The 115343-nt window shown below is 45.6% G+C and carries 114 protein-coding genes, 12 tRNA genes and 1 pseudogene (2 of these 127 only partly in view); 13 read left to right on the top strand and 114 right to left on the bottom strand.

Annotation, left to right across the window (positions count from 1 at the left end):
- The 5 genes in view from ACOJUR_RS08330 to ACOJUR_RS08310 are tightly spaced (at most 43 nt apart) and all read right to left on the bottom strand, a layout consistent with a single transcriptional unit that may run on beyond the window.
- On the bottom strand, nucleotides 1-254 hold the beginning of the coding sequence (locus ACOJUR_RS08330) for a hypothetical protein (RefSeq protein ID WP_420949717.1). Its footprint begins 388 nt before the window's first position; only the first 254 of its 642 coding nucleotides appear in the window; it begins with the start codon at nucleotides 252-254; the stop codon falls past the left edge of the window.
- 32 nt (nucleotides 255-286) lie between these two features.
- Nucleotides 287-496: a hypothetical protein gene (locus tag ACOJUR_RS08325; protein WP_129583687.1), complete on the bottom strand. Its 210-nt coding sequence runs from the start codon at nucleotides 494-496 to the stop codon at nucleotides 287-289.
- A 43-nt stretch (nucleotides 497-539) separates the two neighbouring features.
- Nucleotides 540-1676: a hypothetical protein gene (locus ACOJUR_RS08320; protein WP_420949716.1), complete on the bottom strand. Its 1137-nt coding sequence runs from the start codon at nucleotides 1674-1676 to the stop codon at nucleotides 540-542.
- On the bottom strand, nucleotides 1677-2309 hold the full coding sequence (locus tag ACOJUR_RS08315; RefSeq protein WP_072875357.1) for a cytochrome b N-terminal domain-containing protein: 633 nt from the start codon (nucleotides 2307-2309) through the stop codon (nucleotides 1677-1679).
- Nucleotides 2306-2428 carry a hypothetical protein gene (locus tag ACOJUR_RS08310; RefSeq protein ID WP_255567361.1) on the bottom strand — a complete coding sequence of 41 codons (123 nt, stop codon included), beginning with the start codon at nucleotides 2426-2428 and terminating at the stop codon, nucleotides 2306-2308. Before ACOJUR_RS08310 ends, ACOJUR_RS08315 begins: the two co-directional genes overlap by 4 nt.
- Before the next feature lie 294 nt (nucleotides 2429-2722).
- Here ACOJUR_RS08310 and ACOJUR_RS08305 point away from each other — a divergent pair, with 294 nt between their 5' ends.
- Nucleotides 2723-3922 carry a two-component system sensor histidine kinase NtrB gene (locus ACOJUR_RS08305; RefSeq protein ID WP_420949715.1) on the top strand — a complete coding sequence of 400 codons (1200 nt, stop codon included), beginning with the start codon at nucleotides 2723-2725 and terminating at the stop codon, nucleotides 3920-3922.
- A 19-nt stretch (nucleotides 3923-3941) separates the two neighbouring features.
- Here the strand turns inward: ACOJUR_RS08305 and ACOJUR_RS08300 are convergent, their stop codons facing one another.
- The gene (locus ACOJUR_RS08300; protein WP_420949714.1) at nucleotides 3942-4628 is read right to left on the bottom strand and encodes a response regulator; all 687 of its coding nucleotides are present in this window, start codon (nucleotides 4626-4628) and stop codon (nucleotides 3942-3944) included.
- 638 nt (nucleotides 4629-5266) lie between these two features.
- Nucleotides 5267-6370 (bottom strand): glycosyltransferase family 2 protein, encoded by a 1104-nt coding sequence (locus ACOJUR_RS08295; RefSeq protein ID WP_420949713.1) that lies wholly within the window; start codon nucleotides 6368-6370, stop codon nucleotides 5267-5269.
- A gap of 80 nt (nucleotides 6371-6450) precedes the next feature.
- On the opposite strand from ACOJUR_RS08295, the gene ACOJUR_RS08290 reads away from it, so the two are divergent.
- A protein-coding gene (locus ACOJUR_RS08290) for an IS3 family transposase (protein WP_420949712.1) occupies nucleotides 6451-7616 on the top strand; the annotation gives its coding sequence in 2 pieces (ribosomal slippage) (nucleotides 6451-6709 and nucleotides 6709-7616; 1167 coding nt in all).
- Between the two features lie 199 nt (nucleotides 7617-7815).
- Here the strand turns inward: ACOJUR_RS08290 and ACOJUR_RS08285 are convergent.
- Nucleotides 7816-8592 (bottom strand): hypothetical protein, encoded by a 777-nt coding sequence (locus ACOJUR_RS08285; RefSeq protein ID WP_420949711.1) that lies wholly within the window; start codon nucleotides 8590-8592, stop codon nucleotides 7816-7818.
- A gap of 451 nt (nucleotides 8593-9043) precedes the next feature.
- Between ACOJUR_RS08285 and ACOJUR_RS08280 the strand changes: the two genes are divergently transcribed.
- Entirely contained in the window at nucleotides 9044-9718 is a 675-nt protein-coding gene (locus ACOJUR_RS08280; RefSeq protein WP_420949710.1) for a hypothetical protein, read from the top strand.
- Between the two features lie 80 nt (nucleotides 9719-9798).
- Here ACOJUR_RS08280 and ACOJUR_RS08275 read toward each other — a convergent pair whose 3' ends face one another.
- The 4 genes from ACOJUR_RS08275 to ACOJUR_RS08260 form a co-directional block, all read right to left on the bottom strand.
- Complete coding sequence (locus ACOJUR_RS08275; RefSeq protein WP_420949709.1) at nucleotides 9799-10500, bottom strand: hypothetical protein; 702 nt, start codon at nucleotides 10498-10500, stop codon at nucleotides 9799-9801.
- A complete protein-coding gene (locus tag ACOJUR_RS08270; protein WP_420949708.1) occupies nucleotides 10475-11014 on the bottom strand; it encodes an RNA polymerase sigma factor in 540 nt (179 codons plus the stop codon). The genes ACOJUR_RS08275 and ACOJUR_RS08270 overlap by 26 nt, the downstream gene beginning before the upstream one ends.
- Before the next feature lie 304 nt (nucleotides 11015-11318).
- Nucleotides 11319-11522 carry a hypothetical protein gene (locus ACOJUR_RS08265; protein WP_420949707.1) on the bottom strand — a complete coding sequence of 68 codons (204 nt, stop codon included), beginning with the start codon at nucleotides 11520-11522 and terminating at the stop codon, nucleotides 11319-11321.
- 603 nt (nucleotides 11523-12125) lie between these two features.
- On the bottom strand, nucleotides 12126-12614 hold the full coding sequence (locus ACOJUR_RS08260; RefSeq protein WP_420949706.1) for a hypothetical protein: 489 nt from the start codon (nucleotides 12612-12614) through the stop codon (nucleotides 12126-12128).
- Nucleotides 12615-13934: 1320 nt separating this feature from the next.
- On the opposite strand from ACOJUR_RS08260, the gene ACOJUR_RS08255 reads away from it, so the two are divergent.
- Nucleotides 13935-14057 (top strand): hypothetical protein, encoded by a 123-nt coding sequence (locus ACOJUR_RS08255; RefSeq protein ID WP_420949705.1) that lies wholly within the window; start codon nucleotides 13935-13937, stop codon nucleotides 14055-14057.
- Nucleotides 14058-14140: 83 nt separating this feature from the next.
- Here the strand turns inward: ACOJUR_RS08255 and ACOJUR_RS08250 are convergent, their stop codons facing one another.
- The 5 genes from ACOJUR_RS08250 to ACOJUR_RS08230 form a co-directional block, all read right to left on the bottom strand.
- Nucleotides 14141-14287 carry a hypothetical protein gene (locus tag ACOJUR_RS08250; RefSeq protein WP_420949704.1) on the bottom strand — a complete coding sequence of 49 codons (147 nt, stop codon included), beginning with the start codon at nucleotides 14285-14287 and terminating at the stop codon, nucleotides 14141-14143.
- 689 nt (nucleotides 14288-14976) lie between these two features.
- Nucleotides 14977-16272: an NAD(P)/FAD-dependent oxidoreductase gene (locus ACOJUR_RS08245; protein ID WP_420949703.1), complete on the bottom strand. Its 1296-nt coding sequence runs from the start codon at nucleotides 16270-16272 to the stop codon at nucleotides 14977-14979.
- Nucleotides 16269-17345, bottom strand: a complete 1077-nt coding sequence (locus ACOJUR_RS08240; RefSeq protein WP_420949702.1) for a hypothetical protein — start codon at nucleotides 17343-17345, stop codon at nucleotides 16269-16271. The genes ACOJUR_RS08245 and ACOJUR_RS08240 overlap by 4 nt, the downstream gene beginning before the upstream one ends.
- Before the next feature lie 208 nt (nucleotides 17346-17553).
- Nucleotides 17554-19257: a protoglobin domain-containing protein gene (locus ACOJUR_RS08235; RefSeq protein WP_420949701.1), complete on the bottom strand. Its 1704-nt coding sequence runs from the start codon at nucleotides 19255-19257 to the stop codon at nucleotides 17554-17556.
- A gap of 209 nt (nucleotides 19258-19466) precedes the next feature.
- The gene (locus ACOJUR_RS08230) at nucleotides 19467-21191 is read right to left on the bottom strand and encodes a putative bifunctional diguanylate cyclase/phosphodiesterase (protein WP_420949700.1); all 1725 of its coding nucleotides are present in this window, start codon (nucleotides 21189-21191) and stop codon (nucleotides 19467-19469) included.
- A gap of 627 nt (nucleotides 21192-21818) precedes the next feature.
- On the opposite strand from ACOJUR_RS08230, the gene ACOJUR_RS08225 reads away from it, so the two are divergent.
- Nucleotides 21819-22019 (top strand): IS3 family transposase, encoded by a 201-nt coding sequence (locus tag ACOJUR_RS08225; protein WP_072875361.1) that lies wholly within the window; start codon nucleotides 21819-21821, stop codon nucleotides 22017-22019.
- Nucleotides 22020-22060: 41 nt separating this feature from the next.
- Here ACOJUR_RS08225 and ACOJUR_RS08220 read toward each other — a convergent pair whose 3' ends face one another.
- Both ACOJUR_RS08220 and ACOJUR_RS08215 read right to left on the bottom strand, forming a co-directional pair.
- Nucleotides 22061-22843, bottom strand: coding sequence for a M23 family metallopeptidase (locus ACOJUR_RS08220; protein ID WP_420949699.1), 783 nt, complete (start codon nucleotides 22841-22843; stop codon nucleotides 22061-22063).
- 393 nt (nucleotides 22844-23236) lie between these two features.
- Nucleotides 23237-23446: pseudogene (locus ACOJUR_RS08215) on the bottom strand (transposase); the annotation flags it as partial.
- 95 nt (nucleotides 23447-23541) lie between these two features.
- Between ACOJUR_RS08215 and ACOJUR_RS08210 the strand changes: the two are divergent.
- Nucleotides 23542-23784: an AbrB/MazE/SpoVT family DNA-binding domain-containing protein gene (locus ACOJUR_RS08210; RefSeq protein WP_420949698.1), complete on the top strand. Its 243-nt coding sequence runs from the start codon at nucleotides 23542-23544 to the stop codon at nucleotides 23782-23784.
- 50 nt (nucleotides 23785-23834) lie between these two features.
- Here ACOJUR_RS08210 and ACOJUR_RS08205 read toward each other — a convergent pair whose 3' ends face one another.
- The 7 genes from ACOJUR_RS08205 to ACOJUR_RS08175 form a co-directional block, all read right to left on the bottom strand.
- Nucleotides 23835-24257, bottom strand: coding sequence for a hypothetical protein (locus ACOJUR_RS08205; protein ID WP_420949697.1), 423 nt, complete (start codon nucleotides 24255-24257; stop codon nucleotides 23835-23837).
- Nucleotides 24254-24838, bottom strand: a complete 585-nt coding sequence (locus ACOJUR_RS08200) for a hypothetical protein (protein WP_420949696.1) — start codon at nucleotides 24836-24838, stop codon at nucleotides 24254-24256. Before ACOJUR_RS08200 ends, ACOJUR_RS08205 begins: the two co-directional genes overlap by 4 nt.
- Nucleotides 24839-26066: 1228 nt before the next feature.
- Complete coding sequence (locus ACOJUR_RS08195; protein WP_420950494.1) at nucleotides 26067-27353, bottom strand: IS110 family RNA-guided transposase; 1287 nt, start codon at nucleotides 27351-27353, stop codon at nucleotides 26067-26069.
- Nucleotides 27354-27501: 148 nt separating this feature from the next.
- Nucleotides 27502-27729 carry a hypothetical protein gene (locus ACOJUR_RS08190; RefSeq protein ID WP_420949695.1) on the bottom strand — a complete coding sequence of 76 codons (228 nt, stop codon included), beginning with the start codon at nucleotides 27727-27729 and terminating at the stop codon, nucleotides 27502-27504.
- Nucleotides 27730-28540: 811 nt separating this feature from the next.
- Entirely contained in the window at nucleotides 28541-28996 is a 456-nt protein-coding gene (locus tag ACOJUR_RS08185; protein WP_420949694.1) for a hypothetical protein, read from the bottom strand.
- 74 nt (nucleotides 28997-29070) lie between these two features.
- Nucleotides 29071-31500, bottom strand: coding sequence for an ATP-binding protein (locus ACOJUR_RS08180; RefSeq protein WP_420949693.1), 2430 nt, complete (start codon nucleotides 31498-31500; stop codon nucleotides 29071-29073).
- Between the two features lie 100 nt (nucleotides 31501-31600).
- The gene (locus tag ACOJUR_RS08175) at nucleotides 31601-32281 is read right to left on the bottom strand and encodes a tetratricopeptide repeat protein (RefSeq protein WP_420949692.1); all 681 of its coding nucleotides are present in this window, start codon (nucleotides 32279-32281) and stop codon (nucleotides 31601-31603) included.
- 66 nt (nucleotides 32282-32347) lie between these two features.
- Here ACOJUR_RS08175 and ACOJUR_RS08170 point away from each other — a divergent pair, with 66 nt between their 5' ends.
- Nucleotides 32348-33571, top strand: coding sequence for a DNA-methyltransferase (locus ACOJUR_RS08170; RefSeq protein WP_420949691.1), 1224 nt, complete (start codon nucleotides 32348-32350; stop codon nucleotides 33569-33571).
- Nucleotides 33572-33598: 27 nt separating this feature from the next.
- Here the strand turns inward: ACOJUR_RS08170 and ACOJUR_RS08165 are convergent, their stop codons facing one another.
- The 20 genes from ACOJUR_RS08165 to ACOJUR_RS08070 all read right to left on the bottom strand — a co-directional run bounded on the left by ACOJUR_RS08165 (nucleotide 33599) and on the right by ACOJUR_RS08070 (nucleotide 49454).
- Nucleotides 33599-34129, bottom strand: a complete 531-nt coding sequence (locus tag ACOJUR_RS08165) for a sigma factor-like helix-turn-helix DNA-binding protein (RefSeq protein ID WP_420949690.1) — start codon at nucleotides 34127-34129, stop codon at nucleotides 33599-33601.
- A 20-nt stretch (nucleotides 34130-34149) separates the two neighbouring features.
- Nucleotides 34150-35274, bottom strand: a complete 1125-nt coding sequence (locus tag ACOJUR_RS08160) for a hypothetical protein (RefSeq protein ID WP_420949689.1) — start codon at nucleotides 35272-35274, stop codon at nucleotides 34150-34152.
- A gap of 61 nt (nucleotides 35275-35335) precedes the next feature.
- Nucleotides 35336-35635 (bottom strand): VRR-NUC domain-containing protein, encoded by a 300-nt coding sequence (locus ACOJUR_RS08155; protein WP_420949688.1) that lies wholly within the window; start codon nucleotides 35633-35635, stop codon nucleotides 35336-35338.
- Between the two features lie 21 nt (nucleotides 35636-35656).
- Nucleotides 35657-36049, bottom strand: a complete 393-nt coding sequence (locus ACOJUR_RS08150; protein WP_420949687.1) for a hypothetical protein — start codon at nucleotides 36047-36049, stop codon at nucleotides 35657-35659.
- Nucleotides 36050-36082: 33 nt separating this feature from the next.
- A complete protein-coding gene (locus ACOJUR_RS08145; RefSeq protein ID WP_255567362.1) occupies nucleotides 36083-36205 on the bottom strand; it encodes a hypothetical protein in 123 nt (40 codons plus the stop codon).
- Complete coding sequence (locus tag ACOJUR_RS08140) at nucleotides 36192-36680, bottom strand: sigma-70 family RNA polymerase sigma factor (RefSeq protein WP_420949686.1); 489 nt, start codon at nucleotides 36678-36680, stop codon at nucleotides 36192-36194. The genes ACOJUR_RS08145 and ACOJUR_RS08140 overlap by 14 nt, the downstream gene beginning before the upstream one ends.
- A 148-nt stretch (nucleotides 36681-36828) precedes the next feature.
- Nucleotides 36829-37128 (bottom strand): hypothetical protein, encoded by a 300-nt coding sequence (locus ACOJUR_RS08135; protein WP_203114259.1) that lies wholly within the window; start codon nucleotides 37126-37128, stop codon nucleotides 36829-36831.
- Nucleotides 37112-37330 carry a hypothetical protein gene (locus ACOJUR_RS08130; RefSeq protein ID WP_420949685.1) on the bottom strand — a complete coding sequence of 73 codons (219 nt, stop codon included), beginning with the start codon at nucleotides 37328-37330 and terminating at the stop codon, nucleotides 37112-37114. Before ACOJUR_RS08130 ends, ACOJUR_RS08135 begins: the two co-directional genes overlap by 17 nt.
- Nucleotides 37327-38175: a methyl-accepting chemotaxis protein gene (locus ACOJUR_RS08125; protein WP_420949684.1), complete on the bottom strand. Its 849-nt coding sequence runs from the start codon at nucleotides 38173-38175 to the stop codon at nucleotides 37327-37329. The genes ACOJUR_RS08130 and ACOJUR_RS08125 overlap by 4 nt, the downstream gene beginning before the upstream one ends.
- Nucleotides 38166-38771, bottom strand: coding sequence for a hypothetical protein (locus tag ACOJUR_RS08120; protein ID WP_420949683.1), 606 nt, complete (start codon nucleotides 38769-38771; stop codon nucleotides 38166-38168). The genes ACOJUR_RS08125 and ACOJUR_RS08120 overlap by 10 nt, the downstream gene beginning before the upstream one ends.
- 15 nt (nucleotides 38772-38786) lie before the next feature.
- Nucleotides 38787-39194, bottom strand: a complete 408-nt coding sequence (locus ACOJUR_RS08115) for a DUF4406 domain-containing protein (RefSeq protein ID WP_420949682.1) — start codon at nucleotides 39192-39194, stop codon at nucleotides 38787-38789.
- 59 nt (nucleotides 39195-39253) lie between these two features.
- Nucleotides 39254-39883: a hypothetical protein gene (locus ACOJUR_RS08110; protein WP_420949681.1), complete on the bottom strand. Its 630-nt coding sequence runs from the start codon at nucleotides 39881-39883 to the stop codon at nucleotides 39254-39256.
- A 1156-nt stretch (nucleotides 39884-41039) separates the two neighbouring features.
- Nucleotides 41040-44480, bottom strand: a complete 3441-nt coding sequence (locus ACOJUR_RS08105; RefSeq protein WP_420949680.1) for a DUF927 domain-containing protein — start codon at nucleotides 44478-44480, stop codon at nucleotides 41040-41042.
- 21 nt (nucleotides 44481-44501) lie between these two features.
- Nucleotides 44502-44684, bottom strand: a complete 183-nt coding sequence (locus ACOJUR_RS08100) for a hypothetical protein (RefSeq protein WP_420949679.1) — start codon at nucleotides 44682-44684, stop codon at nucleotides 44502-44504.
- Nucleotides 44648-45256 carry a hypothetical protein gene (locus ACOJUR_RS08095; protein WP_420949678.1) on the bottom strand — a complete coding sequence of 203 codons (609 nt, stop codon included), beginning with the start codon at nucleotides 45254-45256 and terminating at the stop codon, nucleotides 44648-44650. Before ACOJUR_RS08095 ends, ACOJUR_RS08100 begins: the two co-directional genes overlap by 37 nt.
- The gene (locus tag ACOJUR_RS08090) at nucleotides 45253-46674 is read right to left on the bottom strand and encodes a DEAD/DEAH box helicase (protein ID WP_420949677.1); all 1422 of its coding nucleotides are present in this window, start codon (nucleotides 46672-46674) and stop codon (nucleotides 45253-45255) included. The genes ACOJUR_RS08095 and ACOJUR_RS08090 overlap by 4 nt, the downstream gene beginning before the upstream one ends.
- A gap of 391 nt (nucleotides 46675-47065) precedes the next feature.
- Complete coding sequence (locus ACOJUR_RS08085) at nucleotides 47066-47419, bottom strand: hypothetical protein (RefSeq protein ID WP_420949676.1); 354 nt, start codon at nucleotides 47417-47419, stop codon at nucleotides 47066-47068.
- Nucleotides 47420-47435: 16 nt separating this feature from the next.
- Nucleotides 47436-48200 carry a hypothetical protein gene (locus tag ACOJUR_RS08080; protein ID WP_420949675.1) on the bottom strand — a complete coding sequence of 255 codons (765 nt, stop codon included), beginning with the start codon at nucleotides 48198-48200 and terminating at the stop codon, nucleotides 47436-47438.
- A gap of 74 nt (nucleotides 48201-48274) precedes the next feature.
- Entirely contained in the window at nucleotides 48275-49144 is an 870-nt protein-coding gene (locus tag ACOJUR_RS08075) for a PD-(D/E)XK nuclease family protein (protein WP_420950525.1), read from the bottom strand.
- A gap of 97 nt (nucleotides 49145-49241) precedes the next feature.
- A complete protein-coding gene (locus ACOJUR_RS08070; RefSeq protein WP_072875195.1) occupies nucleotides 49242-49454 on the bottom strand; it encodes a helix-turn-helix transcriptional regulator in 213 nt (70 codons plus the stop codon).
- A 161-nt stretch (nucleotides 49455-49615) separates the two neighbouring features.
- On the opposite strand from ACOJUR_RS08070, the gene ACOJUR_RS08065 reads away from it, so the two are divergent.
- Genes ACOJUR_RS08065 through ACOJUR_RS08055 form a run of 3 tightly spaced genes read left to right on the top strand, consistent with a single transcriptional unit; the run spans nucleotide 49616 to nucleotide 51599 of the window.
- Nucleotides 49616-49984: a helix-turn-helix domain-containing protein gene (locus tag ACOJUR_RS08065; RefSeq protein ID WP_072875194.1), complete on the top strand. Its 369-nt coding sequence runs from the start codon at nucleotides 49616-49618 to the stop codon at nucleotides 49982-49984.
- Between the two features lie 12 nt (nucleotides 49985-49996).
- Nucleotides 49997-50464 carry an ImmA/IrrE family metallo-endopeptidase gene (locus tag ACOJUR_RS08060; RefSeq protein ID WP_072875193.1) on the top strand — a complete coding sequence of 156 codons (468 nt, stop codon included), beginning with the start codon at nucleotides 49997-49999 and terminating at the stop codon, nucleotides 50462-50464.
- Between the two features lie 19 nt (nucleotides 50465-50483).
- On the top strand, nucleotides 50484-51599 hold the full coding sequence (locus ACOJUR_RS08055; RefSeq protein WP_203114273.1) for a tyrosine-type recombinase/integrase: 1116 nt from the start codon (nucleotides 50484-50486) through the stop codon (nucleotides 51597-51599).
- A gap of 129 nt (nucleotides 51600-51728) precedes the next feature.
- Here the strand turns inward: ACOJUR_RS08055 and ACOJUR_RS08050 are convergent, their stop codons facing one another.
- Nucleotides 51729-52247 (bottom strand): hypothetical protein, encoded by a 519-nt coding sequence (locus ACOJUR_RS08050; protein WP_420949674.1) that lies wholly within the window; start codon nucleotides 52245-52247, stop codon nucleotides 51729-51731.
- A 305-nt stretch (nucleotides 52248-52552) separates the two neighbouring features.
- Here ACOJUR_RS08050 and ACOJUR_RS08045 point away from each other — a divergent pair, with 305 nt between their 5' ends.
- Nucleotides 52553-52960 carry a TIGR02328 family protein gene (locus ACOJUR_RS08045; RefSeq protein WP_420950524.1) on the top strand — a complete coding sequence of 136 codons (408 nt, stop codon included), beginning with the start codon at nucleotides 52553-52555 and terminating at the stop codon, nucleotides 52958-52960.
- Between the two features lie 271 nt (nucleotides 52961-53231).
- On the opposite strand, the gene ACOJUR_RS08040 is transcribed toward ACOJUR_RS08045, so the two are convergent.
- The 46 genes from ACOJUR_RS08040 to ACOJUR_RS07815 all read right to left on the bottom strand — a co-directional run bounded on the left by ACOJUR_RS08040 (nucleotide 53232) and on the right by ACOJUR_RS07815 (nucleotide 90978).
- Entirely contained in the window at nucleotides 53232-53738 is a 507-nt protein-coding gene (locus tag ACOJUR_RS08040; protein ID WP_420949673.1) for a GNAT family N-acetyltransferase, read from the bottom strand.
- A 252-nt stretch (nucleotides 53739-53990) separates the two neighbouring features.
- Nucleotides 53991-55022 (bottom strand): DUF2332 domain-containing protein, encoded by a 1032-nt coding sequence (locus ACOJUR_RS08035; protein ID WP_420949672.1) that lies wholly within the window; start codon nucleotides 55020-55022, stop codon nucleotides 53991-53993.
- Between the two features lie 336 nt (nucleotides 55023-55358).
- A complete protein-coding gene (gene glnA, locus ACOJUR_RS08030) occupies nucleotides 55359-56717 on the bottom strand; it encodes a type I glutamate--ammonia ligase (protein WP_420949671.1) in 1359 nt (452 codons plus the stop codon).
- A gap of 10 nt (nucleotides 56718-56727) precedes the next feature.
- The gene (locus tag ACOJUR_RS08025; RefSeq protein WP_072875220.1) at nucleotides 56728-57105 is read right to left on the bottom strand and encodes a MerR family transcriptional regulator; all 378 of its coding nucleotides are present in this window, start codon (nucleotides 57103-57105) and stop codon (nucleotides 56728-56730) included.
- A 99-nt stretch (nucleotides 57106-57204) separates the two neighbouring features.
- A complete protein-coding gene (locus ACOJUR_RS08020) occupies nucleotides 57205-58452 on the bottom strand; it encodes a methionine gamma-lyase family protein (RefSeq protein ID WP_420949670.1) in 1248 nt (415 codons plus the stop codon).
- A 122-nt stretch (nucleotides 58453-58574) separates the two neighbouring features.
- A complete protein-coding gene (locus ACOJUR_RS08015; protein WP_072875218.1) occupies nucleotides 58575-59183 on the bottom strand; it encodes a hypothetical protein in 609 nt (202 codons plus the stop codon).
- The gene (locus ACOJUR_RS08010) at nucleotides 59164-59784 is read right to left on the bottom strand and encodes a GTPase domain-containing protein (protein WP_072875217.1); all 621 of its coding nucleotides are present in this window, start codon (nucleotides 59782-59784) and stop codon (nucleotides 59164-59166) included. The genes ACOJUR_RS08015 and ACOJUR_RS08010 overlap by 20 nt, the downstream gene beginning before the upstream one ends.
- Nucleotides 59781-60755, bottom strand: a complete 975-nt coding sequence (locus ACOJUR_RS08005; RefSeq protein WP_420949669.1) for an AAA family ATPase — start codon at nucleotides 60753-60755, stop codon at nucleotides 59781-59783. The genes ACOJUR_RS08010 and ACOJUR_RS08005 overlap by 4 nt, the downstream gene beginning before the upstream one ends.
- 217 nt (nucleotides 60756-60972) lie before the next feature.
- A tRNA-Ser gene (locus ACOJUR_RS08000) sits at nucleotides 60973-61066 on the bottom strand.
- 11 nt (nucleotides 61067-61077) lie between these two features.
- Nucleotides 61078-61153, bottom strand: a tRNA-Val gene (locus tag ACOJUR_RS07995).
- A 16-nt stretch (nucleotides 61154-61169) separates the two neighbouring features.
- Nucleotides 61170-61245 (bottom strand) — tRNA-Thr (locus tag ACOJUR_RS07990).
- A gap of 7 nt (nucleotides 61246-61252) precedes the next feature.
- Nucleotides 61253-61327: transfer RNA gene (locus tag ACOJUR_RS07985), tRNA-Asn, on the bottom strand.
- A gap of 5 nt (nucleotides 61328-61332) precedes the next feature.
- Nucleotides 61333-61408: transfer RNA gene (locus ACOJUR_RS07980), tRNA-Ala, on the bottom strand.
- A gap of 52 nt (nucleotides 61409-61460) precedes the next feature.
- Nucleotides 61461-61537: transfer RNA gene (locus ACOJUR_RS07975), tRNA-Pro, on the bottom strand.
- 1 nt (nucleotide 61538) lies between these two features.
- Nucleotides 61539-61615, bottom strand: a tRNA-Arg gene (locus ACOJUR_RS07970).
- Between the two features lie 7 nt (nucleotides 61616-61622).
- Nucleotides 61623-61697 (bottom strand) — tRNA-Gln (locus tag ACOJUR_RS07965).
- A gap of 5 nt (nucleotides 61698-61702) precedes the next feature.
- Nucleotides 61703-61778 (bottom strand) — tRNA-His (locus ACOJUR_RS07960).
- A 5-nt stretch (nucleotides 61779-61783) separates the two neighbouring features.
- A tRNA-Trp gene (locus tag ACOJUR_RS07955) sits at nucleotides 61784-61859 on the bottom strand.
- A 68-nt stretch (nucleotides 61860-61927) separates the two neighbouring features.
- Nucleotides 61928-62011: transfer RNA gene (locus ACOJUR_RS07950), tRNA-Tyr, on the bottom strand.
- Nucleotides 62012-62016: 5 nt separating this feature from the next.
- Nucleotides 62017-62092 (bottom strand) — tRNA-Thr (locus ACOJUR_RS07945).
- A 143-nt stretch (nucleotides 62093-62235) separates the two neighbouring features.
- The gene (gene hfq, locus ACOJUR_RS07940; protein WP_420949668.1) at nucleotides 62236-62490 is read right to left on the bottom strand and encodes an RNA chaperone Hfq; all 255 of its coding nucleotides are present in this window, start codon (nucleotides 62488-62490) and stop codon (nucleotides 62236-62238) included.
- Between the two features lie 76 nt (nucleotides 62491-62566).
- Nucleotides 62567-63529, bottom strand: coding sequence for a tRNA (adenosine(37)-N6)-dimethylallyltransferase MiaA (miaA, locus tag ACOJUR_RS07935; protein ID WP_420949667.1), 963 nt, complete (start codon nucleotides 63527-63529; stop codon nucleotides 62567-62569).
- A gap of 1 nt (nucleotide 63530) precedes the next feature.
- On the bottom strand, nucleotides 63531-64355 hold the full coding sequence (locus ACOJUR_RS07930; protein WP_420949666.1) for a class I SAM-dependent methyltransferase: 825 nt from the start codon (nucleotides 64353-64355) through the stop codon (nucleotides 63531-63533).
- Complete coding sequence (gene mutL, locus ACOJUR_RS07925; RefSeq protein WP_420949665.1) at nucleotides 64348-66246, bottom strand: DNA mismatch repair endonuclease MutL; 1899 nt, start codon at nucleotides 66244-66246, stop codon at nucleotides 64348-64350. The genes ACOJUR_RS07930 and mutL overlap by 8 nt, the downstream gene beginning before the upstream one ends.
- Nucleotides 66225-68843: a DNA mismatch repair protein MutS gene (gene mutS / locus ACOJUR_RS07920; protein WP_420949664.1), complete on the bottom strand. Its 2619-nt coding sequence runs from the start codon at nucleotides 68841-68843 to the stop codon at nucleotides 66225-66227. Before mutS ends, mutL begins: the two co-directional genes overlap by 22 nt.
- A 183-nt stretch (nucleotides 68844-69026) precedes the next feature.
- Complete coding sequence (locus tag ACOJUR_RS07915) at nucleotides 69027-69479, bottom strand: YlbF/YmcA family competence regulator (protein ID WP_072875211.1); 453 nt, start codon at nucleotides 69477-69479, stop codon at nucleotides 69027-69029.
- Nucleotides 69476-70984: a tRNA (N6-isopentenyl adenosine(37)-C2)-methylthiotransferase MiaB gene (gene miaB / locus ACOJUR_RS07910; protein WP_072875210.1), complete on the bottom strand. Its 1509-nt coding sequence runs from the start codon at nucleotides 70982-70984 to the stop codon at nucleotides 69476-69478. The genes ACOJUR_RS07915 and miaB overlap by 4 nt, the downstream gene beginning before the upstream one ends.
- 99 nt (nucleotides 70985-71083) lie before the next feature.
- Nucleotides 71084-71980: a PhzF family phenazine biosynthesis protein gene (locus tag ACOJUR_RS07905; RefSeq protein ID WP_420949663.1), complete on the bottom strand. Its 897-nt coding sequence runs from the start codon at nucleotides 71978-71980 to the stop codon at nucleotides 71084-71086.
- Between the two features lie 55 nt (nucleotides 71981-72035).
- Nucleotides 72036-73325 carry a YheC/YheD family endospore coat-associated protein gene (locus tag ACOJUR_RS07900; RefSeq protein WP_420949662.1) on the bottom strand — a complete coding sequence of 430 codons (1290 nt, stop codon included), beginning with the start codon at nucleotides 73323-73325 and terminating at the stop codon, nucleotides 72036-72038.
- 19 nt (nucleotides 73326-73344) lie between these two features.
- On the bottom strand, nucleotides 73345-74817 hold the full coding sequence (locus ACOJUR_RS07895; RefSeq protein ID WP_129583673.1) for a putative amidoligase domain-containing protein: 1473 nt from the start codon (nucleotides 74815-74817) through the stop codon (nucleotides 73345-73347).
- Nucleotides 74817-75962 (bottom strand): YheC/YheD family endospore coat-associated protein, encoded by a 1146-nt coding sequence (locus tag ACOJUR_RS07890; protein ID WP_203114286.1) that lies wholly within the window; start codon nucleotides 75960-75962, stop codon nucleotides 74817-74819. The genes ACOJUR_RS07895 and ACOJUR_RS07890 overlap by 1 nt, the downstream gene beginning before the upstream one ends.
- A 27-nt stretch (nucleotides 75963-75989) precedes the next feature.
- A complete protein-coding gene (locus tag ACOJUR_RS07885) occupies nucleotides 75990-77156 on the bottom strand; it encodes a YheC/YheD family protein (RefSeq protein ID WP_420949661.1) in 1167 nt (388 codons plus the stop codon).
- Nucleotides 77157-77222: 66 nt separating this feature from the next.
- Nucleotides 77223-77762, bottom strand: coding sequence for an outer spore coat protein CotE (gene cotE, locus ACOJUR_RS07880; protein ID WP_072875207.1), 540 nt, complete (start codon nucleotides 77760-77762; stop codon nucleotides 77223-77225).
- 244 nt (nucleotides 77763-78006) lie between these two features.
- Entirely contained in the window at nucleotides 78007-78963 is a 957-nt protein-coding gene (locus ACOJUR_RS07875) for a dipeptidase (protein WP_420949660.1), read from the bottom strand.
- Nucleotides 78964-79008: 45 nt separating this feature from the next.
- Nucleotides 79009-79269 (bottom strand): stage V sporulation protein S, encoded by a 261-nt coding sequence (locus ACOJUR_RS07870; RefSeq protein ID WP_072875205.1) that lies wholly within the window; start codon nucleotides 79267-79269, stop codon nucleotides 79009-79011.
- 117 nt (nucleotides 79270-79386) lie between these two features.
- Nucleotides 79387-80163 carry a TIGR00282 family metallophosphoesterase gene (locus tag ACOJUR_RS07865; RefSeq protein WP_420949659.1) on the bottom strand — a complete coding sequence of 259 codons (777 nt, stop codon included), beginning with the start codon at nucleotides 80161-80163 and terminating at the stop codon, nucleotides 79387-79389.
- Between the two features lie 120 nt (nucleotides 80164-80283).
- On the bottom strand, nucleotides 80284-81825 hold the full coding sequence (gene rny, locus ACOJUR_RS07860; protein ID WP_203114289.1) for a ribonuclease Y: 1542 nt from the start codon (nucleotides 81823-81825) through the stop codon (nucleotides 80284-80286).
- Between the two features lie 92 nt (nucleotides 81826-81917).
- Nucleotides 81918-82556, bottom strand: coding sequence for a regulatory protein RecX (locus ACOJUR_RS07855; RefSeq protein ID WP_420949658.1), 639 nt, complete (start codon nucleotides 82554-82556; stop codon nucleotides 81918-81920).
- Nucleotides 82546-83589 (bottom strand): recombinase RecA, encoded by a 1044-nt coding sequence (gene recA / locus ACOJUR_RS07850; RefSeq protein ID WP_072874066.1) that lies wholly within the window; start codon nucleotides 83587-83589, stop codon nucleotides 82546-82548. Before recA ends, ACOJUR_RS07855 begins: the two co-directional genes overlap by 11 nt.
- A gap of 198 nt (nucleotides 83590-83787) precedes the next feature.
- Nucleotides 83788-85371, bottom strand: coding sequence for a DEAD/DEAH box helicase (locus tag ACOJUR_RS07845; protein ID WP_072874149.1), 1584 nt, complete (start codon nucleotides 85369-85371; stop codon nucleotides 83788-83790).
- A gap of 90 nt (nucleotides 85372-85461) precedes the next feature.
- Complete coding sequence (locus ACOJUR_RS07840; protein WP_420949657.1) at nucleotides 85462-86712, bottom strand: competence/damage-inducible protein A; 1251 nt, start codon at nucleotides 86710-86712, stop codon at nucleotides 85462-85464.
- A gap of 14 nt (nucleotides 86713-86726) precedes the next feature.
- Complete coding sequence (pgsA, locus tag ACOJUR_RS07835; RefSeq protein ID WP_072874150.1) at nucleotides 86727-87317, bottom strand: CDP-diacylglycerol--glycerol-3-phosphate 3-phosphatidyltransferase; 591 nt, start codon at nucleotides 87315-87317, stop codon at nucleotides 86727-86729.
- Between the two features lie 131 nt (nucleotides 87318-87448).
- Entirely contained in the window at nucleotides 87449-87940 is a 492-nt protein-coding gene (locus ACOJUR_RS07830; RefSeq protein WP_072874068.1) for a YajQ family cyclic di-GMP-binding protein, read from the bottom strand.
- A 50-nt stretch (nucleotides 87941-87990) separates the two neighbouring features.
- Nucleotides 87991-88950 (bottom strand): helix-turn-helix domain-containing protein, encoded by a 960-nt coding sequence (locus ACOJUR_RS07825; protein ID WP_420949656.1) that lies wholly within the window; start codon nucleotides 88948-88950, stop codon nucleotides 87991-87993.
- An 86-nt stretch (nucleotides 88951-89036) separates the two neighbouring features.
- Nucleotides 89037-89834 (bottom strand): DUF3388 domain-containing protein, encoded by a 798-nt coding sequence (locus tag ACOJUR_RS07820; protein WP_242650274.1) that lies wholly within the window; start codon nucleotides 89832-89834, stop codon nucleotides 89037-89039.
- Between the two features lie 97 nt (nucleotides 89835-89931).
- Nucleotides 89932-90978, bottom strand: coding sequence for a hypothetical protein (locus ACOJUR_RS07815; protein WP_420949655.1), 1047 nt, complete (start codon nucleotides 90976-90978; stop codon nucleotides 89932-89934).
- A 175-nt stretch (nucleotides 90979-91153) separates the two neighbouring features.
- Here ACOJUR_RS07815 and ACOJUR_RS07810 point away from each other — a divergent pair, with 175 nt between their 5' ends.
- Nucleotides 91154-91495, top strand: a complete 342-nt coding sequence (locus ACOJUR_RS07810) for a hypothetical protein (RefSeq protein WP_072874152.1) — start codon at nucleotides 91154-91156, stop codon at nucleotides 91493-91495.
- 131 nt (nucleotides 91496-91626) lie between these two features.
- On the opposite strand, the gene ACOJUR_RS07805 is transcribed toward ACOJUR_RS07810, so the two are convergent.
- From ACOJUR_RS07805 to ACOJUR_RS07785, 5 genes are all read right to left on the bottom strand, one after another.
- Nucleotides 91627-92205 carry a hypothetical protein gene (locus ACOJUR_RS07805; RefSeq protein WP_420949654.1) on the bottom strand — a complete coding sequence of 193 codons (579 nt, stop codon included), beginning with the start codon at nucleotides 92203-92205 and terminating at the stop codon, nucleotides 91627-91629.
- A 111-nt stretch (nucleotides 92206-92316) separates the two neighbouring features.
- The gene (locus ACOJUR_RS07800) at nucleotides 92317-94806 is read right to left on the bottom strand and encodes an FtsK/SpoIIIE family DNA translocase (RefSeq protein WP_420949653.1); all 2490 of its coding nucleotides are present in this window, start codon (nucleotides 94804-94806) and stop codon (nucleotides 92317-92319) included.
- A 110-nt stretch (nucleotides 94807-94916) separates the two neighbouring features.
- Entirely contained in the window at nucleotides 94917-95144 is a 228-nt protein-coding gene (locus ACOJUR_RS07795; protein WP_072874073.1) for a YlzJ-like family protein, read from the bottom strand.
- Nucleotides 95141-95920, bottom strand: coding sequence for a ClpP family protease (locus ACOJUR_RS07790; RefSeq protein ID WP_083574197.1), 780 nt, complete (start codon nucleotides 95918-95920; stop codon nucleotides 95141-95143). Before ACOJUR_RS07790 ends, ACOJUR_RS07795 begins: the two co-directional genes overlap by 4 nt.
- 125 nt (nucleotides 95921-96045) lie before the next feature.
- Complete coding sequence (locus tag ACOJUR_RS07785) at nucleotides 96046-97371, bottom strand: NRAMP family divalent metal transporter (RefSeq protein ID WP_072874074.1); 1326 nt, start codon at nucleotides 97369-97371, stop codon at nucleotides 96046-96048.
- A gap of 207 nt (nucleotides 97372-97578) precedes the next feature.
- Here ACOJUR_RS07785 and ACOJUR_RS07780 point away from each other — a divergent pair, with 207 nt between their 5' ends.
- Complete coding sequence (locus ACOJUR_RS07780) at nucleotides 97579-98226, top strand: helix-turn-helix domain-containing protein (protein ID WP_238413465.1); 648 nt, start codon at nucleotides 97579-97581, stop codon at nucleotides 98224-98226.
- 116 nt (nucleotides 98227-98342) lie between these two features.
- Here ACOJUR_RS07780 and ACOJUR_RS07775 read toward each other — a convergent pair whose 3' ends face one another.
- The 16 genes from ACOJUR_RS07775 to infB all read right to left on the bottom strand — a co-directional run.
- Nucleotides 98343-100001, bottom strand: a complete 1659-nt coding sequence (locus ACOJUR_RS07775) for a ribonuclease J (protein WP_420949652.1) — start codon at nucleotides 99999-100001, stop codon at nucleotides 98343-98345.
- Nucleotides 100002-100438: 437 nt separating this feature from the next.
- Entirely contained in the window at nucleotides 100439-101329 is an 891-nt protein-coding gene (dapA, locus tag ACOJUR_RS07770) for a 4-hydroxy-tetrahydrodipicolinate synthase (protein WP_420949651.1), read from the bottom strand.
- 6 nt (nucleotides 101330-101335) lie between these two features.
- On the bottom strand, nucleotides 101336-102562 hold the full coding sequence (gene dapG / locus ACOJUR_RS07765) for an aspartate kinase (protein ID WP_420950523.1): 1227 nt from the start codon (nucleotides 102560-102562) through the stop codon (nucleotides 101336-101338).
- Between the two features lie 25 nt (nucleotides 102563-102587).
- The gene (locus tag ACOJUR_RS07760; RefSeq protein WP_420949650.1) at nucleotides 102588-103628 is read right to left on the bottom strand and encodes an aspartate-semialdehyde dehydrogenase; all 1041 of its coding nucleotides are present in this window, start codon (nucleotides 103626-103628) and stop codon (nucleotides 102588-102590) included.
- Between the two features lie 13 nt (nucleotides 103629-103641).
- Nucleotides 103642-104277: a dipicolinate synthase subunit B gene (locus tag ACOJUR_RS07755; RefSeq protein WP_238413744.1), complete on the bottom strand. Its 636-nt coding sequence runs from the start codon at nucleotides 104275-104277 to the stop codon at nucleotides 103642-103644.
- A gap of 25 nt (nucleotides 104278-104302) precedes the next feature.
- Nucleotides 104303-105208: a dipicolinate synthase subunit DpsA gene (gene dpsA / locus ACOJUR_RS07750; protein WP_072874080.1), complete on the bottom strand. Its 906-nt coding sequence runs from the start codon at nucleotides 105206-105208 to the stop codon at nucleotides 104303-104305.
- Between the two features lie 120 nt (nucleotides 105209-105328).
- Complete coding sequence (gene dut / locus ACOJUR_RS07745; protein ID WP_203114302.1) at nucleotides 105329-105790, bottom strand: dUTP diphosphatase; 462 nt, start codon at nucleotides 105788-105790, stop codon at nucleotides 105329-105331.
- Nucleotides 105787-107058 carry a M16 family metallopeptidase gene (locus tag ACOJUR_RS07740; protein ID WP_420949649.1) on the bottom strand — a complete coding sequence of 424 codons (1272 nt, stop codon included), beginning with the start codon at nucleotides 107056-107058 and terminating at the stop codon, nucleotides 105787-105789. Before ACOJUR_RS07740 ends, dut begins: the two co-directional genes overlap by 4 nt.
- Before the next feature lie 130 nt (nucleotides 107059-107188).
- A complete protein-coding gene (locus tag ACOJUR_RS07735; protein ID WP_083574198.1) occupies nucleotides 107189-108133 on the bottom strand; it encodes a polysaccharide deacetylase family protein in 945 nt (314 codons plus the stop codon).
- Between the two features lie 132 nt (nucleotides 108134-108265).
- A complete protein-coding gene (gene pnp / locus ACOJUR_RS07730) occupies nucleotides 108266-110362 on the bottom strand; it encodes a polyribonucleotide nucleotidyltransferase (protein WP_072874082.1) in 2097 nt (698 codons plus the stop codon).
- Between the two features lie 137 nt (nucleotides 110363-110499).
- The gene (gene rpsO, locus ACOJUR_RS07725; protein WP_072874083.1) at nucleotides 110500-110769 is read right to left on the bottom strand and encodes a 30S ribosomal protein S15; all 270 of its coding nucleotides are present in this window, start codon (nucleotides 110767-110769) and stop codon (nucleotides 110500-110502) included.
- 165 nt (nucleotides 110770-110934) lie between these two features.
- A complete protein-coding gene (locus ACOJUR_RS07720) occupies nucleotides 110935-111906 on the bottom strand; it encodes a bifunctional riboflavin kinase/FAD synthetase (RefSeq protein ID WP_072874084.1) in 972 nt (323 codons plus the stop codon).
- 2 nt (nucleotides 111907-111908) lie between these two features.
- A complete protein-coding gene (truB, locus tag ACOJUR_RS07715) occupies nucleotides 111909-112823 on the bottom strand; it encodes a tRNA pseudouridine(55) synthase TruB (RefSeq protein ID WP_072874085.1) in 915 nt (304 codons plus the stop codon).
- Nucleotides 112820-113827, bottom strand: coding sequence for a DHH family phosphoesterase (locus ACOJUR_RS07710; RefSeq protein ID WP_420949648.1), 1008 nt, complete (start codon nucleotides 113825-113827; stop codon nucleotides 112820-112822). The genes truB and ACOJUR_RS07710 overlap by 4 nt, the downstream gene beginning before the upstream one ends.
- A 21-nt stretch (nucleotides 113828-113848) precedes the next feature.
- Nucleotides 113849-114319: a 30S ribosome-binding factor RbfA gene (gene rbfA / locus ACOJUR_RS07705; protein ID WP_420950522.1), complete on the bottom strand. Its 471-nt coding sequence runs from the start codon at nucleotides 114317-114319 to the stop codon at nucleotides 113849-113851.
- A 44-nt stretch (nucleotides 114320-114363) separates the two neighbouring features.
- Nucleotides 114364-115343 carry the 3' end of a translation initiation factor IF-2 gene (gene infB / locus ACOJUR_RS07700; protein WP_420950521.1) on the bottom strand. It continues 1882 nt past the right edge of the window, so 980 of the gene's 2862 nt are visible here — the last part of the coding sequence; its start codon lies off the right edge, out of view; it ends in the stop codon at nucleotides 114364-114366.

The raw sequence follows: 115343 nt of genomic DNA, 5'->3' as shown, positions 1-115343 counted from the left end.
GCAGAATGTTGTTCCATCCATATTATGCATGTTATTAGTCCCAACAAAAGACCAGGAAGAAAACTTAAAAAATAAGAAAGTGCCCCAATTATAGCTAGACGCAAAGCAAACCAAGGGAAACCTGCCCATACTCCATAAATGGCAAACACAATAGCAACAAAGGCTAGAAGAAGATTCAGATAACGAGCTGCTGTATCTAATAATTGATTTTCCATTCTCTGAAAGATAAGTAACAAACGCTCGTATCTTCTCATCTTCTTCTCACCTCTGCTACTTTCTTCTTTCTCTAATTCCCATTGGATAACGACTTTTGCTTTCGATAAAACTGCCTTGCAGAAGCCCACATATTACCGGTTATCCAAATACCAAGAAATAGTATCGGTACTCCCCATACGAGTCCCAGCCAGGTTTGATGAACAATCGCCTCATACACTAGAGATGTCCCATATACGCCAGATAGCAAAGCCAATATCCATATCAGATACATTCGAATCACCGCACCCACATTGAATCCCTTCTCTCCCAAATTTTTTAACGATTTAGTGATGAATGGTTTGATCTATACCTCTACTCACGCCATACTCCTTGAAATTTGTAGAAGTTGGCTCATAACACGCTGGTTTTGATTCTCCAGGAACAAAAGCATATTTCCCTTTAAATTCTTGATGGCAGGAAGTTCTTAATGGACAAGAAGAACACGTTTTAGACTTCTCTAAACGTTTATACCAATCGCGCCAAATCCATCGATGAACTGGTATCACTCGATTTAATCGATTCAACCCTGGAATCCAAGGTAAAAAGACTAACATGAGAAATAATATAGCGATAGTATAAGCGGCCATCTCGTCACCTGAAGCAGATGTCGACCAAGGTGGAATTTGATACAAAAAAGTATAAGGTGTTAGCCACCATGGCCCCGGTACAGCTGCTTCATCGTGATTGATTCCCCATTGTTCCCCTTTCATATCCAATTTTCCAGCGATTTGATGTAAAGCATGGCCTTGTAAAAAGAGTAAATCATCCTGAATGTTGTATCGATAAATGGTGCCAGGATTACTGATTCGATCGAGTGCTCCTGAAAGCAACCCGGATTTCGCCAAAGATAACTCTGAATTCATGAGAGTCTGTACGGGGCCATAAGAACCCGGTGGTACTACCACTTGACCTTGTTTAACTTTGGCATCCTGTAAAGCTTTGGCGTAATGGTTTGCCCATTGTTGCTGTTGTATATAAGGAGCTGTTTCATATTGCCTAAGTGCACGTAAGAGATTTTGGTTATCTGAAGCAGTAGCTAGCATTTTCAACGGCTGCAGTACATCATCTGTAGCAGTATTTAATGGATAAGGCGTGCCCCACCAGGTTTGAGGGGAAAATCCTCCTAAGGACTGAACACTTTGTGGTGCTTCCCCATGAAAGCCTTGATTATAGGGTGGCCCATATTGAGCCATTTCCCCAGTACCATCCAGATCACCTAGAGCTGTTTTTTCTACAACAATCGGTTCCTGATTGGCAATTTGCTGATTCGTGATAGCCGGTCGATAGGGAGCACCCAAAAAAACAGCTACAGCTACAATAAGGATCCCCGTGATGGCTAAACTGATGACACCCTCTTTGACCATATCGAAATCTTTTTGAGGAAATTTTAGCGTATCTCGAGTAAATTTTTTACGGAACATTCAGTTCTCCCCCTTATGTGCAGAGGAAATTTCCGTTTCAGATGATCGAACTGAGTAAGGTGGAACAACTCCTTTACTTCGCACTGCAAGCAAATGAATCCCTACGAGACCAATTAAAATCATAGGTAGAACAACAATATGCAGTCCATACACTTGGCCATTGTTTAAAATGTTTAAAAAACCATCGAGACCTGCACCGTTAAATGCATCTTTACTTTGTACCTGATTCCACTGAGCAAAGAAGTCGCCTCTGCTTAAATAACCTGTAAAGGCAGTCAAAACGGATACAGCAAACGAGAGAGCTCCCCAAACCCATGTCATCGCACGCCCTTCACGCCAGGAGCCCATGAAAAACTGCCCAACCAAATGCATGGTCATGAAGAAGAAAAAGGCTTGAACACTCCAAAAATGAATAGAGCGCATAAAATCACCTAAAGAAGTATGCTGATACCAAAGCGGTCCTTTAGAGGCCATAATGACTCCGGAAGCAATACAAAACACTAAACTACTGAGGGTAAAAACACCAAAACTATAAACTAAAGAATTTACGTATATGGGTTGCTCTGAGGGGAGCAAATTATCCCAAGTTAACTTTTCAGAAACTCGTATGCGTATTTCCCTCGACCAGTTCATTTGCGATGGTCTCCTTTATTATGGCGATGTGGATAAGGGAAAATAACAAATGCGATAAAAATTGCTAACCAAAGAAAACCAACGTAATAATTCGGCCAAGCATTTGCATAGTCTACCATTTAGCCTTCCTCCTTTTTTCATCTTTCACAACTTCATCATAGGCTGACTTTCTTTTAGGCAACAGACACATACAGACTCTTTCCTAGTACTGTTTTGAACTAAGCAAAAAGGACTATATTTGACTAAAAAAGGGCCTTCCAAAATGGTCTTTTTATAAGCAAGATGTAAACACCGTACCAAACTTCTTAGCTATAGGTGGGCTTGAGGTATTAGCTTATGGAGAGCCATCAGACCTGCACGAAAGTTAAAAAAATACAAAAAGACAAGCTTCAACGAAGCAGGAAAACTATCGTGTGAACATTGGAATTCCACTGCTTGATTGGTGGATGTGGTCAAGTATAGATCGCCTAAAAACATTCAGATATAATGGTGTCGCTCATGAATGGATGATTTTAAGGTGTGTGGTATCAATGATGGATGAAATATTAGAAAAATTGGAAGAAAGTGTTGCTCGTCTAAGTGAAATCAATCGCGCTATAGACGAATCCATGATTATAGCGATAACGGATGTGACAGGTAAAATTACTTTTGTCAACAAAAAATTTTGTGAGATATCGAAATATAGTGCAGAAGAATTGCTGGGACAAAACCATCGTATTATTAATTCAGGTTACCATCCCAAATCTTTTTTTCGGGAAATGTGGCGCACTATTGCTCAGGGTCATATTTGGCAAGGAGAAATTCGAAATCGTACGAAGGATGGTCAATTCTACTGGGTAGATACCACGATTGTACCATGTGTAAACGAATCCAATAAACCTTATCAATATATTTCTTTTCGCGTTGATATTTCAGAAAGAAAAAAATTCGAAGAACATATCAAAAGGATGGAACAATTAGAAATAGCTGCACAAATTTCATCCAGTTTAGCTCATGAAGTTAGGAATCCACTTGCTGCTATTCAATGGTCTCTTTTATCTCTTCCAGATATTCAACCCTCTCAGCAAATGATTCTCAAATCCGTTGAAGATGAACTTAAACGTATGGATAACATTCTAGGTGATTTTTTATCCCTATCAAAACCAAGTACGAAAGTAAAATATCCCTTATTTTTGCAAGAAATTCTTCAAAAAGCACTAGATTTACAATCGCAATTTTTACAAAAAAGAAATATACAAGTTATCCAAAAAATTGATAAGACATTGCCTCGCGTAAATAGTGAAGAAAATCAATTAAAACAAGTCATTCACAATTTATTAAAAAACGCTATAGAGGCTATGCCTGATGGCGGTAAATTAGAAGTCATTGTGGATACCAAGGTATGTAAAAACGATAACTTCTTTGTTTGTTTAACAATGAAAGATACAGGAATTGGAATGAATCAAGAACAACTCACAAAAATCCGCCAGCCATTTTTCACAACCAAACCTAATGGAACTGGTTTAGGACTTATGGTTTGCGAAAGAATTATTCAAGAACAAGGCGGGAATATTGAAATTAGCAGTATAGAAGGAAAGGGTACGACAGTAACGGTATGCTTACCAGCTTTGTAAACTCAACCTGGACGTGAATTTATTCTTCCAATGTATATCCTTCACGAAGAGCATATGTTGCAGCCTGTACACGATTTTGCAAATGTAGTTTATCAAGAATATTACGGATATGGTTTCGAACTGTATTTTCACTTATAAAAAGTGATTGTGCAATCTCCCGATTGGATTCACCCACACTTAAATGCTTCAATACCTCTTTTTCTCGTTCAGTTAATAATTCTGTATTGGCATTGTTTTGCTTCTTTTCCGTATAAAACTCATGAATGATACGCAAGGCTAGCGACTCTGGAATGACTGGTTCTCCTTTAGAAACTTTTTTAATACTTTCAATAACCTGAGAGGGATGAGATGTTTTTAAAATATACCCAAGTGCTCCAGCTTTTACTGCATCAAAGAGAGATTCTTCTGTATCTGATGCTGTGAGCATTAAAATGTGTATATGTGGAAACAATTTCTTAATGTTTACTGTTGCTTGTAGTCCATCACAAACAGGCATGTGAATATCCATTAAAACAACATCCGGTTGTGGAGATTCTTTACACTTTATATAGGCCTCTTCACCATTTCCTGCTTCGCCAACCACTTGAATACATTCCACTCTCGAAAGAATGGACTGAACACCATTCCGAAATAGTTGATGGTCATCAACAATTAATACTTTTATTTTAGAATGGATACCCGTTGAATTTTCTTCAGAAGAAACCATAATATACACCTTCTTCTCAGAGCTTAGGTTTATAACATAATGTTTAACCGATGGGACCTCAATAGTACAAAAGAACTAATTTTCATGATTAACAATTCAAGATAACACTAATCATTTGAGCATTTTACAGAATAGTCGTTTTGGTAGAGACGAAAAAATAAAAGAACGGCTCCAGTGTAGCAAACACCACATAGCATATACGGCTAATCGATGCCATTTCTCATCAGATTAACCTGTTTTAGATTACGCAGACTTCTTGTGTTGTTCGATTTGGTATACAGCTAGTGCAGATACGAGTAACACAATCACGTTGATAAGCATGTGTATATTTACTTTTCAGATACCTCGGACATACACATTATTCATGGTCAAATTCTTCTGAAGTCTTGCGTTACAACGTTCTACAGCGGTTCGCTCATGGTATAACAACTTCCAATTCTGCGTGCCTAAGTGCGATTCTCAATACTGTGAGTTATCATAAACGGGGCTCGGCTCCACGTCACAATTCCGTAGGTTAATTGGCAAAACTGGTATTGGTGAAGCATCCATGCCAATCAGAGCTACATTGTGATGGAGCCGATACGATGATTGACTTAATATAAAATATTTTACATCCTCTCTTACCATTCATTCATGATTCAAAACCTTACCGTCTTGTCCCATACAGGCATCTCCTTAGAATGTCGTAAACGCAATTGCTTCGACCATGCCCAAAACAAAAGAATAACCCATATTTGAGCATAGGTAAAATACATAAGAACTGCCATTATTATATTCGTAAAACTCACCAAGTCATCCATCGTCTCCGCACTAAGCAACTGTACAATATAAAACAGTATTGATTCAAACCATAGCAAAAAGAGTGGAACTGAAAATTGGGTATGAACGATTCTCAGTTCCCCTAATGCAAACCATGTATCTGATACCAACAAAAAGAATACAAATACGATATATACACTTAATTGCTGAATAGAATGTCCTAATACTCTTCCACGTCGCCAACTTTTTTCCCGAAACACCTTAGCGATTAAGTATAAATTACCTTGCATCCATCTGGTTCTCTGCCGGAACCATACAGAAATTGTCTCTGGTTCTTGTTCCCAAGTGCGGGATTCTGGAACTACAGGCAACGATCCACCGATTGCTGTTAACTTCATGGTTAAATCTGCATCTTCTGCTAAAGCGTAGACATCCCAGCCTCCAACCTGTTTCAACGCCTCTTTCGTAACTAACATATTCGTCCCAGTCAACGAACCTAATCTCATCATCGCCCATCGACCTGATTGCATTAATAATTGAAAAACTGAGAACTCAATCGCGATCATTCGAGTGAGCCAGTTCTTGCGTTCATTTATGGTTTTTACATAACCAACCGCGCCAACTGCCCCTTCTGTTCCAAAACATGCGTCAACGAGAAGACGTAGAGCATTGGGTTCTGGTTGATTATCGGCATCATATACAGCAATCAATTCTCCATTAGCCAAAGATAACCCGTAGTTTAATACCCTAGCTTTTCCTTTTGGGTATCCTTCAGGTACTCGTACATGGTGAATACGTCGATACAACCGAGCGTATTCCTGTGTAATTTCCTCGGTTGTATCAGTAGATGAATCATTCAAAACCAGAATCTCCATGTCTCCTGGATATACGAGTTTCACCATAGCCTCTAGTGTTTCCCCCAAAACTTTCTCTTCGTTATGCGCTGGGATAAGAATTGAAACAGGGGGATAGTGTTCTAGCATGGGAAACGCATGGTGTTAGGATGAAATAGTGGACACAACGAATCGAGAATGTAAGAATAAGGCGATTCGAGGTGAGCCACATGACACAGAAATACGACAAGGAATTCAAACTTCACGCAGTTCAATTGGCTTTGGAGAGCGGGAAACCAGCGAGCCAGGTGGCTCGGGAGCTCGGTATTTCGCAAAAGACGTTGTATGGCTGGATGGCAAAATACAAGGAGGATCCTTCTACCCCGTTCGTCGGGAGCGGGAACCTCAAGCCGGAAGCGAAGGCCCTACGGGATCTTGAGCGGGAAATCCGTGAACTGCGAGAGGAGAATGCGATCTTAAAAAAAGCTGTGCGCATCTTCACAAACGACCGGAAATAAGGTACCAATTCATCCACAGACACCGCTCCAAATTTTCGGTTGAGAAGATGTGCAAAATATTGGGGGTATCTCGGAGCGGGTACTATGCTTGGCTCAGGCGTCCTGAGAGTGAGCGTTCCAAGCGCCGGAAGCGAATCACGAAACGAGTCCATCAGATATTCGTGAAATCCCGTCGTCTATATGGCAGTCCTAAGATCACGCAGATCCTGCGCCATGAGGGCGAACGGGTGGCTCAAAAGACAGTGGCCAACATCATGCGGGAGAATGGGCTTAGGAGCCGCACAGTCCGCAAGTACAAGGCGACGACGTATTCGAACCACGACTACCCGGTACAGGATAATGTGCTAAACCAAACGTTCGTAGCAGAGCGTCCTAACCAAGTATACATGGCAGACATCACTTACATCCCAACGGATGAGGGATGGCTCTACCTGGCCAGCTTGGAGGATTTATATAGCCGCAAGATTGTGGGCTGGCGTGCGGATGCACGGATGACAAAAGAGCTGTGCATCGGAGCGCTGGAGCAGGCCTGCAAACGCCAGAGGCCAACAGAACCAGTGCTGCATCATTCGGACCGTGGGAGCCAGTACGCCTCTCATGACTACCAGGAAAAGCTGCAAGAGTACGGGATGGTTGGTAGCATGAGCCGCAAGGGTAATTGCTTTGACAATGCGTGTATTGAGTCGTTTCACAGCATCATCAAGCGAGAGCTCGTGTATCTGGAAAAGTTCAAAACAAGGGAACAAGCCATACGACGGATCTTCGAATACATTGAGGTCTGGTACAACCGGGAGCGGGTACACTCATCTATCGGGTTTCTAGCACCGGCTGAGTACGAAAGAAGATATTTCCAAGTGTCGAGAGTCAAGGCAAGCTAAGCGAGACAAAAGTAATCGTGTCAGAATATTAAAACTTACAATTTCTCTGTTTTGAGGTGTCCACTATATTGACTTAATACCACGCAATCTTTTTGGAGCGAAAATACAATCCTAATATATCTAAGGAAACATAATAGAAAAGAAGTATCCAAAACAACACAGAAATAACTAATAAGACACCTGACAAGAATTCGCTCCCCTATTCCTTCAAGTTTAAAGAAGTCAAAGTATCACCAGGATGGATGGTTTTCACGTCAATTTTCAAGATATTATTAATACTCTCGTGTAACTCGGTAAGCAATTTTTCATTCATTCTTTGAGAGACAATTTCTAGTCCTTGTTCGGTAGTGTTTTGCAGTAAAATCCATATCCTGTTTGCATCTGCTTGTCCAACTAAGTCGTATTGTCTTCGAACCGAACTCAGAACAGCTGAGGCTATAGTATGAAACAGTGCAGAAGAAATTTTTGTAGCCGTAGTCCCAATTTCGATCGATAACAAATAACCAGATTCTTGTCTACGTGACATGGATTGAAGAACCATTTCAGTTTGATATAAAAATTCGTTTTTAGTCAGAACTCCTATACCGCCAATAGTCTTCTCTAAAATTCCAATTCGTTGCTGAAGAATTTGAATACGATTTCCTAATTGTTTTACAGTGTAAAAAACTAACCATAAAAGCATAGTTAATAATGAAAAAAGTCCGTGTATCTCAATCCAATGCCACTGGTCTAGGATGCTAACATGATGAAACCAGGTGAAAAAAATGGCAAATGCCCCTAATGCAAAAATTTCAATGACCATGATGAGAAATGTAATCATAGAGGAAAGAAAAATGTACATAAATCCCGATAATAAAAAAATAGATATACTTATAATAAATCCCACATTAGAAATTATTTTAAAGTATATCCAACCCACCAATAAAGATAAGAGAAAAAGAAGCAGGATTGAGACTAGTTTACGTTGATCAGACATGTATAACACCCAAATTCAGAAATTTATGTAGAGCCAGAACAGATTAAATCAGGAATCCCGGTATTCAGTCAAGGAATTTGGTTTTTTGTAGAACCTCCCATGCCATGTCGTCACCAATAACGATAGCGTCAACATCAGATATCTTCACGTTGTCCAAGACTGCCTTCAATGCGGCGACATTGCCATGGATGTCATATAACACTTAAACTCTTTTAGCCAAAACAATTCTACCCCTCCTCCGATCAATCCTACACAGACAATCTATCTAAAATGTAGGAATTATGTCTGGATAATTCACATGGTCAATTCGTTTAAATGTGAAATATTTAGCCTCACACGTAGGACAAGCATCCATTCGAACTATATCAGTGATCCATACGATGGGATTGCGTGCTTGGCCAGCACGTAAAACAAGTGTCTCGCGAGCACAAGAAACAGAGGGAAAATTGATATGTCTGTAACTGGGAAATTCCCAAACCAAGTAAGTGCTGATCCAGCCGGATACAGTTTGGTCAGCGGTCAATCGTGGGATGTGATTGTCACTTCGCTCGATGTCAACGGTAACCCGAGAATAGGTGACACGATTCGGGTCTATGACTTTAACATCCACACAGGAGCAAGCACATTGCTCGGAAGCGGATCGACTGGGTACAACGGTGAGGTGAATATTGACTGTTCCCCTGTCTATAACGTCCAAGGGGAAGACTCGAGCCGACTCATTCGAATTTGGGATGACTCTGCTGGAGAATACGCTGATTACAGCATTCCGATTTGGTTCCATGTGAACATGACGCTAGAGTGTGCAACTACGGGGCTTGCTTGTGGATCAGCAACCGAGTATGTTGCGTTGCCTTCAACCACTGCGATTTGTGGACAAGGAGTATACGTCTACACGACATCGAAAGGACGACTTATTGCAACGTCAGTTCAGGATCGGGGGCCAGGTGTCACCAACGACCCGTACTGGAACGAAAATGGTCAGCCAACTTGGGTGAATCCATCAGGGTATCATGTGGGAATGGATGGATCTTCGGAGCTTTGGGCTAGTCTTGGCTTTGTAAGTGGAGTTGACTATAGTTGCTCTAGCGGGTATGGAATCACCTCTGTATATTGGAGATTCAATTAACGTGATGTCTTGACCGACCTTCAGAATCGATTTGCCCAAGAAACAGAGCCGTGTAGCATAATGGCTCTGTTTCTTGGGTTTTACTTTGTAATTTTGTAAATGTTCCAAACGTACCGATGGCCGAGTTCGAATAGGTATATATTGTAGGACTTATGCACCCCGTTCCCTTCAATATCAACTGAAACTAAGGCGGTTTTAGGCACAAGAGTGATTTTCTTATTTTTCAACATGTAAACCACAGTAATTCCATTAATTTTTGCCGACAGTTGGGACTGAGATTTTTCCGTCCACGCAGCGTTTCTAAAACCGATAGGGAGCAAGTTTGTCGTATACACCTGCGCCGATTGTAGCGGGTCTGTCTTCCATGGGCTATGAATCTGTGCATTGGTAAGAGTTGCTTGGTACGGTATTGTTTCGTTTACAATTTTACCTTGTTCGTAAAATTGAATCGTCTTATCGTTCATACGAAGCTTATAATCTGCAAAGTTGTACAATATATCTCCATTGCTCTGAGTTGCTGTTGTTACGGAATTCGGGTGTGGAACATATTGAGTATTGAATGAAGAGTGTGTTATATAACCAATACCACCTACGGCTACTGCAATTGCGGCAACGACGGCTACCACATTGGAAAACATAGTTAATTTCCTCCTTGGCTTCTTGGGTTTCGTTTCTGACATTTGTGCATCAATGCGGTTCCATATTTCCATTTTCTTTGTCGGATTCATGTTGATGTGCGATGCAGCAGAAAGTTCATCAAGGATTTTTTGATCGGAATCCATCCTTTATCTTCACCTCCTCAGAATCTGAACCATAAATTTCTTTCAATTTTGTCATGGCACGATGCGCTGTTACGCGCACTTTCGATTCCGACCAGCCAAGTATTTGAGAGGTTTCCAATATGGAAAGGCCTTGAATGTATCGCAATATGATCACTTGCTGATAATTAATGTTTAGCAGGGACAATGCTTCTTCAATTTCTAATTTCAATTGCGAAAAGACTGCTTCATCGCGGGTTTGCGGCTCATTGTAGTTCAATAAATAATCTCTTTCGATCCGTTTTCTACGAAAGGAATCGAAAATATAATTCCTTGCAATTCTGATGAGCCAAGTTTTAGCGTTGGCATCGTGACGATATTGGTTCCACGAGCGAAATGCCCTCAAGAACACTTCTTGAACAACGTCATATGCTTCAGAAGAATCGTTTAGTGTTAGCTTTGCATAACGGTACACATCGTCGGAATGTCGTTCGTATAGTAACCGTATTGCATCTCGTGGTGACTGTTGTTCGATCATTTGAAATTCACCACCTCAGCTCCTTTCATGTACTTAGACGAGTCAGACATCAAAACATCTCACTGAATTTATTTTTTTTGCCCATAATACTCCGCTATAATTCGTATAGGTGATTCACCTAGACACGCATTGAGCAATACATCAAGTTGCAGATAAACGGCTGTACCAGTGCAAGAGGCTTGCAAAGGAAGTGGCATCCGCTCTCCAAACCAGAAGACAATAAAATCCAGATGGAGAGCGCTGTAGATGGCTGATGATCATAGAGTAACATCGTTTACAGGAGAAACTTTAGAATTGGAAGGTTTTATATGAAGTGTGTGAGCAGTTTTACTATTGCAAAACAACTCAATGGAATCACAATATAAGGAGAGACCAATCGAATATAGGCTTTGTATGTCTCGTGATGTTGACGAACTTGTCGAAACATCAGCCAAACAAGACTGCAAGATGTGATTGCAACAACATACACAGCCCCCCAACTGATGATAACTCCCATCCACCAAGGCAACACCATAATCCTCCTATACCATTCAATTTAAAACAAAAATGGATAGTTCAATTGAATAGACATTTTACGCAGACGACGTAAAATTCAAAAGGGTAAGTCCCCTAGGTAAGACGTTCCGTTGAGGACTGGAAACGGAACTGTCCCGTCAGCGGTTTTTAACCACTTATGGGGCAGCTCCGCTCTTCCTTATCTCAACTTTTCGGCTAACCTTTCGGATGAATTTCGTGTTTAGTAAACTCCAGTTGGACTATTTGGTTGTCTTGTGCCTATATGCTACTTTGTTAAATTGTCGATAACGGAATCCGTTATTCAGCTACCCTTACTCGGCGTTTTGTTGTCTTACAGTCGATTTCAAACACGTGCGAAACATTCATCGTTCCACCCCAAAAATCTTACATCTTGCTGTTGAAGTATTCTTTCGTGCATTTTAATTGCCTTTTGAGAATCTCGGCGAACAGAGTAGGCGAATACTCTTTCGCGTTCATCGAAATTTTCGTTTTCAACACTTCGCCATTCTCCAAAACCTTACGATAGTAGTAATGATCCGTCTGTTTGTACAGTTCCCAACCATCGTTGTCGCAGAATCGCTTGTGTTCTCTGGGATTAGGCATGGATCAAACACTTTACGTCATCAATGGTGTCTTGCATAGCGACCTTCAAAACATACGGGAAGTGCTTACGACGGTTCGGAGAGTTGAAATAAAGGCGAAAGCTGTCGGTCAAATAGTCCTCGGCATATTCGAGCAGCATCTGTGCAATGGAAGTCAACACCTCTTCTTTGGTCACACCGCTCACTACGATGTCTTCAATTTCATCAACAGTCCCAACATATTCTTGATTTTCGTCCAACTCCAATTTCGCGTGAAACACCAACGGCTCCACAAGAACTGCCAAATGTTCGAGGTTCAAAGCTGCCAAAATGTCGCGGTTGCGCGTAACGAACCCCGGACGGTCACGAACCACTGTATCGACGAACTCACTAAAGTGCTGCCTAACATCAGAAGCCTTCTCTGCGAGTTGTAGCATCAACATCCCCTCCACACCCCCATCGTATCGCAATTGTACAATTTGTACAATATGTACGATTGCCAAGAAGTATGACGGATAAACGTTGAATTTAAATTTTCTCCATCCCTTGTTCATCTTGCAGAAGGTACTGCAATACCGCCTTGATGAGTTTTAAGGACTTTCGATCCGTTGCACACTTATCATAAAGACGGCGCTTTGATTTGGACAAACCCGAAAAATTAATGCTAACCAGATTGATTACAGTGTATGTTAAATTCAGTATTTTTTAAATTATCTCGATTGACACTCTTTTACAAGAGTAAAGTGTTACTGTACATTTATGTTACCGAATTCTTTGAATAAGGAGTGTATGTAAGGGCGGTTCAATCAAAGGTCGCTGTTTCCATTGCTTCAGGTCTTATGGTTCTCGGTGCTATAGTCACTCCCGCTTTTGCAAGTACCTCTGTAATCCTATCTTCTCCGAATGGTTCGTTACTGTTATATCAATCTTAATTTTTACCAATTTCAATCACCACGGCTCAAATTCAAAGTGGCGTTGCATTGATCAATAGCAGCATTGTCAGTGGTTATATGGAAATTAAAAACAGAAAAGCTGTCTTAACAGATACACCCAACAAAATCAATCCCGCAATTTCGTTTACAAGTGACAAATAGTGAAACGCGGATCTATATTTTAATTAAGCACAAACTCAGAAGGAAATTGCGGCTTTAAACAATACCTGGGATGTTTGGTCATTTGCTGCGTTGGTAGCTGGAATCCTTGGCCCAATCCCGGCATTCGGTGAAGTGGGCACCGCGATTACCGTAATAACAGGGATCACTGCATTGGGTGCATTTATGATTGCAAATGATATGAGTGCGGAAGATTACGGATATGGCGTTACGCTGTGTATTCGAACATGGAGCGTAGTTTGGTTTGATTCAGGTTACGTTGTTTCTTGAGCCTAATTATAATGAAGGAGGCAATACCTCCCCCACACCCACACCGATGAACAAAACTGTCATATAATGGTTTTTTGGTATTACAAAATTGAAAGGGGAAATTAACCCATGGTCTTACCAACTCTTCTGCTCATGGCGTATTTTCTTGTAATCGGTTTAATCATTTCTCTATGTCTTGTATTGTTATTTAGAAAGATCACAAATCGTACTTCTGCACTTAATTTCTTTACAGCCTTTATCTTGGCATGTATTGGTTTGGCAACACATTTCTTCTCTAGCAATATGTTGCCGTTTATATTTCTTGAAGTTGCGGCTTTAACTTTCCTTGTTCATGGAATACGTCACGAAAATACTAAATAGAATGTTATTATAATGGGACTACCTCCATCCGTCACTACAATGCCGTACGGTTCTTTACCTGTCAAGTTGAACAGTGATTCAGTGAGACAATCACGAAAGCTCATCATTATTGGACTTTTTGGTGAGATTTTGGTGAGTTTTTTGGATTTTGTCTCGCGCAATCATGATACCAACGGTGATTATCCGCTGGGGCGTCCGAGATGAAAGACCAATTTGTTGCGACAATTCGCTGTTCGGACTTTCGAACCTCGCGTATTTCGAAGGCCGTTGGTGCGTTCAAGTGCACTTTACCGTCGCTCGTGAATGCCCAACCGTTCTTTGAAGGCATATTGCAAGACTTCCAAGACTTCAGGCAGGTTTAGGCAATGTTCCTTGGCTTCACTCTTCAGCCATAGAGGCAAGGTCAATGTAGTATTCACAGCTTTATAGGCCATTTCCTCGCGTACCGAGGCATATAAGCATCAAAGATTGTTACGTACAGGTGATGTTTGTGAGACGAAGATGGCGGAGTAGGTCCCAATCAGAGGGCTTCGGCGCACACCCATTGCCAATTACGTATTCTAACGCCCTGTATCATGATATGCGATTACTAGACCTGCATTCCACGCTGCCTACGATGACCTTGTTTCGCTACTCGAAGATTTTTGTGACGGACTTTTTCTTCTAACGCACTCATGGATGATTCTTCCAAGTATTTCTCTGGATGCGCACATGGATGCCATACTTTCAGGACATCGGGATTTGACGATAGCCTTTCAAGGTACGGAATATGCACGCTGCTGCAAGGCCCCCCGACGTCGTCCAACAGCACCCATTCACCCTTCTGTCAACGCTTCTTGTTGCTACTGACCATGCGCATTTCTCACTCGATGATTCCATTGCATGGTTGGAGCGTAACGCCGTTGGCAGCAGAAACTTCAACTTCTTTTTCGTGGCAGACATGAACCGGCGGCTGACGCTGCTTTTTGCTCGTGCCAGAGAACTCCCATTCCTCTCCGACCGTCTCTGACCGTATGCAGGCTGTGAACCTTGAATTACTGATGTAGCAACTCTACACAGAAGTCTACCAAAAGGAGGGTATTCCGCCCTCCCAGGCTGTTGAAACCTCATTCTTTATCCTTTTTTAGGATGATATGGTGTCCAAAACCGTTGAGATGGTATGATTTTCTGGAAATCGACTCGACCATACTGGTACGAGAAATCTACCTGTTATGAATGTGCTAAAAAACTCTAGAACAACACGCACAGCATTTCGTTTCAAAGGCATAAAGTACAAGAAGAACAGAATTCTTAATATCCATGCTAAAAAACCAGTGATTGGTATACCGTATAACTCCATAATCCCTCGACCAATTCCTAAAGAAGCAGCTTGTCCTAATCCTCGATATCGAAATGGTAACAATGATTTCCCGTATAATTTTCTGGTAATGTTTTTTCCAATATGTTGACCCTGTTTCATGGCCCATAAAGCATTGGATGGACAAGGAAGTTTGTTTTTATAATGTATAACTTGCGCCACATCTCCACCGCACCATATATCATCATCATGTTCGATTTGTAGAGTTTCCCGTGTTGGATATTTTTCTTGATAAACCTTCATGTCAATAGGTAAGACATTGGGAACCGTACCAACCGTACAAAGTATGATACTGCCTTGCACCCACTGGTTTTCTAACTTTACCCCATCCTTATAGATTTGTGTAACTTTTGTATGACAAAGATATCTTATATTTAGATTTTCTAAATAGTATTTAGCCTTTTTCACTAAGGAAGGAAAGTGGTTTTGTAGTTCAGGAAGGATATCTTCTCCTCGATGAAGGATAGAAATCTCCGTTTGACATCCCTGCAGTTGAGGATAATTTTTCATGGCTTTTCGGGCCAATTCTTGAATGGCAGCTGCCATTTCAACCCCTGCGAAGCCTCCCCCAATGATGAGGGTCTGAAGATAATGATGGCGAAGTACAAGATCATTTGTTTCACTGGCTTTTTGAATATTTTCCAATATTTTATTTTTAAGGGCCTGAATATCTTCTGGTGAACGAAGCAGAAAGCTATATTCATTCGCCCCAGGAATCATTGAACCCTTATCTGTTGCACCTGATGCAAGTACTAATTCGTCATATGAAAGTTGTTGAATCCCTGTATGGTTGAGAATTTGAATTTGCTTAGAGCCTGACAGAACTTTTATAACACGCCCAACTCTCAGTTCAGCATGAGAAAATATGCTCTGAAGTGAACTAAATGTGCTATGCGTTGAAAGCAGTCCACTGAGAACTTCTCCCGTCCATCCATGAAAGACATGTACAGGAAGGGCAGCAACGATAGTTACTTTAACTCTTTGGGCGCGAATTTCAGCAAGTAATTGACGGTAGGTTTCGATTGCTGTATAACCACCTCCCACAATAACAACACGTTTCATGCGTTTGCCTCCATATCTACCATAGAATCAAATCTATCCACACGCTTCCCAAAAGAACGGAATTTTGCTAAACGAAAACCGTAGGATGCATATTTTTGGGCTAGAAAAATCATGTATTTTGCCTGTTCTACCTCAGGGTTACCGATACTAAAATGCCCCTGATGTCCTTCTAAAGCTAACAGTTCTGTTTCAGCCAAGCAGGCATATGCATGACCTTTAGGTAAACCAATATCCATACTACAAAAAACACCAGATGTTTCTACTAATCCACCATCAAGAATCATGACATCAGGACGTTCTTTGCATAGATCGGGAGATGTGTTTCGCGGTTGTGTGTCATCTAAAACAATAGCTCCTTCTTTTAAATGTTCACTTCGAAGTAAATTTTCCGTAGAACTGGTCAACAGTATAATGACATCACTTTGTTTGACATCATTCATCGAGCGTGAAAGTTTGACGTGAAAATTAGGTTTATGTTTGAGAATTCGGTTTTCCGTTTCAGCTAAGCGGATTTCGTTTCTTGCAATGAGTGTGACTGAAGCAATACTCCCATTTTTGATTTGATGGGCCAAGAGTTCACTAAAACATTGCCCTGTACTACCTGATGCACCCACAATCGCTAAATGTGCTGGTTTTTGCGTTTGATTCAAGATTTTTTCTGTGGCCAGAAGAGTCATAGCGGCTGTGAAGGCATTTCCGTTGGTAATCCCGATATCTGTTCGCTTTTGTAAAAGTCTCCCTCCTCCAGCCAATGGAGCAGTTAACGCTCCTAGTCCTACCAGTTCACAACCACGTTGTTTAGCCAGATCAACAGCTTTTTCAATTCGAGAAAAGACTTTTTTAGGAGGGAGTTCGAGCATCTGTTTCGCAGAAAAAGGAATTAAGATTAGTTCGCCTTGAAGTCGTTGATCTTGAGTCGATAATTTTCCGCTCACAAATGGAGGCACGGGAATCCTTTTTAAGACTTGTTGATATACTATATCAGGAACTATACCTAAAAGCGGATGGACACGTCGCATGTCTTTTTGAACTTCTGATCTGGGATGAATGAAGAAGGCAAATTTTTTAGACAAGTAAATCACTCCTTGTTTCTCAGTTATGTAATCTTGACTTAACCATCAGTATTTTTTCATATCGAAATGATTCATAAGTCTCATCTATTGTCTCAATCGTCCTAAAATTGAACATTGGTAAACCATAATTACTCATTCTTTTTTTACCTTAAAATTTTACTGCCTTCAAAAGTGTAGTAAATTTATGTGAGAGTTAATCCAAATCAAGTTACACTATTTCTTCTAGTGAAGTGAGTATACTCACTAACCGTTCTGATGTCTTTTCCAAATCGATAATGGAGTTTCTGATTTCATCAAAATTTCCAGTTTGAATGGCATCATAGGTAGACAATGCTTGTTCATGTAATTGCTTATGAACGGGCTCAATTTCTTGAAAAATTGGAAGTTGATGAAATTGCAGTTGATTCTTTTGCTGATCGTACCATTTACCCAATCTACACTGATGATGATCGCCAATCTCACCTCTTTCCAAATGATGATAGCCTAAATACATATTATACAAATTCCATTTCCATAGTTTATGATCTGTTTTCACAATTCTTAACATAACTTTAAGTGGCAAGTTATCACGCTTTAACACAACATTCTGACGCATTTCTTCAATACTAAGACTAATTCGATACATATCTTCTCCAGTTGTATGGATAGCCTTTTCTAATACAGAGACTTGATTAATGACAGTTTCCATACTTTGTTCTACTAGTTGGGAAGAAGCTGCTTGCTCTTCGGTATTGGCAGCAATATTACTCGTTGTATCCATCACCATTTGCATTTCCTCTAAGAGCTGATTCGATACTTTTTCTGATGCCCCAATCGCTTTTTTCTGATCCGTAGCAACTTTTTCAAACTCACGCAATCGATGCTGTAGTTTTTCAGCATTGTCATTGAGTTCCCATAACATTTTTTCTATTTGTTCTGCATTGATTTTAGTCCTATCTGAAAGACTTCGAATTTCGTGAGCTACCACCTGAAATCCAGAACCTTTCTCTCCCGCCCTTGCAGCCTCAATAGACGCATTCAGTGAAAGGATCTTTGTTTGACTGGCAATTTCCCGAATTTCTTTGGAAAATGAAGAAACCTGTTCAAACGACTCTTTTAAAATTTGAAATTCCTTTTGTAGAGTTTGATTTGATTGCACAAATTCTTCAATGGATTGTTTGATTAATTCTAGGGATGATGCATTTTGCTGAGTTGTATCCATGACATGTTGAACATTCTCTGCTACAGATATAGCATAATTAGCCACTTCTTGAACCGATTGATTAATTTGAGAAGCTTCTATTTTCGTTTTTGTCCCTTGTTCCTTCAAGTGTGAAAGCGTCGCTTCCACTTCTAAAAGATGATCCGAACTGAGAATCAGTTCCTCTGCAGCGGATAAGGCATAGATATTTTCAACATTCGATGTTTCATCCTCATAATCCATTAAGATAATCTGCATATCCAATAATACGAGCTTGACAAGGGATACCAAATACTTGGATAGCTTTTCTGGTCGACGTATATTTTTACATAGCTCTGGAAATACCATTTCAAAAAATCGCGCATATGAACCGATAAACCAATCCGTGGTTAAACCGATTCTGGCATGTGCTTGTGCAATCTTTTTCCTTTTATTCAAATACTCATTCCAATTTATATACCCGCTTAAAAGCTCCCTAAAGTAAAGAGAAAACGTTTTTTCCAGAACCTCACGACGACTATGTTGTTCTACAAGCTGTTGTAATGTTTGAAATTTTTCTATGTGATCGTACTGATTTTTGGCAATCTTATCAAACAACGGAGTACATATAGATTCAAGTTTATTGATTTCATACAAATCTTCATAGTCCAGATTTAAAAAGCGTAAGTAGTTTTGTAGATTTTGGGTTTCTAAATTTTTATGTACGACTGGATTATTATTTAAGAAGCCCATGTTTATACTCCCTTTCAATAAATCATAAATAATATATGAACAAAATTTACTTTATCTAATCTCCGAGCGATGAAACTTAATGTTTATACAAATTGGTAAATCATTTCATTAGTTGAATTTCACATCATTCTTTAAGTTTCGTGATTCACAATCATCCCCCCTCGCTATTTTTCAAACAAATGAGATCACAAGAAAAAAAGCTTCATATCCTATGAAATAGACGTTTGTAGCCATTTTTGCTGAATTTCTTCGAATACAACGGGTGGTGAGAAGAAAAAACCTTGTACCGAATGGCAACCTTCTTGTAAAAGTTTTAATGCCTGTTCTGCTGACTCTACACCCTCCGCTACCACTTCCATCCGTAAACTGTGCGCTAAATGGATAATTGCAGAAACAATAGATAACTGTCCAGGATCCTCCATCATATGAGCTACAAAGGATTGATCGATTTTCAAGATATGTGGTTCAAATAATTTCAAATACCTTAAAGAAGAATAACCTGTTCCAAAATCATCAATTGAGATTTTAACGCCCATAGATCGTATACGACGCAATGTATTTGTAATCTCGTTAGAATTTTGCATCAAGAGACCTTCGGTAATCTCGATCTCTAACCACTCTGGGGACAAGCCCGTTTCATGAAGAACTTGACGAACAGTTTCTTCCATATCCGTTAATTGGAATTGTTTGGGGGATACATTAACTGAAACAGAAATAGGGTCATAGCCCATATCTTGCCATCGTTTATTTTGTTGACAAGCTGTCAACAAAACCCATTTACCAATCGGAACGATAAGTCCACTCTCTTCAGCAATCGAAATAAATGTGTCAGGATGGATGAGTTGACCATCTGTAGTTTGCCATCGAAGTAAAGCCTCTACAGAATAAATTTTTCCCGAGGCCAAATGAACTTTGGGCTGATAATATAGTACAAACTGTCTCTTTTCTATGGCCTGTCGAATTCCATTTTCAATACGTAATCGTTCTTCAATGACATTACTTTCTGTGGGATCATAAATATGAAACCTATTTCCTCCTTTATTCTTTGCAGAATACATAGCGAGATCCGCAAATTTCACTAAATTATCCATATCGGTTGATGATTCTGGGTACAATGCAATACCAATACTGAGAGTCATAATAAACTCTCGATCGAGAATAAAAAAAGGAAGCGAAAACGCCTGCAAAACCTTTTGTGCAAAGGAAACCACTTCATGACGTGAAGAAGTATAAGAGCAAATAATTGCGAATTCATCTCCTCCAATACGCGCTAGAAATCCTTCATCGTATAACAACGATTCCAAGCGAGAACCGATTAACATAAGAATTTGATCCCCTAATTCATGCCCGTACGTATCGTTAATATTTTTAAAACCATCTAAATCACAAAAAAGAACAGCGATACTATTAACACGTTTCGCAGGTTCATTTAATTTTTGTTTGAGCGTTTCTTTAAAAAATCGACGATTGGGAAGACCGGTTACCTCATCATGATACGCCATATACTCGAGACGACTTTTCAATTCATTCTCTGCAGAGACATCTCGAGTTAAACTCATAATCATAGGGGTTTTCTCCCCGTGAATAAGAATACTTCGTATCTCTCCTGTGAACTCGGTTCCGTCATAACGAATCATAGAATATTGTGTAGTAGGAATAAAACTACCTATATTTCTGCTATCGTACAGTTGATTAAATGCACATTGTACCGATTCCACTATACTTGGATGAAAAAAAGGCCATATCTCTAAATGGATAGCACTCTTATTCTCTGGTAGCGCCATGAGTTGAACCGCAGCGCGATTGGCATACTGTATAATCCCTGCTTGATGAACGACTATAGCATCTGGAATCGAATCGAGAATATGTTGATACAACGAAAATTGATAAATCGGATTCTGCAAGATATTTTGCATATCTAATATCTGATTCACCTATATACCTCCATTCATATTCATAGATAAAGGGGATAAATTAGACGAATAGATTAAAAAAATTTATCATTTCAAACAAAATCGGAGAAGGCCCACGAACCGCATAATGTCCATATATGTATTCATCATAAATTGACAATTTATTCTTACACAATAGTCTCAAATAACTAATTCAAAGCTCTGAGTTTATTTTTGATAAAACCGTTGAAATATTTATGGTTTGCAGTACCACCCTTTTACACAGAATAAAAATTGATGATGGAAAATAATGCTCCCAACAATTTCAGAAAAAGGAGATTCGGATGAGCCACATGGCACAGAAATTCGATAAAGAATTCAAACGTCATGCAGTTCAATTAGTTTCGAAGAGTAGGAAGTCGGCGAGCCAGGTAGCTCGTGAACTTTTCATATGGCAAAAGACGTTGTATGGATTGTGTGTGACAGGATAGAAGTGCAAGGTATGGCGGCGGAGACCACAAGCCTGAGGCGAAGGCCTCGCAAGACTTAGAGCAGATCTGGGAACGCCAGCGGCCGACAGAATTCATATTGCATCATTCGGACTGTGGGAGCCCATACGCCTCTCATGACTACCAGGAAAAGCTGTAAGAGTACGAGAAGGTTGATAGCATGAGCTGTATAGGTAATTGCATTGATCATGCGTGTATCAAGTCGTTTCATAGCATGATCAAGCGAGAACTCGTCTACCTAGAAAAGTTCAAAACCAGGGAGCAGGCCATACGGCGGATCTTCGAATACATCGAAGTTTGGTACAACCGGGAGCGGATTCACTCATCCAAAGGAATCATGTCAGAATATGAAAACTTATAATTTCTCTATTCTGGGATGTCCATTCTCTTGACTTAATACTACTACCTATGCCCACTACTCGGAGAAATAACGTCATTCCTAATTAACCATTTATCTTTCATAAAAAATGGAATACCGATAACATTTTTATCCTTAAGCCGCTTCTGTATATGAAAATGGAGATGAGGCTCTGACGAGAGTCCAGAGTTACCTATCCGGGCAATAACTTGTCCCTTCTCAACAGTATCCCCTACCGAATGTTTGACTGAATGTTCTTGAAGATGGGCAAATACATATTGAAACTCCTCTGCATCTTGAATGACTATTACATTTCCAAAAGGTAGTTTAAAATCCATTACTCCAATAGGATTATCTGAGTGTCTAGATTCAACATATACTACTTTTCCATTAACGGGGGATAGAATCTCCTTCCCAAAAGATAAATACTTGCTCAGAGATTTCGGAGCTAATCCACACGCTCTGTTTCCACATTTGCCGACTACTACAAAATCTATGGCATATTTTTGTTGGTGGCTTTTTCTATGATGATTTAAAACACCAATATTCCCCCCTTGAATGATTCCTAGCCGATGATTAACTGGATTATCTACTTGCACAGCGTCATTGACTTTTATCAATTTTTTCAAAAATAATAGAAGTTTGATAAAGAGAAGAGCGACGAGACTTAAATACCATAAGCCATTTTTAAATTCAATTAAAATAAATGTCACTAACCAAAAATCCCTGAAATAGACTGAAGTTTTAACCCAAGGCGCTACATAATAATAAATCAAATATAGGATTAAAAAAAATATATTAGTCCATAAATGTTTGGAATAATACATAAAATACATAGTGATAAATGGATACATTATTAAAGAGGCGAATATGATCACTCTATTCATATAGAGATTTTTGTTTACATAATAAAAGTAATTAGATAAACTATTTTTTGGCAACGTTCTCACTCCCACTGAAAGCAACATAGTTACACTGATCCGATGTACATTTACCATTCAGATAATATACCTGTTTTTAGCGAGTAATGAGTATAAGGGATTACCTAATATGCATTTATCGAGAAAGAACAGCTACAGTCCCAGGGGCATTAAAGCAGGAATGCGTATCAAGATTTGAACAAGGGTCTGTCAATCATTTTGTGTAAACTCCTTTGAACGATTTTAGTGAACGTAGCCTTCTATACGATCCGGAAAGTCTATCATAAACGGACTGAGAATCTAGCCCCAGTTTTGTATCCGCATGGTCCAGTGTCTCTTAACCTCCATCGTGGCCAGGTATAGCATCTTGGTGAGGGAATCGTCCGTCGGAAAGATGCTCTTTCCCCTGGTCACCTTACGAAGTGGCCTGTGGTAGCCCTCCATCCAATAAGTTGTATCCATGAATCGGCGCATCTCTGGCGGATAGAAAAGAAAAGTTGCCATCCATTCGTTGAATTTAAATTTCCCCCATCCCTTGTTCGTCTTGCAGAAGGTACTGCATACCGCCTTGTCGAAATTTGTCGGGACGCGAAGGAGGTGGTTCCATGAGCAGTACAGGCATTGTTCGTCAGATCGACGAACTCGGTCGCATCGTTATCCCCAAAGAAACCAGAACCTTACTCGGCATTCATAACCGGGATAGTCTCGCCATCTTTGTAGACAGCGAAAACATGGTTCTTAGCAAGTACCAACCAGGATGTGTATTTTGCCAAAGTATGGACGATGTTACCCCATTTCGAGGACATCCTGTTTGTTCTGCTTGCAAGGCAGAACTGCAAACCATCTAAAGATAGTTTCATTCTGTTCTGTATCCAAGCCGCCTGTTCACGCAGACGGCTCAATTCTTTAGGTTCAGGATTTCCCCGTTCTCTTCCCATATTTTCCACGCTTTTGTTTTCTGCCAATTTCGTGCTTCAACCGCCTGTGCCACCCAAAAACTGCGCTCTCCGGCTCTTCTGTTCCGAAACCCCCGCCGATACTTCTTTCTCTGCCGCATATGGGCTTGCCGAACACCTTCCCGGTTTGTGAAACCTCGCATCTCTTGCAACCGATCTTTCTTGCAAGTTACCGTGATAATCCGCACTTCGTTTTGCTCGGCACGCATCTCTACCACCACTTCCAACTTTCCAATCCGTATCATTTCCTCGCCGCGCCCAACGAGTAGAGGCAGTGCATTCTTCACAGCCGTCTCCACGGTGGATTTCGCCACAGCCCGCTCTTTGCAACGGTCCTTCGCATGTCTTGTCCAGTAGAGTTTCATCGTTTCACCGCCTTTTTCGTTGGAGCGGTGGAGTGCGACGAAACCACGCCCGGCGCATCCAGCATCAGGACATCTTTTTTCACGATAACCGGGAAGGTTTGGGCAGAAGCCTCTCCATCTTTCAACACGAGCTTAGCCGATGGAACCGTCAGCGTCTGGTTAACCTGTAACGTCTTCCCGTTCACCTCTGCCGTAACGCCAGTGGGTAGCGGTGCATCCAACGTCACCTGCACCTGACCTTTCGAAGCCACAAACGACACCCGATCCTCGGCACTGAGAAACGCGGCCAACTGGTTTCCGTCAGGAGCGCCAGTAAAACTCAACGACGGTACAAAATCCACACCGCCCGGTGTGACCAAAAGACCATTTTGCACCATCGGCGGATAGGAGATAGCCTTGCCGCCGGGTAAAATGATTTTCGGTGATGCGCCTTTCGGCAAGATAAACGCAGAAGATTTGGCGTTGGAGTGTACGGGGGCGTGTTTGCGGCCAAGCCACCCCCCGCCAAGCACCGCCATCCCGGCCAACAAGACGAGCGCCGCAGTTCCATACCCGACCTTTTTCCATGGAAAAAACAGCATCCTGGCTCCATCCTTTCCTTGTTTCTATGGTAGTGACTCGTCTTCGCGCAACTCTTCAAGAAATTCTCTCCATGTCTTTTTTAGGAGCTTTCCTTGACGAATGTCCTGCATTTCTCGTAAAGATTGCTTCAACGATTCGACAGGGGAGCATGGTCTCTCGAATGCCTTCATTTCTTTGCCTCCTTCAGGCTTTCGGTGTCGTGGAAAACCGTTCCAGCAGTTCCTTGTCCAAGGCATCGATATGCTGGATATGCAATGCAAAACTTATCTAGGCTTCGCTGTATTTTGAAGAAAACTCATTGACCTCATCGAAAATCCTAAAAAGGTATTTTTATCCGCAAACAAGAAATTAGGAACACCACAAAATTAACCATTTTTTGAGGAGTGAATTTCATGAAGTATTTTCTACAATGGTATATTTCATTGTTAGAAGCTCCCTGGATAAGTTTAGGGAAAGTAAACCGATGTAAACTTTCCAAAAGAGGAAAACAACATTCTGCTTTCCTATCGACAGCGGCAGGATGGTTTATTACTCAAACCTTATATAGTTCAATCGTAACTTGGCGTATCCCTATTAATGGTGTTCTATACTTAAATGACGCGTTTATTTTATTGGACACTTTCATCATTGGGACTGCCATGTCCATTGTTATAAGCATCTTTAGTGCAATTCTATATTTTTATGTTGTAAGACACCTTCTTTCTTATTTTGAGCGTAGATTCCATAGCCATCCATTATTTTACACATGGAGTATGAGAGGATTTCTCATATTGACCCTCTTCATAACCTACATAGACTGGACAACTTTTCTCTCAATCCTTCCTCCCACTATAAATTAATGTTTTCTTCTATTTACTCTCTCATTCTCACGATTACGCACCTTGACAATTTGAGAGGGATTGCCAGAATGCTAGATGTGCCAATTTTCAAACGGATACTCCGTGGCAGGAACAGAGATTGGCGTTAATTTACCAATACATGGAACATAATGATGTTCGCACCTTTGGATGTCCACACGTTCCCTTGCGGTTTACCCTCCCATGTCACACTGGGTCTATGCCCTCACATTCCTTCGTTCTACCTCTCAAGGGGTGGATGCCGTTTCTTGCTCCTTTGCTGGGTCGTTGCCCTTATGGAATAGTTACTACGGCTTATCCGTGCTTTCGTTTGTCTTGGTCTTTCATCGTGTCTCACAAGCGAGTAAGTTGAAGTACGAGTTTGAATCAGTTAAGCAGCCATCTGTAGTTGGGACTTCCGAAGCGGTCCCAGTAAATCTTCAGAGTTGTACGGTACTTGCTTTGTCCCCAATGTGTGCAGGACACGAATGAGCTTTCCACACAGCGCAATGAGCGACTGTTTCTTCTTCAAGGGATTGCATGTTCGTGTCGTATAGTAATGGTGCAAAGCCTTGAACTCTGGATTCGTAGCTACCATCGGTAATATCGCTCGGAATAGAAGTGCCCTCAGCCGTGAGCGTCCACGTTTAGAGATGCCAGTTTTCCCTTTTCTCTTGCCAGAGCTGTTTTCTTTCAAATTGAGTCCAGCAAGCCGAATGATCTGCTGCCCATGGTCATATCCCTGAAGGTCACCGACTTCAGCCAGGAAGCCAGCAAGTGTCGTTACACCCATCCCTGGTACACTCAGCATCTCGTCAGTGCCTGGAATCTGGTTGAGCAGTTGCTCCACCTGAGCCATGATTTCGTCACGTTGCCGAGTGAACATGTCGTATTGCTCCAGTAGAGCCGTCAGTTCCAACCGAGCAGCCTTGAGTCCCTCTTTCAGACCAATGGACTTTTCAGCGGCTGTTACGAGCCGTTTTGCTCGCTTTATACCGACAGCCCGTTTCACACCGCCACTTTTCCACTGGTTCACAATCTCACTGGCGCCTAGTAAGACGAGGTCCTGTGGAAACGGAGACTCACGCAGTGTAATGAGAGATGCCTTGCCTTCCCAATCCTTGAACACCTGGGTGTATTCCGGAAAGAACCGGTCGAGCCAGTTCTGTATCCGCCGCTGCACCTGACCTAGATTCACCATAACCTTTTCCCTCAGGTTCATGAGGATTCGTAAATCCGCATAGACACCTGTTGGGAGTTTGGGCTCGGTGTACTTGCCGTCCTTCACGAGATTCGCAATGACCTTAGCATCCTTGTAGTCGTTCTTCGTCGGCGAGTTATCCTCCAACTCTTTGCTCTTGTTGACGTGATGCGGATTCACGAGCACGAATCGAACGTTCAAGTCTTGAATGAAGGCACCTAACGGGAACCAGTAGTGTCCGGTCGGCTCAACGCCAAAGACGACATCCGTCTTGCCGTGCAGCCGTTGCAACTCCGTCATCCACGTTACGAGTTTCGTCAGACCCTCATCGTCATTGCTAAAAACGCACTCTCTACCGAGCTCAATTCCACGAAAATCAATGGCTCTCGCTACATGCGTTTGCTTCGCAATGTCCGCTCCCACAATGATGGTAGCGTCGGTAATTTGTTGGATTCGTTGATTTTGCTTCTGTTGCATCTTATACTTCACGTTGAGCGTCCTCCTCAATTAGGGAATGAATGTCCTGCATTCGGAACCCAGCATACAGGAGGCGCTCTTTTTGTTTCAAACCCGAAATTAATTCATTACAGGAATGGCTCCTTTCATCAAAATTCTGCCTATGTTCCTAGCTTTTCCTTTTTTGTGGCTTGCCATGTTTGTGTTGTTGTTCTTCCTGTGGGCAGGAGTTATAGGAGGGTACGAAATCTCTAGAAAAAAGTTCTTTGTTCGTTGCGAAAAGAGAAACAAACTGTGCGTCGACCCCAATGATAATAAAGACAACACGTGCAAGAACATAAGCTAAAGTAATATGAACGGCTTGGTGATGACTGAATGTCAGACGAAGCATCATCACGTAATCGAAAGTAAATCCACACGTGATCGTGAACCAAAACCATTCAGCTTTGGTATTTTTGGAAAAAGCAACGATCCAAAAAGGAATGCAAGTTAACAGCCCGACGCCGTATAGAATGACCCTAATCCACATTTTTTCACCCCTGTTCTGCTCAATTTAGTCATCATTGACTTCTATCGGCATTTCTCCACCTATCTTTGAAAGAGACGAAGTTTGCGAGAGCTTCGTCTCTTTTCCTTCACGCTTTCGGTGTCGTGAAAAACCGCTCTAAAAGAAGGTATCCAGGATTCCGTAATGCTTCGTAGTCATTTCAATCGACATCCTAAAAAGGAATTATCATCCCACAATAGAATCCACTGAAGATTACAAGATTTAACCACATTCTGAGGAGTGAATTTGTTGAATGAAATATCTTCTACAGTTATACCTTTCATTACTAGAAGCCCCCCTGGATAAGTTTGGGGAAATCCCATCAATGCAAAATTTCCAAACAAAAAAACAGTATTTTGCTTTCATTTCGGCAACAGCAAGTTGGTTTTTTACTCAACTCCTTTACAGCCCAATTGCAATTTGGCGCATCCCCATCACTGGTGCCCTATACTTAAATGATGCTTTTATTTTGTTGGACACTGTAATCATTTGGGTATCTTTGTCCATCGTAATCGATATCTATTGCGCAATTTTTTATATCTATATCGTGAGACATCTCATTACTTATTTGGCTAACAAAATTCACACTCATCCGTTACTATATGGATGGAGTTCAGTGGGATTTTTTATATTAGAACTCTTAGTATTTTTTACAAACCAGTCAGCCGTTCTTTCCGTCCTTCCGTTCATTCGATTTTTGCCCAAGTTTCTTATCTTTTTTGCTTTGAGCCCTATCGGAATGGTTTTGTATACTTTGGTTTCGGTGGGAGTCATGGCTTTGATCGGAGGGATCAGGCAAAAGTTTCTTTTGACGTTCGGAAAGGACAGCGAACTGCACACCGAATCCCACCGAGATTAAAATGATATAACCCAAAACATAAGTTGCCGTAACATGAATCACCGGGGGATGAAAACTTGGTGGTGACCCTACTGAATAAAGAATTCCCATCGCATAAGTTGCAGTAAAAACAAGTGTGATCATGAACCAAGGTCCAGCATTTTTTCCCTTTTCTTTGAAGAATTCCGCCCAAGAAGGAATGCAAGTGAACAACCCCAAACTATTCAAAAAAATCGAAGCCCACATTGTTTCCACCCCTGTTCTGCTCAATTTAGCCATCGTTGACTTCTGTCGGCATTTCTCCACCTATCTTTGAAAGAGACGAAACTCTCGCAAACTTCGTCTCTTTTCCTTCACGCTTTCGGTGTTGTGGAAAACCGCTCCAGCAGTTCCTTGTCCAGGACATCCACCTGCACCAGTCCAATGCGTCCGTATGGATCGCGCAGATACCCCAGTCCCTTTTCAAACCGGGAAAACGCCGTGCGATACTCCCCGATATCCACATCCTCTGGTAACCCTAACAGCTTCACCGCATGGCGCACCTGAATCTCGGACTCCAGGCGTCCCACAAACATCCAGCCCAGGTTGGCCGCGATATCGTCATTGCCTTCTGCGCTGGGCAAGAGCACATCGGGGTTTTGCAGTCCCAGAAGCAAGACCAGGTTCATGCTGCGGCTCATCAGCAGAATACTGTTCATGAGCGCCCGTCCTTCCGGGATGCTCCGTAAAATCCATGCCTCATCCACGACGAAAAACTTTTTCACATGAGAAGGTGCTGCCATCAGACGCACCATACCGAGCCTTGCAATGAGATACAAAATGGCCACGGCAAACCGTTGACCTGGACGCCAGTGGTTGGGGCTTTGCCCCGGCTCTGGAAACTCGAGCCCCATGATGGACACCACCAGTAGTTGGGCCATCTCATCCATCGTCCGCACCGCCCCATCGATGCCAAACATCGCTTGACCCTGATCGTCCTCTCCCCAACGCTCCAGCGTATCGTGGTACAGCATCGCCATTCGTCGCTCTTCTTCCGCCCGTTTCCGATCCGTCGCTACCTGACGCAACGCTTCCAGATAACGCGGCATATCCCACTGCTTGCCTTTGTACAACACATCCAGCGCATGATACATCGCGTTTTGCGCCCATTGACTGTCGCGATCCGATCCCAAGTTGAGTAGCACTGACAAAAAGCCTGCCGCAAACTGCTTGCACTCTCTTGCGTCTTTACCAAGACGAAACGGCGTAAACTGTAACGTGCTATCCAGTCCAAACCGCCACCACACGCTTTCTTTGGGCCAAAGTTCCACTAGACATCGATACTCCATCTGTTTGGGGTCCACCACAATCCCCATTGCCCCCCAGGAGAGCATGGTATCTACCGCATACTTGATGGCGTTGGTTTTTCCGCTCCCCAACGTTCCTAAAAACGCGGCGGCTCCCGTGCGGTTTTCCTCCATCATGGCCCGAAACCAGTCCACCCACACAGGCTTCCCCGACAGCGCGTTCATGGCAAACCATTGACCCGCCGGATCGCCCACCCGCGCCGTACCGAGGACACCGGATGCCGCCAAAAACAACGGATCACAGGCATTTTGCCAACGAGACTCCAAATGAGCGGTGCCCCCAGGGAAAAACGCGTCAAACAGCGCATACGCATCCCCCGGCGGATGCACCAGACGAAGCCCCCTCGTGCTGGCCGCTTCCAAAAGAATGCGTTCCCGCCGCAACAATTCCCCTTCCTTGTCGGCTCCGAGTGCAAAAAGGGGCAAGAATTCCACGACCGGCTGACCATCCTTGATTTTTTGTTCCAGCCCCCGTGCCGCATCGAGCGCGTCATAAATCTCATACGGCACCTCCCCCGACAGCGCATACTCCTCTCCTTGCCCCATCGTCACCTTGCGCTTTCGAATCACCAAATCCCTGGCCTCGGACGGGGAACGTACCCGAAACGAGATACACACATCGACTGGAAATTCTTGCATCTCCACCAAATCATACACCCACTCGTCGCCCAGCCGTTGGATATGCTCAGGGACCCGCGCCGCCGCCATGACGGATTGGAACGAAGTCTGGCTATCCGCATGTTCCACTCGAACACGAAACAAGTCTTCCCTCACCACTGCATCGGCCAAATCGAGCGATAGGGGGGCGGGTTCCACCAGCACATCTCCCGATTCGACGCGAAAGTGTGCGGGGGCACCGTTCGACAGAGTGGAAGGGACGTGCAAAAGCCCTCGGTAGTAGGGGGATCGATGTAGCCATTCCACATCGGCTGGCGTGGCACGCAGAAGACCGGGGAGCGTGGCGGTCAGGCGATTGAAGAGCGTTTGTTCCGCCTGTCTTGCAGATGTGAGTTCCGCAAGGCTCAAGAGGGCACGCCCTCCCTTGGGAGAGACGTTTTTGCGCCTGCGTACCATGCGTTGCAGGGCATGGCGTCCCACACCTTTGCCACGAGAGAGCATTTCATCGGGACGATTGAGCACCGCGTCCCAAGTCACCCGCCAACTGCTTTGCAGTGGCAGAACGAGAAAGACTTCGCGCTCAAACACACCCACTTTGTCCAACTGCAGTCCTACCAGTTCTTCGTGACTTTGCCAGTACGGGTGTTGGCTGAAGCGGTGCATGCGCTCCAGCACTTCTTCCTTGGATAACGGACGCGAGAGGCTGTAGAGTTGACCCTGGCCGTGATAGTTATGGAAAAAGATGTCCAGTTGTCGCACCACTTGTCCTCGCACCGTGTCGGACTGGTGTTCATACGGCAAGAGCGGCAGCTGATACACGGCATACGTTTTACCGTTTTTTTGAAAGAATCGATTGTCCTCGATATAAACCGTGTCGATGAAAAACGCCCCCTTCCCTAAAAGAAGGAGGCGAAGAGAGCTAGAGGTTCTGAGTATGTTTTTTTGCAGGTGCCAAAAGTTCCGCCCATTCCTTGGGATGCGTTTCCCGCAAACGAATCAGTCTGGAATCCGCATCAAAATCTTTCCACAACATCGGCCGGTGCTGTAATGCTTCTCGTATCCAGCGCATTGCAGCATGGTATTCCTGAACGCTTGCAAACAGTGCTGCCGGGTCTGCCATCGACTGAACATTGTCCGGGTGATAGGCCAAGTCTTTGCGAAAACATTCTTCCGCTTTCATGACATCTTTCAGTTCATACCAATAAACATAACCTAGTGCCACATAAGCGTTATATACCGTAGGGTCCTGCGCAATAGCCTTTTCTAACAAGTCGATTTTTTGATGAGCATCCTGAACGGAATAGGATGCCATCACTTTCTGCATAGCTTCCTGTTGTCGATAAAAGGTTTGTTGCAAATCTCGCCACATCTCTTCAGAAATTTTTTTCGCTGACTCCTCTATATAACGAGGAATCTCACGTGATGTATACCATCCATACAACGCAAAAGCTATCCCACCTAAAGCGCCTGTTGTCGCCAGAACCGTCAGCAGGAAATTTGGCTCTACCATTTCTTCGTGAGGAAAAAAGAGCGGTATCCAGAAACCTGCTATGGCTAGTAAAACAATAAAAATGGCCAAAAGTTTTGCCATCCAGCGCATCGGGATTCCCACCTTTTCAGATCAAATCACGCCATCGTTTCCATATTGGTTTCATCTTATCGTTTCATGAGCGAAAATAGCAACTTCGCGTTCAGCACGCTCACAACGAAGTGCGACCATCTCCACACCTCTTTCCTCTATGAACATCCTGCACGGAAAGAGGCGAACTCCTTGGCACAAGTACACATCATCAACGGCGACGCACTGGAACACTTGAAACGTATCCCCTCGGAAAGCATCGACAGCATCGTGACCGACCCGCCCTATGGAATTGGCTTCTACGGGGCCAAGTGGGACACGTTTTCCACGAACCAAGCCTACGCCAAATGGGTGGAAACCTGGGCCAGAGAAGCCCTTCGAGTCCTTAAGCCCGGCGGTTTTCTCCTCTCCTTTGCGGGCACGAAAACCTATCACGCGCTGGCCTTTGGCGTGGAGAGTGCCGGTTTGGATATCCGGGATCAATTGATCTGGCTCTACACCAGTGGTATGCCAAAAATGCCTGACATCGCCCGCGCCAGGCACATCGACCACCTGTCATCCGGTCTTGGTGCTGACCTGAAACCCGCGCACGAACCCGTTCTCGTCGCGCGAAAACCGCTCATCGGTACACTGGAAGAAAACCTTCGCTGCTATGGCGTCGGCGCTTATTTCGTCGACCGTTGCCGCATTGGAGAGACGCTATCCGGATGGAAAGGCGGTCGTTCCCATTTTGGCAGTCTGGACGGCACCGCTTCCCGGACAGCCTATGAAGTGAGGGGACGTTATCCGGCCAATGTCGCCACCCTGGATACCGACCACTGGACACATCCCTACTTTGGTGTGGATCAAGTGGAGAACCTGACGCCGAAAACCCTGTCGGTCAAAATCACATCCGATGACCGGGACAGGGACGTCTTTGGGCGAACCATTCCTGTGCCTCCGAAACTGTCTACCAAAATGCCTACGCGCCACAAAGGTATGGAGCATATAGGAACCGGTAAAAGTCGTACCATACGAAAAACCATGGCACGAAATCCACACCCTACCAGCAAACCCACGCCTCTTTTGCGCTGGCTGATTCGCCTGGTCACGCCCGAAGCCGGTCACGTCCTGGACCCTTTTTGCGGAAGTGGCAGTACCCTCAAAGCGGCGGTACTTGAAGGATGCCAGGCGACGGGGATTGAACGTGAACCGATGTATGCCAAAATCGCCCGGTTTCGTGCCGGGTTATGGAATCTATCGGATGTAGAGAGTTTGCAGGGCACCGAAGAGCCATCTGAAGCCATTCAACTCAGTCTGTTTGGCTACTAAAAAAGCCTTGCTGTAGAATCGCAAGGCTTAGGAGCGAAACGGCAAAGGCATCTGCAACGACTCTGCCTCCGACAGCTTGTGCTCTGCGCGACGCAGATAATCCCTTGCACTGGCCGTCGAAACACCTAATACGCGGGCGATTTCCCGCGTAGTCATGCCTTCCTGATACGCCTCATACACCACCCGCTCATTGTAGGTCAGCCGCACTCGTACTTCATGTCTCGCCATTTCAAGTTCTACATCGCTGTACGTTGCGACGGCTGTCTCTTCCCTGCCACCAAAGAGAGCCTGATACGGCTCCGTCGACAGCGTCCCGCAGGCGCGGTTCCAAAACTCGTTGTCCACCAGCGTTTGCCCACAAGGGCGCTCCCCGCCTTTTTCCAGGTAATTCAGTTCCCACTCCAAACTACGTACCGTGCCTTTGGCAATCCGCAGTGCCCGCATGTTTTCTTTCGTCTTCTCTGCTTTCATTCTCTGTTGCCAACGCCTGTGTTCCGCTCGCGCTACCGCCAGCGCTTCTCTTGTCTGTTCGATCATCTGTTTTCGAAAGGCATCCATACCCATCACCCCATCCTGGATTAACGTCGCAGTATGGGCGCTAGCACATAGGTCAAACCATCGCCTTGGATTCGTAAAATAGGCGCGTTGACCTGTCCCGCCCAACTCTCCACCCGAATCTCTCCGTTCATGTGAGAGAGGGCCATCTGAAGCCGCCTGGCATGATACGAAGCCTGCGCCAACGTCCCTTTCTCTAGTTGGATTTCTAACACTTCTTCATATTCTCCAGCATCGTCTACGCCGCTAATCCGCAACTCGTCCATCTTCGCCCCCTGCCGCCATTCCAACGTGGGGCGATGCGACGGCCCGTCCTCCAGCACCGCCAAAAGCCGCCAAGCCGCCTGTTCCAAATGTGCAGCAAAGACACAGAACATACATTCCGCTTGAGCGTGCAAAAGTTTATCCAGCTGAAGCGGCTTTCCAGCGCTATGCTCCAGCAACATCCATCGGGATTCTCCGAACACAGCCAAATGTGTCGGTAGAAACGACAGAAAAACCGTGGGTTCGGCCATATTTTTTAAGAGCGCCAATAGACTTCTCGCACCTGACGCTGTGAGATAGGCTTGTCCATCCATGCCCGCATCACTCGTCCGCACTCCACGGTAGCAAAGGCTCCCATCCCGCGTCACATTCTCAACCATCCACTGTCCCTCTCGAAGACCAAGGACAACGCCTTCTCCGGAAACATACTGATCCCCGGTGCCGCCTTCTTTCGGCCAGAACGCCGGTGCGCCCTGCAACAACGTTTGCAACAGGTTCCTCTCCACTGGGATGCGCTCACCTGGCGGCTCCTGCATCTCTGGATACGGCACATCGAAGAGGGCAAACTCCGCTTTGGCCGCACCGCAGTGTAAACGAATTTTCTCGTTACTCACTTCGAGCCTGACATCATCCTCTTCCAGACGCGATAGAAGGTTGAGCCACTTCGCCAGCGCAATCACACCGCTCCAGTTCTCCTTGACATCCCATACCTCCAGTCGTTCCACGACCGTCACACCCCCGCCCATCGCCGTGAGCTTGAGCGTCCCCTGCTCTACTTGTGCTTTCGCTACCCCCGCCTGTGGCGCATGATCGAGCGTCCTTCTCCCTGCCACCTGTTGCGCTGCCTTGAGCGCCGACAAGAGCTTCAGCCGATCCACCTTCATCCTGCGAAAACCCCTTTCTCAATGCCAAACACATGTTCGATTACACGATAACACAAGACGTTCAGCCTTCATTAGAATCTGGATAAGATTGGGACACGACTTGCAATGCTTCCGAGGCACTGGTGACCACCGCTACCCTTGCCCCCGCATTCCTCCAGGCACGCTGAACATGCTGTTGAATGGATGTGGCCTTATGACCGGGGCGCTTGACTTCCAAGAAATAGACACGCCCCTTTGACACACACAATAGATCGGGAGTCCCCGCTTCCATATACGCACTGCCGTGCAGATTGATCGCCTTGGTCTGAGGCAAAGCATTCAATGCCTTCAAAATGTTGCGTTGTATCCCGGATTCCCGCACCAGCCACCACTCCTTTCGCCATCACAGGATTTCAGTCTGATATATAGAGACGCATTGCTGGAATGCTTCTTTCGTATGCCCATGAAGCAAGTCGTAGGAAACGATGTTGTTGTAGGAAACTTTTCCATGTTGCACAGTGAAATCTACATCGAGGATGTGATTGCCAAGAATATTTTTGTAAACAAACCGTACAATCGTTGCATCCCCGTTGGGTATGACTTCGGTTTGATAAGGACGCTTCAAGTTTTGCTGAACCATGTCGAGGAAGTTCACTACCCTTTCATTGCCATTCGGAATATGGGTTCGCAAAACTGTTTCAACAGGAGCGTTTGGACGAGACGCAAACCACCCTAACAGCAAAAAACCTACTGCGCCACACGCCATCACTGTTTGAACGAATTTCAAAGACTTCAAAAGGATTCACCACCACTTTGTGAACCAAACTGTTCAAAACCCGCGTCCGTGCAAAAATACGCCTGCCATACCGCCGAGAATCGCGGATAACGTAAGTACCAGAACTTTCAGCCAATCTGGTATACGTTTGGACTCCTCATCATCAGGTTGCCTCAACCGAATCACACCCCCCTGACAAAGAAGGAGGCGAAGGCGGAGCTTGCAAAGATACGGTGCGAGGGCTTCGTCCTGTGCCGTCCACACCGAAGTAGGGGGCCAAGAATGTTCTTGCCTGCTTGAGATGCAAAGAGACCTGTTTTTGTGAGAGCCCTCGTCTCGCCGCGATTTCGTAAGTGTTGTATCCGAGTACCCGTAGCCAGACCGTCTGCTGCACGTTTCGCGGCAACAAGCCGATAGCTTCCTGCACTTCTACCCGCGTTTCATCCAAATCCACACGTTTTCCTGTAAACATCCACATATCTTCCGGCTGTTCCTTCCACTTTTTTCGCGCAACGTTTTTGAGTTTCGCGCCTGTGCGGCTCTCCCGCGCAAACATTCGATCCAGGACTCCTCGAATCCAGGCGGTGGCGAACGTGGAAAACGCAACGCCTAATTCAGGTCGGTATCTTGCGGCGGCTAAACAAAGCCCCACATACGCTTCCTAGCACACATCTTCCATGGGGATACGCATCGACTGCGCCCTGCCTCTGACTCTCCAGGCCCAAAGGATCGCCAGTCTTTGATGGTGCATCGGGTTCATCGATTTCGCCCGATTTCCCGCAACCCTGCAGCGCATATGGCTATGAGGACAAAGCACGCGAGGATAAACATAAGCCATCTCTCCAATCGTCCATGATTCGCTGTTCCCTCTGAGTGATACGAGGGACAGGCAACCCGCAATCTTTCAGCCAGGCCATCAAGGCTACCCGTTCCGCTAGTCCATCTACGCCAAGTAGCTGCATCGCCAATCCCAAAGTTGGCCTTCTCCCCAAAAAGGCCAGTACGTTTTCTACCGAATCCTCCGTCTCTTGTGCCCAGTCATAGACCGCCGCCTTCACACGGGCGAACCCTGGATGTTGTTTGTCATTTACAGCGTTCAAAGATTTTGACCCCCTTCCTCTTCCTCACAAACTCCATAACCGTAACGGTAAAACCCGCCATCAGAGCCGCAACGCCCGCCACTCTGCATTCTTGCAAGGAAATGGGTATCCAAATATCCGCCCCACTGCAAAAACTGAACCACTCCGGCAACACCAACACAGCTACCGCGACACCCAACGCAACCTGGCATCCGTGTTTCACAAAACTTGCTCCATCAAACGTTGCAACGCCTGTGCGGTATCGCTCATCCCCCGCACCGCCGCCGCCAATTCTTCGCTCGTTGCCGCCTTTTCCTCGGCTTCTGCCGCCATGACTTCCGCCATGCTTTGCAAGTCGGTGATTTCCTCTGCCATATGGCGTAAATCCTCTTCTGTTTGTCGGGACTCTTTTTTGGCAGTTTGCGCGAAATTACGCATCCGCTCAGCGATCACTCGAAACGGATTTCCTGCCGCCCCCAACCGTGCCGCTTCAATGGCACTGTTGAGTCCCAAAAGTTCCAGTTCATCGGCGGAATCTCGCAAAAAACGAATGAGGGCTGTGAGGCGGTCTTTGTGTTCGGCTAACAAGGTGACTTCCTTCGCCATTCTTTCCGCACGTTCGGCAGACGCTACGGCGTTTTGGGCGAACCCTTCCCCCGCCATCGCCATGTCAGCGAGACCGTTTTGTAGAATGCTAGAATATTTGTTCGCTTCATCCATTCGATAGGGTTGGTACAAGCCTAAGATATATTTCATCCAATCGTCTTCTTCATCGAATATAGGGATAGCCGCACCGCGATACGTCACCCCCACAACACTTTGCTCAGCGGGGTAGTACCCTGTCTGAATCGTCCAGCTTTCCAGAGCTTTCCTTGCCAAACTGCTTCCTTCGGGAAGGGGATCGCCCTCTCGGAGTTTCATGTCAAAATCGTTCTTCCAGACACGCACCACTTTTTCACTTTCCACATCAAACAATGCGGCATAAAAAGCACTTTGTGCGCCCAAAACGGCAAAAGCCGCATCTAAAGCCGCGTAGGACGGGCGCGAACCGATGTTGATTAAACCCATTTTTCTCCTCCTCCTGCCGCCCTGCACAGTCGCTCCACTGCACCAAACTCCATGAGCCAGCGGGCGTTTTCATACAGTTCCTTCGCCGACCACGTTTTCTCCACCGCATATTCCCAGCGTCTCGTCCAGGCATCCCCTTCTGGTTGATGCAAAAAGTCGAGAATATAAAATCCTTCATACTTCAAGAGTGCGGCATCCGGTAGACAGGGATACGCCTGACAATAATCCAGCACATCGTCGAAACAGGCAAAGCTGAGCCAAATGGCATCTGATTCCTCGTCTTCTTGATCTTCTTGCGGCTCTACGGGCACTTTCGCTTCCGTCGGGACGTGATACGTCAGGTGAAGCCCGCCTTCTGCGTCTGCGGCGATGTCCACAACCACACGTTCCCCGACCCTTTTCGGAAAATCTGGCCCTAAGCCGTTTTCCAAAAGAACTCGATACACCGCGTCAATTCCCGCGCTCATCCGTTGCAACTCTTCTGTACTCATCTCGGCCACAAGGCGTATTTCCGGAAACCCGTAGGCTTGGGTTTCTAAAGGATTCAAGTGCGCGGTTAAAGTGGTATCTGTGCTATTTTGTCGCTCCATCCACACAACGCTTTTCTCCTTTCATGATTCGATGGCAGTGGGAGCCGCTTCACATACAGCCTCGCGGGAATCCCGCAAGGCGTCCAGCATCGTCAACAGGATTTCCCTTTCCGCTTCCGTCATCGAAGAAAACACGCCTTCCTCTGAAACTCGTACCATTTTCATCTGAAGCGAAGCTGCTATTGCCGCTTCCAGCCTTGCGCCTCGCGAATGTTCCCACCCTGGCAACAAAGCAATCGCCTCGCATTGAAGAAGGAGTTGCAGCGCGGAGTGCATCATGGCTTCCCACGGAAGTACCGGAGCCAAACCTAACTCGGTGGGACAGGCCACCGTGATGCCGTCTTCGCGAAGCAATGCCGCCACCCGCCGAAACAACGGGTAGTTGTACTCTGGATGTCCCGTCATCGGCCCGGACAAATAGACACGCATGAAACCACCGCCATCCTCTCAAAATTGATATTTTTTCTATTTATGGAACATTTGAGGATTTAATGTCGAGCATTGTTGCTCGAAAAAAAGGGGTTGTCAAGGTCGAATTTGCACATCGCTGTCCAGCCTTTCCCTACTACCTCCACGGTGTCGAGTGAGGAGACCGTCACCACAACGGGTTTATTCCAGCGTAGCGGCACGGTGAGTCCATCCACTCGCAAAGCCGCCACATTGGACGTTGGGGCCGCCCACACCTGAAAACCGCCCGGCACAGGTTTCACGGCAACCGATGCGGCCAACGTCAAGATTTCATCGAACAAGCCGTTGTCATCCAGAGTCTTGTGTTCATGAGAAACTCGCGGGGGACGGGGCGCAGCAGGTGTGATGGTGACCAGAAAGCGGGATGCGAAGACATAAGGCGCTGCAGACAGGTTGCCGTTTTGCAAGGGTAGAGTATGGAGAATCGGCTGGCCCGTTGCTGGATTCGTATAGGTCAGCCAGGAACCTCCCGGATTCTCACCGTTCACCATGAGTTGCACGTCGTGCAATGTCGGCACAGGGACAACCCCCGCCTTCTCGTCCCACCAGACGCTATGCAAGAGCAGCGATCCAGTGACGAGAATGAACCCAAGGATGAATAAGTCTTTGCGGATCACATCGAAACGCCGCAATCGCACATAACCGGCCACACCATCACCCCTATAAAGAAGGGGACGGAGGTGAGAAACGCCACACATACCCCCTCCCTGTATATGCAGCCGTCAAACGTTCGAATCGGGGGAATTTACCAGTTTAAATAGACGGAATATCGTAATTTTTTAGTTTTATATATGGTTGATTTTGCATGTATAGGTTGTTTTCTGGTATTTGATAGACTTCATTTACTGTTTTAGTTTCGCTAATGTTAGCAATTATTTAACTTGAATGGATAGATATCACTAACCTTTTTCTGTTTTTTGTGGTGTTCCTAGGAATATTTTTGCGCTCCGGTAATCATTAAATTCGAGTTCGGTAATCACTCAATGCGATTTTCGGTAATCACCAGCACTTTTCAAAACCCTTGATTTTTCGGCATTTTTCAAGTGCGGTAATCACTCGAAAAAGTTGGTGATTACCGTTCTCAGCCCTTGTGCCACTTGGCTTCACGGGCATTTTTGTCGCTTCGGTAATCACTCGACGATCAGGGTATGTAGATCGTCGATTCAAAAATTGATTTTTGAGATCGTTTTCGACATCTCGGCTTAAATGAATTTGATTTAACTTAAATTTTGACCTTTTTTGACTTTAATTTCGATTTTTCTTTTAAAAACACCCTATGATCGTCGAGTGATTACCGCACTGCTGGAAATTAACCTCGATCCCTTGCAGGACAAGGGAAGAGAACGGTAATCACTATATATTTTTGGTGATTACTAAATATATTTAAATATATGCCGTTTTCCCTTGTGCCACTTGAGATCGAGGCGGTAATCACCAATTTTTCACTTGTGATTACCGGTGATTACCGCAATCGAAAAAAGTCGATTTTTCTCAGACAGCACAAGGGATTTAAGGCTTTCGAGAAAATTGGAAATTGCCGAAAATACCCCCTCAGATGCCGAGTCTACTTTTGGACGCCTCGCAAACCTCACAAAAAAACAGGCTCGGTCTCCTTCACCTGCCTGCTTTTTCTTCACACACCGCTGAATTCGGCTCTATTTTCGTCTCTGTCGCATTTTCGACGGCAGTCTAGTCCTCTTCCTGTCCGTACTCGAAAATGCGAATATCGGACAAATAGAGGCCGCAAATGCCGAGTCCACTTTTGACCAACTCACAAACCTCGCAAAAAAGCAGGCTCGGCTTCCTTCACCTGCCTGCTTTTTCTTCACACACCGCTGGATTCGTCTCTATTTTCGTCTCTGTCGCATTTTCGACGGCAGATTTTTTCAAACATATACAAAACACGGGGTTGCCTGCTATCTTCACTTGCTTTCTTTGACGATAGATTTCTTTGCCGCCACGGCGGCTTACCTGTCCCTCCAGCCATCCACGCTCCCACCACGCCTCTACAATTTCCTCAAACCGAAACCCGCGCTCTTCCATGAATTTTTCCAGCGCATTCGGCAAAAAAGCAATGTAATCCCAAAAATCCCCTGCTTTCCATTGACCAAGCCATCCTCCTGTCGGTGGTTCTCCGTTCTCGCGTCCTTCCATGCGGCCATAAAACCGATGGGGATTGGACGTAGCCAATTCAAGCGCCGCTTCTAATGCGTCCACTTCCCGAATCGGGTCTTCCGCCGCTTCTGTTGCCTGTGCGAACAAGTCAAAATCCACAGGTAGCATCTCCCACGGCAAGGGGCATCCCGCCTCAACAAATGCCGCGTGCGCCACTTCTCCTGCGGTCTGAATGGCCGCTACATACTGTGCGAGACGTTTGGCAACGGGGTCTTCTACGAGAGATTCGTAGCTTGCCTGAAGCTCTCTTGCCCGCATTCTCCATGTTTCCCAATCCGACCGATGAGCGCAGATATAGCGCAAAAAAAGCGGATAGGCATGTCCGTAGTGACGTTGCAACCCCTCCTGCAACTGCTGCACCAACTGGGCTGTTCGGGGGCTGGCTTCACCAAACGGCAACGTGTGCAGGTTCAACACACGTCCTCGGGTGCCGCCGTCCTTGCTGTAGGTGAGGATCGATGATTCCCCGGTAGAGAAGACGACCGTGCGCCAATGTGCGGTTACCGCCGCTCCTCTGACTTGCCCGCGACCCTTACCCTGACCACCTGCCAGTAAATACACCAGTTTGCCTAGTGCATTTTCGTTCAGTGCATCTTTCGTATCATCCAGAAACACCGGAATGTGACAAGATGCGGTACAAAGGCGCTCCAGACTCACCTGGGTCTGGTTCCACGTGCGAAGAAGTCCTCCGCCATCCCGCCTTGGCACCCCCGCTACACTGGCCGCAACTTTCAGCGCTGTTGTTTTTCCGCGACTGGTTCGTCCACTCAGGTCAATCACAAAGTTGGGACACTCCAGAATATCCAAAAGTGGCGGCACAAACGCCGCGTCAAACAGGACGCGAATGACTGGATAGCCCATAGCGGGGGCGAGTAGCCTTTGCCACTCGCGCACATCGCCTGCAGCGGTTAACGCTTGACAAAGCTGCTCATCTCCACCGCCTTCTGGGGCAAAGGAGACTTTTCGACCAGCAGAACCTGTATCAAAAAAATTTTCCCCGAGCAGAAAACCGTCCCGAAACCACCCCATGCGCGAAGCGATGCCTTTCCGTTCCAATCGATGACGGTTCGCCCGCTCGAATTCATTCAGAAAATCAATCACTTTGGAGGCATTGGTGCTGGTAACTCCCAGGTGATAGGCACTCAGTTTCAGGATTTTTCGAGTATCGCTCAAATCTCCTCTGGGGAGAGTTAATGTGAACCACGAAAACCCGTCATAAGCGGTTAGCTCGAACGCCGCTTCCGAGGTGGGCTCCATTGGCTCGAGCCGCGCGGAAACATAGATCGGCGTAGATATGATCAGTCTCTCCTCGTCCTCCGTCACCTTGTACACGCCATCACTTGAAACGATGTAACTGTCTGGACACACGAGCCATGGATCGGGCGCACCCGGGCAAAACTCCCCAACCAGATGAACGCGAGACTCACGACCTCTCCGACTCACAGTCTGCGCCGCAACCCCCGCTACCGAAATCCCCTCCCCGCCTGCCGCCAGTACCGTTGCCGCCTGCTCCATCTTGGCCCCGTAGGTTCGAACGAATCTCTGTAAATCTTTCAGGCTCAGTGTTGGGTCGGATTTCGTCAGCCGCTTCATCCAATATGCCGCTGCGATTTCACTTTTTTGCATTAATTGCGCCAAATGCGCAATAGCCCGATCCAGTACACCCGTACCCACATGACCGCTGGACAACTGCTGTTCCACGTCCTGAAGCACACGGACGATGGTGTCTTCTTCCACGGTTTCTTCGCCCGGAGAATCTGACGACTCTTCTGCCGTGTGCTCATGTTGGGGAACGCTCTCTCCTTCTTCGTACCGTTCGATCCACTGCCCCACTTGCGCGGCCTTCTCGGTCTCTCCCGCTTCGATCCACTCGGCAAGGAGCGTGTTCAGCGCTTCCCGTTCATACTGGAGAGCGCGACGAACCACCGTTTCATCGATATTCTCGCCCTGACGAATCTGGTCAACCGCAGAAGGCGCACCGAGCAACCGACCTTGTCCCACATGACGGCGCAACAAAAAGGCAGGAGTCCGATTTTCCGCAAAAAATGGGCAAGCTCGGCATTCGGGACGGGGTGCCGCCGCCTCGATGTCCTGGCAATGGACAGGAGCGCGAAAGTGTCGATCCGTGTAGTATTCCAGCGCCTTTTTCTCATCATATGTACTGCCTTCTTTTTGTCCATCCACCTGACACCAGGAGAGCCAAAGTGACGGATCGTCCGGAAGCACTGCACGCAGATTCGCTGCGAGCCTTCCCCATTCCGGCTCTGTGACGCGATCCGGTTGTGATACGTCCGCCATGCGTCGGAACCGGGCGCATACTTCCGTCATACGCTCCGCTTCCTCGCGAGAAAGCGGCAACCACCCTTCCGTCGTGGTGTTCCAAGCCCGTATCGGCTCTGGCTCTGTGTCCAGCCCAAACCGTGCCTCCAGTGTCTCGATGGCTTCTATGAAATCTGCAGGATGAATGACGCAGTGACTACTTTCCACGATTTCACAGAGCACCGGATCACCTTTCGTATGCCAGGTGCCAGGAATGCGCAGCACTCTCGCTGCGTCGGTGGCTGCCGTGTCGGCGCACAAAAGTCTCGCGAGACGCCGATTGAGCGCCACCCCTTCATCTCGATCTAGCGGTTCGGGATAACGAAAATAGATGTGTTTTCCTCCACCTCCGCCGCTTTGAACGATCAGTGTCGGTGTACATCCCATCGATGTGAAAAGTTTCAGTCGCTCCAGTCCGTCAGACAACCGTTCCGGTGAACCGTGATCGTCCAAATCCAGCCAAGCGCCGGGGATATGTGTCACATCCGCCGCTGTACCGGAAGCCTTGACGAGGGGGCACACCCCCGCATACCAACCGACATGAGGATGCAAGTGGGCATGCTGGCTCAAGTGTTCGATCACGCGATCTGCCGCCGATTCCGATGCAAGCACAAAAAGTCTTGCGGCAAACGCCGCCCTCTCATAGTCTCTGTGATGGGCAATGGGTCGAATCTCCACATATCCCTCAAAGTCCGCCCACCACAAGTCGGCAAAGCGTTTCAGTGCCTCTCGATCGATGGTCAACGGTCTCATGCCACGCACCCCTTGCTTTGTCTATCTTTGCTCGAGTTCACCAATGCGCCGTATGGCCGCATCAATCTGCTCTTTCGTCTGTGCCCACTGAAAGTGATTCCAAGCCACTTCCAGCGCGTGCTGTTTTTCCAGGATTTCCGCTAGATTGCGCACCGCCGCGCCAACGCCTACCGAAACTGCCTTTGCAGTGTTTGAACGATCCACGCCGCATCCTCCTGCCCTCGGGGATTGAGTTGCCAACCTTCTGAACCTTTCTCGAGTTTCACATGAGCTTGGTAGAGCTCTTCCAGTTGCCGAGTCTTTTCCGGGTCACTTTGGCATCGCGCCCGTAAAAAGCGCCAGAGCAATTCTTCCTGTTCGCTTCGCGCCGCCACATCCGTTTTGAGGACTTCTACCGCATCGGGAGACAGGATACGTAGCACCCCGTTCTCTACCCGCTCTCTCGCCCACGATCCATCGGGGAACGGGACAAAGGAGAGCATCTTTTGCCAGCGTTCCCAAAGCGGAAAGAGCCACCTCTCTACAAACGCTTTACCCTCTTCCCATGGCCGGGCCAAATGTTCTTTCCCGCTCCCTACTTCCATGCCTGTTTGTATCAAGGTGTCTTTCCACACACGAATCTCTGCGCACCGAAGCGCATGCAGCCAGTGTTCCATGCAAACTTGCTCTGTCTGGAGCCACGTTGAATCCGCAAAAAATTTGGGGCCAAGGCGAAAGATGACGCGCCACGGCGCGGCATCTTCGGGATGAAAAGTTTCGTAGGGGTCTGGCATCATCGCGCCGCCACCGCCTGGCTGTTTCGACGCTCCAGAATGGCTTGAGCCAAGTCACGCTTGCGGCGAAGGGATTGCATAATGTCCTCATCGACCGTGCCTGCTGCAACCAGATATTCATAATGGCAGGCACTCGATGTTTGTCCCAGGCGATGAATCCGATCCTGACTTTGCGCATGCCGCGCTTCGCTGTAATCGAGGCTGTAATACATCACCGTGTCGGCCCGATGCAGTGTCACGCCCTCGGCCACGGCTTGTATCTGACCGATGATGACGCGAAGGTCGGTGTCTCCCTGAAAATCCGCGACCATGCGTGTGCGATCCGAGGACGATGTGCGTCCATCAAGCACCGCAAAGGAAAATCCGAGACGATCCACGGCATCGGCAATCCCATCGATTTCATCGCGAAACCGCGCAAAAATCAACACTTTCCGCTTTGGGTCGGCGAGTAAATCAGAGAGTCGGTCGGAAAGCGACGCCAGTTTGGCATCATGCAGACGTTTTCCTTCCAAATATCCACCCGAAATCTGCGTGAGCCGAAGAAGCTGTGTCAAAACATTCGGCGCTGTGATGCTCTCTCCCGTTTCCAGTTCTGCGACCATCTCCGTCTCCAACTGCTCGTAGACGCGACGTACACTTCGCGGCAACTCCACGGGGACGACCCTTGCCATCTTTTCCGGTAGACTCGGTAGTTTTCCGGCAAACTGCCATCCTGACGTGGTGCGCTCATAAACCGACCAAGTCCCATCTGGGTCCTGGCGTTTTTGCATCACGATGCTTCGGCTATGGAAACGCTCCTCGAACTCCGCCATGTTCTTGTAGCCCGTAATCTGCTGGGGTATGTAGGGATTCACCACGCAAAAACGTTCTCGAAACCGCACAATGGATTCCCCAAATACGCCAGGATCGAGGAAACGGAAAAGGCCCGGCGCATCAATGGGACCGTTGGGGAGCGGCGTCCCTGATAAACCTAAACGCTTCGCGCCTATGCGTTTGGCCATCCGCGCGGCAGCTTTTCCATTCACCGTTTGCCAACCTTTCAATCGGTGGCACTCATCCGCGACGATGAGGTCGGGCCGAAAGGCGGTCAACGCCGCTTCGAGTTTCGCAATCGATTCGTAATTCGTGACGAGCACTCCACACTGCGTATCGCGAATCAGCCTCTCCCGTTTGGCCAGGCTCCCGTCCAACACATGCACAGGGAGCGCCAAGTCCCACTGCTTTGCCCCCAGTGGCCATACACCCAGCACGCTTTTCGGTGCGAACACAACGACTCTTTGTGCGCCTTTTTCACGGAGATACGAAAGCGTCACAGCCGTTTTCCCAAGCCCCGGATCGACGGCTAAGAGAACACCTGAGCAACACGACAAACGCGTTTTGACCCCTTCTAGCAAGCGTTGTTGATGTTCCATCAACTCCATGATGTGTCCACCCCCACAGTGACAGGCTCCGTCTCCGATTGCTTGCAAAACAGACAAACGGGCGACTTAGCGGTACTGGCGATTAAACTTTCACACCTGGCGCACACGGAAACCTGATACCGATGTTTTTCGTGATCCCGCCACTGTGTGCCATCCCAAAACAGCGTGTGATGCAGGCTCACCCGCTCTCGAAGGGGGTGGTGGCAATGCGGACACACCTGTCTGGATAAAGGCAACGGGTCTTCGGAGAGTTCAAAACCGTAGTACTCCTTGCAAAAAGCGCAAGAGAAAAGGTAGAAAAACTGCCTGGAAGCAATGTGATGAAAAAATGGAATGTTGTTTTTTTCGTGGCTTTTCGTTATAGTGAGGTTTGTCAATGCCCATACACCTTTCATTCATCCCGCGCCCCCACAGCGCGGGATGAGTTTTTTGTGTTCAAAAGTAGATGTGTTCCTGTCGATAGCAGGGCTTGGGCTTCATGGATTCCCACTGGGCGCGTCGCTTCTTGGCTTCCTCGATCTCCCGGTCTTCCTGCAAGGCCAAAAGCGTTCTGAGCACCAGCATGGCCAGTTCCGGGCGAGTGATGGATGTTTTCTCCCCCCGCGCCTTTTTGGCAGCACGTTCCCTTTCCCGGCGAGCCCGATCCAGTTCTTTGCAACACTCCCGACAGGTGTTGGACACCTTGCCCAGATGGAGTCGAAAGTACTTTTCTGTTGCGGGGAAGACGCCCCCACAACGACTGCAACACTTTTTCTCCACTTCTATTCACCTACAGCGACCGTTTCTGGTTTTTCTTGCTGAATCATCGCGTTCAAGGTCTCGGCCATCTCTTTGCTTCGTTTCAATCCTTGGATCAAGGCGAGTCCCGTGTAAACTTCCAGAGTTTCTGGCGTTTTAAGCACACCCCAAGAGCGCGATCCTTCGGTTTTGAGTTCCAGTGTCAGGCGGATTCGACGTCCGGAAAGCGGCTGACCCTTGCCCAGCACACTCGTCGCAAAATGATCCCAAACTTTATGCGAGGTAGGCGGCAAGTAGATGAGCGTGGGCACGCTTGCGCCATCCTCCAGAAAGTACAGGCGCCTTGTTTCCTTGCAAGCACGGCGGCGTTTCCCGGACTCATCGGCCACAAACTGGTTGAAGGGGCACGTTGCGCAGATGCGTTGTTCCACGATGCCGCCCTCCTCGGAAAACGCTGTTCCCTGTTTGCCGTCCAGACTGCGGCAAAGCAGTCGCGGATTTTCCTCATCTTCCCGATCAAAAAGTGCGCGATTCGTCTTCGCTTCAATGACGATCCCGGTGAGCTCTGATTTCAAGTCTCCGGCGTTGTCCTGCCAGTGTTTGCCGTTGATTTTGTAGCGCGGTAAAATCACCTTCGCGTCTTGAATTTCTTCCTTGACCGACTGACCGATACTTTCCGCATACTCTTCCAGTGTGATGCCGTGTTCCAGGAGTTCCTTCGCTGCCTCTTCCGTCAATCCCAGTCGTTCCAGTACTTTCGAGTCCCAAAGTTGTACATCGTTTGCCATGATCCATCGTCTCCCTTGTCACGCGTTATGAGTTGGTTGCGTTGCTTACGTTCTATCTTGGAAAGAGTGTGTGACTAACGAGCATTTTGCAGTTCATCATGAGACGTTTCACTTCGCGTGTATAAGCTTTGCCAGTTATCTTCCTGAAAACAAGCGGCATGGAATTCACAATCCGCGCAGGCGTGATAATTTTTCCGAAGCACCCCTCGCCTGCGTTCAAATCCCATGACTTGTGTGGCATGCCACAGTTGTGCCTGAAACTCAGCCCGTTGCTCAGGTGTTGGAAAAAGGAACGTCTCCACCACTTTGTCATTTGTGGCGAGAAACTCTTCCAACAGCCGTGCCTTGTACCCCTCAAGCGTCTCTCCCTTTTGGGGCTGCTTGCGTGTCTTTCCGATATAGCGCACCGCCGCGCCCTCGACTTGCAGGGCTTCACTGTACAGTGTGATCTGACGATTGCCCCCGTACTGTTCGATGAAGTGATCGTAAGTGACACCGCTGGTCTTGTACTCGAGCAGATAACGCTTCCCGTCTAAAAGGACGATACCGTCCGCTTTGCCTCCCAGAACATACGTGCGGCTTTTACTGCCGTTTTGCGGATTGACAATCGGCACCGTAAACTCCTGTTCAGCCGCCAGTAAGGGATAACGAGGAAAGACCCGCAGTGCTGCCCGCACATAAACTTCGATCCTTGCTTGCTCCAAAGCATACTTGTCGGTTTCTTCCGCAGAGAGATACGGCTCAAGGAAAGCAAAGTCGGAAAGAGCTGCATCCACTGCTGTCTCTTCTTCCGCTCCCAGATTCGCCGCCTCCATCCCGGCATGCACGGCTCTGCCGATCACGAGTGGCCAACGAATCCCTCGTGGACGTAGACGCTGTACATAATGGAAGTTAGCTTTGGTCGGGCACGTCTCCCACATAGACAAACGGCTTTGCGTTAAGATTTCCAGCTTTCTTCACCTCACATAGAATAAATTTGAAATTATGGAATGTATTTCTTCTGGTTGTCGACGTCGACGATAACTCGACAAAAAAGAGGTGTCAATCACTTTTTTGAAAGTTTTGCAACCACTGCATCAGTGCCCCCCGTTCGACACGATAGCAACGGGTAGAAAGTTTGATCAGCGGAAAATCTTTGCGGCGCATGAGGGTGTACGCCTGACTTTTGCTGATACCCAAGGTCTGAGCCACCCCCTTGCAATCCAAAAACGTTGCCGTCGAGTCGAAAGCATGCGTAGGTTCCAGACCGTTCATGCGTGATTCCCCCTTGGAAGTTTATCTCAGGTAAACGCGATTATATATCCGAAAATAGATATATCAAGTGTTATTTTGTGATATAAAAAGAAAAATTTATTTTGTTGCGTAATATATTTGTTTTGATTTAAGATAGAGAACAAGGAAGGAGGTGGATCTGTGTGGCGGGATTGGGCGAACGTTTGCGAAAAGCACGAAAAGCCAAGGGATTCAAGCAAACGGATGTTGCGGCCATTTTAGGGATGGGACAATCATCGCTTTCGGCGTATGAAAAAGAACAGCGAAATCCAGACCTGCCAACGCTCCAGAAGTTGGCAGAACTCTATGGTATCCAAGTGACGGATTTGCTGGCACCGGATCCCGTAGAACAAGAGAACCTTGGAGCGCCTTTGGAGCTGGACGATGTACTGCGCGAGGAGCGCTTGATGTTCCACGGCAAACCTTTGACCGAAGTCGAAAGAGAGAGAATTCGAGGCATCTTGATCGGTCTCTACTGGGATGCCATGAAAAGGGATGGAGAAAGGGGCTAAGGGATTGAGGGTATGGGGATTGCACAGAGAATTGGCCAAGCTGTAGAAAATGTCATTCAAACCTATCAGGAAACCGAACCGAAAGCATTGACCGAAAAAATGGGCATCGTATTGAAACGCGAACCTTTGCCCGAAGGGGTTCAAGGGTTGACGGCAACGTTGTTGGGTTATCCCTACATTGTGGTTCAAGCTGCCCTTCCAAAACAGAAAGAACGGTACGTGTTGGCTCATGAACTGGGACATCACGTCCTGCATCCATGCGCCAACTACTATTTTTTACGTCAAACCTATGCCTGGACCGACAAGTTGGAGTTTGAATCCGATCTCTTTGCAACGTTTCTCTTGGCACGTCACAGCTTTGCATCCTGGACGTTTCAAAGTCTCCATCAGGAAGCTGGACTTCCAAAGTATTTGGCGCTACGGGTTTTAGAATGTCCTGAAGCCTGTACGGTCTATGAGAAACTGCGTCAGGCGGTATAAAAAAGAAAGGTGAAAACGAGTGGCATTGACAGGTCGTGTGGTCAAACGAAACGAGAAATGGGCATATGTCATCAATCTTCCCCTCGATCCAAGGACGGGAAGATACCCACAAAAATGGAAGATGGGCTTCTCCACCAAAAAAGAAGCCCAGGAAGCTTTGCAAAAAGCACTTCTTGAAACCGACGAAATCGCTTTATGGACGAAAGACTTCACGCTCGCAGAGTACTTGGAACATTGGCTGGAAAAGTCTGTACGATTAAAAAATCGCCCATCTACCATGGCGACGTATGAACAAAGTGTACGCATCATCTCTCAGCATTTAGGTAAAATCAAGCTTCGAAAACTCCGGCCCCATCAAATCGAGGCGCTATATGAAAGATTGACTGAAGTTTACGAACCGAGCACGCTATACAAAATTCATCGCAATTTTCGCACGGCGCTAGGAAAGGCGGTGAAATGGGGTTATTTGAAAGAAAATCCGATGACCCGCGTGGACTCTCCAGCGAATCGAAAAAAAGAAAAAGCCGTACTTACCCCCGAACAGCTTCAACAATGTTTGAACTATCTCCAAGTCCATTCACCGGTTATCTATATGGCGGTGTTTCTAGCTGCCCATACCGGAATGAGACGGGGGGAAGTTGCCGGGCTTCAGTGGCGAGATGTGGACTTGGAAAGTCAAACGATCCGAGTGGAGCGAAGCCTTTCGGAAGTCAAGGGGAAAGTTTATATCAGTGAGCCTAAAACTACCAAAAGCTTGCGAACGATTGCTGTCAGCGAACAGGTACTAGAAGCGTTGAACGCATGGAAATCTCATCTGGAAGCCCAACTCCAAAGGCCCCTTCGTGAAGAAGACTGGGTGCTGGTCACGAAAAAAGGCACCCCCATCCAACCGAAACGATTTTCTGTTGATTTTAGAAACGCCGTCAAAAAATTAGATCTGCCACCTGTAACTTTCCACGGCCTTCGTCACACCCATGCAACGCTTTTGCTGATGGAAAAAGTTCCACTGAAAATTATTTCCGAACGCCTGGGCCACGCCTCCATCACGATTACAGCAGACACATATGCCCATGTGACGGAAAACATGCAACGAGAGGCGGTGGAAGCGTTGGATCGAATCTTCTCTACCAAGTAGTCTCTTTTGATAAAGAAGAGATTCGTTACTCATTCGTTACTGAAATGGTGAAATCGACAATGAGCTAACGGCTGAAAACCTGCGCCACAAAAGGGATTTTTGGCTTAATTCGGTTTCGCGGCAATCGGTTCATACTACACCATTCCATGTACATTGAATCCCAAAACTCTCAAGAACTTTACCAACGTACCAAATTGGAACATAAGTGGTATCTTTACTGCTATATGGATCGACACTAACAATCCCTGGAGTATTTTCAACAAGTGTATCATCTACATAGACATGAACAGGCTCATTCCCTGAATTGTTTACAGAATGATTAAGCTTATAGTATTTTTGAAAACTTGTTGGCAACTCCATATTCCAGTCCGATCCATTCCATTGACTAGTTACATCCCATTTTTGAATGGCATACATAACATACCAAATTGGCATATAAGTCGTGTAGTCACCACTGTTAGGATCCTTAGCTTGAATTCCCAACGGATCGACTACATATTTCCCGTTCATTTCAATTTCCATTTTATGCAACGGATATGGAGATGCTTTTACCACCGGTATTGAGGAACCTCCCAATACCAGAGCACCTGACGTAGCTAATGTGGAAATCGCTAACCATTTTTTTCGATTTTTCCATACTTTAAACACACTTTTTCCTCCTCTCAGTCCATGGGCACTTAACGAAAGAATTCCACCAACCAGTCGGATGGCCCATCAAATAGTCTGCCGAACGGTAGGTAGATTCTTATCTCTTTAAGACGAAATTTTACGGTAATATATATGTCAGAGTCTGTCGAAAAATGAATATTCTTATTTTTCATATAAATAGGTTTTTCATTACTTTTTTCGCATGATAAAGTATTGACTGTAATCCTCCAAATTTATTTGGTAATTTTGTATTACCATAAAACCATTTTATTTTTAGAAAACTATTTAATGATGAGGTGAGCATTTTGCGCTTATGGCACCAAACATTAATTACTCGCTTACCCCGTCAACAATTGCTGGGCCAGCATCGAGAATGCTGTGCGTTGCGTGGTAAAGGATGGATGAAACCGCATTCAACTGTTAACTATGTTTTTCAACATCCCATGGAATACTTGTTTCAGTATCATCAACTGGTTATCGAAGAGATGGAAAAAAGAGGTTACAATGTAGGACCTGAGTGGAAAAGACTACATTACCGCGGTAAACATCTTCCAGAGACAGTCGAATTAAGTTCAGAACATTTCACAACTTCCAATCCGATATATCCAGAGCATACCGATACCTATTTAAGAGAATGCCTTGACAATTTGTCGCAAAAAGGTATTTTTATAGATTTTCCAGAATCTCATCACTCTATAGACCGAGATTCATAATGAAAAATTTACAGAAAGGAACGATGAGTTATTTATCGCATCTCGTGATGCCGAATAAATGTTATTCAACATATATGATCCTATAAGATTCGTATTCATATGTGATTTCCTAATCTAAGTATTCCTTGAAAAATAAAGAAATACGATATATTCACTATATACCGCATATTTATTCGTATGAATGTGACGTCTTATCCTAGCATATTGCAACTTTTGATTGAAAATAACTATAAATTACAGGGTAGCCCAAATAGGCTACGCTCACTCCTTATCACCGCTTATCGATTTTCCAATAAATCATGTCTTCCACTTGAGATACTTTATTCATTCCAACTTTTTCCAAAACACGCACAGACGGTATGTTAGTGACTAGACACTTTGCAGTAACACAATCAACGCTGGGTTGACGAAAAGCCCATTCAATCAATGCCCGAGCCATCTCTGTAGCATATCCTTGTCCTTGGTACTTGGGGATGATATCATACCCCATTTCCACATTCCCGAATTCATCTGGTGAGGATTTGAAACCCATCGTTCCAATCAAAATAGCATCCGAAACATGGACAATCATGCCACTCCATTGTCCAATACTCGGATCTCGCTCGAGTTCTTCCAATGTCATTGGCAATACGAATTTTCGAACAGAATCGCTTGGAAAATCGTGAGGTACTTCAAGTCCTAGTATTTGGGACAATCTTGACTTATCTTCCATAGCTGCTAACACTAATTCTTGATTCCATGACACCATACGAAGACGTTTCGTTACTAAATTCGCCAATTATAGCTCCCCTTAACGGGGATTGAAAAACAACCAATCCCTTAGAATTTTTGATTGAGCACTGGACTTTATACAATATACATAGTCACACTCTTTTTATATAAGATAGATCGAAGTGTATTGCAATTTACAGTTATCTTTATTTAACTTTTACTTTAATTTAGAAAATTTTTCTCAAAAAAGTCGAATGTCTTTTACAAAGCTTCACCAATTGCAACTTGAAAAGACAACTACCTTATATGATATGCGAAACTAGATGTTTACGACCCAATCAAACCAACGTCCATGCCCATCTGTTAACGCAATGATTTCATTAAATTCTTCACCTTTTATATAATAGTCCAGATGTAATTTCCCTAAATCAGAAATATTGTTGTAAAGATGGAATACATCTCTCATAGCACCTATTGATTTGACATGATCTATTAATTGTGTCTTTAGTTCATTTGGCATTTGATTAGCTACGTGTGTGTGAAAAATACATACAGTTGAATCTTGAGATATTTGTTCAACAATCTTAGGTAGTAATGAAACCCCGTCTCCTTCAATCAAATTTACAGGATTTTTATTCAATAGTTGAGCTGCCTTTTCAAATAACTCCAACCGTTCTTTATGTTCTGGCCAAATCAATGATTTGAGCCATAAGTAATCATGATGATTGGATAAATCAATCACATGCAGATCGATTCCAATTTTTGTATAAACCGGAGGGCTGATTGGAGGGAATTGCGGAATATTCCCATTTCTCAATTCCGCAGTTAAGTGCACACCCGAGTTTTGTTCTCCGTACGTGTCATCAGTTCCATATGAATAGCTGTATTTGTCCCATAATAGTTGTAGTCCTGCACTTGTACCTATTTCGATAAGGGATAGGGGTTTATGCACCTTGTTATAGATGTAAGAGAAGCTTGGGTATAAATAAGTGCAGCGTCTAATTTCATTGGTTTGAACCAAACGACTCTGAAGAAGTTCGATAATTTCATTTTGGTGTTGCATACAGAAATCCTTAAACGAAGGGAACACCTTCTCCACGGGAAGAGGATTCACTGTGATACTTGGATAAAACTCTTTTAATTCGTGATCAATTCCTGATAAAAGAAGATAATGGACAGAAGCCAATAACAAATTAGGAACTGGTTGCCCTTGCTTACAATGAGAACTCAATTCAAGTAATTCATTATCCTTTGAAATCTCTATAGCTAAAAATTCATACAACCTACTGGAATCAGAACACTCCAGTTCAGCAAACCTCTTAAATCTCTCCGACAAAAGAGCAGTATCCATACAATAAGCTCCTCCAATTGAAAATAGGATATGATATGAAATGAAATGAACTGATATTGATACGAAATATCCATAAAAATCACGAGTTATGATGTTTGATAAGGTCCGACATTTTCCCTATTTTTAATTTTAATAGAATTGAAAATTTTTCAATAAAAGAAAATTCCAGGAGGCTGGTTAAACGCACTCCTGGAAACGGACAAAATTTATTCTCTCATATCCACTCCAGACTTTACCGACTTGTCATCTCACAAACATGCGTTGGAAAAATCAGTAGCAGGAATGGCGTGGAGCAAGTCTCTTTTTCCACGTCCAGTTTTTAATCTACAATCTGCATTAATAGTTCAACAGATATTGTTCCCGTTCCCACTCAGTAACCTGCATACGATACATACTCCATTCAATACGCTTGGCTTCAATGAAATGATGGAAAACGTGATCGCCTAAAGCTTCTCTTAAAACAGAATCCTTGGCCAGGACTTCTATGGCTTCACCAAGCGAACCAGGTAAGCTTTGAATGCCAGCAGCGATTTTTTCTTCTTCTGTCATAATATAGATATTTCTATTGACGGGTAGAGCTAATGGCAATTTTTTCTCAATACCATCTAACCCTGAAGCTAACATAACCGCTAATGCCAAATACGGATTACAGGAAGGATCGGGACTGCGCAGTTCAATACGCGTACTAGAACCACGCGCTGCCGGAACACGAACTAAAGGAGAGCGGTTTTTGGCCGACCATGCCACGTAGCTAGGCGCTTCGTAGCCTGGCACCAGTCGCTTATAGGAATTTACCGTCGGATTACAAATTGCTGTGAACGCTTGCGCGTGTTGCATCAATCCAGCCAAATAATGTTTGGCTATTTCACTTAAGCCAAGTTCATCTGTTTCATCATAAAACGCGTTTTGCTGATTGCGAAATAACGATTGGTGACAATGCATGCCAGAACCATTGATTCCGTACACCGGCTTTGGCATGAACGTGGCATGAAGTCCGTACTGTCGAGCAATCGTCTTTACCACTAGACGAAATGTAGCAATATTATCTGCCGCTTCAAGCGCATCCGCATATTTAAAATCAATTTCATGCTGTCCAGGAGCCACTTCATGATGAGACGCTTCAATTTCAAAACCCATAGCTTCCAGTGTCAGGACAATTTCTCTACGACAGTTTTCACCCAGATCGAGCGGAGCCCAATCAAAGTATCCACCTTCGTCATTGACTTCTTGAGTTGGCCGACCTTCAGCGTCAAGCTTAAAGAGGAAAAATTCCGGTTCCGGTCCAACATTAAATGCAGAAAATCCAGCTTGACGAGCACGCTCCATCACCCGTTTAAGCACAATTCGAGGATCGCCTTCAAACGCTTGACCGCCTGGCAGATAAATATCACAAATTAAGCGCGCGACTTTTCCTTGACTGGAGTCCCAAGGAAAGACCAACCACGTGGAACGATCAGGCACTAAATACATATCTGATTCTTCAATTCGCACAAAGCCTTCAATCGATGAACCATCAAACATAATCTTATTGTCCAGCGCCTTAGCCAATTGATCGACTGGAATTTCTACGTTTTTAATAATTCCGAGCAAATCTGTAAACTGTAAGCGAACATAACGTACATTCATTTCTTCAGCTAGCGCCAAAATTTCTTCTTTTGTCCGTTCCTTGCGCAAGTCATCACACCCTTGAGTCATTTTTTCATTCTTAACGTTTCCGATAAAAACGCGATAAATCACCTAAAAAGAGTGACTGAGCACTGGCGCTGCGGCCTTCGAGCAACTCTCGCTGGATTTGCTGGTAAACTTCTTCATCCGATAAATCACGGACAGTTTTTGAAAGGACGTTTTCCTTCATCCGCTTGCGAATGGTGTGTAAACTTTCCCCATTTTCCATCCACTGTCTAATGGTCATGAGACGTTCGACATCGACAAAAGAAAATTGCCGTTGTTTTCCTTCTGACCTTTTAGGAGAGATTAGACCCTGCTCTTCATAATACCGAATCTGCCGCGCGCTCAAACCTGTCAGCTTTTGTACGGTACCAATGGAGAAGAGAGGCAAGTGCCGACGCTCTTCCAGATCCACGGTACGCCCCTCCCTCACTCTGGATTAATCTTATCTTACTCAAAGACAAGCTACAGGTAAATGAAAATGTAAAGTTTTCTGACTTCATCTACAAGATTTTTAGATCTGAGAGTGACGTAAGTGAGCAAGCACCTGCGTGAGACGTAAAACTGCCCAAAAACCTTGTTCGTAAGTCAGTCCACCTTGAAGATAGGCACGATACGGAGGACGCAAAGGAGCATCGGCAGAAAGTTCAATGGATGACCCTTGAATAAAAGTCCCGGCTGCCATCAAAACAGGCGTGTCATAACCAGCCATATCACCGAATTCTGGAACAGCAAAAGAATCTACTGGCGCACTTGATTGGATGGCAGTCGCAAATGCCGCTACTTCTTGGCGCGAATGAAATTCAATTTCTAAGACAATATCCGCACGCGTCTCATGCGCTAAAGGAGAAACTCGATAACCAAGTTCATGCAAAGCATGACTTGCAAGTACAGATATTTTTAAAGCTTGACAGACAATATGAGGCGCAAGAAATAAACCTTGATACATAGAGCGCAAATAACCTTCTGTTGCTCCTAACTCCGCACCAATTCCGGGAGCATAGAGTGAAACCGCCGCGGCATCTACAATCGATTTCTTGCCCACAATATATCCGCCTGATGATACAAGTCCGCCACCAGGATTTTTAATAAGCGATCCGGCAGCAAAATCTGCACCAACGGCTGTAACTTCCTCAACTTCAACAAATTCTCCGTAACAATTATCTACACCTAACCACACGTCAGGTCGTAATGTTTTCACAAGAGAGAAAACGCCTGCGAGCTTGTCCAAAGAGAGCGCAGGCCGAGAACTGTAGCCACGGGATTTTTGAAACATGACCAGACGAGTGTTGGGTCGCAAAGCTTGAATGATTTGTTCTGTCTGCGGCATACCTGTACCATCAAGCTCGACAACACTACTCTCTATTCCCCACTCGCGCAAACTACCTGGAGATTCGCGTAAACCTACCACAGCTTGCAGGGTGTCGTAAGGTTGTCCAGTGGCAAACAAAACGTGATCGCCCGGACGACAAAGCGCAAAAAGAGAGGTAGAAAGCGCGTGCGTCCCAGAAACAAACTGTGGTCGAACCAATGCTGCCTCTGCAGCAAAGACACGCGCGAAGATACGTTCCAATTTTTCACGACCAGCATCGTCTATTCCGTATCCATTTGAACCTAACAGGTCACTTGTCGATACACGTTCTTCTGCAAAGGCGTCCATTACCCGTTTCTGTATATGAAGAGCATTTTGCTCTAGACGACGAAAAATTGGTTCTACTTCTAACTGCCTTGCTTGTAGCCATTGAAAATCGATGAAAGACATACAAATAGTTCTCCTTTATAGAAGATAACTGAGTCATCGAAAAATGAAGAATGACTGTAGTCGAGCGACCAATCAGCGGTATAGCACTGACCGACATTGTAACACAAAGCGCTTAACAGCATTTAAAAGCTGATGTGCCAATCCTCGAGACGATCTGTTGTCCACTCAGCAATAGCCGTCCAGAAAGAAAGAGCTACTAGAAAAGAAATGGTATATCGGCTTGATATCCAAAACGAAGAACCGAGTGCCAAAACACCGCCAAGCATCAGTAAGGGAATACCTAAACGGCGAGAAAGCGTGTCTTCTATGAGCCAATGGTCCTGGTGATATTGTAAAAGAGAGAGCATACACTCTAAAAATATCGCCATGACTATGCCCCAAACGGCCAACCATGTCCCAACAAATAGTAAGGAACACAACCACATAACGACGATCAAAGAAAATTTACTCAACAATTGACGCCTGGAAATCGGAAGGCTCAACGGAAAAAAACGTAATGCTGAAACTCCAAAAAACATTGCTAGCGCCACATGCGCTTGCCAAGCGCCGGCAATTAACAAACAAAGACCTGTAAATGGGAGCACATGCCGTCCGATTTTCGCGGCCAATGTACGTTCTCCACGTCCCAGCACTTGCTCGGCTTTGAATACATCATCCATCATCTGCAAACTCCAGATAACAAGCAGCAATGAAAGAGTTGGGCGCAAAAAATCAAGCCAGTCTCCAGACATGCTGTTTTACCTCATCAATCGCTTTGTCTTCTGTCCCCTGTAGAAACACTACTGGAATTTTTCCTAATGATTTACGAATATCGCGCTTCTTCCATTTAACTTTCAGTAGTTCGGTCTTCGTCATCACTATGAGATAAGCGCGTCGTGATTTTGCGTATTCATACAGTTCTAAATCGACACCTTCTAGTTGTAAATGAAGACCACTTGCTTCTTTCTCTGAATGATAGATTGACCGTTGTGGCCGCAAAGCCCTTGTTGCATCTATAACATGAATGATAATTTCAGCTTGAAGCAGCAAACGCAAAGTATGGGCCAACGACTCACGACGCACACCTTCTAGTTCCGGATCATCCACCAGTGATTGCGTATCTCGCAGAATCCAGCGTTTTTGCAGAAAGCCCTTTTTAAGCGTTAACTCCATCGGCTCCATTTGCTCAGATGCGTGTTCCTGCAACCATCTCTGCTGCTCGGAAGTTGCCCTTATTGGATATGGATGAGATACTCTACGACTCTCTGCCGTTTTAGCCAATGCCCTGCAGAGTGAAGTCTTTCCGGAACGAGCTTTGCCTACCACAACCACTTCTGAACATGGGCGATTCAAAAAACATCCTCCTCCCGGAAATCTTCGGCTCTTAAAGTCATTAATTCCTCTCTGGAAACACGAGATCGCTGAAACAATCGCGATGCCTGATGACGGATCGCTTTCTCTATCAAATTGCGCACAAAACGGGCGTTACTAAACTCTCGAGAAGCATCCAGAAGCGCTTGTTGAATTTTTCTTCGTAAAATAAATTCAGCATCCGGTGCTAGTTTGTATTGATGTTCTTGTGCTGTTTGCCTGGCAATCGCAATCAGAGAAGAGAGCGTGTAGTCCGGAAAATGCAAATGAATGGGAAAACGACTGGGTAAGCCAGGATTTGTACTCAAAAAATATTTCATCTCATTCTCATAACCAGCAATAATCGCTACAAATTGATTGCGATAATCTTCTATTCCCTTGACTAAACAATCAATCGCTTCCCGGCCAAAATCTTTGTTTCCACCACGTGCTAAAGAATACGCTTCATCAATAAAGAGCACTCCACCAAGCGCCCGCTGTATACTCTCCCTCGTTTTTTGCGCTGTGTGGCCTATATACTCGCCGACTAAATCGGCACGCTCTACTTCGACCAAATGACCCTTCTCAAGCAATCCGCAGTCTCGAAACATTTCAGCAATTAATCTTGCAACTGTGGTTTTTCCTGTCCCCGGGTTGCCTGAGAAGACCATATGCAAGACCAACGGATCGGTTTTAAGCCGAGCCAGCCGACGTTGTTCCTGAATATAAACATGGGCAAAGATTTGTCGGACCATCTCCTTAACTCCATCCAGACCAACAAGACTATCCATTCTAGAAATAATCTGCAGCAAGCGTTCCCTGGTCATATGCATGGTACTGTTTACTTCATCAGTTCTGTATTTGCCCGATAATCTAGATAGCGCTTCGCCAACTGCCATATTACTTTGTTCAAATTCATCAATGACTCTGTACTGCGTAGGGCGTACTTGATTCCATCTGTTTTTGGAGGGCACCCGTTGTCACCTCAAATCATCTCAGCGCTGGTACTGAGGTAGCCTATGCTTCATTCGCGATTTGGGTGAATGCCTAGAAGACGAACTGAAGAAACAAAACAAAGAAAGAGGAAGGTGGATGGAGAAAGTTTTGAGACAAAATAAAACAGACTAAGTGTCAGCTCTGTCATCCTCTGGATAAGAGTTAACTCTTAGTCTGTTTGCTCGAACTCGATTCTGGCGGAGTGAGACGGATTCGAACCGTCGATACGGCTTATAACCGTATACTCGCTTAGCAGGCGAGCGCCTTCGACCTACTCGGCCATCACTCCATAAAAAACTTTGGTGGGCGTTGACGGGTTCGAACCGCCGACCCTCTGCTTGTAAGGCAGATGCTCTCCCAGCTGAGCTAAACGCCCATACATGTTTAGTTTCTGGAGCTCCCAACCAGATTCGAACTGGTGACCTCATCCTTACCATGGATGCGCTCTGCCGACTGAGCTATGGGAGCGAATGAATGGCTCCCCGAGTAGGATTCGAACCTACGACCCTCCGGTTAACAGCCGGATGCTCTACCGCTGAGCTATCGAGGAAAATGTGGTGGAGGTAGACGGATTCGAACCGACGACCCCCTGCTTGCAAGGCAGGTGCTCTCCCAGCTGAGCTATACCCCCATGAATCACCATTCTACCACAAGGCAATTTTGATGTCAACCTGAGAATCAGGTGGTCGGAGCAGCGGGATTCGAACCCACGACCTCCTGCTCCCAAGGCAGGCGCGCTACCAAGCTGCGCTATGCTCCGATGGCGTGCCCGGAGAGATTCGAACTCCCGACCTCTTGATTCGTAGTCAAGCACTCTATCCAGCTGAGCTACGGGCACAACATCCTGGCTGGGGGAGAAGGGATCGAACCTTCGCATGACGGAGTCAAAGTCCGTTGCCTTACCGCTTGGCTATCCCCCATTATTTGGGGTGAGCGATGGGAATCGAACCCACGAATGCCGGAACCACAATCCGGTGCGTTAACCACTTCGCCACGCTCACCACTTTGGCAGGGGCGGCAGGATTCGAACCCACGACATGCGGTTTTGGAGACCGCCGTTCTACCAGCTGAACTACGCCCCTATTGACCGAGGTTTCGAGAGTTCGCCTCCTGCTTACTCGTCCATCCTCTGCCTGCTGATTGCCTTGCCTGGTGGAGGGGGAAGGATTCGAACCTTCGAAGCTTCCGCAACGGATTTACAGTCCGCCCCATTTGGCCACTTTGGTACCCCTCCGCTACTGGAGCCAGCGACAGGAATCGAACCTGCGACCTACTGATTACAAGTCAGTTGCTCTACCTACTGAGCTACGCTGGCGCCTCATCAGCGACAAGTCATAACTTATCACAGTTCCCAACCCTGTGTCAACTACATTTTCATGTTTTTTTGCATTCAATTGCGCATGAAAAATGTTCAAAAAATTGCTTATTATTTGACACAGGGTTGCCTACTCTAACGCGTTAATTTTCGTCGCTTGCAGAACTCTCTTCCGTGTTCATCAGATTCACGGCACGAAGCGGAATAAACGTGGAGACAGCATGTTTGTATATCATTTGCTGTTTCCCGTCAGCTTCCACAACAATGGTAAAATTATCGAACGCCTTAACATTTCCACGAATTTGAAACCCATTGACCAAATATACGATGACTGGTATTTTCTCTTTTCTAACTTGATTCAAAAAAGTATCCTGAATATTTACCGGCTGTTTGCTCACGCCGTTCACTCCCTGTTCATTTCGTTCAGGTGTAGCGGCGTCGCTTGACTGTATCCGACTACACGCATGCAAAAGTTTACTCGTCAGCATATTCTCTCTGAGGGAGAGTAATTCCTGCTAAAAACTGCTCAATCTTCTTCCGCGCTTGTACTACAACTTTATCTTGCGCATAATCATCCATTTCTATCCATATCGCTCGCGGATCTTGGCGCAAAAAACTGATCTGCCTTTTTGCCAAACGACGGGTGTTTCGCTTAATGAGTACAACAGCTTCTTCCAAAGAAATTTCAGCACGCAGTGTACGTACCAATTCTCGATAGCCAATCGCTTGCATTGACTGTGCGTCTTCCGACACACCTGCCGCCAGCAAACGCCTCACTTCATCGAGCCAGCCACTCGCCATCATCTCGTCCACACGCTTATCAATTCGAGCGTACAGCCAATCACGCGCGCCATTCAGTACGAGCAGCAATACATCTGATCGATCACGATGCGGCTGCCATTGATAAGACTGAGACATGGGCCGTCCTGTCAATTGATAGACCTCCAACGCACGCACAACTCTCCGCACATCATTGACATGCAGACGAGCTGCTGTGAGCGGATCGACCTTATACAATTCCTGATAAAGTGCCTCACGGCCATGATTGGCAGCGTAATCTTCCCAATTCTGACGCAAGGAAGGACTGGATGGCACGGTCTGAAAAGAGAGTCCATCCAGCAATCCTCGCAAATAGAGGGTTGTTCCCCCAACAACAAGTGGTAAACGTCTACGCTGCGCAATGTTGGCTATCGTTTTTTTCGCGTAGTTTACAAAATCTGCCACGCTAAACGATTCGTCCGGATCAACCAAGTCGATGCCGTAATGAACGACTCCCTGCATTTCTTCAGGAGTAACTTTACCCGTACCAATATCCATTTGTCGATAAATTTGCATCGAATCGGCTGACAAAATCTCCGCTTCCAACTGCTTGGCAAGTTCAATTGCCACAGAACTCTTTCCAACTGCTGTAGGACCTGCTAGACAGACAAAGGCCAATTTACGTCCCCCCTCTCTCCCAGATGCCGTAACGTACACGTCCACTTAACTTATCCGGTTGAATGGGCAATTGCCTCCAAATGGAATCATGAGCACGTGCCTTGATCACCACACGATGCCTGGTCACCCGGCAAGCTTCAGCAAAGAGTATCTCGTCAAGTGGCTCCTTATACGCAAAAGGTCGCAATGCAGCGATGCCAGGAGAGTTCATGATGGGTTCCTGGAACATAGGATCGATATAAATTACATCATATTGCTGATGACCACTCTGGCGCAAAAATTGCAGTGCGTCTTGATGCAGTAAATCAATCCTCGAAAGCCAAGTTGAAATTTGTTGCGGCAAATGCTCAAGACCCTCTGTCTGTGCGTGCTGAAGCATTCGATAAATGACAGGACTTTTCTCAAGAGCTGTGACTTTTCCCTGACGACCAACTGCATAGGATAAAACGACAGCATCGGATGCTAAGCCACAAGTTGCATCTAAAACCCAATCTGACGGGCGAATTTGTGCAGCTTGCAAAAGCCTGTCGGTACCTCCTTGAAGAAGTGTTTGCAATCTAAGGGTCGACATTCCGGGGTGATATTGCAGGCCATTTTCAGTTTGATCACGATGATAAAAAACGGGCCAATCCGCGGCTACAACAATCACTTCTGCCCCAGTATCCGAAAAGATTTTGGCTATGCTTCGTGAATCACGCGTTACCCATTTTGCGTCAAAAAACTTAGCCAATCGCTGCGCGTACTGAATAGCATGGCAGTTTTCCTCCTGCCGGACGGGTGTGACACACACCCATTTTTTATAACCATCAATCTTCAACTCAGACAATGCGGCGAAATCCTTTCTCCAAATCGTAACTATTTAACTCTAATAAAACAGGTCTGCCATGCGGACAATGAAAAGGATCGTCCAATTCTACCAATTCCTCACATAAAGCCAATATCTCTTCGTCAGATAACCGATGGTTGGCTTTAATTGCGGCTTTGCAAGCTTTTTGAACGATTTTCAAACGCAACTCTTCAACAAAGGCGCCTGATGGAGCCTGTTTGGCTATCTCTACCAAATCATCAAAAATCCGTTGCGTTAGCTGCAGAACATCAAGCCCCTCCCAGACGAGCGGTACCCCTCGAACACATACATCCAAACCACCAAATGGTTCGATATCGAGACCGAGTGAGGCGAACACTTCTTGATGCTGCATCCAAATACCGTGAGCCGAAGCTGACAGTGTAAAAGTAAGAGGAGTCAGCAAGGGCATTGTGTCTGCAGACAATTGCATTTGTTTCAAAAATTTTTCGTAAAGTATGCGTTCGTGAGCCGCATGCTGATCGATGATGTACAAACTTTCTCCATCTTCGGCAATTACATACATCCCTAAAGCTTGACCAATAGGACGCAATTGCCAATTTTTAACTCTCTCTCGCAAAGAAGAATCCTGTACTTCTTCGTCTTTGACTTCACTTGGCAACACAGATTCTGATGCCAGTACTGCTTCTGGTTGGACTGAAAATTCGTACGCTTGCGAAAGCGGATGAGAGAGTGTATTTTTTTTAGAGTTTGTCGACATGTCCATAGATTCTGCACGGAGACCCACAGACTGCTCACTGACCGATAATTTGGCTTCAGAGAACGTGGTTTGGTTTTTTTCGTTCTGCCCAAAAAAGGGTACCTGATAGGATGAAATTTTTTCTTGAACACGACTAGTTACAGGCCACTTGGGTACCAAATGCTTGTCCGAAAGCGCGTTCTCCACCATACGTGTAATCAGTTGACTGACGTCTCGTTCTTCGCTTAAGCGCACTTCACTTTTGTGGGGATGGATATTCACATCAGCCAAGATAGGATCCATGTCGACAAAAAGAGCGTAAATAGGATGTTTTCCCACCATCAAACGTGTTCCGTAGCCTGCTGCGACAGCTTGATGTAAAGACAAATTACGGATTGGGCGATGATTAAGAAAAAGATACGCGTGATTGCGATTACTTCTTGCTTGCTGAGGCAAACCGAGCCAGGCGGTAACTTGACAAGTAACTGAACTTTGACTGGCTTCTAACAATTGTGTAGCTTCCACAGGCCCTAAAAGTGCAGCGAGTACCGACCGTTGACCACCGCGACCGCTACTTTGAAAGACAACTCGTCCCTCGTGACTTAACAAAAAGGCAACATCTGGTCGAGAAAGTGCGGCTCTTTGCACAACATCAACAATGCGTGAAAATTCAGTTTGAACACTGCGCAGATATTTGAGTCGGACAGGCGTGTTGTAAAACAAATCTTCCACGACAATACGAGTGCCTGGCGGCGCTCCTACTGGTTTGGGTCCATCGGTAATGGAAGTCCCTTCAATACGCAGAAAAATGCCATGTGTTTGATCGGATTGACGCGTCGTCAAACTGACTTTAGACACTGCAGCAATAGCAGCTAACGCTTCCCCACGAAATCCGAGCGTTTGAATACGTGTCAAATCCCGAGCATGAATAATTTTACTGGTAGCATGTCGCGAAAACGCCAGCACTGCATCCTGTTCGTCCATGCCCACGCCATCGTCTTCGACGCTCAAGCGTCGTATACCGCCTTCTTCGACCTCAATTTTGATACGTTTAGCTTTGGCATCAAGGGAGTTCTCAATTAATTCTTTTACACAAGAAGCTGGCCGTTCTACCACCTCTCCCGCAGCAATTTGATTGGCCAGAGCGTCGCTCATGACTTGGATGACACCCATGACATCACCTCCTTTGCACGAGCAGACCACTCTTCCAATTTCTGCAATGCCTGCAACGGCGTAATCTGCAAAACATCCAATTCAGCCAAAGCACGCAAAATTTCAGCAGCATAGTACGAATTTTGCGGCTCACTATGCATTTCAGCTTCAGTTTTCACACCGAAAGGAACATTTTCTTCAGAAGCTGCCAAGTGAAGTGTCGCCTCGCTAGCAAAACTAGAGAGATAAGACTGCGCTTTGGAGAGCACCCAATCTGGTATACCCGCTAATCGAGCCACGTGGATGCCATAACTGCGATCGGCAGCAGTCATAACCAATGTGTGCAAAAACTCGATATGATGCCCCGATTCCGCTACCGCCACAGAAGCATTCTGCACGCCAGGTAGTTGATGTGCATGTTGCGTCAACTCATGATAATGCGTTGCAAACAAAGTTAGCGGTTTATTCGTTGCCTGCAGAAAATCCATAACAGAAGCCGCCAAAGCCAAGCCATCCTGGGTCGATGTACCTCGTCCGATCTCGTCTAAAATAACCAGACTGCGCCCTGTGGCATGACGAAGAATATGTGCCAACTCCATCATTTCAACCATGAAAGTGCTCTGTCCGCTGTGGATATCATCAGCAGCACCAATCCGTGTGAAAATTTCGTCAAACTGACTGAGTCGCATCGATTGCGCTGGAACATACGAGCCCATATGAGCAAGCAATACCAGTAAAGCCACCTGACGCATATACGTACTTTTACCGCCCATATTTGGACCTGTAATTAGCATAAAATTATGATCTGAACTTAATCTTGTATCATTGGGTATAAAGCGTAAATCCGGAATCGCTTCAATGACTGGATGCCTGCCAGCGACAATTTCTAAACAGGCTTCCTGTGACCATTCTGGGCACGTATAGCCGTATAAAGCTGCAACTTCAGCCAAAGATGTATAGACGTCGAGTTCAGCCAACACTTGAGAAACCAATTGTAACTCGTGTCTCTTTTCAACCAATTGCCTGCAAAGATCGGCAAACAACTCCGCTTCTCGATGAGCAGCCTCCTCAGCCGCTTGAAGGATGGCACTTTCGCGTTCTTTAAGTTCTGCCACTGTGTATCGCTCGGCAGCGGCAAGTGTTTGCCGACGTTCATATTCTGGAGGTATTTGATTCACCTGTGTCTTCGAAACCTCGATAAAATATCCAAATACTCGATTATAGCCTACCTTCAACGTCCGAATACCTGTTCTTTCCCGCTCTCTCTGCTCAAATTGAGCCAACCATTGCTTGCCGTTACGTGATAGATCGCGATACTCGTCCAGCTTGGCATCTACTCCTTCACGAAAAATTGGACCAGCATCCAATTGAACGGGAGGAGTTTCAACCATTTGATGAACAATCAACGAAGAGAGATGAGTCACATCAGGTAACTGATGGAGCAGTTGCTGTAATCTCTGCACGGGAAGATTGGCAATTTCTCGTATGGCAGGAACCTTCTGCAAAGCTAGGCCAAGCTTAAGCACATCGCGCGGAGTCGCTTTTTGAAACATAATCCTGCCAAGCAATCGCTCCATATCAGAGACATTTGACAAAGTTTGCTGCAGGGCACTGCGAGCAATCACATCTGACAAGAAGATAGAAATCGCTTCCTGACGTTCTAGGATCGGTTCACGTCTGGCCAGCGGACGTTCCATCCAGCGACGCAAAAGACGCGCACCCATCGCTGTTTGCGTACGGTTCAAATGATGATAGAGCGAACCTTTCTTTTCTTTCGTGCGTTCTGTCTGAAACAACTCCAAATGTGTGACAGCTGCAGGATTCATTTTTAAAATTTCTTCCTGTCCAAGCAGAATAGGTTGCTTTATATGCAAGGTAGTTTGCCGCTGAGTTTCTTGTACGTATTGCAGCAAAAGCGAGAGTGCTGCCCATCCAACCGTCAGAGACTCAAGTTGAGCAGGAAACGTTTCAAAAGCAGACATCTGACTCAGTGAATGACGCCAATCTTGAACCGATTGTTTGCGAAGAGAAAGAAACGTCACTGGCAGGGGGCCAAGTTTTTCTAATTTCTCTTCCCAAAAAGGAGAACTTGTGGAGGATTCAGCCAATAAAAGTTCGACAGGCCGATGCAAACGCAGCCAGTTGAACACCTCATCCTCGTCACCCGTCTCTCCCATCCATAAATCGCCGGCAAGCATGTCCATCAACGCAACCGCATAGAGAGATGCTTCTTGTTCTATCGCGTCAGTGGCATGGATACAAACGGCAAGCAAGCGCTGTTCGCCATCATCATCTAGTATGGCAGTGCCTGGTGTAATCACGCGCACAATTTCACGTTTGACAATACCCTTTACAGATTTAGGATCTTCCATTTGCTCGCAAATGGCTACTTTATACCCTTCCTGTACCAATTTGGCTAAATACTGATCGACCGCATGATAGGGAACACCACACATCGGGATACGTTCTTGCTCTCCGCCATCTCTCCCAGTTAAAGTAATATCTAAAACTCGACTGGCTGTCTTGGCATCTTCAAAAAACAATTCATAAAAATCGCCTAAGCGAAACATCAACAGCGCATCTGAAACCTGTTGCTTAATTTCCAAATACTGCTTCATCATTGGTGTCAATTTTAGATTCACCTACCCCTGTATGGGATCTTCATATAGAGATGGTAGCTTTCAACACAAACAAATCGAATATGTTCTTACGACAAAAAACCGTCTGCCCAAGGAAGACGGTTACTGGCATCATTGGAGGCTCAACTTCACAATCCGAGAAATGACATGGCAATTCGGCGTTCATCCGTGATGTCCGCCACATGAACATCCCTGTCCATCCGGACCTTGTCCGCATCCTTGGCGAGGACCTGGTTCAACTGGCAAAACTGCTCCAAGACGCTGCAAAAGACGAGTCATCACTTCCTGAAGAAGATTGTTTAGTTCATCATGGGCTTCACGATATTGATAAGCAACAGGTATTCCCGCCAGTTCTGCTTCAATTTCTTGCATTCTTGTGCGCGCGATTGAAGTGCGTTCATGTACCTCGCCATAGTGGCTTTCGAGCACCAATAATTGGTTGGTCTGTTTCTTCAATTCCTCAAATAATTCTTGCGCGCGCTCATGACGTGACATTTTTTCTCGTGCTTCCCAAAAACGTTCTGCTACATCCGACGTAAAAATGAGCCGCACAATAGCATCCGCTTTCGATTGCCAGAGTGGAGTGGGTGGAGATTCAAGAAGATTAACATTCATGCGCTTTCCTCTCCCCTATGGCTGACAATTTCTCCTTTTAGCAACCAGGTTTGTGGCTCAGTAACACGCACCTTGACATGTTGCCCGACTAATGCAGACGTGCCAGCAAACAGAACGAGCTGGTTTTTGCGCGTTCTCCCTGCTAATACATCTGGATTGGTCTTGCTTGGTCCTTCGACCAACACATCCAGTTCTTGTCCTACATATTGCTCTTGTTTTTCACGACTAATGCTGTATTGCATATCGTTCAATCGCTTCAAGCGCGCTTTTTTCTCCGCCAGTGTTACCGTATCTTCAAAGGTGGCTGCCGGAGTATTTTCACGTGCTGAATAAATAAACGTAAAAGCGTTATCAAATCGCACTTCCTCAACCAGCTTCAATGTATCTTGAAATTCTTCTTCCGTCTCACCCGGAAATCCCACAATGATATCTGTGGTCAAAGACACACCAGGAATCTTATCGCGAATGCGCTGTACCAAGTGCAAGTAAGCTTCTCTCGTATGCGAACGGTTCATGCGTTTAAGAATTCGATTGTTACCAGACTGTACAGGCAAATGAATATGCTCAACCACATGCTCAGATTCTGCAATGGCATCGATTAATTCTTGAGTAAAATTCCACGGATTCGATGTTGTAAAGCGAATGCGGTCAATCCCCTCCAAGCTATTGACTTGTCGCAATAGCTGGGCAAACGTCATATTCCCCAAATCAACACCATAGTCGTTTACGTTTTGACCCAGTAATGTAATATCTCTGTACCCATCGGCAATTAAATTGCGAATCTCATCCAGAATATCCTCTGGCAAACGGCTCCGTTCAGCTCCTCGAGTATATGGAACAATACAATACGTACAAAACTTATTACATCCATATTGAATATTCACCCAAGCACGAGTTCCCTGCGCGCGCACTTTAGGTAAGTTTTCCATAGTTTGCGGAGCATAGTCCCAAACTTCCAATACAGTTTCCTGCGATTGTCTAGCCTCAGTTAACAATTGTGGTAAACGATGAAGATTGTGCGTTCCAAAAACGAGATCGACCCAAGGAAATTTGTCTTGAACGAGTTTTTGAACTCCCTTTTCTTGTGCCATGCAGCCGCACAAACCCAAAACCAACTCAGGATTGCGCTGTTTAAGTGGGCGCAAACGGCCAATCTCGCCAAAAACTTTGTCTTCTGCATTCTCACGTACAGCGCATGTGTTGAATAAGATAAAGTCTGCCGATTCAACATCTGAAGCTGGTTCATAACCCATGGTCTGAAGCATTCCAGCCATGACTTCTGTATCATGTTCATTCATCTGACAACCGTACGTACGAATCAAGTATCGATAGGGTTGTCCAGAAACCTTTTGACCCACTTGATATTGCTCGGTTAATTTTGCTATATCAAAAGGTGCGCGTTCTGCAGCAGGACTGCGATGCGTCCCAAAAACGAGACCGCGCCCCTCTTCCATGGCGTGTTTCTTTAATCGCCCTTCGCGCAACTGGTGAATTAGATTTTCCAATTCAATCCCCCCTTGCCTCTTTTATTGCCAAACTCTTGTCTTTTGGATTGCGCTATACGGCGTAATCATACCACAACTCACTGAGAGCACATACGGGATTCAAACCAATGAGAGATTTCCCTGTATAGTAATATTTGCATAGCCTGACACGCAAATTTGCAAAACGCTTCCTTCATAAAAAGATTGAGTGGCAATTTGACTAGGACGACCGATTTCATATCCTTGTTCCAACCAATACGTTTTGCCTATATCTGCTCGTCCCTCACTGACCAGCAATCCAAGTAGAGCCCCAGATGCAGTGCCAGTAGCGGGATCTTCAGGAACCCCTACAGCAGGTGAGAAGTCTCGACAGTGAAAATGGTGCTTGTCCTCAATGGTCTTGCTGCAATAAACGTGCAGCGAAGCCACTCTTAACGCACGGCATATTTGAGCAATTTGATGCAGATTGGGCTGCATATGTGCCATATCACCCAAATGGCTCACTGGTACAAATAAATCCCATAGTCCAGTGGAACACATAGCAAGCGGCCATTCCGTAGAAAGCTTGTCCACTGACAGACCCAAAGCCTGAGCTAGTTCATCGCGCAAACTGTCATCCACAGCTTTTATCTGCGGTGACAACTGTGCCATTTCCGCACGATATCGACCGTCTTCATTGTATAAAGAGACTGACAACACACCTACTTGCGTCTCAATTTTACATCTTCCTTCGCGCAGGATATCCTCAGACAATCTCCCTTGCTCTGCAAGAGCCACCATGCTGCCAATCGTTGCATGACCACACAAATCGACTTCCTGCGTAGGCGTAAAATATCGCAGACGCAAATCTGCTTGTGAATTTGACGCAGTCGTGATAAAAACCGTCTCGGAGGCGTTGATTTCTCGAGCAATCTTTTGCATATCTTCTTCTGTCAGACCATTAGCCAAAGGAACTACACCAGCCGGATTACCGGAAAAAGGCTGGCGAGTGAACGCATCCACAAGCCAAATTTCCAAATGATATCCCCCGCTCGTTAAACGTTGTATATGCCCATGTATGTCTGTCAGACATTCATTTTCTATCAGACATTTCATCCACCTTAGACAGTTCTCGTAAATATTCTAACACGCCTTCCAAAGAACGAGTGCGAATATCCGGTTCGTCAAACTTCATCGGTTTAGCATTCGCTTCAAATATCCAGCTCGATCCCGATGATGTCACTCCGACATCCATGGACATTTCCCCACAAGCGTGATCGAAAAAACTATCTATCGCTTTAGCGGTACGTTCAACACTTTTATCCATTCGTTCTTCAATCTCTTTCCAATGAGAACCAAAATGGGCACGCAAGACATCACGAGCTGAAGCGATGGAACCGCCATTCGGCACATGAGTCGTAATAGCTCCCTGGCCGCTGACTCGTACACCTTTTCCAACAACATGCCATAAACCCGATCTTTTTTGCAACAGAATCCGAAAATCACATGGGCGGCCCTGCCAATCAATCCGTGGAACAGACTCCTGGATGATATAAGAAACAGGTAACCTCATTCTCTGCACAAGCCGCCAAGCGTCTTCAAGATGCCGTGCTGTCGCAGATTCGCTTCGATTATTCTTAAGGACCGTCACAAGCCAACCTGTGTTTTGTCGATCGACACGTATAATTCCATGACCAACACTGCCGCCTGATGGCTTTACATATAAAGAGCCATATTCCTGCAACATGCTGGTAAAGTCACTTTTCGTCAAATGCAATGCCGTATGTGGCAATAGATGAGCTAGACCTGCCTTTTGAAGAATGGCATGAATCTCTCTCTTATTAAAGTAGCGGGGATTGAACATCGGTATCGCACGTTGTTCAATCGCCCTGCGAGCTGCAAGCGCAGATAGCTCCTGTTCATGACGACGAGTTGGAATACGATTGTATATGGCCAGTGGAGCTGGCATGGGCAGTCTAACCCATTTCATATACCCGAGTCGAACATAACCATGCCAAGAGCCCCCTTCCTGTAGGGGTACATCGCCAACAGGAAGCACGTACATCAATTCTTTGCGCGCTCTTGCAGCTCGGATCAAATCACGAAAATCTGTGCGAATGCCTGCAAAACCATCTGCTCCATTCCCTGCAAGAATGGCATATATTGGACTGGTTCGCCATTCAGAACGATTTTCCGCAAGCAAAACAGGAGCTCGGTAGACCACATTTGTAAGTGATTGGACAGGGCGCAAAGGGATACGTCTGTCTCCCACTTTGACTATTTTCCCATGATACATTTTGGGCAATCGAGGAATTTGAATCTCCATTTCAACCGTACTACCCAATCGATGCCACACATATTCACCAGAAAGCACTCTTGCCATCCTAACCCCTCCCTTCTATTTAAGATGATTGGACACGTTTACGCCTCCTACGTTTAACCGCAGGAACAGAACTTGTGTTGGCAAAACGTTTAGGAATTTCCCACACATCTCTAACATCTACCGTTTCATCCCAGATTTCCTGTTGTTCAATCATGTGAAATAAAGGTTCAATTTGTTCTTCATAGCGTCGATAGGCTGGTAAACGCCGAATAGCGACCATACATTGCTCTAAATATGGATGAAGTTCATTGATTTCATGGCTATAGAAATGCGACTGTACTTGCGGATCGTACAACCAAATTTCCGGAAGTTCGATGTAATGAACGGCAATTAAGTGAGCCAGCGCAAAAGCAGCCAAAGTCACTTTTGGATCGACAATAAAAGAAGCGGGCGTACGATATTCAAAACCGCCATAAGATTTATGGCGCACATCGCCAAGAAATCCATAACGGGGTCGACGGCCTAAAGCGCGTGTAGGATTTTCCACCGCCATCAACGGCAATCCTAAATAAGCATCGAGAGCGCGAACTAACCTTGAGGAAAAGGGGAAACCTGAAAAATGGATATGACCTCCCGTCGAATATCCTGCAAAAGGCATACTACCTGCTCTCCATGCGACATCCTGACGATTGATGCGACGCGCCGCTTCTAACATGGTGGTCCGTAAATTGACATACAGTCCCATAGGACTTTGATCGGGATCAGGCCTTAATTCCAAAAGCGGTAAGCGGCGGCCGTCTTGTTGTACACTCCGATCATCACAGCCAACCCGCCCCTTTCGCGTAAAATAGCGACTGGCAAGCACCATTTTGCCTTCAGCGTTTTCTAACATTAACTCGACATCGGTGCCTAATTTCAACTGATTGTAATTGAATCGACTGAGTGTTATCTGTTGTTCCATGTATGTTTGGATAGCCTCTGAGTAAATCTCGAGAAGACGACCTTCCAGTTGGGGATTGCTCGTCACATCAATAACGTGCAGAACACCCTTGGGACCCAAACCCAGTGATACATAGGCCGCATCAAGCCCCAGAGCATGGACGGCGCGAACAGCCAACCATCCTGCACGCGTAATGAGGCGATCACTATCCAGTGCAACTTCTTCTTCGTGTTGCGGCATACCTTGAATCCTGCCGTTTGTCCATGGTTCTTTACCATCCGTACGAAAACAAGCAAGAGGCTGATGATTAAAAACTGGAATGCGAAATTGGCGTACAAAGCGGTTAGCAGAAGGCTGGTTTTGCGATGGTAAAACAAAACGCACACCAACCTGACGCAAAAATTTAGCCATCTGTGATTTGCTGCGAGATAGCTGCAACGCACTTTGCCGATTGAGAATCAGCCCTTCAGTCGGATCGGCCAATTTACTCTGTCCAAAGCGCAACACTATATCATCGGCACGAAGAACCGTCTCTTTGCCATAAAGCTGCGCGCGTGTTCGTTCGAGCAATCGGCGAATGCCCTGCGTTGGTTTAGCAAAGATATAGAGCATCAAGACTCCCCCGCTTTCGAGCCCAGGTGTGTTTGCGCCAGATAAACAGCAAATTCAATGGGACGGCGAAACGATAAATCCACTAAATCTTGTCTCCCTGCTTGCGTAGTGGGTGTTTTGTGCGGTTTGGAATTGACTTCTATAACATAAACCTGGCCACTTGGAGTCACCCCTACATCTACACCCAATTCCCCCAGAGTATGTTCGCACTCTTCCTGCAGCTGCTGAACCACTTTGCGCGCCAAATCGTTGATACGCTGACGGACCTGGTTATACTGCCGATGTTCCTTCCATATCTGCGAAAGAACTTGCGACAAAGGGAGAGCCAAGCCACCACTGCTTAGGTTGGAAGTAAAATCACCGATACGAGCAACACGGGCAAACGCTTTGGTTCGCTTCCATTGCCCACTGCCATCCCTCTGCATCAGGATGCGAATATCGAATGGCCTACCTTCATATGTAGCCAAACGAATGGACTCTTGGCAGATATAAGGCCGTTGCCGCAAACGCTTGCCAAATTGTTCGAGCCATTTGTCAAAAGAAGCCATTTGTCCCTGAACCACTTTTTTTCTTCCTGATTTCCATTGGTATTGCACTGTACCATCTGCTGTTTGTAAGAGCCGTATAATACCAATCCCCAGACTGCCGTGAATGGGTTTGATATAGACAGACCCGTGGCGTTCCATAAATTGCTTTGTCCGATCCCGTTGACGATGAAGAATTGTTGCAGGAAGCGCTGAACGTATTGCTTGATTCTCAGAAAGCCATTCATAAACTTGCCATTTATCAAAAAATCCATCGTTAAAAATTCGTAACCCATACATCTCAGACAGACGTTTGCGGCGATCGCGCAACCGCTGACTCCGCTCCAATTTTCGAGATGCTAATTGATCGTAAATCACATGAGGCATAGGAATTTGTTCTTCCGTAAAACGAATTCCATCCCAACTGTAGGCACGAAGCATGTTCTTTTCAAACTGCAAATCATTCAATCCAAAAATATACGCCTTAACACCAAGCGACGAAGCCGTCTCCAGAATCTTTTTCCAATTGGCCATTTCGGAGTTATCTCGCAATGTTTTCTGTTGCGATTGCCACAAGGGATTACAGAGAATCCCTATAGACACAGATGACTGTTGATTCATTTGGTACTCCTCCACGTCATCATGTTGCTATTTGGAATTGGTTTGAGTAGAGGCGGACTGATGGAGGCCACCCGTTTCGTCATTCACCTCTTTAACATATTCAATCAGCTTGACTAGTGATAATTGCCGCGTATGTTTATCGAGTGCGCGTAACATTCTCCGCCCAGGCGTCGGATTGACTTCCAAAACATACAGTTTTCCATGATTCGAAAGCGCAAAATCAACACCCAGTTCCGCAAAGGGACCTGATTGTTTCTGAAACATTTCAAAAACCAATAACGCAGCTTTATCTATTTCTTCCAACACTCGCTCTGATTTTGTAAAGGATTCTCTGATTACTTGTTCTGCTGGAAAAGCTCGTGCACCTGAATGCAAATTGGTGGTTACTTGCCCACCCTCGCCCCGTCTGGCGACACGCGCAACCACCTGTGGTCCTGCACTGGATTGAATCATTAACCAGCGAAAATCGACCGGTCCACCTCGCCATTCAAGAAGAGGTATTGCCTCTTGCACAAGCGCATCCTGGAATTTATAACTGCTCCAAAATTTTAGCCATTTTCCATATGCTAAGTCTTGATGGCCTGGGAAACTAACTTGACGCAAGGAAGGTGTCGAAGTACGCTCGTCCCATGTCAAAAAGAGTTGACGGTTCTTCCACTGACAGCGAAAGACTCCAAGTCCTTGAGCGCTTCGTCTTGGTTTCAAGTAAGCTTTAGAAAAATGAGTCAACGCAGCCCATGCTTCACGCGCTGAAGAAACACATTCTGTTTCCGGAAGTAACTGTGCCGTCTGTTTGTCTTGCTGAAGCAGATGAACAAGTGTCCATTTATCGCTTTCTTCCACTAGCAGGGTATGCAAACATTGATCTTCACGCAGTTTTTGCAATTCCCGCTTAGCCAAAACAAACCTTGAGCGATGAAAAAATCCTGAACGGCGCAATACGACTGAAAAATTAGGCATCGCAACTTCTTTAAAAAGAGCAGGTCGTAACCGTTCACAGTAAAGTGCTGTTTGTGCTGTCACGCAACCTGGATATAAGATGTAGACCTCCACATCTCGTTCTCGACCGATCTCAATTAAATCCAAGACCAGTTGCGTCTGTTCTCCAAACGGACGCTTGCTGTTGCCTGTCTTCTCTAGATAAACGCCAAGTGTGGCATTGCCTGTTGACCAAGATGTCATTTTGGCTTTCATACCTCGGCCCTCCGATTGGTTTTCAAAAAAAAGGGAGGGCTATGCCCACCCCTGGTCGAAACCCTTTCAGTCTTCAATCTCAACCTCTTCGAGTATGCTGTTACTGTCACTATAAAACTCGTCATCCTTCTTGGAGGGTACGTTGTAAGTGACTACCGCCAGTTTGGTTTTGCCAACCACTTCGACACCCAGTTCTTTCTCAACTCTGACCAAGATTTCAGAACCATTTCCAGTTACAGTCGCATCCAAACAGTTGGGACTCTGCAAGACCCGCACTTCTACTTCGCGTGTGTCTTTCACACAGTCAGCATCGAGATCGCGCAAAGCAATCTGCTCAACATAGGAGACAGTGTCTTTGGCTACTGCAGTCTCAGAGTTATTGTTGTAAGAGTACCAAACATTTACGTCAAACCGTCCATGGACTTCGACATAGTCGCCAACTAACATGGCATCATACGTATGGTTCATGACCCAGCAGCCACCAATCGTAGTTGGACGATTGGCCGGATGCAGTGTGTAAGTAGTTTGTGAATACTTACTGCCTCGGCCACAGACCGCACTTGCCACGATCTCCCGATAGCTGAGGTCATCTCTTGAGAGCACCATGCGGTAACCTCCTCTGATCCTCTGATACCCCTGGTCATGTGGGCAGAGGACGTTCTTATTCTGGCGCTTCTTGGTTTTATAGACCGTTGCCCAAGCGCGACCACAGAGCATCCTATGCACGAACGCCCAGACCTGCTATCAATTCAAAAGATCAAAAAAAAAATAGGCGTACGCCTAAGCATGGGTTAAGCATGGGTATGGGACAATGACCATACTCTGAAGTTTGAGGATGCGCCTCCACCGTTTAGTGGATGGAGGCAAATTCAGTTTTGCGGCTGGGGAGTTGACGAGAGAGGAAATCCAAAAAGTTACCGTAGAGAATTTTTTCAGCCAATTCACGACCATATTCTTTGTCCAAACGTTCTGCCAATTTCGGATAATCAGAAACGGTTGCCAATCCTTGCAATGCATGACTGGTACCGTCAAAGTCTGAACCAAAGCCAAGATGCCGCTCGCAACCCAGTGATAAAGCGTGATCGACATGACGCATGAAATCTTCCAGCCCGGCTTCACTTTTTGCGACAAATGAAGCCTCAAAAGTAAGGCCAAGCCATCCATCTCGACGTACAATTTCTCTCACAGTATCATCTGTGAGATTGCGAGGATGTTCATGAATTTTACGCAAATTAGCATGTGAAGCCATAACGATGCCATTCGTTATAGAAAAAACGTCAAATGCACCGGCATCCGACAGATGAGCAATATCGATCCACATTTGCAATTCTTCCATCATACTTACTATCTGTTTGCCAGCTCGCGTCAACCCAGCATTACGCTCTTCCCGACAACCGTCTGCCAGAGAATTGGCTCCATTCCAAGTTAGACCCACACCTCTTACACCGAGCGAAAAAAGCGCTTGCAGAATCTCTGGTGAATCATACAGACAAGCCGCACCTTCCAGAGATAGAATGCCAGAATAAACGGGTTGCACGGAAGAAAATAGATCTTCTCGATAAAAGATGGGTTGTACATAACCCGTGTTGATCATCGTGCGCTGATATCTACCAATATCCTCTAAAACCTGACGCAATTGCTCTCCTGGGGATAACTGAGGATTGGCAAAAAGCGCAAAGACTTGCAGAGATACTCCCGCTTTTAAAGAGTCTTGATATCCAGCTTGCAAAAAGGAAGCCTCTGCATAAGTTGATGAGGCATTGCGTAGTTGATAGAGTACATCCGCATGCGCATCTGCAATTCTCACCCAGTCGTCTCCCCTTTTCACCTGCAAAACTTATGAGGCGATTCTTTAACGCGGTTCTACCAACAGGCGCATAGCTGTTCGATCTTCTCCATCAATTGTAATGTCAGCAAAAGCAGGTATACAGATGAGATCAACGCCACTTGGCGCCACAAATCCACGGGCAATGGCAACCGCCTTTACTGCCTGATTGAGCGCTCCTGCTCCAATCGCCTGGATTTCTGCTGCTCCATGTTCCCGCAACACGCCTGCCAAGGCGCCAGCCACCGCGTTTGGATTTGATTTCGCAGACACCTTCAATACGTCCATCATCCGTCCTCCTTCAATTCCTATAGGACATTATATCGATATTCGCCAGAAGGAACTGTATTCCTTTTTTGGGCGTTGGAAAGAAAAAACATGTGAGCTTTGTATAATCATTCTTATTTATTCCTCGTACTGTAAAAATGGTTCAATTGAACATGCTTTTCCTGTATGATCATCGAGTTCGATGAAAACGGAGCAAAATTGACGTCTTCCTGCTGCCACTTCGAATCGTGCTGGGCGATGCGTTAACATTCGTTCTAAAACACCCGTTCGATCCATTCCGAGAATCCCGTCACGTGGACCTGTCATGCCGAGATCAGTAATATAGGCAGTGCCTTGAGGTAAAATCCGGGCATCATTGGTAGGGACATGGGTATGCGTGCCCACTACAGCCGAAACTCGACCGTCCAGATACCAACCCATAGCTAACTTTTCAGAAGTTGCTTCAGCATGAAAATCAACCAGAACATGATGGATGGAAGGATGTTCTAATAAAATTTCATCAATCGCACGAAATGGCGAATCCAACTCGCTAATAAAAGCCCTGCCCATAGCGTTTATCAGCAGTACAGAAATCTGTCCTACCTTGCAAATGGTATAGCCGCGCCCCGGAGTCCCAAGAGGATAGTTAGCCGGACGCACAATGCGTTGATCGTGATCAATAAAATTTAGTAAATCTTTTTGATCCCAAGTGTGATTGCCGAGTGTAATCAATTCCACACCCGCATCGTACAACTCTTCAGCCGACTTACTGGTAATACCTCTACCGTGCGAGGCATTCTCACCATTGGCCACGATTAAATCGGGCTGATAGAGAGGAGCGTACTTGCGAATAATTTCGCCTGCGTACTCCCTACCTGGCTGTCCAACAATATCACCAATAAACCATATCTTCACCTGATCACTCCTCGCCAATAGGCGTGATTTTGCTCGTTCAAAGGTTGGTAGTGGAGTACAAAATTTGACACATCTTTGCCATAGCGTTAGGAAAAAAATAGAGTAGCCGTAATGGCCACTCTATTTTGCGTATTCCACGGCTCTCGTCTCTCGAATGACGGTTACTTTAATTTGACCCGGATAATCCAATTCGTTTTCGATTTTTTTGGAGATTTGCTTGGCTACGCGTACAGATTCCGCATCATCAATCTGCTCAGGCTTGACAATGATACGAATTTCACGACCCGCCTGTATCGCATAGCTTTTTTCTACACCTTCAAAAGACTCAGCAATAGACTCTAATTTCTCTAAACGTTTCATGTAAATTTCCAATGTCTCGCGTCGAGCGCCAGGACGCGCTGCGGAAATGGCGTCTGCTGCAGCAACAATAACAGAAATAGGAGAAATAAACTCGACATCTCCATGGTGTGCAGCAATCGCATTGATAACAATGGGATGTTCTTTGTAACGACGAGCTAAATCAACGCCTATCTCTACATGCGAACCCTCTACTTCGTGAGTGACCGCCTTACCTACATCGTGTAAAAGTCCTCCGCGTTTGGCTAACGCCACATCGAGTCCCAATTCAGCAGCCATCATACCAGCCAAATGTGCTACTTCTATGGAATGCTTCAAGACATTTTGACCATAGCTAGTCCGGAACCGCAAACGACCAACCAACTTAACCAAATCGGGATGCAGACCATGAACACCTGTATCAAAAGTCGCCTGTTCTCCCTCTTCACGAATGAGTTCATCAATGTCACGCCTAGCTTTTTCAACCATTTCTTCTATGCGCGCTGGATGAATACGGCCATCAGCCACCAAACGTTCCAGAGCCACTTTGGCAATCTCTCGCCGAACCGGATCAAATCCGGACAGAATTACAGCTTCAGGCGTATCATCGATAATTAAATCTATACCAGTCAAGGTTTCTAACGTGCGAATATTACGACCTTCACGACCGATAATACGGCCTTTCATTTCATCATTAGGCAGAGAAACAACGGATACTGTAATTTCTGAAGCGTGATCGACCGCACAACGCTGGACTGCAGCAGCGACTATGTCTTTCGCGCGTCGATCGGCCTCGCGTTTTGCTTCCTGTTCTATTTCTTTCATCAAAACAGCAGCATCATGACGAGATTCGCGTTCTACATCGGCCAAAATTAACTCTTTGGCACTCTCTCTGGTCAAGCCAGAGATGCGTTCCAATTCTCTGATTTGTTCCGCTTGCAACATTTCAATGCGAGAACGGATATTTTCCAATTCATTCTCACGAATTTTCAAACTCTCTGACTTTTGCTCCAAAGCTTCTAACTTGCGATCAATCGACTCTTCTTTTTGCAAAACTCTTCGTTCCAGCTTTTGCAACTCAGAGCGGCGATCTCTCAATTCTCGTTCAGCTTCTTGTCGAATGCGGTGCGCTTCTTCTTTAGCTTCCAGCAGAGCCTCTTTTTTACGGGCTTCGGCATCTCTTTCCGCCGACTCTAAAATATGCAACGCTCGTGATTCCGCACTGCCGATTTTATTTTCCGCCATGATTCGACGCAAAATATATCCTAAGAAGAAACCCAATAACAGAGCAACAATGGTAACCAATATCCATAAAGCTATATTCACTGAAAAAGCCTCCCTGCCCCATTCACACAGCCACAATTGAGCTGCGGAATCTAAACCACAATCGAGCTAGAGGCCGTAAAATATACGCAACCTTATATTATCGGTTCGTCCCAATCGTTGTCAAGAAAAGCGACACGCTTGGCAATATCGTAAGAAAATCCTTTTCTTTGCAAATATTGTATAAGTTTTCTTTTTAAATCCTGAGAATTATCTTTCGATTTTTTTCGAAGATATTTTTCCACAAGCAACTTAGCTGCTGCTTCTTCATCCCAATCTGAACAAACTGTGTCTAAAACACCACTTTGTATGCCTCGCTGTTTCAGTTTCATCATAATATAAGCGCGACTTTGTTGGGATTGATGTTGCTCAGCGTACATACTTGCATACCGTCTATCGTCTAAAAACTTGCGGTCTTGCAAAACTTTTAATACTTGTTGTATCTGTTCTTCTGGATACCCTTTTTCTTGCAAATATCGCTGTGTTTGAAATACTGTACGCATTTGATAGCGCAAATAGCGCAGAGCAGACTTCCAGATTTGGCTGAACGCCGCATGTTCCTGCAGTCTAGCTCTATCTTCGGCAGACAGACGTTTTCCCGAATAGAGATGGTAGTCTGAAACAATATGAACGGCTACAGTTAATGCTGTACCATCATCCAAAAGAATAGACACTAAGTCTGAATCCTCCGATCGAACAGAAACAACCATACTTTCTATTTCTTCAATCCTCATATCCGTCTACATCATCCGTTACAGACTGAAATAACTGGGCACTTTGTCCTACCTGAAAATGCTCTCTAATTTTCATTTCAATGGACTCCGCAACATCTGGATGCTCTTTTAAATACTGCTTGGCATTTTCCCTACCTTGACCAATACGCTCATCTCCATAGGAATACCAAGCACCACTCTTCTGAATAATTTCCAGTTCTGTAGCTAAATCAATTAAGCTACCTTCACGCGAGATGCCTTCACCAAACATGATATCCACATCAACTTGCTTAAAGGGTGGAGCGACTTTATTTTTAACCACTTTAATTCTTGTTCTACTACCTACAATATCGTTTCCCTGTTTTAGAGATTCTGCACGTCGTATTTCCAATCTTACAGAAGCGTAGAACTTAAGTGCGCGTCCCCCAGTTGTGGTTTCAGGATTCCCAAACATGACGCCAACTTTTTCCCGAATTTGGTTAATAAAAATACATATGGTTTTTGACTTAGAGATGGCGCCAGCCAATTTTCGAAGTGCTTGTGACATCAGGCGTGCTTGCAAGCCAACATGAGAATCTCCCATATCTCCTTCCAATTCGTTCTTAGGAACGAGTGCAGCCACCGAATCGACAACCACAATATCTACCGCACCACTGCGCACAAGCGCTTCTGCGATTTCCAATGCCTGTTCTCCTGTGTCCGGTTGGGAGATGAGCATTTCGTCAATATCGACTCCTAATTTGGAGGCATAGATGGGGTCAAGCGCGTGCTCTGCATCAATATAGGCAGCCTGTCCACCACGTTTCTGCACTTCCGCGACTGCATGCAAAGCAACAGTGGTTTTGCCTGAGGATTCTGGACCATAAATCTCAATGATTCTTCCACGCGGTAATCCACCTACACCAAGTGCGATATCTAATGCAATGGAACCTGTGGGAATTGTCTCTACATTCATTGAAGCAGACGCTTCTCCCAATTTCATAATTGACCCTTTGCCAAATTGTTTCTCAATTTGTTTTAATGCCATATCTAATGCGGCGCGCTTGTCTCCCATGCGGGCACCTTCCATTCTCAATTTCGTTATCTCTACTCTCAAAAATTCGTGAAACCTGATTTCTTTCCTGCACTCTATTGTATCAATCTCACCAAAGAATGCAAACATTTGTTCGCATAAAAAAGCAATCTGAGAAATACTCAGATTGCTGACTTAGTTCATCATGCCCAAGGAGGGAAGTTTTTTCGTTCAAATTGGTTAATGACGCACCCGCGCACGGGGTTTTGCAGGCTCCATATTGACTCGTGCCCCATTAATGCGCGTTTGTTTAAGCGCTTCATAAACAAACGGAGCAGACTCTTCCTCAATTTCAATAAATGTAAAGCGGTCAAAAATATCAATTTTTCCCACTGCTTGTCCTGGCACACCAGCTTCATCTGAGATGGCTCGAACAAAATCAGCCGGAGACATGCGAGCGGCCCTTCCAATGTTGACAAAAAAGCGAACCATGCCCGGCGAAGCACCGGTATCCCCAAAATCGTAATCCACCTGTTCTTCCGCTTGTAAATCACCTGCAGAAGCAATTTTTAGCAGAGCGCAGGCAATATCAATTGGATCATAATCATCAATGACTCGACCTAAAACAGCTCGATAATGGCCCAGTCCTCCATCTTGAATCGCCTCTATGACACGATTGCGCCAAATTTCTGCTTGACGTTCTGCCACATCAGCCAAAGACGGTACTTCACGCAATATCATACTGGATTTGGTCTCACGTTCAATTTGCTTGAGCAACTTAAACTCGCGAGGCGTTACCAAAGTAATAGCCAATCCTTGCTTGCCAGCCCGTCCGGTACGCCCGATCCGGTGCACATAGGATTCTGGGTCCTGAGGAATATCATAATTGATAACATGCGTCACATTGTCTACATCGATACCTCGTGCGGCTACATCGGTAGCAACAAGCAACTCGATATCATTGGTACGGAAGCGTTTCATAACGCGATCGCGCTGAGCCTGACTTAAATCTCCATGCAATCCGTCTACCAAGTAACCACGAGCAAGCAAAGCCTCAACTAACTCATCTACTCCACGCTTGGTCCGACAGAAAATAATCCCAAGTGAAACTTCTTCAGAATCGATGATTCGACAAAGGCTTTCCAGCTTATTGCGCTCTAGCACCTTGTAATAGACTTGATCGATACGCGGAACGGTCACTTCGCCGCGATTTACCGTCACATGTTCAGGTGAACTCATATAGCGACCTGCTAAACGGCGTACCTCGTTGGGAAACGTCGCAGAAAAAAGCAAAGTCTGACGTTGGTCTGGCGTTTCTTGAAGAATGGATTCAATATCTTCAATGAATCCCATATCGAGCATTTCATCAGCCTCATCAAGAACAACTGTCCGCACTTGACTGAGACGAAGCGTTCCTCGACGGATATGATCGAGTACGCGCCCTGGCGTTCCGATAATAATTTGAACGCCTTGTTGAATAGTACGAATCTGATGACCAATCGATTGCCCACCATAAATAGGAAGAGCGCGCACACGCTTATATTTAGCGATTTTCCGAAACTCACCTGCCACTTGAATAGCCAATTCACGAGTGGGCGTAAGAACTAACGCCTGCACGTGATGATCAGCACTCACTGTTTCTACGAGAGGAATACCAAAAGCAGCTGTTTTTCCAGTTCCTGTTTGAGCTTGTCCAATCACATCGACACCGGATAGAATCACTGGAATTGCCGCCGCCTGAATGGGAGATGGTTCTTCATATCCCATTTCATCAATTGCTTGCTGAACTTTCTTACTTAAATTAAACGCTGCAAATGAACTCATTTTCTCACCTTCCTGATTCTCCCCAACCTCGCTCCAAACATTCCACGTCCTGTTTGTATAGAACAAGCTGCCTCCCAAAAGGACCAAAGTTTATGAATGAAGATGTTGCCATAACCTCCACAGCGCCTGTTTGGCTGAACGTATCTGAATTTGTTCGCGAGATCCTCGCAAATGCAGGCTATACGCCTCGGATACGCCATCTAATCCTGCAACACCAATGTACACGGTGCCCACAGGCTTTTCATCGCTACCGCCACTCGGTCCGGCAATACCTGTTACAGAAAGCCCCCAATCCGCATCCAGCGCGTCTTTAACACCTTGCGCCATGGCAATCGCGGTTTCTCTGGAAACAGCTCCATGTTGAAGCAAAACTTGTGAAGAAACATGCAATATTTTATTTTTGATCTCGTTATGGTAAGCTACAACGCCACCACGATAGACTGAGGAAACCCCAGGTAACTGTGTAAGCATAGATTGAACAAGTCCACCTGTACAACTTTCTGCTACTGCCAAAGTCAATCCGCTATTGTGCAACCTGTTGACTACAGCACTTTGCAGATTCTCCTCGTCCACACCATAAATATAACCACCAAGTCGCCTGCGTATCTCCGCTTCCACTGGAGCGATTTTGGACCACGCCGACGACTCATTTACTGCACTCGCAGTAATGCGTAACAACATTTCCCCTTCTCCTGCGAGCGGGGCTACGGTAGGATTGGAAGTTGCGGTCAAATCCCGTACTTGAGCATCGACATCTGATTCCCCTATACCGCAAAAATGCAAAACACGCGAACGAACTACTTTTTGATTGCCAAATAACCGCTCCAAAGTTGGTATGACTTCAGTCAAAAGCATGGGATGCATTTCCAAAGGGGGGCCTGGCAAGAGAAAATAATGAATCCCTTCCTGCTCTACATATTGGCCTGGAGCCGTCCCATTGGGGTTAGCCAAAAGACGACCACCTTCAATACAGAGCGCCTGCTTGCGATTAGATTCTGGCATGGGCCGCTGACGCTTCGCAAAATAAGCTTCGACTTCACGCAACGCATTCTCATCCATAATGAGGTTACGTCCTAGATAATCCGCCAATGCTTCTTTAGTCAGATCATCTACGGTAGGACCCAATCCGCCTGTTACTATGACTACATTCGCACGCTGAGAGGCGATGCGAAAACTTTCGACTATTCGCTCAAAATTATCACCAACAGCAGTATGATAGTAAACATACAATCCATGCTTGGCAAATTCTTCAGAGATATATTGAGCATGACGGTTGTGAATCTGTCCCAACAATATTTCTGAACCTACAGCAATCAGTTCCGCCTCGCATGCGGCAGCCATAGAAACATCCATCCTTAGCGCGATTCATCTCCTGCCATCTGTGTCACCTGTTTGTTTTTAACAAAATAATCCACACCCGAAGCGACTGTCATAATGACCATCAGGTAAACCATTGCCTCATCAAACGGAAATCCAACGACGGAAAAAGGAAAATTGTTCAACATGAGGGCAATCATTGCAACAATTTGAGTCACAGTTTTCCACTTAGCCAGTTTACTTGCCGCAATTACAATGCCGTCAGCAGCTGCAACAAGCCGCAACCCTGTCACAGCAAACTCCCGACTTATAATAAGAATGGCTATCCAAGCAGACAGACGCTGCATCTCAACAAGAGAGATGAGTACGGCTGAAATCAGCAGTTTATCAGCAAGCGGATCTAAAAACTTCCCAAAATTCGTAATCATTTTCCGCTTGCGTGCAATATATCCGTCCAGGCCATCCGTTCCAGCAGCAATCATAAAGACAAGCGCCGCAATCATTTCACTGCCTGTAGTAGTCCGCCCATTAATGGTAAACGACCAGAATTGATAGTGAATCAGCAGTAAAAAACTGACGACCGGCACAAGAAAAATCCTGGCAAGCGTAATCCGGTTCGCCAGATTCAATCGCACACACGCCCCATTCGGACAAGGTATACCCGTAAACTTTCACAACAATCCGATTGTGTGAGTGAAAACAGAAACCCGAAAATACGAACGATTGCCACTCTATTGACTATCATACCATAAGTTTTGACTCAGCGGTAATTTGTAAACTGCAGGGCGACTGGCAAATCAACCTCCCGCAACATTGCAATCACAGCCTGCAAATCGTCGCGACTTTTTCCTGTCACGCGGACTTGATCTCCTTGAATTTGAGCCTGAACTTTCACTTTACTGTCACGAATCAGCTTCGTGATGGACTTCGCTGTCTCCTGATCGATTCCTTGTTGTAATTGAAAAGTCTGGCGTACGGTCCCGCCGGATGCTGCCTCTGTTTTACCTGGTTTCAACGCTTTTAAGGGAACGTCACGCTTGACAAGTTTACTCTGCAATACATCCAACAACTGTGAAAGTTTATATTCGTCATCCGAGACCAGGACAAGAGCATTTTCCTCAAGTCGAATCTCGCTTTTACTTCCTTTAAAATCAAATCGATTTTCAATCTCTTTCTGGGCTTGATGAACAGCGTTAGCCACTTCAGCCATTTCTATTTTAGAAACAATATCAAAAGATGCTTCTTTAGCCACAAAAATAACCTCCCGCAACTTCTTGAGTTCAGATTTCAACAGTCCTGACTTCAGGATTTTTGAACAATATCGATATTCAGCGGTTGTTGCACAGAAGGAAGCGCCACGGATTGACCGTCAATTTTGAGTGACGCACCCGGAACATTACCTACACGCAAAAGAATGTTACTACCTGTCCAAGAATGACTCGCACCTTGACTGAGTAAAAGACTAGAATTCACCATAGCCCCATTCACAGTCGCCTGCAGCCAACAGCCATTGGCAGCCGTTGCCGTAATCGTTACCTGCGTGGGTTTTGGCCCAGAAACAGTATAGGTCATAGCCCCATTTTGCACTGGAGACGACAAAATCGAGACCGTTGGCTGCTTGGGAAGATTCGTCGTTTGCCCATATGTAGCTTGACTCGTACTCGATGATGGATGAGATGTAGATGACTGATTACTGTGATTCGACAATGAAGTGCTCAACGCTGAATCCGCTGTTGTATAATTCATCGGCGAACGATTGGCCTGATCATTATGAAGCACCACAATACCAACGACAATAGCGGCCAGCACTACTCCTACGACCCCCGCCTGAAGCAACGCTCCACCTGGCAAGCTCGGACGAGTTCTGTTCATTTTGGAACGGTCGTTCTTTTGAGATGATGATTCAGAAGCATCACCCGTTCGGGAAAGTACTGTTTGCTCAGAAAAAGTCCGAGATTCTGAAGGTTCTTCTGTGGATTGCAAATTCGTTTTTTCTTTGATTGACTGTTCTCTGTGCACAGCATCCAACTCCGCCAGAAGAGCCATACCATCCATCTGCAAAAGTTCGGCGTACGTGCGAACAAAACCTCGCGCATAAACATCGCCAGGTAAAAAATCCCATTCACCATTCTCAATCGCCCGCAAATAGTGCTTGCGAATTTTCGTTTGCTGCTCCACCTCTTCCAAGCTGAGCCCTAGTCTTTCTCTCTGTTGCCTTAATTTTTCGCCCAGCGCCCGAACAGCAGCATGCATGAACAACATTCTCCTTTCATGTATCTCTTCTATTCACTTCGCTTAAACACCGCGTCAGTCAGAGACGTTATCATCCTTGACAGATGAGGGTGAATTTACTCATTCCAAGCAGCCGCCTGACGCTCATATTCATCGTAACGAATTTCTTCACTAGGTTCGCGACGCAATTCTATAACATAATCAAACAAATCCCAATTATATCGGGAATGACGGACAAAGATATCAGGGTGCTCGATCACGATAGGGGCATCCAAACGCAGTACCTCCTCCAGGCAGGCCTGATGTTCTTCATCGCCGCGAAAACAGGATACAGCCCCATCAATGATATAGACAAATTGATCATTAAGGAAATCGGCTGGCGGCAAATTGCGTAAGATAGTTTGTTTAAGCAACGTCGATGAAACAAAAAACCAACGTTTATTGGCATATACACTTGCAGCCACAATCGATTCCGTTTTACCTACTCGCGGTTGACCGCGCAGTCCTACAATCTGCCTGCCCGGACGTTTTAACAATTCACCTAAAAAGTCAACCAACACACCGAGTTCGTCTCGCACAAATCGATACGTACGAGTCTCAGCATCACTGCGTTCTATAAAACGACCGTGTCTTAACGCTAACCGATCGCGCAAAGAAGGGGGACGTAAGGCATCTAATTCAGCGTCTTCAATAGAGGAAAGCATGGTCTTGAGTGCTTCAATACTCTCTTCCTTATCTGTTAAAATCAAAAATCCACGGCGTGATTCAGAAACTGCTGCTAACTGGACAATATTAAACCCAAGCATCCCCAGAAGCGAAGCTACATCTCCCAACAATCCTGGACGATTTTTAAGAATGTGATATTGAAAATACAATTCAAATTTTGCTTGACTTGCGTCTGTCGGCAAATCCACGCTATTCCCTCCCTTTACCAAACTTGAATGACATATAGCAAAAAGAAACGGCGAGCAGTGCGTACATATGCAACCTAACCCTAAATTTTGCAGTCCTTTAGGAACCACTTTGAATGAAAGGATTCCAAGCTGCTTGCAAATTTCCGGGCAATTTTGACCACGCGACGGAAGGATTCAATTGACCATCTATAATTTGCCCGATTAATTGATGAGCCGCTTGAATAAGGCTAACTGGCAACATTTTGTCCTGAAGAATGACTAGGTGCGGCGTGACTACTGATAGGACACCTGAAGTGGGCAAGTCATTTTGCTCATATCGCTGAAGCAATTCCGGCAAAATTGAAGGCCCTGGGAAGCCAAACGCAGCTACATCGTTTGAGGCAGAAAGTGGCGCAGCAGACAGATGGTAGACGAGTGAATGGCTTTGCAATAGCCAGGATTGCGCAGCCGAAGACAAGGTTCCTGCCGCAAGTACAAGTTGTGGCGCCGGCAAACTGGTCTGGGATGGAAAATACACAGATTGGTGTGTACTGCGTTGGGTGGATGGAATATTTTGTAAAATAACGGAACATTTAGGATTAGCTTGATACACACCCGCCAAAGCAGCAGCCATTGCTGCGGCAGAAGGTTGAGAGCTAATTCCTGCTAAAAGGCCAATTTGTGGCATCGCTAGAAAGCGGCTATTGAGCCCGGCCAAATACCCCACTACATAAGCAGCATCTACTTCTGACTCCTTCACTGTCAACCTCTTCCCATGACCTGTCGAGGCGCTGAGAGGAACTAAGGCCAACGGTCCTTGACTCGACCCTACATCCGCATTTCCCCATTGTCCAACGACGACTGCCAAACCTTGCGGAGCTTTTTTATGAAACTGTTGAATTTGCCCTATCAACTGATGAACTTTGACAGACTGGACCCATACATCAAGATTAGATTTTTCCGCTTCATAAACTGCTTGAGCCGTAGTCCAGCCTTGAGTTGAAGATGTAATAAAGATTTCCGCAGCTTTTTTACTGACACTCGGTTTCATATGGCTAATATCTGGAGCTCCACAGCCGACAGCCAGTCCCGAACATACTGCTATAAAAGTGAAGAATAAACTTTTTCGCACTCGAGAATGAAAAATGCATTTTAAATGTTTCATTGGTTAATTGTAGCACTCCATTTTTCCCTTGTCAGTCCAATTCTGGATTGACAACACTAAAATCATGATCACCTATCAGTTTAACATGATTTGCAGTAAATTTATTTCTCGTCTTTATCTTGCCTTTCTTTATGCTGTTCGTGATAATGAGAGTAGGAAAGGATGAATCTGTGTGATGAATTATAGTGGCGGAGACCACTTGTCTGTCGCCAAAGCTCTCTATCAGTTAGATTTTTATCTTCAACAATTAAACATGGATATTCGTGTACGCGACTTGTATGAACGCGCCTATCGAGAAAAACGCGGTGACCGATATGATGATCGATGGTTGCAGGTATTGGACGAACACCTCGAGGTACGCGACTCCCTGTCTGAACCTTTTACAACCCAAACTATTCTAGAAGTTCTCATGCGTACTGGGCATGAACCACTTGTCCGCAGTCTAATGAGAGAAATACGTCGCCGTAAAATTGGCTTTACACACATCTATCTGATTGGCCGCTCCTCTCGACGTTAATCTACAGGATGAAAGAAAGCCAGCATTGCTAAGGGACACGCCAATGCTGGTTTCCATTCTCAAGACTCTATTTTCTTATCAGAACTATTCATGCATCATCCAACTGACATGGAATACTATCCTACCCTTGCTTATCCTAAGGAACTTGCCTGGTACCAAAGTTCTGTTGTCCCACTTTGCAAATTTGAAGGATCCTCCTCTATATCATGCAACATCGCCTGCCAATTACTACCCTCTTGGCCAGCAGTTACAGCCGCCAACGCTTCATATTCTATTTTTCCCATACCAGCTGTGGCTACCAATTGACCATTGACCATGACGTCAAGTTCCGCCTGTCCAACTGGTAATCCAGATTGATAGACGGCTTGAAAATAAGTCATAGCCCAATTACCCAGTTGTTGTGAGGAGACATTATCCAACGTGGGAGGAGTTGATATTTCTGCCGAAACATCCAGTTGCTGATGATTGGCTGATTGAATGACAAGATCGGTTAGATACGGGACAGGAGAAAGCGCTTCTGCCAATTTTGCGCGCACTCCTTGCGGAGGATCGGCAACAGAAAATAATGACTCATTTGCAGATTGGGTTTGAGACGGCGATTGCCCTACAGAAAGTTTACCGATAGATCCCGTATTCTTTGCCCATATCCAACCGCATCCCAAGATACTCAAAACAATAAAAAACGAAAGCCATTTACGAAAGCTGTTCAAAAGGAGATCGCCTCCGTCCTCATTCATCAACCTATCAGAAGGATCCAGGTATGGAACGCCTCCTGAATTAAGATTATGTATGGTGACGGACAAGCATGACTGCTTTTAAACTTATGGATTCTCCGACTTATGAACCGAACGCAAGAAATTGGAATTTTTCATTTCTTCCCACTGCAGTTTGCTAATGAGTAAATCGCGCGGTTTACTTCCTTCAAATCGACCGACAAAGCCTTGTTGCTCCATTTGATCGACAATCCGAGCCGCTCTTGAATAACCAACTCGAAATCGCCTCTGTATCATGGAAACAGAGGCATGACCATTATCCACAACGAGATCCATCGCATCTACAAATAGCGGATCTAAAGGAGCATCCGTAACGGCTTCTTCCGATTCTTCAGGAATTTGTAAATCAACCGTATAAACAGCATTTTGCTGTTCTTTGACGTATTCCACCAAGCGTTCAATTTCTCCTTCAGACACAAAAGCTCCCTGAACGCGAGTCGATTTAGGCGCTCCTACTGGCCAATAGAGCATATCACCACGTCCAAGCAATTTTTCAGCTCCACCGCTGTCCAAAATCGTACGAGAATCTGCCATAGAAGAAACTGCAAAAGCAATACGGCTAGGTATATTAGCCTTAATGACTCCCGTTATAACATCTACAGATGGTCTTTGTGTGGCAACAATCAAATGAATGCCTGCAGCACGCGCCATTTGCGCAATACGACAAATTGCATCTTCGACATCCCCTGGAGCCACCATCATTAAATCAGCCAACTCATCAACAATGACAACAATATAAGGAAGAGCATCGAGCCCTTCTTCCTGTAACAACTGGTTGTAGCGCTCAATATCTCTTGCACCGCGATCGGCAAATAATTTATAGCGGTTCTCCATCTCCTGCACAACTTTCTTTAGAGCGAAGGCTGCCTTACGCGGATCGGTTACTACAGGTGCTAAAAGATGCGGGATACCATTGTAGCCATTCAGTTCAACCATTTTGGGGTCAATCATCATAAACTTCACTTCATGCGGTTTAGCGCGTACGAGTAAAGAGGCAATCATGCCGTTGATACATACGCTTTTTCCCGATCCGGTAGCACCTGCTACCAATAAATGTGGCATCTTTTGAAGATTGCCAATGATAGCATTGCCAGCTATATCGCGGCCGAGCGCAATTGCCAACTTTGACTCATGCTTTTGAAATTCTTCTGATTCAAGCACTTCGCGTAACGTTACAACTGCAATCTCCTGATTAGGAATTTCAATGCCAATGACAGATTTACCCGGAACAGGAGCTTCCATACGAATACCTGATGCCGCTAATGCAAGCGCAATGTCATCAGTCAAACCTACTATCTTTGAGACTTTTACACCTGCAGCAGGCTGCAACTCATAACGGGTTACAGTAGGTCCTCGACTGATTTCCAGAACTTTAGCATGTACACCAAAACTCTCCAAGGTAGCTTCTAATTTACGCGCATTTTCATGTGCACTTTGTTGATTGAATCCCGATTTTGGAGATTGCGGTAATGTAAAGAGATGAAGCGGAGGTAGACGGTAATTCTCATCATGCACTGGAACACCGACCGTATAAGGAAATTCTTCTTCAACTACTGGAGTGCGTCCAGATAAACCTGCGGACGCACCTCCTTGAGATGCACTTCTTTGAGATTTTTGCAAATGAGCAGGTGGTAACGGCGATATTAGTCCATCTGATGCTTTAGATTCTGCTGCTTCAACAGCTTTCTCACGCACTTGTGCAGCAAAATCACGAACAATGGGTCTTTGTATAGAATGTTTTTCCTCAGAACCAGCATTCTTTTCAAATCCAGCTTCTGAATTTTTATCCGTTGAACCCGCTTCAAAAATTTCTCCATCAATGATGAGCTGAGGTCTACGGCGACTCTTTTTCTCATTTGAAGGTGTTGTTTCGAGAGTGGCTGGTTCATTATCTGTATCTTTTTCGAGCAGAACATTAGCAAATTGACGACTGCCTTTCCAGAGATTATCCAGACGTTTTTCCATCCATCGGGTACCTCTTTGAACTCCTTTAACCAATGATTTCTCTGTAGTCAATGCAGCTCCCAGCAAAACAGCAATACCTAAAATCAAAAGCGTACCCAGTGTGGAAAACAGATAGTGCAAGACAGAAAAACAAGCATAGCCAATTAAACCACCACCTGCAGCTGGAACTGTCGTTCCATCAAGACTGCCTGTCAAAACATAAACGCGCAAAGACTGAAGTGCATGCAGTGTGGCCGAATAGAGCGGGACCGTACTGTCTGGCGGAAGAGAGGCGGCATAACTTTGAAAGAAGAAAAATTCCATTCCTGTTAACCATGTCAGAAACAGAATCAATAGGCCGATGTGACGATGGTTCCAAACAAACGAAGTACGTTTGACCATCATAAACAGGGCAGCGTAGCCTATAAAAATAGGGAGTAAAAAACTCCATGAACCTGCCAAATAAATAAAAGCGACATCAACATACCGTCCAACCAAACCTAATTTGCCAAGTGCAAGAGCAGAGCCTGTCAACATGGCTAGGCCGATGGTTTCATATTTTAAAACTTCTCGACGCTGAACTCTTTTTCCCATGCAGAACCTCCTGCATGTGGATAACTACTATCCGCATGCCTTGTAACATTCTCGAAACAAGGTGGAGATTCCTGCAAACAAGGGAGACAATTCAATGATTTACAGATAACTCAGATGGTGCAAGTATGCAGTGGAATATGCATTCCTGGCGATAAATCAGAACGCAAAAAATCCTTTGGACGCATGGATAAAATTCTCTCAACACGAGCTAACCCATTCTCTAGCGGCTCAACCAACAGCTGAATTCCTTGATACTCGACTTTCTGTAATCGAACGCTGTAACTTTCCAACATGTTGTACATGATCTCTTCACAGTCTGCGACGGTCCACAAAATCATTGTTGCATCACTCCATCTGTTGCAATCGTTGGATTCCAAACAGAAGCATTTTGTTGCATCAATTCACGAAGTTTACGAATAGCTTGTCCAAGCCCACCAATTTCATCAACCAAGCCATAAGCTACCGCATCTCGTCCTACAACTGTCGTTCCAATATCACGCGCCAATTCACCTGTATTCAACATAAGCTTACGAAAGACAGATTCACTGATATGCGAATGCTGTACAACAAAGCGAATGACACGCTCTTGCATCTTCTCTAAATATTCAAATGATTGGGGCACGCCAATGACCATGCCTGTCAAACGGATAGGGTGAATCGTCATTGTAGCTGTTTCAGCAATAAACGTATAATCACAGGATACAGCAATCGGAACACCGATCGAATGTCCGCCGCCCAAAACAAGCGAAACTGTTGGTTTGCTCATGCTTGCAACCATTTCGGCAATGGCTAACCCAGCTTCAACATCTCCACCAACAGTATTCAAAATCAACAGTAATCCTTTAATGTCCTTGCTCTGTTCAGCAGCGACCAATTGCGGAATGATATGTTCGTATTTGGTCGTCTTGTTTTGGGGTGGCAGAACCATATGTCCCTCAATCTGACCAATAATAGTAAGACAGTGAATATCACTATCTGAGAGCGGAACGTCTGTTTCACCAAATTTCTCAATACTCTGCTCTGTCATACCAATTGGATGACTTGCTTGCTCTTCCTGGGGATTGGATTGCGGGATATTATTTTTGGAACTTTGGCGATGATCAGCCAGACTCATGTTGGAATCACCCTCATTATCCCGGGCCTAATGATGGTTTGCGCTGCAGAGCGGGCCCATTTTCAACCAGCCATAGTATCTGGCTTTTATCGCCAAAGCATACTCCCTTTCTCGATAGCTCCCACCTAGAAAAATGTTTGCCAGAAAGTTGCCAAGGTTAATCCACAAAGCAGCGTGACCATTAACCATCCCCACACACGACCAAATATTTTTGTACGATACTGACCCATGAGACGTTTGTCACTTGTCATTACGACGAGAAAGATTAATAACGGAGTCATCAAAATGCCGCCAACAACCTGTGCAAGAATGGATAGAAAGTCGAGTGGCAGATGCGGTACCAGAATGGCTAAAGCGGCAAACAGCAAACTGCCAATGTAAACGGCATAAAATTTTGGTGCTTGACGCAACGTATCATTCAGGCTTTTTGACCATCCGAACAATTCTGAGATACTCCAAGAAGAGGATAGGGATACTGTGATTGATGCCAAAAAACCAGCATCAAATAAACCAATTCCAAAGAGAATAGCTACCCATCTTCCATAACTGTGGTGCAACGCGTCAATGATTTGTGCTGGACCTGCACTGCTTACATTGGACATATGCCCAAACAAGGAAGCTCCAACAATAATAATGCCAGCAGCTACAATGACCTGAACCAAACAACCAAATGCTGTATCAATCCGTCCTAGAATTAGTTCTCGTGAACTGACGCCCTTATCAATCGTTCCACTACCTTGGAAGAAAATCATCCAGGGAGCTATGGCATTACCCACCGTGGCAATCACAAACCAAATCACACCCCCACGAAGACTGGTGGGTACATTCCAGGCTACAAAGGCGTGGCCAATCGATGCCAGGTTGGGATGAGTCATACCCGCTACTACTAGAAAAACAACGTTTAGTGCACCAACCAACAACGCAATGCGTTCTTTTGTAAAATATCCTGTGAAGATGGCAAATGAGACAATAAAAACGAAACAGATCAGATCACTTAACCAAAGCGGCAACCCTAGCAATGTCAATCCTGCTGTCATCCCAATAAATTCAGTAACCAAAGTCAGCAAATTCTCGAATGCAAGAGTAGTGATATGATAAAAACCCCAAAACTTACCATATCTCCGTAGCGCTAACCTTGAGAATCCTTCTTGAGTAACCGCTCCAAGGCGCATGCTCATTTCTTGAACTGTAAAAGTTAGGAATGCCAGACAAAGAACCAAAGGTATAAACAATCCAATTCCGAATTGCACACCTGTTGCCGCATAGGAAATCACCCCGCCTGCGTCATTGTCTGCCAAAGCTGCCAACAATCCCGGGCCAAGCAATGCCCAAAATATCCAGATATATCTTTGCCAACCATGTTTACGTTGCGCCATCATTTCTCGAAACCGTGATCGTTCCAAATTGCTTTGCGACGTTTCCAAATCATTCGGAATGATATTGCTGTCCATTGGAAAACCTCCATTCCCTGTAGGGCCAATCAAGCGGAGCTAGCAGAAGGTTTGAGTGACAAATTTCTCAAATATCTACACTACTTCAACCGGTGACGACATATTCTATACAGAGGCTGTTGCAAATGTGCCGATGTTGTAGAGGAAATCGAAACACGAAATAAATCCGTATGGATTAGTAAAAATTCATGATGTGGAGGTAGTAAAGTGGTGGAAAAAACGGCCGCAAACTTAGAGCAAACTGTTAAGTCTCTGCTGCGGCAACATTCCATGTCCATGCGTCAGTTGGCTGCTCTTACTGGAATTCACGTTGCAACGATTTCAAAGATGTTGCTCGGTAAACAACGAATTAATCCGGAATATTTGGAGAAAATTGCTGAGCATTTATCCGTCCATCCAACTCTGCTTTATCAAGCAGCAGGATTAAAAGTAGCCGATCACGTCGAGAAAAACGATCACTTATCACTTCATAGTTATTTTAAGGATATAATTGACTATACTGGATATTCATCCGTTACCTTGAACAGGCAATCCATTATGGATGAACTATTGAAATACGATGGATACGCCAAGACCAGTGAAGGAAAATTACTGATTGAAGAAAAATTCCCAGAAAAGAGACAGCAAATTTTTGGAACAGGACCGTTTATCGATGAATTGGATAATATGTATGAGCGTTATATTCACGGGGAAATTTCTGAAAAAGAAAAAATGATTTTAGGAAGTGGGTTGCTCTATTTTGTACTCGCGACAGATGCGATTCCAGATTTTATGTTTCCTATCGGTTATCTGGATGACGCTTTAGCCATTCAGATTACTCAAGAACGATTAATGGAGTTCTCTAAAAAAACATAAGAAGGGCTGCCCTCGACTGCTCGCCCCTTCTGTTAAAGGTTTGACCTTGTGGCTTCAGGGAAGCATAGGCAGAGTGGACAGCCCGACAATGATTTCAATGCTTTATGTTGTAACACTCACGCTTCCATGATAATAGGCAAAATCATGGGACGACGGCGCGTTTGCTCATATAGATATCTACCCAGTGTATCTCGAACAGCTGTTTTTAATGAAGACCACTCGCTGATATTATCTGAAACCATACGAACGAGTGTCGATTCAACCAATTTGGTTGCCTCATCCAATAACGCTTCTGATTCGCGAACATAAACAAATCCACGCGAAATAATATCCGGACCAGAGAGAATCGTACCGGAAGTTTTTGAAAGAGTCACAACCACAACCAGAATACCGTCTTGGGAAAGCAACTTTCTATCACGCAGCACAATATTCCCCACATCACCAACACCAAGACCATCAATCATGACCGTACCTGCAGGTACCTTGCCGCCAAAACGTGCCCTATCTCCCTCGAATTCGACCACATCACCCAACTCGGTGATAAAGATATTGTCCGGATCGACACCCAAATCAATAGCTAAATTAGCGTGCGTGCGCTGCATACGAAATTCACCATGCACTGGCAAAAAATATTTAGGACGTGTCAGATTAATCATCAATTTTAATTCTTCTTGGCTACCGTGACCGGAAACGTGAACGCCTTGATAAATAACGTTTGCCCCCGCTTTAAATAATTGATCTATTGTACGAGAAATAAATTTTTCGTTACCGGGAATCGGATGCGAAGCCAAAATCACCGTATCTCCCGGCATGATTTCTACTTTTCGATGCGCAGAACGAGCCATCCGAGTCAATGCTGACATCGGTTCCCCTTGACTCCCAGTAGAAAGAATTAACACCTTGTCCGGATCCATCCTGCCAATCTCATCGACGTCGATTAATGTGCTTGGCAGAACATTCAAATAGCCCAGTTGAATGGAAGTTTGAATATTATTAACCATACTGCGACCTACAATAGCGACTTTTCTCCCGTATCGCTCTGCTGCCGTAATAACCTGCTGTACCCGATGAATGTTGGAAGCGAAAGTGGACAAAATGATACGTCCTGGCGCTTGAGCAACCAAATGATCAATTGTTTTGCCCACCGATTTCTCTGAGGGAGTAAAACCTGGACGCTCAGCATTTGTACTGTCAGCAACCAATGCCAAAACTCCCTGACTTCCATAACCAGCTAATTTTTGCAAATCAGCCTGACGTCCGTCCACTGGAGTTTGATCGAATTTAAAGTCACCTGTATGCACTACCAAACCCTCTGGTGTATGAATTGCAAAACCAACTGTATCGGGTATCGAATGGTTAACATAAAAATACTCTACTGAAAATACGCCTGCCTGAATTTGTTGGTTGTCCCCAATGATATGCATTTTGACGGTATCCAGCAAATTGTGTTCTTTTAATTTGTTTTCAATTAAGCCAAGGGTCAATCGTGTACCATAAACAGGAACGTTGAGCGTTTTAAGAATATAGGGCAATCCACCGATATGATCTTCATGTCCATGCGTTACAAAAATCCCACGAACCTTTTCTTTATTTTCAACCAGAAAAGTAATATCAGGAATGACAATATCTACTCCGAGCATTTCTTCCTCTGGAAATTTTAATCCTGCGTCTACTACAATCATGTCATTGCCATACCAATACAAGGTCATGTTCTTTCCGATTTCTCCGACTCCGCCGAGCGGAACAATCGCTAATCTCGATTTACTTTTTGGCACAAAAACACCTCCGGAATATATATGAATATTTCAAAAATACAAAATTAAATAGACGTAACTTAAATGTGCGACATTAAATTTACCATAAATCATGAAAAAAAACCAAAAAATCCCATCATCATACCGTAGACGAACAGCTTTGTTATACGATTGCCGTACAGTCTCATTTCTCCGAACTCATTCCCATTCCGCAATCTGCAGAATCCGCCCACGGAACGAAGATAGGTTCTTTGAACTGCAAAGCCGCACCAGTCACTGTACTTCTATTATACCCTGCTCTTTGTGGGGATACAACTCGCCTCTTGAAAACTAAAGATGAAAAAACCAGCATACGATGGTGGAAACTCTGCAGTCTCCATCCATGGACGCTGGTTTTTTAACTGAACGATTGATAAACATCACTAGTGTTTCTCGTGAAGCAGTGAAACAATTCAATATTAGATACTTTGAAGGTAATCAAGCCTTAGCAGTTCTTTTCTTAATCGTTCGCACACCTGGGCAGGCGGCATTGTTACTGGCAAACGCGTTGAACCTACCGGGACGCCTATAGCCTCCAGAGACCATTTCAATGGCCCTGGACTTGTACTCATAAATAATGCTTCAAACAGCGACAATAGCATACCCGACCATCTTGCAGCTTCTTGGATGTTTCCTGCTACATATGCTTCTATAATTTGAGTCATTTCTCGACCAACCAAATGAGAAGCTACACTGACAACCCCATATCCGCCAACAGACAGAATAGGCAGTGTCAATTTGTCATCACCGGAGTATAGGTAGAAATCGTCTGGTTTATCAGCAGCAATCCTTAAAATTTGCGACATATCGGATGTTGCTTCTTTTAGGGCAAATACGTGAGGTATTTGTGCTAATTTCAAAACAGTATCAGGTTCAATATTGCTTGAAGTCCGGGTTGGTACATTATAGAGCATGATGGGAATTTGGATAGCATCAGCAATTGTTGCAAAATGCGCATACAACCCTTCCTGATTAGGACGATTGTAATACGGTGCAACAAGCAGTACACCATCTGCACCCATGGATTCAGCTTCTCGCGCTAATGCTACGCTTGATTTGGTATCATTCGTACCTGCACCTAACATCACCGGCACACGATGGTTTACGATTTCCATCGTCCATTCAAGAAGAGTAAGCTTTTCCTGGTGACTCAGCGTGGGAGATTCACCTGTTGTTCCAGCGACAATAATCGTGGTAGTTCCTGATGAAAGCAGATGTTCGATTAAAATAGAGAGACGATGCCTATCAATTTGCTCTCCATCATCTTCAAACGGAGTAGCCATCGCCGTAATAAGCCGTCCAAAATTCAAAGGAAGTCACCTCGAAACATTCTGTTGTACCAGTTCCTCAAGACAAAACTCTCGATGTAACGCGCGAACTGCGGTTTCCATTTGGTCCATCCGAACCAAACACCACATGGTTGTATGTGAATCAGCAAATTGCAGAATTTCTACATTTTCTTCCGCCAAAGCTGTATATATTCGAGCCATGACACCTGGAGTTCCAGCAATAGCAGCTCCTACACAAGAAACTTTAGCACAATCGGAAAGAACTTCCACGGAATAACCAGATTCATTTAACAAACGAACAGCTAGATCTGCTTTCGTATTAGGTACGGTATACGCTACTTTACCTTCCTGCACAGAAATGAAATCAACTGATATGTTGTGCTCAGCCATGATACGAAAAACTCTAGCGCCGTCTTTTCCTGATGCTGGAATTAACAAACGCGTAACGTGAGTGGTTTGCGTAACTCCAGTAATCAATTGATCATGGACGACATGGGTTTCCAAAAAAGAGACATGGCTTGTCACCAATGTTCCCTCATCCTCTAAAGCGGTACTGCGAACTCGGATGGGGATGTTCTTTTGCATGGCAATTTCCACTGCGCGCGGATGAATTACCTTCGCACCCTGATAGGCCAGATTACAAATTTCAGAATAGGTCACCTGGCGAATGCGTTTGGCATTGGTAACAATCCGTGGATCTGCCGTCATTATACCTTCTACATCTGTAAAAATATCAACATACTCAGCATCGAGTGCCACACCCAGTGCTGTCGCAGTCGTATCACTTCCCCCGCGCCCGAGCGTAGTGATATCTCCTTCAGGAGTCACACCCTGGAATCCCATGACCACCACTATACGATTCTGCCCCAATTCATGCAGGATTCGTGTCGGATTCACTTCTAAAACCCGCGCATTCGTAAAATCTTTGGTAGTGATAATTCCAGCCTGCGCCCCGTTCATCACCGTTACTTCATGTCCCCGGCTGCGCAATAAGCTGGAAAAGACCACTGCAGATATGGCTTCTCCACAAGACATAATGATATCCATATCACGGGGTGAAACGCTGGAAGCATTCTCAAACATGGAAAGCAATGTGTCAGTGGCATACGGCTCCCCACGTCGACCCATGGCAGAAACAACCACCACTACTCGATAGCCATCACTGAGTGCTCTCTCTATATGATTGGCAGCATAATTGCGCATTTCACTGGTGGCAACCGATGTACCGCCAAATTTTTGTACGAGGATTTTCACTCTCATCCACTCCTGACAAAGCCGTTCAATGCTCCTTGCCGAGCCAATCGTTTTTAACCAGTTCTTCCGCGATTTGTACCGCATTATAAGCGGCTCCCTTTAACAAGTTATCAGCGACTATGAAGAACTGTACACTTCGTTCATCAAATAAATCAGAACGTATTCTGCCTACAAAGGTTTGGCCGCTCCCTTCTACCATGCGCGGATGTGGCCAGATACCTTCTTCTGGACGATCCGCTAAACTGACACCTTCAGCCTGAGCTAGCAGCATACGCACTTCTTCGACAGAAACTGGTCGCGCAAAAGTCGCGCGAACTGACTCTGAGTGTCCATATACTACAGGTACTCGCACAGCCGTAGGCGCTACACGCAAGGTTGGCTGTTCAAGAATTTTTCTGCTTTCCTGGACCAGTTTCATTTCTTCTTTTGTATAGCCATTCTCTAAAAAGACATCGCATTGCGGCAAAACGTTAAACGCCATAGGTACATAGAAGGGTGCAGATGCCATCGGAAAAAGCGTACTCTCTTTAGCAGCAAAACCACTTTCGAGTTCTCGATGAAGCGCATCAATCGCTGTTTGCCCCATGCCACTGACAGCTTGATAAGTAGAGATAACCACTTCCTCTAATCCGAGCGAACGCAATGCATGCAAAACGACTACCAATTGAATGGTCGAACAGTTAGGATTAGCAATGATCCCCTTGTGGCGGCTCAGTGCATGAGGATTCACTTCAGGCACAACCAAGGGAACGTCTTCCTCCATTCGATAAGCACTGCTATTGTCCACCACAACCGCATGACTGCGAACAGCGAGTGGAGCGTACTGCTTGGATGTATTTGCCCCCGCACTAAAAAGAGCAATATCCACTCCTTCAAAGGAGTCTTCTTGAACAGCTTCTACTTGCAGTTTCTCGCCAGCATAGGACAGCGTTTGTCCGGCCGATCTCGGTGATGCTAACAATCGCAGTTCAGACAACGGAAAATTTCGCTGTTCCAAAACTTCTATCATCTTTCGGCCTACGGCGCCCGTAGCACCAAGAATCGCCACACGAACTGGATGGTTCACCCGTCTCTATCCCCTATTCACTATGATTTGCAGTCTCCTGCCAAGTTGGCTTGCGTTCATTTTGCCAACGTTCAATCAGGACTGGTTGCAATTGGCGTTTTTGCAATGCCCATTCAATGGTCTCGGGCAATTGGGTCATATCGGCCACAAGTGAATTCATTTTAACATGTGGAGCATCCTGTCCGAAGGGAACAAAGAAAATATTCTTCGTATTCATCAATTTTGCTACATTATATAGATTTAATCCAAGCCCATCATTGGTTGAAATGGCTAATATCACTGGACGATCATTTCGAAAGGTTGATTTTGCAGCCATCAAAACGGGAGAATCGGTATTTGCTGCCGCTAAGCGAGAGAGAGAACTGCCTGTGCAAGGCGCAATCACAAAAGCATCCAAGCGTTTTTGTGGACCCAAAGGTTCTGCTTCTGGTATGCTCGTAATAGCCTTCTGACCGGTAAGACGCTCTATCTTTGCCGCCCATTCACCTGCTTCCCCAAAACGTGTGGAAACAGTTTGAACCGAATGCGAAAAAACAGGCACCACTGTAACTTTTGTTTCTACTAATTGTTCTATAATAGGATAGACTTCTTCGTAAGTACAATGGCTGCCCGTGACGCCAAAACCTATAGTCTTTCCTTCTAATGTCAATGACTTCACGTCCCTTTTCACAAAATTATCCTTTCTCATGTACCTCTGGTTCCGCATCCTTGACGTTCATCAAGCGACAGATGCTCTCAGCTATAATCTTGCCGGCCGTCTTTGGGGCCACAATGCCCGGCAGGGAGGGGGCCAGAATCGCTGTCATACCGCGCCGCTCTGCATAACGAAAATCCGTACCGCCTGGTGCGGAAGCAATATCAATAATGACCGCGTCTAAACGCATTTCTTTTAAAATAGCTGCCGGTAAAACCAATGCGGGAATGGTATTAAAGACAATATCTGCATCTTGCACAGCTTCCAGCAAGCGCTCAAAAGGAACATCCTGCATACCCATTTCACGTATTCGTGCTAACTCCGGTAGTGGTTTAGCAACCACTCGCACATGCGCCCCTAAAGCGTGAAGCGTCCTTGACAATGTTTTTCCACACCTGCCAAAACCAAGCACAACTACGTTAGAATCGTGGATGGTGACTTCCGTCTTCTCCATAGCCAGAGCAATCGCGCCTTCTGCTGTGGGAATCGAATTCAAAATAGCCACTTCATCTTGTTCCATCAATTTAACTAAGCAAAGCCCATACTCCGAACAAATACTTTCCAAACGATTGCGCGCGATCCCGGTAAATACCTTGGCTCCTGGTTTAAGAGCTGCAAAATGATGTTCATTCAAAATCAGTGGTTCGCGAGAGAAACGCGTCTGTACTGAGCCATCCTCTGCCATTCCAGCTACAGGCAAAACAAGCGCATCGGCACCCGCAAACGTTTCGACCGTCAAATCAGCATGGGTGGTGTCGGTAAAAGTTCGGTTGCACAATTCAAAACCGACCAAAGTTACTGTGGCGTCATTATCAACAACCTGCTGAATCACTTCCAACTGGCGCAAATCGCCTCCAACAAAGATAAAACGCCGTCCTGTCAGCATGACCACACCTCCAAGCCAGGTATACCAGCCTATGTGCATGCACTTGGATGAGTGCAAAAAAAATAAGCCGCCCTTTGTTCTTAGGCAGCTTTGGATAGGCTTATGAAAACAGGCTTATGTTTAAGATTCTCCGGTGGATCCAAAACCTCCCTTTCCACGCTCGGTAGGGCTAAGTGATGCTGAAAGCACCCAATGGGCATGAAAAATAGGAAGAAAAACAATTTGGGCAACGCGATCGCCCGATTGAATGGAAACTGGTTGGTCGCCGAAATTTTGCAAAAGTACCTGTAATTCTCCACGATAGTCGGAATCAATCACACCGACTCCGTTTGGCAAACCAAGTCCGTAACGCCATGCATGTCCGCTTCTTGCAAAAATCAGTCCAACACAGTTATTGTCCGGCATTTCAATGGCAATTCCCGTTGGAATACGGACACGTTGTTGAGGCTGGATGAGCAACGGTTCTGGTAGACAAGCGTATAAATCAGCACCTGCTGCTCCTTCTGTTTGTGGTTTGGGTAAAAATTCAGAACTAGCGTAAGGTGAAACGATGCGATACTGAATGACAATTTGAGAATTCATGCGTTCACCAATCCACTGTTTTGAATGGCAGCCTGTACATCCACCTCAGACATAGGGCCTACTGTAGAAATGGCAAATGGATGCTGCAACAACTGTCGGGAAACACGAAGGACATCTTCTGTCCGTACAGCATCAATAGCAGCCAATGTCTCTTCAATGCTGATACTGCGCCGCAGCAACAGTTCATTTTTGCCAAGCCGGCTCATTCGACTGCTTGTACTCTCCAAACCTAACATCATAGAACCTTTGAGTTGGGCTTTACCTTTGTTTAGTTCTTCCTCGCTTAAACCTTTTTCAGCAAACCGCGCAACACACTCTTGTATCAATTGGAGCACATCGGAAAGATTTTCAGGCGATGTACCTGTATATATGCCAAACATTCCGCAATCCAAATAGGAAGAATGATAAGAGAAAACAGAATACGCCATACCTCGCTCTTCACGAATTTCCTGAAAGAGTCGAGAAGACGGATTACTTCCAAGCGCATTGTTCATCAAAATCAAGGCGTACATATCCGGATGACCAGCAGGCAATCCTGGGGCTGCCAAAGCGACATGCATTTGCTCAATATCCTTTTGACGCACAACGACCGGTGTCCGAAAAGGCGGCTCTACCAATTGACGACTACCAGTTCCCGAGGGTTGATAATGGCCAAACAGACGGCCAAAGGTTTCTATCACTCGAGCCTCAGAAATATTGCCAGCCACTGAGATGACAATATCGTTCCCCTGGTATCTGGATTCGATATAGGAAAGCAAATCCTGTCTGGAGAAACTTCGCAGATTCTCCTCTAATCCAAGAATCGTAAAACCTAGCGGATGCTCCCCATAGATACCTTCTGCCAAAAGATCCATCACAAGTTCATCCGGTGTGTCCTCATACATGTGAATCTCTTCTATAACTACCTTGCGTTCTTTGTCCATTTCATCGACTTGAAATTGAGAATGCAGCAACATATCACTGAGTGTATCTGCAGCAATTTCAAAATGGTCATCAAGAACGCGCGCGTAAAAGCACGTATATTCTTTAGATGTAAAGGCGTTAACCTGACCTCCAAGATTGTCAAACAGTTCTGCCAATGCTTTGGCAGAATAACGTTCTGTTCCTTTAAAAAACATGTGTTCTAAAAAATGGCTAACTCCGTTGTTTTGCTTATTTTCAAAACGCGATCCGGTACCTATCCAAATTCCAATCGCAACGGATCGCAGAAATGGAATTTCTTCTCCAACAATGCGAACGCCTGAAGGCAGTTGATGACGGTAGCTCACAGTCTGATTATCCTCCTCAAACCTGACGCAGTAACTGTGCCAAGCCTATCCGCAACTATATCAGACTGTCGCATCTATACTCAAGAAAAATTTCTACACACTCTTGCTATTTTTTTATTTTGTAAACCACTTAATTCTGCTCTTTGGCCAAAACCTTTGGTGGATGAGTCATTCTGCGTTCAGCCAACACATCACTGACCGTTTTTATACAATATCCCTGATTGCGCAATAAATGAATGATTTGCGGCAAAGCTTGTGCTGTTTCCGCTGTCGGATGCATGAGAATCATCATGCCTGGTGTCAACTGTGAACGAACACGCTCGAGAATAACAGCAGGGCGGGGATGTTTCCAATCCACAGTATCGGCTGTCCAAAGAATAACCGTCGTTTGACGATGCCGGGCTAATTGCACCAGTCGCTCGTCATAACTGCCTGACGGTGGAGCGATGATTCGGCTATCAACACCGAGTTGAGTATAGAGTATCGTATGTGTGACATCCAATTGACGGCTTAACTTTTCCATACTCAATTGGCGAAAATCAGGATGGCCTGTCCCATGGCTACCGATATCTTGGCCTTCTTCCACTAATTTGCGAGCTAAAGTAAGATTTTTCTTGACCCAAGCTCCGTCAAGAAAAAAAGTGGCTCGCACGCCTTCTTTATGCAAAGTTTCAATCATGGATGGAAGATACTCTTCTCCCCATGAAACATTAATCATCAGCGTAGCTGATTTTTCAGTCGCAGGTGCACGGTAAACTGGAGCCGGTGGCAATTTCTCCAAATGCTCCGTGGGAGCAACAGATTTCCATTGCAAGTGATACTTCCCGTCAGTTGCCGAAGCGGTCAGCCGCTGAGAAGCTGGAATATCAAGCTGCCAACCCGACAGACCGGGAATTCCTTTCCAAACACGATCGATGCGGGCATTTGTTGGTGCTTGGCCAAACTCTTTATTCAATCGCACAAAATCATCTGTCGTTGTGGGAACAGCCAGAACTGTTGGATGGATACAAGTCATCAGGCAGCATAAAGCTGCTACAGCTCTGGCTGCGATGTGTGAAGCGCGTAAAAAAGACACCTCTCATCCCTCGCTTTCGTGAGTCTCTCGGTTTTTCGGAAGAAAAGACCCACTGCTTTCAAGTACTGTCGAGGATAAGGTGCCCAAAAATGCTTCCATTCACACAAAGGTTGATACAAAATGAATCACAAATTACAGAGAAGCCATATCCGATTCATTCTTTAAAGCTTCCTTGCGAGAGAGGTTCAGTCGGCCTTGTGCATCAATTTCTGTTACTTTCACAGTCAGCGGATCGCCCACTGAACAAACGTCCTCTACTTTGTTGACACGTTGCATATCCAACTGAGAGATGTGCACCAGTCCCTCTTTACCAGGCAAAATTTCCACGAAGGCACCGTATTTTTCCACACGGGTTACTCGGCCTACATAGGTTTGGCCGACTTCTACTTCGCGAGCAATATTCTCAATCGTCTGTTTGGCACGATGAGCCATTTCCGCATCCATACCGTGAATAAAGATTCGTCCATCTTGCTCAATATCAATTTTTACGCCAGTTTCTTCAATAATTTTGTTAATCACACGACCACCAGGTCCAATCACATCACGAATCTTATCTGGATGAATGCGCATGGAAAGCACGCGTGGTGCATATTGCGATAATTCTGGACGCGGCTTAGAAATGGCTTCCATCATTTTCTGCAGTATAAAAAGACGGCCCACACGCGCCTGCTGTAAAGCTCGCTCTAGAATTTCGCGATTGATACCAGCAATTTTGATATCCATTTGTAAGGCAGTGACGCCTTTTTCGGTCCCAGCTACCTTAAAGTCCATATCACCAAGATGGTCTTCCATACCTTGGATGTCCGTCAAGATGGCTACGTCTTCACCTTCTTTGACAAGTCCCATAGCTATCCCGGCTACGGGTGCTTTGATAGGCACTCCCGCATCCATCAGGGCCATCGTACTGCCACAAATGCTTGCTTGAGAGGTCGATCCGTTAGATTCCAATATCTCAGAGACCACACGAATCGCGTAAGGGAACTCTTCAGGTGATGGAATCACAGCGTCAAGAGCCCGCTCACCAAGTGCGCCATGACCAATATCGCGGCGGCTCGGCGCGCGCAAAGGACGTGCTTCACCCACGCTAAAGGGAGGAAAATTGTAATGATGCATATAGCGATTGGAAGCTTCTAACTCTAAACCATCCAAAATTTGCTCATCACCCATGGCGCCAAGTGTACAAACCGATAACGCCTGCGTCTGCCCCCGAGTAAAAAGACCGCTTCCATGGGCTCTCGGCAAAACTCCGACCTCACAAGAAATCGGTCGAATTTCATCCAGCTGACGTCCATCGGGCCGCAAACCTTCTTTAAGAATCGCTGTGCGAACTTCTTCTTTGAGCAAATCGTGCAAGATTTCGTCCATCCAGGCCTCGTCTTCCGGATATTGCTCAAGAAGTTTTTCTTTGACACTCGTATTAACGGTGGCAATGTTCTCTTCACGTGTCTGCTTGTCCGGATGGCGTACAGCAAGACGCAATTGTTCACCAAGAACTTCACGAATAGCTTGTACCAATTCCGCAGGAGCTTGACGCAAAACAACTTCGCGCTTGCTCACGCCCACTTTTTCAGCGAATACCTGAATTTCAGCAATAATCGCCTGAATATGTCGGTGTCCAAATAAAATAGCCTCAAGCATTTGCTCTTCAGGTACTTCTTCAGCACCTGCTTCAACCATGACAATGGCGTCTTTGGTGCCCGCGACCACCAGATGCATTTGACTTCGAGTCGCTTCTTCAACAGATGGATTGAGAACAAACTGACCATCAATCAGCCCTACAATCACACCAGCAATCGGTCCATCAAAAGGAATGTCTGAAATCGTCAGCGCTGCTGATGTACCAATCATTGCAGTGATTTCTGGGGCACAGTCTTGATCGACTGACATGACGAGATCGACCACTTGCACTTCATTGCGAAAACCTTCAGGAAATAATGGACGAATGGGGCGGTCAATCAGCCGTGAAGCGAGTATCGCTTTCTCACTGGGCCGACCCTCTCGTTTAATGAATCCTCCGGGAATCTTACCGACTGCATAAAGACGTTCCTCGTAATTAACAGTCAATGGGAAAAAATCAAGATCTTTTGGCTCTTTTGAAGCCGTCACTGTGGCCAGAATCATGGTATCTCCATATCTGGCATCAACAGCCGCTGTTGCCTGTTTGGCCATTTTGCCAGTTTCCAGTACAAACTTGCGACCGGCGACCATAAACTCATGCCGCACAACCATACAACAATTTTCCTCCTCTATCCTGTCGTTGTTATTTCTATCCAGGATTACATTTTGTGCAATTGAACGATGGATTTACAAGCTAAACGAACAATGCAGACGCATGCAAAACAAGCGGGCCTTAGCCCGCTTGCAATCTATCTGCGCAATCCTAGCGTCTGAATCAACTCACGATATCGATTGACATCTTTCTTGCGAAGATAGTTCAGCAAGTTTCTACGATGACCAATCATTTTATACAAACCGCGACGGGAGTGATGGTCTTTCTTGTGTTCACGAAAATGTTCCGTCAGATAATTAATTTTTTCAGTAAGAATGGCAATCTGAACTTCTGGACTTCCTGTGTCTGAATCATGCAGGCGAAATTTCTCGACAATTTGCTTCTTTTGTTCATTAGTTAACAAAATAACCTCTCCTCTGTTGGCTCACGAAATCCCTCCTGCCGAAGCTGCCGTCAGGAGCAAACGAACAACTGCGACAGAGTTCCATTCTCATGTGAGCTAAATCAATGTCAATGACTCACAAAATATAGCACACTCCAGCAACTTCGTGCAATCTCAGGAAGAGGGCGATCACGATGTTTGTCCCATACCAAGCATTTCCCTGGCTATCTGCACGTCCTCACGAATCTGTGTTTCCAACTCTGCAAGTGACGCGAATTTCTTCTCATCGCGAATTCTGCGCAGAAATTGTATACGCAAGGTCGAGCCATACAAATCCCCTGAGAAATCGAGCAGATGAACTTCTAGTTTCTCGGCCACACCATCGACTGTCGGTCGTACGCCAAGATTGGCCACGCCAAACCAATGTCGACCCGATGTTGCATAAGGAGCCGTATCGACCGCTACTACATATACCCCGCGCTTTGGCAAAACATAACTGTCCAGCTTCCCTATATTGGCTGTTGGAAAACCGAGTTCTCTTCCTCGCTTGTCCCCTGTCTCCACCAAACCCGTAACACCATACGGACGTCCGAGCAAAGCTTCTGCAGCTTCCACACGTCCAGTTTGCAAATGTTTGCGAATTTGAGAAGACGAAACCTTTATACCATTTTCTTCTACATGGTGAACGACGTTGACCGGAATATTGTGTGGCTGACAAAGCTTAGCTAATTCTTCAGCTGTCGCTCGCCCACCCTGGCCAAATCGAAAGTCATGCCCTACAACTATGCTCTTCGCTCCGAGCGGAAGAAGGTAGTTGGCGAGGAATTCCTCTGGGCTGGTATTCATAAAAACCTGGTTAAAATGTGCCAAATAAAGACGTTCTACACCAAATTGTTCGAGCCAATATGTCTTTTCCGGCAATGGTGTAAGGAGACGCAAATATTGTTCGTCCCCTGTCAACACGTATGTAGGATGAGGTTGAAAACTCAAGACTGCCACTTGACCTGCTCGAGAGTCAGACGCAAGCTCTGCACGAGCTTTGGCAAGAATGGCCTGATGCCCAATATGCACGCCGTCAAACTTGCCGATGGCCAGTACACAGGGAGATAAAATCTCTCCAGCAGCAAAAGACGGCCCTTCAATGTCTATCCGTTGCAACATTTCTATTCACCTCTTTTCCAAAAAACTTTCTGCGGTTTCAATATCCACACGCCCGTTCGTTCCTGAATCGGCGTTGCACTAGCAACCAATCGTCCACCGCATGTCAAAAACACGGTTTCCGTCCAAACATGACTATTGCCTTGCACATAACGCAATTTCTGGCCACAGGCCAAACGCTCTGCCTCTGGCAGAGAAACCTCTAATTGTTGATAGTGCTTCAGCGCGTCAAGCGGATGACGAAGATATTTTAATCGTTGCTCATCTCCCAAAAGAGTAGCTAATGGTATACATTCTTCAATATCCATACCACTTGCCATCGTGCGGCGCAAGCTGCGAAGGTGGGCTGGGACACCAAGCAGCCGTCCAAAATCTCTACACAGGGAACGAATGTACGTCCCCGCACTGCAAGTTACTTGAAACTGCAAAAGCCACGTTTCACCCGTGTTGTCTGATTCTGGCGCCACATGAAATTCGAGAATTCGCACTTGCCGCGTAGGTGGATTGAAATCAGCTCCTGAGCGGGCCAAGTCATAGGCACGTTGCCCAGCTATATGCACTGCCGAATAACGAGGTACTTGTTGATCAATGATACCCATCAGACAACTGGCGGCTCTTTCTGCCTCTTGCAAGGTAAGGCCCTGGGTTGAACCGATTTCCAACACTTGACCTTCAGCATCATCCGTGCTGGTACCAACGCCAAGCAACAAGGTGCCCGTGTAAGTTTTGTCGCTCCCAGTCATATATTCGAGCAATCGCGTAGCTTCTCCCAGACACAAAAGAAGTACGCCCGTTGCAGCCGGATCGAGCGTACCTGCATGTCCTACACGCCGAATGCCATAAGCGCGACGTACTCGTTGGACCACATCATGCGAAGTTATACCAGCTGGTTTGTCAACAGGCAACAAACCCCAACTCATGCCAATCCAGCCTCCGCGAGCGCTGCTTCAATCGCAGCAGACACTTTATCCATAGCAATATCAAGCGTGTCCATGATCACACAACCTGCTGCCCGAACATGACCACCGCCGCCAAATTGTTGCGCTACTCGTGAAACATCAACTCGCCGTTTGGAACGAAGCGAAACTTTAACTGTACCTTCCTCTGTTTCGCGAAAGAGCATCCCCACTTCAACCGTATCAATCGAGCGGGCAAATCCTACCAAGCCTTCCACATCGTCATCGTTTGCACCTGCACCATCCAACATACCGCGCGTAACATAAATCGCAGCATAGAGGCCATTGCGCGAGACTGTCAAATTAGCAAGCGCCATCTGCAACAGATGCATTTGTGCGGCCGAACGCGATTCCAGCGCTGGTTCAGCAATATCATAAGGTTGAACACCTGCCGCTAATAATTCTGCGGCAATTTGGTGCACAGCTTTTGTTGTATTCGGTTGGATAAACCCCGCCGTGTCAGTCAGAATTCCGGTGTAAAGAGCCGCAGCTAGAGACTGCTGCATCGGTTGTTGCAATTGTTGAGCTAAATAGAAGATCAATTCACAAGTAGCCGCGGCGTCAGCATCCACATAATTGGCCATCCCATAACGCGGATTCGTACGGTGATGGTCAATATTGACAATCGTCGCCTGATTGGCAATCCAACCATGCAACCCTTGAAAACGCATCTCGTCTGCGCAGTCAACGGCAATTACATGGGAAAAACGCTCGCCTGCAAAATGGGAGGCAAGTTGAGCCTTCCCAAAAAACTCCAGATAATCAAAGCGACGCGGCAAAACGGTCTCTGTCAGGAAAGTCCATTTTTTACCCAGTTGCTCAAGAATATGGGCGATGGCTAAAGCACTGCCAATCGCATCACCGTCTGGCCGCTCATGTGTCACAATCAGCCAATTGTCGCCATTTTTCATAACTTCCACTACATGCTGTATATCGTCGGTGAATTTGGGATTTGGCAGGATTGCCATTCAGTTGTTCCCCTTTCCACCTTAGTCATTCTCACTTGTCCGAAATTCTTGATTCAAATGGTTATTAGAAACTTGTCCCCCAGCCGCTTCGGAGGATGGACGCGAATCTTCCAAAGACTTAAGCACTGTCTGAATATGGGCGCTGTATTCACCGGAATCGTCAAGTTTAAAAATGATTTCCGGGGCTAACCGAAGATGTAGACGGCGAGCAATTTCTCCCCGCACAAAACCAGCTGCTTTCTGCAGCGACTGTAAAACTTCTTCTTTTTTAACCGCGTCGCCAAACACACTGACATACGCTTTTGCGTGCTGCAAATCTCCAGCCATGTCTACCCTGGTCACCGTAATAAAACCGAGTTCTTGATTTTTTAAGTGATTTTGCAAAATATCCGCCAATTCTTTTTTCATCTGCTCACCTACGCGAGCTACGCGGATTTTACTCAAATGCCATCTTCCTTTCAGCCCGTGGTATGGGCAGGCCGAAAACGGCATGCGAATTCGGCTCTCCACCTTGCGTCCCAAACCTGCCGGTTAGCTCAATGTACTTTTAGAGCCTCCATTTTGAAGGCCTCTATGACATCGCCAACCTTAATATCGTTAAATTTCTCTAGTGTAATACCACATTCAAAGCCTGTTTGAACTTCCCGAGCGTCGTCTTTGAAACGCTTCAAGGTATCCAGAGCACCTTCGTAAATCACCACACCGTCACGAACGAGACGAGCTTCCGCATCACGCGTCATTTTGCCATCCGTAACATAGCATCCCGCAACCGTACCCACGCGAGAAATGGTGAAAACTTGACGCACTTCCGCATGACCAAGAACGACTTCCTTGTATTCAGGATCAAGCATACCTTTCATGGCCGCTTCAAGTTCTTCTATAGCGTTGTAGATGACCCGATAGAGACGAATATCCACTTTTTCCGCTTCCGCCGCACGTTTTGCGTTAACATCAGGACGCACATGGAAACCTATGATAATGGCGTTTGAAGCACTCGCCAGCGAAACATCGGATTCCGTAATCGCACCCGCACCACGATGAATCACTTTTACGCGCACGCCTTGCACTTCAATTTTCTCAATCGCTCCTACAAGCGCTTCGACAGACCCTTGAACATCCGCTTTGACAATCACATTTAACTCTTTGACATTTCCTTCCTGAATCTGGCGATACAAATCATCCAGCGTGACACGCGATGTACTGCTCATAGCTTCCGCTTTTTCGCGGTTCAAACGCTTTTGGACAAGAGCTCGCGCCGCGCGCTCTTCATCATAGACAACAAACAAATCGCCTGCGCTAGGCACATCACCTAAGCCTTGAATTTCGACGGGTGTTGAAGGGCCAGCATCTTTCAAACGACGGCCCCGATCGTCAACCATGGCTCGTACGCGGCCAAAGCTGGTACCTGCCACAACAATGTCGCCAACTTTGAGTGTTCCGTTTTGCACCAACACGGTGGCTACCGGACCGCGGCCTTTGTCCAATTTTGCTTCAATGACCGTACCTCGTGGACGGC

Source organism: Alicyclobacillus tolerans (assembly GCF_048984885.1).
Lineage (GTDB): Bacteria > Bacillota > Bacilli > Alicyclobacillales > Alicyclobacillaceae > Alicyclobacillus_I > Alicyclobacillus_I tolerans.
The sequence above is the reverse complement of the archived record's forward strand: the minus strand, read 5'-3'. Positions and strand labels throughout refer to the sequence as shown.

Bases quoted from the DNA above. Each gene is read 5' to 3' on its own strand.
- ACOJUR_RS08320 (WP_420949716.1), bottom strand. From the start codon at position 1,676: ATGTTCCGTAAAAAATTTACTCGAGATACGCTAAAATTTCCTCAAAAA.
- ACOJUR_RS07870 (WP_072875205.1), bottom strand. From the start codon at position 79,269: ATGGACGTATTGAAGGTGTCTGCGAAATCAAATCCAAACGCGGTGGCT.
- ACOJUR_RS08060 (WP_072875193.1), top strand. From the start codon at position 49,997: ATGGGGATTGCACAGAGAATTGGCCAAGCTGTAGAAAATGTCATTCAA.
- ACOJUR_RS07890 (WP_203114286.1), bottom strand. From the start codon at position 75,962: ATGAATCAACAGTCATCTGTGTCTATAGGGATTCTCTGTAATCCCTTG.
- ACOJUR_RS08285 (WP_420949711.1), bottom strand. From the start codon at position 8,592: ATGTCTGATCAACGTAAACTAGTCTCAATCCTGCTTCTTTTTCTCTTA.
- ACOJUR_RS07785 (WP_072874074.1), bottom strand. From the start codon at position 97,371: ATGGACAGCAATATCATTCCGAATGATTTGGAAACGTCGCAAAGCAAT.
- pnp (WP_072874082.1), bottom strand. From the start codon at position 110,362: ATGGTTGTGCGGCATGAGTTTATGGTCGCCGGTCGCAAGTTTGTACTG.
- cotE (WP_072875207.1), bottom strand. From the start codon at position 77,762: ATGGTGCTCTCAAGAGATGACCTCAGCTATCGGGAGATCGTGGCAAGT.
- ACOJUR_RS08070 (WP_072875195.1), bottom strand. From the start codon at position 49,454: ATGAACGGTCTGGAACCTACGCATGCTTTCGACTCGACGGCAACGTTT.
- ACOJUR_RS07710 (WP_420949648.1), bottom strand. From the start codon at position 113,827: ATGGCAATCCTGCCAAATCCCAAATTCACCGACGATATACAGCATGTA.
- ACOJUR_RS08245 (WP_420949703.1), bottom strand. From the start codon at position 16,272: ATGAAACGTGTTGTTATTGTGGGAGGTGGTTATACAGCAATCGAAACC.
- mutL (WP_420949665.1), bottom strand. From the start codon at position 66,246: ATGGGTGTCATCCAAGTCATGAGCGACGCTCTGGCCAATCAAATTGCT.
- ACOJUR_RS08210 (WP_420949698.1), top strand. From the start codon at position 23,542: ATGAGCAGTACAGGCATTGTTCGTCAGATCGACGAACTCGGTCGCATC.
- ACOJUR_RS08080 (WP_420949675.1), bottom strand. From the start codon at position 48,200: ATGGCAAACGATGTACAACTTTGGGACTCGAAAGTACTGGAACGACTG.
- ACOJUR_RS07720 (WP_072874084.1), bottom strand. From the start codon at position 111,906: ATGTTGCAACGGATAGACATTGAAGGGCCGTCTTTTGCTGCTGGAGAG.
- ACOJUR_RS08165 (WP_420949690.1), bottom strand. From the start codon at position 34,129: ATGGATGCCTTTCGAAAACAGATGATCGAACAGACAAGAGAAGCGCTG.
- ACOJUR_RS08160 (WP_420949689.1), bottom strand. From the start codon at position 35,274: ATGAAGGTGGATCGGCTGAAGCTCTTGTCGGCGCTCAAGGCAGCGCAA.
- ACOJUR_RS08185 (WP_420949694.1), bottom strand. From the start codon at position 28,996: ATGGCTAAATTGAGCAGAACAGGGGTGGAAACAATGTGGGCTTCGATT.
- ACOJUR_RS08125 (WP_420949684.1), bottom strand. From the start codon at position 38,175: ATGGGTTTAATCAACATCGGTTCGCGCCCGTCCTACGCGGCTTTAGAT.
- dpsA (WP_072874080.1), bottom strand. From the start codon at position 105,208: ATGCTGACAGGACGGCGTTTTATCTTTGTTGGAGGCGATTTGCGCCAG.
- ACOJUR_RS07895 (WP_129583673.1), bottom strand. From the start codon at position 74,817: ATGCTCTATATCTTTGCTAAACCAACGCAGGGCATTCGCCGATTGCTC.
- ACOJUR_RS07900 (WP_420949662.1), bottom strand. From the start codon at position 73,325: ATGGCAAGAGTGCTTTCTGGTGAATATGTGTGGCATCGATTGGGTAGT.
- ACOJUR_RS08175 (WP_420949692.1), bottom strand. From the start codon at position 32,281: ATGCGCTGGATGGCAAAACTTTTGGCCATTTTTATTGTTTTACTAGCC.
- truB (WP_072874085.1), bottom strand. From the start codon at position 112,823: ATGAGTTGGGGTTTGTTGCCTGTTGACAAACCAGCTGGTATAACTTCG.
- ACOJUR_RS08015 (WP_072875218.1), bottom strand. From the start codon at position 59,183: ATGTCTGGAGACTGGCTTGATTTTTTGCGCCCAACTCTTTCATTGCTG.
- glnA (WP_420949671.1), bottom strand. From the start codon at position 56,717: ATGACTCAAGGGTGTGATGACTTGCGCAAGGAACGGACAAAAGAAGAA.
- ACOJUR_RS07790 (WP_083574197.1), bottom strand. From the start codon at position 95,920: ATGAGTCTGGCTGATCATCGCCAAAGTTCCAAAAATAATATCCCGCAA.
- recA (WP_072874066.1), bottom strand. From the start codon at position 83,589: ATGGGAGACAAGCGCGCCGCATTAGATATGGCATTAAAACAAATTGAG.
- ACOJUR_RS08315 (WP_072875357.1), bottom strand. From the start codon at position 2,309: ATGAACTGGTCGAGGGAAATACGCATACGAGTTTCTGAAAAGTTAACT.
- ACOJUR_RS08105 (WP_420949680.1), bottom strand. From the start codon at position 44,480: ATGAGACCGTTGACCATCGATCGAGAGGCACTGAAACGCTTTGCCGAC.
- ACOJUR_RS08035 (WP_420949672.1), bottom strand. From the start codon at position 55,022: ATGGATACTGCTCTTTTGTCGGAGAGATTTAAGAGGTTTGCTGAACTG.
- ACOJUR_RS08095 (WP_420949678.1), bottom strand. From the start codon at position 45,256: ATGATGCCAGACCCCTACGAAACTTTTCATCCCGAAGATGCCGCGCCG.
- ACOJUR_RS07795 (WP_072874073.1), bottom strand. From the start codon at position 95,144: ATGATTTTGTGGACCGTCGCAGACTGTGAAGAGATCATGTACAACATG.
- ACOJUR_RS08280 (WP_420949710.1), top strand. From the start codon at position 9,044: ATGTCTGTAACTGGGAAATTCCCAAACCAAGTAAGTGCTGATCCAGCC.
- ACOJUR_RS08235 (WP_420949701.1), bottom strand. From the start codon at position 19,257: ATGGGCTTCTTAAATAATAATCCAGTCGTACATAAAAATTTAGAAACC.
- ACOJUR_RS08220 (WP_420949699.1), bottom strand. From the start codon at position 22,843: ATGTATTATTCCAAACATTTATGGACTAATATATTTTTTTTAATCCTA.
- ACOJUR_RS08300 (WP_420949714.1), bottom strand. From the start codon at position 4,628: ATGGTTTCTTCTGAAGAAAATTCAACGGGTATCCATTCTAAAATAAAA.
- ACOJUR_RS07825 (WP_420949656.1), bottom strand. From the start codon at position 88,950: ATGTTGTTCATGCATGCTGCTGTTCGGGCGCTGGGCGAAAAATTAAGG.
- ACOJUR_RS08270 (WP_420949708.1), bottom strand. From the start codon at position 11,014: ATGATCGAACAACAGTCACCACGAGATGCAATACGGTTACTATACGAA.
- ACOJUR_RS07845 (WP_072874149.1), bottom strand. From the start codon at position 85,371: ATGAGTTCATTTGCAGCGTTTAATTTAAGTAAGAAAGTTCAGCAAGCA.
- ACOJUR_RS08205 (WP_420949697.1), bottom strand. From the start codon at position 24,257: ATGAAACTCTACTGGACAAGACATGCGAAGGACCGTTGCAAAGAGCGG.
- dut (WP_203114302.1), bottom strand. From the start codon at position 105,790: ATGAATTCTCAAATTGTCATTCAGTATCGCATCGTTTCACCTTACGCT.
- ACOJUR_RS08115 (WP_420949682.1), bottom strand. From the start codon at position 39,194: ATGCGTGTCTATTTGTCCGGGCCGATGACGGGACATCCAGAGTACAAC.
- ACOJUR_RS07885 (WP_420949661.1), bottom strand. From the start codon at position 77,156: ATGAAAGCCAAAATGACATCTTGGTCAACAGGCAATGCCACACTTGGC.
- ACOJUR_RS07800 (WP_420949653.1), bottom strand. From the start codon at position 94,806: ATGGGAAAAAGAGTTCAGCGTCGAGAAGTTTTAAAATATGAAACCATC.
- ACOJUR_RS08020 (WP_420949670.1), bottom strand. From the start codon at position 58,452: ATGTCTTTCATCGATTTTCAATGGCTACAAGCAAGGCAGTTAGAAGTA.
- ACOJUR_RS08310 (WP_255567361.1), bottom strand. From the start codon at position 2,428: ATGGTAGACTATGCAAATGCTTGGCCGAATTATTACGTTGGTTTTCTT.
- ACOJUR_RS07840 (WP_420949657.1), bottom strand. From the start codon at position 86,712: ATGGCTGCCGCATGCGAGGCGGAACTGATTGCTGTAGGTTCAGAAATA.
- rbfA (WP_420950522.1), bottom strand. From the start codon at position 114,319: ATGCCGTTTTCGGCCTGCCCATACCACGGGCTGAAAGGAAGATGGCAT.
- ACOJUR_RS08200 (WP_420949696.1), bottom strand. From the start codon at position 24,838: ATGCTGTTTTTTCCATGGAAAAAGGTCGGGTATGGAACTGCGGCGCTC.
- ACOJUR_RS08195 (WP_420950494.1), bottom strand. From the start codon at position 27,353: ATGCAACAGAAGCAAAATCAACGAATCCAACAAATTACCGACGCTACC.
- ACOJUR_RS08275 (WP_420949709.1), bottom strand. From the start codon at position 10,500: ATGGATTCCGATCAAAAAATCCTTGATGAACTTTCTGCTGCATCGCAC.
- ACOJUR_RS08295 (WP_420949713.1), bottom strand. From the start codon at position 6,370: ATGCTAGAACACTATCCCCCTGTTTCAATTCTTATCCCAGCGCATAAC.
- ACOJUR_RS07855 (WP_420949658.1), bottom strand. From the start codon at position 82,556: ATGAGGATTGAAGAAATAGAAAGTATGGTTGTTTCTGTTCGATCGGAG.
- ACOJUR_RS07810 (WP_072874152.1), top strand. From the start codon at position 91,154: ATGAATTATAGTGGCGGAGACCACTTGTCTGTCGCCAAAGCTCTCTAT.
- ACOJUR_RS08090 (WP_420949677.1), bottom strand. From the start codon at position 46,674: ATGGAGTTGATGGAACATCAACAACGCTTGCTAGAAGGGGTCAAAACG.
- ACOJUR_RS08170 (WP_420949691.1), top strand. From the start codon at position 32,348: ATGAGCGAAAATAGCAACTTCGCGTTCAGCACGCTCACAACGAAGTGC.
- ACOJUR_RS08225 (WP_072875361.1), top strand. From the start codon at position 21,819: ATGAGCTGTATAGGTAATTGCATTGATCATGCGTGTATCAAGTCGTTT.
- ACOJUR_RS07915 (WP_072875211.1), bottom strand. From the start codon at position 69,479: ATGAATGTTAATCTTCTTGAATCTCCACCCACTCCACTCTGGCAATCG.
- mutS (WP_420949664.1), bottom strand. From the start codon at position 68,843: ATGAAGCAGTATTTGGAAATTAAGCAACAGGTTTCAGATGCGCTGTTG.
- ACOJUR_RS08250 (WP_420949704.1), bottom strand. From the start codon at position 14,287: ATGGCCTATAAAGCTGTGAATACTACATTGACCTTGCCTCTATGGCTG.
- ACOJUR_RS07815 (WP_420949655.1), bottom strand. From the start codon at position 90,978: ATGAAACATTTAAAATGCATTTTTCATTCTCGAGTGCGAAAAAGTTTA.